Source organism: Xanthomonas sp. WHRI 6108 (genome assembly GCF_040202385.2).
GTDB classification, from domain to species: domain Bacteria; phylum Pseudomonadota; class Gammaproteobacteria; order Xanthomonadales; family Xanthomonadaceae; genus Xanthomonas; species Xanthomonas arboricola.
Map to the genome: position 1 here is coordinate 4,346,912 of NZ_CP168198.1, position 115,092 is coordinate 4,462,003.

At 66.7% G+C, this 115,092-nt stretch carries 100 protein-coding genes, 1 tRNA gene and 1 other RNA gene (2 of these 102 only partly in view); 39 read left to right on the forward strand and 63 right to left on the reverse strand.

Annotated features, from left to right (window positions below):
• From ABQ039_RS18285 to ABQ039_RS18305, 5 genes are all read left to right on the forward strand, one after another.
• Positions 1–475: the 3' portion of a phage holin family protein gene (locus ABQ039_RS18285; protein WP_184611838.1), read on the forward strand. The gene continues 14 nt to the left of window position 1, outside the view; 475 of the gene's 489 nt are visible here — the last part of the coding sequence; its start codon lies beyond the left edge, outside the window; it ends in the stop codon at positions 473–475.
• Entirely contained in the window at positions 472–855 is a 384-nt protein-coding gene (locus ABQ039_RS18290) for a hypothetical protein (protein WP_054591247.1), read from the forward strand. Before ABQ039_RS18285 ends, ABQ039_RS18290 begins: the two co-directional genes overlap by 4 nt.
• 184 nt (positions 856–1,039) lie before the next feature.
• Positions 1,040–2,146, forward strand: a complete 1,107-nt coding sequence (locus ABQ039_RS18295; RefSeq protein WP_024939693.1) for an AI-2E family transporter — start codon at positions 1,040–1,042, stop codon at positions 2,144–2,146.
• A 110-nt stretch (positions 2,147–2,256) separates the two neighbouring features.
• Positions 2,257–2,994, forward strand: a complete 738-nt coding sequence (locus ABQ039_RS18300) for an HAD family hydrolase (RefSeq protein ID WP_102257166.1) — start codon at positions 2,257–2,259, stop codon at positions 2,992–2,994.
• Positions 2,995–3,037: 43 nt separating this feature from the next.
• Positions 3,038–4,408 carry a leucyl aminopeptidase family protein gene (locus ABQ039_RS18305; protein WP_349778498.1) on the forward strand — a complete coding sequence of 457 codons (1,371 nt, stop codon included), beginning with the start codon at positions 3,038–3,040 and terminating at the stop codon, positions 4,406–4,408.
• A 65-nt stretch (positions 4,409–4,473) separates the two neighbouring features.
• Here the strand turns inward: ABQ039_RS18305 and ABQ039_RS18310 are convergent, their stop codons facing one another.
• Both ABQ039_RS18310 and ABQ039_RS18315 read right to left on the reverse strand, forming a co-directional pair.
• On the reverse strand, positions 4,474–5,229 hold the full coding sequence (locus ABQ039_RS18310) for an anti-sigma factor (protein WP_349778499.1): 756 nt from the start codon (positions 5,227–5,229) through the stop codon (positions 4,474–4,476).
• A complete protein-coding gene (locus tag ABQ039_RS18315) occupies positions 5,226–5,741 on the reverse strand; it encodes an RNA polymerase sigma factor (protein WP_046344888.1) in 516 nt (171 codons plus the stop codon). Before ABQ039_RS18315 ends, ABQ039_RS18310 begins: the two co-directional genes overlap by 4 nt.
• A 162-nt stretch (positions 5,742–5,903) precedes the next feature.
• Between ABQ039_RS18315 and ABQ039_RS18320 the strand changes: the two genes are divergently transcribed.
• Together ABQ039_RS18320 and ABQ039_RS18325 are read left to right on the forward strand one after the other, a co-directional pair.
• Positions 5,904–7,001: a catalase family peroxidase gene (locus tag ABQ039_RS18320; RefSeq protein WP_349778500.1), complete on the forward strand. Its 1,098-nt coding sequence runs from the start codon at positions 5,904–5,906 to the stop codon at positions 6,999–7,001.
• Entirely contained in the window at positions 6,998–7,540 is a 543-nt protein-coding gene (locus ABQ039_RS18325; protein ID WP_349778501.1) for a cytochrome b, read from the forward strand. The genes ABQ039_RS18320 and ABQ039_RS18325 overlap by 4 nt, the downstream gene beginning before the upstream one ends.
• A 171-nt stretch (positions 7,541–7,711) precedes the next feature.
• On the opposite strand, the gene ABQ039_RS18330 is transcribed toward ABQ039_RS18325, so the two are convergent.
• From ABQ039_RS18330 to ABQ039_RS18340, 3 genes are all read right to left on the reverse strand, one after another.
• Positions 7,712–8,500, reverse strand: coding sequence for a ThuA domain-containing protein (locus tag ABQ039_RS18330; RefSeq protein ID WP_184381515.1), 789 nt, complete (start codon positions 8,498–8,500; stop codon positions 7,712–7,714).
• Between the two features lie 169 nt (positions 8,501–8,669).
• A complete protein-coding gene (locus ABQ039_RS18335; protein ID WP_039524779.1) occupies positions 8,670–9,272 on the reverse strand; it encodes a response regulator transcription factor in 603 nt (200 codons plus the stop codon).
• A gap of 91 nt (positions 9,273–9,363) precedes the next feature.
• Positions 9,364–10,551 carry a sensor histidine kinase gene (locus tag ABQ039_RS18340; protein ID WP_065033469.1) on the reverse strand — a complete coding sequence of 396 codons (1,188 nt, stop codon included), beginning with the start codon at positions 10,549–10,551 and terminating at the stop codon, positions 9,364–9,366.
• A gap of 290 nt (positions 10,552–10,841) precedes the next feature.
• Here ABQ039_RS18340 and ABQ039_RS18345 point away from each other — a divergent pair, with 290 nt between their 5' ends.
• The 5 genes from ABQ039_RS18345 (at position 10,842) to ABQ039_RS18365 (ending at position 16,957) form a co-directional block, all read left to right on the forward strand.
• Positions 10,842–12,086 (forward strand): efflux RND transporter periplasmic adaptor subunit, encoded by a 1,245-nt coding sequence (locus tag ABQ039_RS18345; RefSeq protein WP_349778502.1) that lies wholly within the window; start codon positions 10,842–10,844, stop codon positions 12,084–12,086.
• 381 nt (positions 12,087–12,467) lie between these two features.
• Positions 12,468–13,157 (forward strand): ABC transporter ATP-binding protein, encoded by a 690-nt coding sequence (locus ABQ039_RS18350; protein WP_039512601.1) that lies wholly within the window; start codon positions 12,468–12,470, stop codon positions 13,155–13,157.
• Between the two features lie 12 nt (positions 13,158–13,169).
• Positions 13,170–14,330 carry an ABC transporter permease gene (locus ABQ039_RS18355; RefSeq protein WP_349778503.1) on the forward strand — a complete coding sequence of 387 codons (1,161 nt, stop codon included), beginning with the start codon at positions 13,170–13,172 and terminating at the stop codon, positions 14,328–14,330.
• 7 nt (positions 14,331–14,337) lie between these two features.
• The gene (locus ABQ039_RS18360) at positions 14,338–15,663 is read left to right on the forward strand and encodes an ABC transporter permease (RefSeq protein WP_374057821.1); all 1,326 of its coding nucleotides are present in this window, start codon (positions 14,338–14,340) and stop codon (positions 15,661–15,663) included.
• Between the two features lie 178 nt (positions 15,664–15,841).
• Positions 15,842–16,957, forward strand: a complete 1,116-nt coding sequence (locus ABQ039_RS18365) for an alpha/beta hydrolase (protein WP_349778504.1) — start codon at positions 15,842–15,844, stop codon at positions 16,955–16,957.
• A gap of 241 nt (positions 16,958–17,198) precedes the next feature.
• On the opposite strand, the gene rarD is transcribed toward ABQ039_RS18365, so the two are convergent.
• Together rarD and yedA are read right to left on the reverse strand one after the other, a co-directional pair.
• Positions 17,199–18,110 (reverse strand): EamA family transporter RarD, encoded by a 912-nt coding sequence (gene rarD / locus ABQ039_RS18370; RefSeq protein ID WP_349778505.1) that lies wholly within the window; start codon positions 18,108–18,110, stop codon positions 17,199–17,201.
• Positions 18,107–19,003 carry a drug/metabolite exporter YedA gene (gene yedA / locus ABQ039_RS18375; RefSeq protein ID WP_024939056.1) on the reverse strand — a complete coding sequence of 299 codons (897 nt, stop codon included), beginning with the start codon at positions 19,001–19,003 and terminating at the stop codon, positions 18,107–18,109. The genes rarD and yedA overlap by 4 nt, the downstream gene beginning before the upstream one ends.
• Before the next feature lie 86 nt (positions 19,004–19,089).
• Between yedA and ABQ039_RS18380 the strand changes: the two genes are divergently transcribed.
• Complete coding sequence (locus tag ABQ039_RS18380) at positions 19,090–19,506, forward strand: Rap1a/Tai family immunity protein (protein WP_046344903.1); 417 nt, start codon at positions 19,090–19,092, stop codon at positions 19,504–19,506.
• A 124-nt stretch (positions 19,507–19,630) separates the two neighbouring features.
• On the opposite strand, the gene ABQ039_RS18385 is transcribed toward ABQ039_RS18380, so the two are convergent.
• The 7 genes from ABQ039_RS18385 to rocF all read right to left on the reverse strand — a co-directional run bounded on the left by ABQ039_RS18385 (position 19,631) and on the right by rocF (position 26,463).
• Positions 19,631–21,283, reverse strand: a complete 1,653-nt coding sequence (locus ABQ039_RS18385) for a M28 family metallopeptidase (protein WP_065048491.1) — start codon at positions 21,281–21,283, stop codon at positions 19,631–19,633.
• 846 nt (positions 21,284–22,129) lie between these two features.
• The gene (locus ABQ039_RS18390) at positions 22,130–23,074 is read right to left on the reverse strand and encodes an MBL fold metallo-hydrolase (RefSeq protein WP_349778506.1); all 945 of its coding nucleotides are present in this window, start codon (positions 23,072–23,074) and stop codon (positions 22,130–22,132) included.
• Positions 23,075–23,131: 57 nt separating this feature from the next.
• Positions 23,132–24,421, reverse strand: a complete 1,290-nt coding sequence (locus ABQ039_RS18395; protein WP_349778507.1) for a tryptophan--tRNA ligase — start codon at positions 24,419–24,421, stop codon at positions 23,132–23,134.
• 181 nt (positions 24,422–24,602) lie between these two features.
• On the reverse strand, positions 24,603–24,812 hold the full coding sequence (locus ABQ039_RS18400; RefSeq protein ID WP_016904514.1) for a CsbD family protein: 210 nt from the start codon (positions 24,810–24,812) through the stop codon (positions 24,603–24,605).
• 251 nt (positions 24,813–25,063) lie between these two features.
• Positions 25,064–25,198 carry an entericidin A/B family lipoprotein gene (locus ABQ039_RS18405; protein ID WP_016904515.1) on the reverse strand — a complete coding sequence of 45 codons (135 nt, stop codon included), beginning with the start codon at positions 25,196–25,198 and terminating at the stop codon, positions 25,064–25,066.
• 78 nt (positions 25,199–25,276) lie between these two features.
• Positions 25,277–25,429, reverse strand: coding sequence for an entericidin A/B family lipoprotein (locus tag ABQ039_RS18410; protein WP_006451340.1), 153 nt, complete (start codon positions 25,427–25,429; stop codon positions 25,277–25,279).
• A 110-nt stretch (positions 25,430–25,539) separates the two neighbouring features.
• Positions 25,540–26,463: an arginase gene (gene rocF, locus ABQ039_RS18415; RefSeq protein WP_046346094.1), complete on the reverse strand. Its 924-nt coding sequence runs from the start codon at positions 26,461–26,463 to the stop codon at positions 25,540–25,542.
• Between the two features lie 478 nt (positions 26,464–26,941).
• Between rocF and ABQ039_RS18420 the strand changes: the two genes are divergently transcribed.
• From ABQ039_RS18420 to tmk, 5 genes are all read left to right on the forward strand, one after another.
• Positions 26,942–27,394, forward strand: a complete 453-nt coding sequence (locus ABQ039_RS18420; RefSeq protein ID WP_054591235.1) for a roadblock/LC7 domain-containing protein — start codon at positions 26,942–26,944, stop codon at positions 27,392–27,394.
• A gap of 64 nt (positions 27,395–27,458) precedes the next feature.
• Positions 27,459–27,818 carry a hypothetical protein gene (locus ABQ039_RS18425; RefSeq protein ID WP_016904518.1) on the forward strand — a complete coding sequence of 120 codons (360 nt, stop codon included), beginning with the start codon at positions 27,459–27,461 and terminating at the stop codon, positions 27,816–27,818.
• A 94-nt stretch (positions 27,819–27,912) separates the two neighbouring features.
• On the forward strand, positions 27,913–28,830 hold the full coding sequence (locus tag ABQ039_RS18430; protein ID WP_104575692.1) for a hypothetical protein: 918 nt from the start codon (positions 27,913–27,915) through the stop codon (positions 28,828–28,830).
• A complete protein-coding gene (locus tag ABQ039_RS18435; RefSeq protein WP_016904520.1) occupies positions 28,827–29,369 on the forward strand; it encodes an ATP/GTP-binding protein in 543 nt (180 codons plus the stop codon). Before ABQ039_RS18430 ends, ABQ039_RS18435 begins: the two co-directional genes overlap by 4 nt.
• Positions 29,370–29,879: 510 nt before the next feature.
• On the forward strand, positions 29,880–30,557 hold the full coding sequence (gene tmk, locus ABQ039_RS18440) for a dTMP kinase (RefSeq protein WP_039814984.1): 678 nt from the start codon (positions 29,880–29,882) through the stop codon (positions 30,555–30,557).
• Positions 30,558–30,735: 178 nt separating this feature from the next.
• Here the strand turns inward: tmk and ABQ039_RS18445 are convergent.
• The 4 genes from ABQ039_RS18445 to birA form a co-directional block, all read right to left on the reverse strand.
• Positions 30,736–30,811 (reverse strand) — tRNA-Thr (locus ABQ039_RS18445).
• A 32-nt stretch (positions 30,812–30,843) separates the two neighbouring features.
• Positions 30,844–31,737, reverse strand: coding sequence for an SPOR domain-containing protein (locus ABQ039_RS18450; RefSeq protein ID WP_349778508.1), 894 nt, complete (start codon positions 31,735–31,737; stop codon positions 30,844–30,846).
• A gap of 153 nt (positions 31,738–31,890) precedes the next feature.
• Positions 31,891–32,619 (reverse strand): type III pantothenate kinase, encoded by a 729-nt coding sequence (locus ABQ039_RS18455; RefSeq protein WP_054591231.1) that lies wholly within the window; start codon positions 32,617–32,619, stop codon positions 31,891–31,893.
• On the reverse strand, positions 32,616–33,629 hold the full coding sequence (gene birA / locus ABQ039_RS18460) for a bifunctional biotin--[acetyl-CoA-carboxylase] ligase/biotin operon repressor BirA (RefSeq protein WP_311542345.1): 1,014 nt from the start codon (positions 33,627–33,629) through the stop codon (positions 32,616–32,618). Before birA ends, ABQ039_RS18455 begins: the two co-directional genes overlap by 4 nt.
• A 40-nt stretch (positions 33,630–33,669) precedes the next feature.
• Here birA and ABQ039_RS18465 point away from each other — a divergent pair, with 40 nt between their 5' ends.
• Positions 33,670–33,984, forward strand: coding sequence for a hypothetical protein (locus tag ABQ039_RS18465; protein WP_024939067.1), 315 nt, complete (start codon positions 33,670–33,672; stop codon positions 33,982–33,984).
• An 8-nt stretch (positions 33,985–33,992) separates the two neighbouring features.
• Positions 33,993–34,748, forward strand: a complete 756-nt coding sequence (locus tag ABQ039_RS18470) for a M90 family metallopeptidase (RefSeq protein ID WP_349778509.1) — start codon at positions 33,993–33,995, stop codon at positions 34,746–34,748.
• 159 nt (positions 34,749–34,907) lie between these two features.
• Here ABQ039_RS18470 and ABQ039_RS18475 read toward each other — a convergent pair whose 3' ends face one another.
• The 14 genes from ABQ039_RS18475 to aroE form a co-directional block, all read right to left on the reverse strand.
• The gene (locus ABQ039_RS18475) at positions 34,908–36,095 is read right to left on the reverse strand and encodes a DUF1501 domain-containing protein (protein WP_228911250.1); all 1,188 of its coding nucleotides are present in this window, start codon (positions 36,093–36,095) and stop codon (positions 34,908–34,910) included.
• Positions 36,096–36,178: 83 nt separating this feature from the next.
• Entirely contained in the window at positions 36,179–37,660 is a 1,482-nt protein-coding gene (locus ABQ039_RS18480; RefSeq protein ID WP_374057822.1) for a DUF1800 domain-containing protein, read from the reverse strand.
• A 236-nt stretch (positions 37,661–37,896) separates the two neighbouring features.
• Positions 37,897–39,267 carry an ATP-binding protein gene (locus ABQ039_RS18485; protein WP_024939071.1) on the reverse strand — a complete coding sequence of 457 codons (1,371 nt, stop codon included), beginning with the start codon at positions 39,265–39,267 and terminating at the stop codon, positions 37,897–37,899.
• Positions 39,268–39,341: 74 nt separating this feature from the next.
• Positions 39,342–40,025: a response regulator transcription factor gene (locus tag ABQ039_RS18490; protein WP_002808458.1), complete on the reverse strand. Its 684-nt coding sequence runs from the start codon at positions 40,023–40,025 to the stop codon at positions 39,342–39,344.
• 71 nt (positions 40,026–40,096) lie between these two features.
• Positions 40,097–40,399 carry a hypothetical protein gene (locus tag ABQ039_RS18495; protein WP_054591227.1) on the reverse strand — a complete coding sequence of 101 codons (303 nt, stop codon included), beginning with the start codon at positions 40,397–40,399 and terminating at the stop codon, positions 40,097–40,099.
• Between the two features lie 334 nt (positions 40,400–40,733).
• Positions 40,734–41,738 (reverse strand): tRNA dihydrouridine(20/20a) synthase DusA, encoded by a 1,005-nt coding sequence (dusA, locus tag ABQ039_RS18500; RefSeq protein WP_065033495.1) that lies wholly within the window; start codon positions 41,736–41,738, stop codon positions 40,734–40,736.
• Positions 41,739–42,192: 454 nt separating this feature from the next.
• Positions 42,193–42,417, reverse strand: a complete 225-nt coding sequence (locus tag ABQ039_RS18505) for a hypothetical protein (RefSeq protein ID WP_016902784.1) — start codon at positions 42,415–42,417, stop codon at positions 42,193–42,195.
• 860 nt (positions 42,418–43,277) lie between these two features.
• Positions 43,278–43,853, reverse strand: a complete 576-nt coding sequence (locus ABQ039_RS18510) for an ankyrin repeat domain-containing protein (RefSeq protein WP_054591226.1) — start codon at positions 43,851–43,853, stop codon at positions 43,278–43,280.
• A 58-nt stretch (positions 43,854–43,911) separates the two neighbouring features.
• On the reverse strand, positions 43,912–45,417 hold the full coding sequence (gene katB, locus ABQ039_RS18515) for a catalase KatB (protein ID WP_180968604.1): 1,506 nt from the start codon (positions 45,415–45,417) through the stop codon (positions 43,912–43,914).
• A gap of 436 nt (positions 45,418–45,853) precedes the next feature.
• The gene (locus tag ABQ039_RS18520) at positions 45,854–46,462 is read right to left on the reverse strand and encodes a DUF6624 domain-containing protein (protein WP_349778511.1); all 609 of its coding nucleotides are present in this window, start codon (positions 46,460–46,462) and stop codon (positions 45,854–45,856) included.
• A gap of 188 nt (positions 46,463–46,650) precedes the next feature.
• Positions 46,651–48,783: an ATP-dependent DNA helicase DinG gene (dinG, locus tag ABQ039_RS18525; protein ID WP_349778512.1), complete on the reverse strand. Its 2,133-nt coding sequence runs from the start codon at positions 48,781–48,783 to the stop codon at positions 46,651–46,653.
• Positions 48,784–49,036: 253 nt separating this feature from the next.
• Positions 49,037–49,273 carry a hypothetical protein gene (locus ABQ039_RS18530; RefSeq protein ID WP_126966442.1) on the reverse strand — a complete coding sequence of 79 codons (237 nt, stop codon included), beginning with the start codon at positions 49,271–49,273 and terminating at the stop codon, positions 49,037–49,039.
• On the reverse strand, positions 49,270–49,644 hold the full coding sequence (locus tag ABQ039_RS18535; protein WP_016902791.1) for a hypothetical protein: 375 nt from the start codon (positions 49,642–49,644) through the stop codon (positions 49,270–49,272). Before ABQ039_RS18535 ends, ABQ039_RS18530 begins: the two co-directional genes overlap by 4 nt.
• On the reverse strand, positions 49,634–50,485 hold the full coding sequence (gene aroE, locus ABQ039_RS18540) for a shikimate dehydrogenase (RefSeq protein WP_024939079.1): 852 nt from the start codon (positions 50,483–50,485) through the stop codon (positions 49,634–49,636). The genes ABQ039_RS18535 and aroE overlap by 11 nt, the downstream gene beginning before the upstream one ends.
• 52 nt (positions 50,486–50,537) lie before the next feature.
• On the opposite strand from aroE, the gene ABQ039_RS18545 reads away from it, so the two are divergent.
• Positions 50,538–51,419 (forward strand): PD40 domain-containing protein, encoded by an 882-nt coding sequence (locus ABQ039_RS18545; RefSeq protein ID WP_184611797.1) that lies wholly within the window; start codon positions 50,538–50,540, stop codon positions 51,417–51,419.
• Positions 51,420–52,264: 845 nt separating this feature from the next.
• On the opposite strand, the gene ABQ039_RS18550 is transcribed toward ABQ039_RS18545, so the two are convergent.
• The 3 genes from ABQ039_RS18550 to ABQ039_RS18560 form a co-directional block, all read right to left on the reverse strand.
• Positions 52,265–54,784 (reverse strand): sulfite reductase flavoprotein subunit alpha, encoded by a 2,520-nt coding sequence (locus ABQ039_RS18550; protein WP_349778513.1) that lies wholly within the window; start codon positions 54,782–54,784, stop codon positions 52,265–52,267.
• A gap of 343 nt (positions 54,785–55,127) precedes the next feature.
• Positions 55,128–56,117 carry a porphobilinogen synthase gene (hemB, locus tag ABQ039_RS18555; RefSeq protein ID WP_024939082.1) on the reverse strand — a complete coding sequence of 330 codons (990 nt, stop codon included), beginning with the start codon at positions 56,115–56,117 and terminating at the stop codon, positions 55,128–55,130.
• 264 nt (positions 56,118–56,381) lie between these two features.
• The gene (locus tag ABQ039_RS18560) at positions 56,382–56,624 is read right to left on the reverse strand and encodes a hypothetical protein (RefSeq protein WP_024939083.1); all 243 of its coding nucleotides are present in this window, start codon (positions 56,622–56,624) and stop codon (positions 56,382–56,384) included.
• Between the two features lie 198 nt (positions 56,625–56,822).
• Here ABQ039_RS18560 and ABQ039_RS18565 point away from each other — a divergent pair, with 198 nt between their 5' ends.
• Complete coding sequence (locus ABQ039_RS18565; RefSeq protein WP_065033446.1) at positions 56,823–57,293, forward strand: hypothetical protein; 471 nt, start codon at positions 56,823–56,825, stop codon at positions 57,291–57,293.
• A gap of 112 nt (positions 57,294–57,405) precedes the next feature.
• Here the strand turns inward: ABQ039_RS18565 and ABQ039_RS18570 are convergent, their stop codons facing one another.
• The 3 genes from ABQ039_RS18570 to ABQ039_RS18580 form a co-directional block, all read right to left on the reverse strand.
• Positions 57,406–59,196 carry a DUF885 domain-containing protein gene (locus tag ABQ039_RS18570; protein WP_065033445.1) on the reverse strand — a complete coding sequence of 597 codons (1,791 nt, stop codon included), beginning with the start codon at positions 59,194–59,196 and terminating at the stop codon, positions 57,406–57,408.
• A 342-nt stretch (positions 59,197–59,538) separates the two neighbouring features.
• Positions 59,539–61,767, reverse strand: a complete 2,229-nt coding sequence (locus tag ABQ039_RS18575; RefSeq protein ID WP_349778514.1) for a S9 family peptidase — start codon at positions 61,765–61,767, stop codon at positions 59,539–59,541.
• 349 nt (positions 61,768–62,116) lie between these two features.
• Positions 62,117–62,806, reverse strand: a complete 690-nt coding sequence (locus tag ABQ039_RS18580; RefSeq protein ID WP_349778524.1) for a glutathione binding-like protein — start codon at positions 62,804–62,806, stop codon at positions 62,117–62,119.
• 252 nt (positions 62,807–63,058) lie between these two features.
• Here ABQ039_RS18580 and ABQ039_RS18585 point away from each other — a divergent pair, with 252 nt between their 5' ends.
• From ABQ039_RS18585 to ABQ039_RS18605, 5 genes are all read left to right on the forward strand, one after another.
• On the forward strand, positions 63,059–66,073 hold the full coding sequence (locus ABQ039_RS18585) for a TonB-dependent receptor (protein ID WP_349778515.1): 3,015 nt from the start codon (positions 63,059–63,061) through the stop codon (positions 66,071–66,073).
• Positions 66,074–66,251: 178 nt separating this feature from the next.
• Positions 66,252–66,953, forward strand: coding sequence for a SapC family protein (locus ABQ039_RS18590; RefSeq protein ID WP_184611910.1), 702 nt, complete (start codon positions 66,252–66,254; stop codon positions 66,951–66,953).
• A complete protein-coding gene (locus ABQ039_RS18595; protein ID WP_104590275.1) occupies positions 66,943–67,956 on the forward strand; it encodes a cupin-like domain-containing protein in 1,014 nt (337 codons plus the stop codon). Before ABQ039_RS18590 ends, ABQ039_RS18595 begins: the two co-directional genes overlap by 11 nt.
• A gap of 12 nt (positions 67,957–67,968) precedes the next feature.
• On the forward strand, positions 67,969–69,534 hold the full coding sequence (locus tag ABQ039_RS18600; protein WP_349778516.1) for a tryptophan halogenase family protein: 1,566 nt from the start codon (positions 67,969–67,971) through the stop codon (positions 69,532–69,534).
• Between the two features lie 133 nt (positions 69,535–69,667).
• A complete protein-coding gene (locus ABQ039_RS18605; RefSeq protein ID WP_047127581.1) occupies positions 69,668–70,687 on the forward strand; it encodes an energy transducer TonB in 1,020 nt (339 codons plus the stop codon).
• A 281-nt stretch (positions 70,688–70,968) separates the two neighbouring features.
• Here the strand turns inward: ABQ039_RS18605 and ABQ039_RS18610 are convergent, their stop codons facing one another.
• The 5 genes from ABQ039_RS18610 to ABQ039_RS18630 are packed head-to-tail and all read right to left on the reverse strand — an operon-like array spanning position 70,969 to position 75,377.
• Complete coding sequence (locus tag ABQ039_RS18610) at positions 70,969–72,162, reverse strand: ABC transporter permease (protein WP_102251113.1); 1,194 nt, start codon at positions 72,160–72,162, stop codon at positions 70,969–70,971.
• Positions 72,159–72,905 carry an ATP-binding cassette domain-containing protein gene (locus ABQ039_RS18615; RefSeq protein WP_024940732.1) on the reverse strand — a complete coding sequence of 249 codons (747 nt, stop codon included), beginning with the start codon at positions 72,903–72,905 and terminating at the stop codon, positions 72,159–72,161. Before ABQ039_RS18615 ends, ABQ039_RS18610 begins: the two co-directional genes overlap by 4 nt.
• Positions 72,906–72,936: 31 nt before the next feature.
• Positions 72,937–74,532 (reverse strand): alpha/beta hydrolase, encoded by a 1,596-nt coding sequence (locus ABQ039_RS18620; RefSeq protein WP_349778517.1) that lies wholly within the window; start codon positions 74,530–74,532, stop codon positions 72,937–72,939.
• A 60-nt stretch (positions 74,533–74,592) separates the two neighbouring features.
• Positions 74,593–74,793 (reverse strand): helix-turn-helix transcriptional regulator, encoded by a 201-nt coding sequence (locus ABQ039_RS18625; RefSeq protein ID WP_016903655.1) that lies wholly within the window; start codon positions 74,791–74,793, stop codon positions 74,593–74,595.
• On the reverse strand, positions 74,790–75,377 hold the full coding sequence (locus tag ABQ039_RS18630; RefSeq protein WP_349778518.1) for a hypothetical protein: 588 nt from the start codon (positions 75,375–75,377) through the stop codon (positions 74,790–74,792). Before ABQ039_RS18630 ends, ABQ039_RS18625 begins: the two co-directional genes overlap by 4 nt.
• Positions 75,378–75,705: 328 nt before the next feature.
• Between ABQ039_RS18630 and ABQ039_RS18635 the strand changes: the two genes are divergently transcribed.
• Positions 75,706–77,271: a beta-xylosidase gene (locus tag ABQ039_RS18635; RefSeq protein WP_349778519.1), complete on the forward strand. Its 1,566-nt coding sequence runs from the start codon at positions 75,706–75,708 to the stop codon at positions 77,269–77,271.
• Positions 77,272–77,552: 281 nt separating this feature from the next.
• Here ABQ039_RS18635 and ABQ039_RS18640 read toward each other — a convergent pair.
• A non-coding RNA gene (locus tag ABQ039_RS18640) (sX9 sRNA) lies at positions 77,553–77,627 on the reverse strand.
• Between the two features lie 62 nt (positions 77,628–77,689).
• Complete coding sequence (locus ABQ039_RS18645) at positions 77,690–77,962, reverse strand: metal/formaldehyde-sensitive transcriptional repressor (protein WP_039514053.1); 273 nt, start codon at positions 77,960–77,962, stop codon at positions 77,690–77,692.
• A gap of 65 nt (positions 77,963–78,027) precedes the next feature.
• Between ABQ039_RS18645 and dmeF the strand changes: the two genes are divergently transcribed.
• Positions 78,028–79,032: a CDF family Co(II)/Ni(II) efflux transporter DmeF gene (gene dmeF / locus ABQ039_RS18650; protein WP_349778520.1), complete on the forward strand. Its 1,005-nt coding sequence runs from the start codon at positions 78,028–78,030 to the stop codon at positions 79,030–79,032.
• A gap of 260 nt (positions 79,033–79,292) precedes the next feature.
• On the opposite strand, the gene ABQ039_RS18655 is transcribed toward dmeF, so the two are convergent.
• A complete protein-coding gene (locus tag ABQ039_RS18655; protein WP_024940738.1) occupies positions 79,293–80,120 on the reverse strand; it encodes a ferredoxin--NADP reductase in 828 nt (275 codons plus the stop codon).
• Between the two features lie 35 nt (positions 80,121–80,155).
• Here ABQ039_RS18655 and ABQ039_RS18660 point away from each other — a divergent pair, with 35 nt between their 5' ends.
• The 4 genes from ABQ039_RS18660 (at position 80,156) to ABQ039_RS18675 (ending at position 83,817) form a co-directional block, all read left to right on the forward strand.
• On the forward strand, positions 80,156–81,172 hold the full coding sequence (locus ABQ039_RS18660) for an ABC transporter ATP-binding protein (protein ID WP_024940739.1): 1,017 nt from the start codon (positions 80,156–80,158) through the stop codon (positions 81,170–81,172).
• Positions 81,169–81,972: an ABC transporter permease gene (locus tag ABQ039_RS18665; protein WP_046345017.1), complete on the forward strand. Its 804-nt coding sequence runs from the start codon at positions 81,169–81,171 to the stop codon at positions 81,970–81,972. Before ABQ039_RS18660 ends, ABQ039_RS18665 begins: the two co-directional genes overlap by 4 nt.
• A gap of 5 nt (positions 81,973–81,977) precedes the next feature.
• Positions 81,978–82,922 carry a 2-dehydropantoate 2-reductase gene (panE, locus tag ABQ039_RS18670; protein ID WP_184434874.1) on the forward strand — a complete coding sequence of 315 codons (945 nt, stop codon included), beginning with the start codon at positions 81,978–81,980 and terminating at the stop codon, positions 82,920–82,922.
• 379 nt (positions 82,923–83,301) lie between these two features.
• A complete protein-coding gene (locus ABQ039_RS18675) occupies positions 83,302–83,817 on the forward strand; it encodes a hypothetical protein (RefSeq protein ID WP_024940686.1) in 516 nt (171 codons plus the stop codon).
• A 6-nt stretch (positions 83,818–83,823) separates the two neighbouring features.
• Here the strand turns inward: ABQ039_RS18675 and ABQ039_RS18680 are convergent, their stop codons facing one another.
• The 9 genes from ABQ039_RS18680 to mgtE all read right to left on the reverse strand — a co-directional run bounded on the left by ABQ039_RS18680 (position 83,824) and on the right by mgtE (position 95,964).
• Complete coding sequence (locus ABQ039_RS18680; RefSeq protein ID WP_102582118.1) at positions 83,824–84,228, reverse strand: acyl-CoA thioesterase; 405 nt, start codon at positions 84,226–84,228, stop codon at positions 83,824–83,826.
• Positions 84,229–84,266: 38 nt separating this feature from the next.
• Positions 84,267–84,719: a hypothetical protein gene (locus tag ABQ039_RS18685; RefSeq protein WP_349778521.1), complete on the reverse strand. Its 453-nt coding sequence runs from the start codon at positions 84,717–84,719 to the stop codon at positions 84,267–84,269.
• Between the two features lie 40 nt (positions 84,720–84,759).
• On the reverse strand, positions 84,760–85,086 hold the full coding sequence (locus ABQ039_RS18690) for a thioredoxin family protein (RefSeq protein WP_024940689.1): 327 nt from the start codon (positions 85,084–85,086) through the stop codon (positions 84,760–84,762).
• Positions 85,058–85,543 (reverse strand): flavodoxin, encoded by a 486-nt coding sequence (locus ABQ039_RS18695; protein ID WP_039521114.1) that lies wholly within the window; start codon positions 85,541–85,543, stop codon positions 85,058–85,060. The genes ABQ039_RS18690 and ABQ039_RS18695 overlap by 29 nt, the downstream gene beginning before the upstream one ends.
• A gap of 200 nt (positions 85,544–85,743) precedes the next feature.
• Complete coding sequence (locus tag ABQ039_RS18700) at positions 85,744–86,787, reverse strand: ribonucleotide-diphosphate reductase subunit beta (protein ID WP_046345022.1); 1,044 nt, start codon at positions 86,785–86,787, stop codon at positions 85,744–85,746.
• Between the two features lie 185 nt (positions 86,788–86,972).
• Positions 86,973–89,471, reverse strand: a complete 2,499-nt coding sequence (locus ABQ039_RS18705) for a ribonucleoside-diphosphate reductase subunit alpha (protein ID WP_046345023.1) — start codon at positions 89,469–89,471, stop codon at positions 86,973–86,975.
• Positions 89,472–90,480: 1,009 nt separating this feature from the next.
• Positions 90,481–91,521 (reverse strand): DUF475 domain-containing protein, encoded by a 1,041-nt coding sequence (locus ABQ039_RS18710; RefSeq protein ID WP_024940693.1) that lies wholly within the window; start codon positions 91,519–91,521, stop codon positions 90,481–90,483.
• A 106-nt stretch (positions 91,522–91,627) separates the two neighbouring features.
• Positions 91,628–94,336: a bifunctional acetate--CoA ligase family protein/GNAT family N-acetyltransferase gene (locus ABQ039_RS18715; RefSeq protein WP_046345026.1), complete on the reverse strand. Its 2,709-nt coding sequence runs from the start codon at positions 94,334–94,336 to the stop codon at positions 91,628–91,630.
• Between the two features lie 260 nt (positions 94,337–94,596).
• Positions 94,597–95,964, reverse strand: coding sequence for a magnesium transporter (mgtE, locus tag ABQ039_RS18720; RefSeq protein ID WP_046345028.1), 1,368 nt, complete (start codon positions 95,962–95,964; stop codon positions 94,597–94,599).
• Positions 95,965–96,511: 547 nt separating this feature from the next.
• Here mgtE and ABQ039_RS18725 point away from each other — a divergent pair.
• On the forward strand, positions 96,512–98,323 hold the full coding sequence (locus ABQ039_RS18725) for a monovalent cation:proton antiporter-2 (CPA2) family protein (protein ID WP_184611773.1): 1,812 nt from the start codon (positions 96,512–96,514) through the stop codon (positions 98,321–98,323).
• A gap of 521 nt (positions 98,324–98,844) precedes the next feature.
• On the opposite strand, the gene zwf is transcribed toward ABQ039_RS18725, so the two are convergent.
• The 5 genes from zwf to ABQ039_RS18750 form a co-directional block, all read right to left on the reverse strand.
• Positions 98,845–100,707, reverse strand: coding sequence for a glucose-6-phosphate dehydrogenase (zwf, locus tag ABQ039_RS18730; protein WP_184611771.1), 1,863 nt, complete (start codon positions 100,705–100,707; stop codon positions 98,845–98,847).
• Complete coding sequence (locus ABQ039_RS18735) at positions 100,704–102,503, reverse strand: glycoside hydrolase family 15 protein (protein ID WP_102257127.1); 1,800 nt, start codon at positions 102,501–102,503, stop codon at positions 100,704–100,706. Before ABQ039_RS18735 ends, zwf begins: the two co-directional genes overlap by 4 nt.
• 63 nt (positions 102,504–102,566) lie before the next feature.
• Positions 102,567–102,896 (reverse strand): low molecular weight protein tyrosine phosphatase family protein, encoded by a 330-nt coding sequence (locus ABQ039_RS18740; RefSeq protein ID WP_016902847.1) that lies wholly within the window; start codon positions 102,894–102,896, stop codon positions 102,567–102,569.
• Between the two features lie 26 nt (positions 102,897–102,922).
• Positions 102,923–106,243, reverse strand: a complete 3,321-nt coding sequence (locus ABQ039_RS18745) for an ankyrin repeat domain-containing protein (RefSeq protein ID WP_349778659.1) — start codon at positions 106,241–106,243, stop codon at positions 102,923–102,925.
• Positions 106,236–106,496, reverse strand: coding sequence for a YcgL domain-containing protein (locus ABQ039_RS18750; RefSeq protein WP_039529613.1), 261 nt, complete (start codon positions 106,494–106,496; stop codon positions 106,236–106,238). The genes ABQ039_RS18745 and ABQ039_RS18750 overlap by 8 nt, the downstream gene beginning before the upstream one ends.
• Before the next feature lie 218 nt (positions 106,497–106,714).
• On the opposite strand from ABQ039_RS18750, the gene ABQ039_RS18755 reads away from it, so the two are divergent.
• The 5 genes from ABQ039_RS18755 (at position 106,715) to ABQ039_RS18775 (ending at position 111,548) form a co-directional block, all read left to right on the forward strand.
• Positions 106,715–107,911: a beta-ketoacyl-[acyl-carrier-protein] synthase family protein gene (locus tag ABQ039_RS18755; RefSeq protein WP_104543730.1), complete on the forward strand. Its 1,197-nt coding sequence runs from the start codon at positions 106,715–106,717 to the stop codon at positions 107,909–107,911.
• Complete coding sequence (locus ABQ039_RS18760) at positions 107,911–108,684, forward strand: beta-ketoacyl synthase chain length factor (RefSeq protein WP_184434895.1); 774 nt, start codon at positions 107,911–107,913, stop codon at positions 108,682–108,684. Before ABQ039_RS18755 ends, ABQ039_RS18760 begins: the two co-directional genes overlap by 1 nt.
• On the forward strand, positions 108,681–109,502 hold the full coding sequence (locus tag ABQ039_RS18765; RefSeq protein WP_065033431.1) for a glycosyltransferase family 2 protein: 822 nt from the start codon (positions 108,681–108,683) through the stop codon (positions 109,500–109,502). Before ABQ039_RS18760 ends, ABQ039_RS18765 begins: the two co-directional genes overlap by 4 nt.
• Positions 109,499–111,121: an NAD(P)/FAD-dependent oxidoreductase gene (locus tag ABQ039_RS18770; RefSeq protein WP_184611767.1), complete on the forward strand. Its 1,623-nt coding sequence runs from the start codon at positions 109,499–109,501 to the stop codon at positions 111,119–111,121. The genes ABQ039_RS18765 and ABQ039_RS18770 overlap by 4 nt, the downstream gene beginning before the upstream one ends.
• A 91-nt stretch (positions 111,122–111,212) precedes the next feature.
• Positions 111,213–111,548 (forward strand): hypothetical protein, encoded by a 336-nt coding sequence (locus tag ABQ039_RS18775; RefSeq protein WP_208410804.1) that lies wholly within the window; start codon positions 111,213–111,215, stop codon positions 111,546–111,548.
• A gap of 263 nt (positions 111,549–111,811) precedes the next feature.
• Here ABQ039_RS18775 and fabG read toward each other — a convergent pair whose 3' ends face one another.
• The 3 genes from fabG to ABQ039_RS18790 form a co-directional block, all read right to left on the reverse strand.
• Positions 111,812–112,549, reverse strand: coding sequence for a 3-oxoacyl-ACP reductase FabG (gene fabG, locus ABQ039_RS18780; protein WP_184611766.1), 738 nt, complete (start codon positions 112,547–112,549; stop codon positions 111,812–111,814).
• A 164-nt stretch (positions 112,550–112,713) separates the two neighbouring features.
• Positions 112,714–113,163, reverse strand: coding sequence for a phosphotransferase (locus ABQ039_RS18785; RefSeq protein WP_184611763.1), 450 nt, complete (start codon positions 113,161–113,163; stop codon positions 112,714–112,716).
• Positions 113,150–115,092 carry the 3' portion of an MMPL family transporter gene (locus tag ABQ039_RS18790; protein WP_184611761.1) on the reverse strand. The gene runs 424 nt beyond the window's last position, so 1,943 of the gene's 2,367 nt are visible here — the last part of the coding sequence; its start codon lies beyond the right edge, outside the window; its stop codon occupies positions 113,150–113,152. Before ABQ039_RS18790 ends, ABQ039_RS18785 begins: the two co-directional genes overlap by 14 nt.

Genomic DNA, 115,092 nt, shown 5'->3' on the forward strand with positions numbered 1-115,092 from the left:
CTCTACAGCTGCCGGCTCCGACGCGCCCAACGCGCGTCCGGAAACGCCAGGACTGGACGAAAGCGTACGTGCGGTCGGCGCAGCCGGCCGCGCCACGCTGGGCTCGGCCAAGGACACCAGCCGCGCGTTGCGCCGGCTGGTGTCGGCCGACTTGCAACTTGCACGCAGTGCCTTCGGGCGTGGACTGGCCTGGGCATGCGTTGCCGTGGTCTTCGGCGCGTCGTCGTGGCTGTTGCTGGCAGGTGCGATCATCGCGCTGCTGCAACGCGCCGGCCTGTCGTGGTTCCAGGCGATGTTTTTCACCGCATTGGCCAGCTTGCTGGTCACCGGTATTGCGGCGTGGCGGGTGTTCTTCTACTTCGACCACACCGGCCTGAATGCAACACGTCGTCAGCTGGTCAAGCTGGGCATCTTCGATGACAGCAGCGACGACGACGATGCCCACGCATCGGCTGCCAATGGAGCACGCACATGAAGTTTGGCACCTTGCGTCAGCGCGTGGAACGCGCCGAATTCCTGGTGGAGGGGCGCGCTCAGGAAACGCGCCTGCATTGGGGACAATTGCGTGACACCTGGCGTGCCGGGTGGTCGCCGTTGCGGATCATGGTTGTCGGTTTCGGCCTGGGCTTTGTCACCGGCCGCAACGAACCGCAGGCGGCACTGGGCAGCATCGCCAGCAAGCTCGGCGGTATCCCGAAGATTCTGCAGATGATCAGTACGATCTCTGCGCTGTTCACCGCACACCGTGCGCAGGAAGCCTCCGAGCAGGCCGAACGCGCCGCAGACAGTGCCGAAGAAGTCGCCGCCGATCCGCCGGTGACCGTGGTGCAGGCACCGATCGACCGCGCCGCGTAATGAAGCGTTCTCGAGCGTCGCTCGGGATCACGCTGCGGATGTCTGCCGCCCGATGCGCGGCAGAGCCCGCTACTGGTGCTGTTAAGGACTGACGTTACGCGCACACCCTCTGTGCGCTGCGTTGACGCGTTCGGCTGATAATGGCCCACCGCTGGCAGCACGCCAGTCTGCTGCCAGGGCGCGCATGACTCTTCCCGTCGATTCTATGGATGCTGCCGCTGCGGCAGATTCACTCCCGCCGCCACCGGCACCACGCCCACGCGCACCGGTCTCGTTGGTGGTGCTGGCCACGCTTGCGGTGGGTTATACGCTGTGGGCTGCACAGACGATCATCCTGCCGGTGATGCTGGCCGCCTTCTTTGCCTTGATCGGCAACCCCATCCTGCGCGGTCTGCGCAAGCTGTACATCCCCCGCTTCCTCGGCGCCTTGATGGTGTTGTGCCTGGGCCTAGCCGGTACCGTGACACTGGCCGCGCAGCTGGCCGGGCCGGCCGCCGAATGGGTGCAGCAGGCGCCCCGGCAGATGCGCCAGATCGCGCGCGACGTGCGCGATTTCACCAAGCCGGTGATGCAGGCCAATCAGGCCGCGGAAAACTTTGCACGCGCGGCCGGCGGCGATGGCCAGCGCAGCGTGCAGATCGTGCGCACGCAGATGGACGACCCCTACAAGGCGCTGGTGCGCACGCCCAAGCTGGCCGCCTCGGTGCTTGCGGTGGTGCTGCTGACGTTCTTCTTCATGGTCTACGGCGAAAGCCTGCAACGGCATGCGATCGCCTTGCTGCCCAACCGACAGCAGCAACGCTTCACCACCGAAATCATGCTGGACATCGAGCGCGAGGTCTCGCGCTACGTGCTCACCATCAGCGTGATCAATACGCTGGTCGGGCTGGTCTTCGCCGGAATTCTGTATGTGCTCAAGATTCCGCTGCCCGAAGCGCTGCTGTGGGGCACGGTGGTGGCGCTGCTCAACTTCGCGCCGTATGTGGGCCCGTTGATCGGCGTGATGCTGATGCTGCTGATGGGCTTTGTGGAATTCCGCACCACCTTGTCGGCGATGCTGCCGGCGATCCTGTACCTGGCACTGCACACCATCGAAGGCCAGGTGGTCACCCCGATCGTGCTTGGCCGCCGCATGGCGATCTCGCCGCTGATGCTGATCCTGGCGCTGATGCTGTTCGGCTGGCTATGGGGCATGGTCGGTTTGCTGCTGGCGGTACCGCTGCTGGTCTGCATCAAGATGGTGCTGAGCCGGGTGGAGGGAATGCAGCGTTGGGCCAGGCTGTTGGAGTAGCCGGGATTGGGGATTCGGCATTGGGGATTGGTAAACGCAACCGCGCAGTTGCCGTTGCCAATCCCCAATCCCGATTCCCCAATCCCAACGCAAGACCGTAAAATCTGGCGATGAGCTTCCACATCAGCGCCATCACCCTCGACCTCGACGATACGTTGTGGCCCTTTGCGCCGATCGGGGCGCGGATCGACCAGGTGTTGTACGACTGGATGCGCGAGCACAGTCCAGTCACCGCCGAGCGGTTTCCGGTAGAGGCAATGCGCGAACTGCGCGAGCGCAGCTTTGCCGACAACCCGCACCTGCATCATGACCTCAGCGCGCTGCGGCGGTTGACGCTGGAAATGGCGCTGCGCGAGAGCGGCGGCGACCTGGCCTTGCTGGAGCCTGCGTACGACGTCTTCTACGCCGCGCGTAACCAGGTGGAGTGCTACCCGGATGCGCTGGACGCGCTGGCGCGTATCGCCGCGCATGTGCCGGTGGCGGCGCTCAGCAATGGCAATGCCGATCTGCAACGCATCGGGCTGATGCATCACTTCGCGTTTCAGCTGGGCTCGCGCGAGCACGGTAGCGCCAAGCCGGATCCGAGCATCTTCCTGGCCGCATGCGCGCGGCTGGATGCACCGCCGGCACAGGTGCTGCATGTGGGCGACCACGTGCGCATGGACGTGTTGGGCGCGCTGGATGCCGGGCTGCGCGCCTGCTGGATCAATCGTGATGGAGCGCAGTGGTCGCACCCGACCCAGCAACCGGATCTGGAGTTCGACTCCATGACCGGGCTGGCCGACTGGCTGGACGCGCAGCAGCCGCACCCCGACCCCGCACACGCCGGCATCCGCCTTCCCGCCTGAGCCACTTCTTGCTCGGCGCATGGCGCCGCCTCCGAGGATTTCCATGTCGCAGCTCACCAGTTTCATCGATCCCAATGCCGCAGCCTTGCCGCTGCATGTGCTCGACCGCGAAGGCTTTGCACGTTGGTGCGCCGAGCAACCCACGCACGTGCTGTCGTGGGCACAGGCGCAACGGTTCGATGCCGCGCCGGGCAGCGTGCTGTTGCTTCCGGGCGAACAGGGGCTGGCCGGCGCGGTGCTGGGCATCGGCGACCGCGCCGATGCCTATGCTTACGCGCATGCACCGATGGCGCTGCCGCCGGCCAGCCGCTGGACCCTGGCCAACCCACTGAGCGAGAGCGAACAGGCGTTGCTGCACCTGGGTTGGGGCCTGGGTGCGTACCGCTTCTCGCGCTACCGCAAGGTGCCGCGTGCACCGGCCGAACTGGCCGCCACGCCGACACCGCAGACGCGCGCCTTGATCGAGGCCTGCATCCGCGTGCGCGACTGGGTCAATACGCCGACCGAGGACATGGGCCCGCAGCATCTGGAAGAGGCCACGCGCGCGCTGGCGCAAACGCATGGCGCCCAGGTCGACGCCATCGTCGGCGAGCAATTGCTGGCGCAGAACTTCCCCACCATCCACGCGGTCGGGCGTGCCTCGCACCGGGCGCCGCGGCTGATCCAGCTGCAATGGGGCGATGCGGCGCATCCGCATCTGGTGCTGGTTGGCAAGGGCGTGTGCTTTGACACCGGCGGGCTGGATCTGAAGCCGGCCGATGGCATGCGCAACATGAAGAAGGATATGGGCGGCGCGGCGCATGCCTTGGCGCTGGCCGGCCTGGTGATGGCGCAGCAGCTGCCGGTACGACTGACCCTGTTGATTGCCGCGGTGGAAAACGCCGTCGGCCCGGATGCGTTCCGCCCGGGCGAAGTCATCACCACCCGCGCCGGCGTCACGGTGGAAGTGGACAACACCGATGCCGAAGGCCGCCTGGTGCTGTGCGATGCGCTGAGCTACGCCACCGAGCAGCGCCCCGATCTGATCCTGGATTTCGCAACGCTCACCGGTGCCGCACGCATCGCCTTGGGGCCGGACCTGCCCGCGCTGTTCGCCAACGACGATGCGCTGGCGCAGGCCTGGCTGCGTGCCGGCGAGCAGACCCGCGACCCGGTCTGGCGCATGCCGCTGTGGCGCCCGTATCTGCGTTACCTCAACAGCCATGTCGCCGACATGGCCAACGCCGGCTCGCGCATGGCCGGCGCAGTCACCGCCGCGCTGTACCTGGAGCGCTTTGTCGCGCCGGGCCAGCTATGGGCCCATCTGGACGTGTATGCCTGGAACGACAGCGACCGCCCCGGCCGCCCGGCGGGCGGCGAGGCGCTGGCGCTGCGCTCGGCCTTTGCGATGCTTCAGCAACGCTACGGCGGCTGAGCTCGCAGAGCTCGCCGCGCACGCAACGCGCGCGGGCCATCAGCACGCAGCTTGAGTCGCGCCGGTCATCCCTGGCTGCGCAGCAACGGCGCGATCGCGCGCATGCGCGTCTGCGTCGCCGGGCCGACCAGCGCAAACGCGGTCTCGCCTTCGGCCCAGTACTGCGCCAGTAGACGGCCATCGCGTCGTTCGCCGGTAGGCATCGGCCCGCTGCGCGGACGCAGATACAGGCCGATACGCGCGCCGTCGGCATCGCTGTAGACCAGCATCGCTGCCGCGCCTTCCGGTGTGGAAAGCAGCTGCCCGCCGCGCAGCACATAGCCCTGCGCGCGCAGATCCGGCACCACACCGGCATTGCCGAAATGCGTGCGCAACCACGGCTCCAATTCCGTACGGCGCTGCACCTCCAGCGCAACGCCCGGATGCGCGTCGACATCGGCAAACAGGCGGTAGGCGGCCACCGCATCGGCCATCGGCACGCGCTGGCTGGCGAACCGGCTCTCGCGCAACTGCCAGCCCAGCCCGGTGCCCAGGCCCAGCGCCAGCACGCAACTGGCGGCCATGGCCGCCAGGGTCCGGCGGCGTTGCTGCAGGCCACGGCGAATCGCCGCAGGCGTCAGCGCCAGCGTGGCCATCTCCGGCTCCAGGCCGGCGTGCGCGGCGCGCAGCGCTTCGGCATCGCGTTTCCAGCCGGCCACGCGCGCGGCCTGCGCCGGGTGCGCCTGCAACCAGGCGGCCACCGCTGCGCGTTGCGCCGGCTCCAGCCGGCCATCGACATAGGCGTGCAGTGCGTGTTCGTCAGGCGGCGGAGTGCTGGTCATTTCAGGATCCTCAATGCAGGTGCGTGGCGCATGTGGCCTTCGTTCAATGCACGCAGGCGTTCGCGCGCACGCGACAGCCGCGACATCACCGTGCCGATCGGGATGCCGAGGGTGTCGGCCACCTCGCGGTAGCTGAAACCCTCCACGCTGACCAGGAGCAGCAAGGCGCGCTGTTCCGGCGGCAGCAACGCCAGGCTGGCCAGCATGGCGCGGCCGTCGTGCACCTGCTCGGCCGATGCGGACTGGCTGGGCTGCTGCGGCGCGAACAGGCCCACCACGCGCTGCCAGCGCGCGGCGCGGCGCTGCCCGTCCAGAAACTGCCGGTACAGGATGGCGAACAGCCACGGCTGCAGGGCCTCGGCGGTATGGCGGGTGCGCCAACGCCGCAGCGCACGTTCCAGCGTGGCCTGCACCAGGTCGTCGGCGCTGGCGGGCTCGCCGCTCAGCGAGCGCGCGAAGCGACGCAGCGCCGGCAGCACGGCACGCAGTTGGTCATCGTCCAGAGCATCCATCGGCAGGTTTGGTGGTGGCATCACACAGTAGACGCGCTGGAGCGTGGACTATTCCCACGTTCGATGCGCGTGCCACAACGCCTGGGCGATCACGGGAATAAGCCGGCCTGCACGTCGTCTCACTGCATCGACCACTCACCGCACCGACCCCTGGAGCCAGCCATGACCTTGCCACCTCCTTCCCCACCGCCACAGCATGGACGCGTTCGCGTGGCGCCCTTGCTGGGGATCGCCGCGATTGCCGGCGGCCTGGCGGTTGCGTTCGCCTGGACCGCCGGCTGGATCGGTGGCGACCGGCTGACCGCCGCGCGCATGACCGACACCATCGAGGCCAGCGGGCCGCCGCATCCGGGCTTTCGCCGCGCACATACCAAGGGCGTGTGTGTGAGCGGGGAATTCAAATCCAGCGGCAAGGCCACCTGGCTGTCGTCGGCACGCATCTTCAGCCAGGCCAGTACGCCGGTGCTCGGGCGCCTGTCGATCGGCGGCGGCGACCCGCATGGCGCCGATGGTGCGGCACGCGTACGCAGCATGGCATTGCTGTTGCGCAGCGACGACGGGCAGGAATGGCGCACCGCGATGAACAGTTTCCCGTTCTTCGTGGTGGCCACGCCGGCCGGTTTTCAGGCATTGAACGTGGCGTCCCGGCCGGACCCGGCCACCGGCAAGCCCGACCCGGCCAAGCTGGCCGCGTTCGGCAAGCAGTATCCGGAAGCGGCCAAGTTCCAGCAGTGGGCCAAGACCGCACCGTGGTCCAACAGCTGGGCCAATACGCAATACAACGGGGTCAATGCGTTCCGCGCGATTGCCGCCGATGGACGCGAGCGCTACATCCGCTGGTCGATGCGTCCGCATACCCCGTTCCAGGAGCTCAGCGCCGAACAGCGCGCGCAGGCCGATGGCGATTTTCTCGCCACCGATCTGGACACGCGCCTGGCGCAGGGGCCGCTGCGTTGGGACCTGGTGCTGACCGTGGCCGAGCCGGGCGATGCGGTGGACGATCCCTCGCAGCCATGGCCGGAAAGCCGCAAGCAGATCGTCGCCGGCACGGTATCGATCAACCATGCCGAGCCGCAGGCCACCGGCCCGTGCCGCGACCTGAATTACGACCCGCTGATCCTGCCCAAGGGCATTGCCGGATCCAACGACCCGATCCTGGCGGCGCGCTCGTCGGTGTATTCGCAATCGTTCAACCGGCGCGAGCATGAGATCGCCAATGGCACAGGCAGCGCCGCCACCGGCCAGGGAGCACGCCAATGAGCAGCCACACCCACTTCAACTTGCCCGCACGCGTGCTGCATTGGTTGATGGCCGCGATGATCCTGACCATGCTGTTCGTCGGTGTGGGCATGGTGGCTTCGGTGACGCAGCGGCCGTGGTTGATCGATCTGCATCGCCCCTTGGGCATCGCGATCCTGATCCTTGCGGTGCTGCGCCTGATCAATCGCCTGCGCAACCGCCCGCCGCCGCTGCCGGCCGACCTGCCGGCCTGGCAGAAGGCCGCGGCGACCGCTTCGCACTGGTTGTTGTATGCGCTGATGCTGGGCATGCCGTTGATCGGCTGGGCGATGCTGTCGGCCGGCGCCTATCCGATCGTGCTGTGGCCGGGCGCGAACCTGCCGGCGATCGCGCCGCACGATCCTGCGCTGTATGCCTGGTTGCGGAGCGCGCATGGCTGGTTGGCGTACCTGTTGTTCGCCACCGTGCTGGGGCATCTGAGCGCGGCGCTGTTCCATGCCTGGATGCGCCGCGATGGCGTGTTTTCCAGCATGGCGCGTGGCGAGCGGTCTGCGCGTTGATGGATGGCTGCTGGCTCCCTTCTCCCGCCGGGAGAAGGTGCCCCGCAGGGGCGGATGCGGATGCGGATGCGGGTGCGGGTGCGGGTGAAGCATCGGGTTGACCGCCATCTGGAGTGGCGTTGCCGCGCACCCTCACCCCAACCCCTAGCCCGATGGGAGAGGGGCTAGGATTTAACGCTGGCGTTTTGTCTTGGCCGCTGGCGCGGATGCTTGGATGCCCTTGCCGGTGGCAGCCCAGTAAATCCCGCCGTACAGATGCTCCAGGTAGCGCGGGTCGTTGTAGGCCTCGGCCAGGTGGCCGAGCGCGGTGGCGAACACGCGGCCGCCTTCGAAATGGTGGTACCAGGCCACCGGGTGCTGCTTGCCCATGCCCTTGGCGACCTGGCCCGGCCAGATCAGCGTGGGGTCGTAGCTGGTTTCGTCCACCGTCATCAGCGTGACCAGGTCGTCGCTGTACGGCGGATCGTATTCGTACCATTCGTCGGTCCACACCCAGCGCGCGGGCAGGCCGGCAGTGGCCGGGAAGTTGGCGTCCACCACGTCGACCATCGCGGTCTGCATGTACGGATGGGTGCGGAACGAGCGGCCGATCAGGTGGTCGTACCACTCCCACTCGCCGCGCTTGATCGCAAACGCCTTGTGCACCGCCACCACGCCGCCGCCGTTGCGCACATAGGCCTGAAAGTTCGCACGCTGCGTGGGATCCAGATCGGTGGCCGGCGTATTGAGCAGCACGATCGCCGCGTATTGCGATAGATCGCCATCGAAGGCCTTGGCATTCCACGCCCACACCAACTCGACATAATGCTTGCGCGCCATCGCTTCGAATTGCGGCTTGGCGACCGGGATATAGTCGTGGTGATACTGGTTGGGAATCGCCGCCACCAGGATCTTGAATTGCTCGGCAGACGCGTTGAATGCGCACACCATCAGCAGGCCCAACAGCCACAGGGATTTCATGCCGTTCGCTCGCAGGGATCGTTCTGGCCCGGCAGTGTACCCGCGCCTGCGCGGCATGCTTTTCGCGTCATTTGGAATAGCGGCAGGCAGCAACGCACAACGGATACGCGGCGCAGCATGCCATCCAGTGCTGCGCTCGCTGACAGCGCAACGCGCCTGCGTCACTGCGTCACAGCCAGCCTTTCTGCCGCGCCAGCCGATACGCTTCGATGCGATTGGCCACGCCCAGCTTGCCAATGCATTCGGACAGGTAATTGCGCACCGTGCCATGCGACAACTGCAACTGCTGCGCGATCTCGCTGGCCGAGCGGCCTTCGCCGGCCAGCCGCAACACCGTGCGCTCGCGTTCGCTCAAGGGATCGGCTTCGACCCAGGCGTCCAGCGCCAGTTGTGGGTCGATCACCCGCCCGCCACGCTGCACCTGACGCAGGGCGCCGACCAGTTGTTCGGCCGGCGCGTCCTTGAGCAGATACGCCGCCACACCGGCATCCAGCGCGCGGCGTAGAAATCCCGGGCGGGCGAAGGTGGTGACGATCATCACCCGTACCGGCAGTGCCTGGCGCTGGATGCGCTGGGCCAGCTCTAAACCGGTCAGGCCAGGCATTTCGATATCGGTGATCAGCACGTCCGGCTGCAGTCGTTGCAGCTCGCGCCAGGCAGTTTCGCCATCGCCTGCGCTGCCGACCACCTCGATATCGTCTTCCAGCCCAAGCAAGGCGACCAACGCGCCACGCAGCAGCGCCTGGTCTTCGGCCAACAACACCCGGATCATCGCGCGCGCTCATATGCAGACAACGGTGGCGCACGATAGCAGCGCTTGGGCCCGCCGTGCATTGCGTGCAATGCGGTGGACGTGTGCGCGATCAGCGCGACGGTGGCAGCAGCGGCACCGGCAAGGGCGGCTGCGCCGTCGCCAGCGTGGGCTGCGGCAACGGCACGCTGGCGCGCAGGCGCATGCCGCGCGGCAGCGCTTCCACTTCCAGCGCGCCGCCCAGGCCGTGCAGGCGTGTGCGCATGCCGTCCAGGCCATTGCCGGGCACGATCACCCCGCCACGCCCATCGTCGCTGATGTCCAGCACCGCCTGCTCGCCCTGCGCGCGCAGGCTCACGCGCATCCGCCTGGCCTGCGCATGCCGTTGCACATTGGTGGCCGCTTCGCGCACCACCAGTGCCAGTGCGGTTTCATGTTCGGGCGGCAAGGCCAGCGTTTCCAGTGCGTGTTCCAGCACGATGCCGTCCATCTCCAGCAGTACCCGCGCCGACGCCAGCTCGGCCACCAGCCCGGCGGCGCGAATGCCGGTGACCGCACGCCGCACCTGCGCCAGGGCATCGCGCGAAATCTGCGCCACCGCATCGATCTCGCCGCGCGCGGCCTGCGGATCGCGCGCGATCAGGCGCGCGGCCAGATCGGACTTGAGTGCCACCAGCGACAAGGTGTGGCCGAGCAGATCGTGCAGGTCGCGGCCGATGCGTTCGCGCTCGGCGGTGGCGGCCAGCCGGCGCACTTCGTCCTGCGACAGGCGCAGCAACGCGTCCTTGCGTTCGTTGATGCTGTACACGGCGCCGACACCGGCCATGCCCAGCACCGACACCGGCAGCCACACCAGCGATTGCAGGCGCATTCCCAGCCAGTGCGCCCAGCCCAGGTAGAGCACGTTCATCACCACCAGCATCGCGAAGTGCCGCCATAAGGCCTGCCGTGTGGACGGGGGCAGGCTCAGGCAGGCGAAGACGAAATAGCTGATTCCCGAGGGATACACCGGCAGCAACGCGGCACTGAGCACACCCATCGCCCAGGCATAGCGATACAGGGTGCCGCGCGGCGCCAGCAACATGCGCGCATACAGCAGCAGGAAGACCGGATACGACAGCAGGGTGCACAGCAGCCAGGTGCTGTCGTACCCCCGCGAGGAAAACACCGGCACCACGAACACCCAGCTCGACCACAGCAGATGCACGCCATCCATCCACGGCGACTGGCCCTGCGCCAGCCGCGCGGCAACCTGCGAATTGGCGGCGGGGCGAAGCCAGGCGGGTAACGACACGCGCATCGGGGTGGGTCCATGTGGGTGATCGGATTCTGCCACTGCCGGGCCCGACCGGGCGCCCGATGCTGCAGCCTCGCCCATCCTGAAGGGCGCGGCCAGTTGCCGCTGTCATGCACGGCAGGTGACAGCTGTCACTGGTGGATGCCGCCATCGCGGTCGCATGCTGCGCAGCACCTGGCAGCAGCGTTGGTCGCGCTACCGTTCGTCGCCGCGATCGCATTGGTGACTTCCGGCAGCTTGCGGCGCCGCCTGCGGCCGGTCACATTTCGCGCAGCATCCCGTCCTGGTCATCGATGAATACTTCCGCCGATCTGCTCAAGCAACTCCGCATCGACCGCCAGCGTCCTGCCGCCCCCGAACCTGCACGGCGCGGCGGCTGGGTCATCGCCGCCGTGATCGTCATCGTGCTGCTGGCGGCCGCGGCGTGGTGGTTCACCCGCCGCCCGGTGGCGAAGGTACAGACCGCAGCGGTGGTGGCGATCAGCGCCGGCAGCAGCAGTGCCTCGGTGCTGGACGCATCGGGCTACGTGGTGGCGCGGCGCATGGCCACGGTGTCGGCGCAGGTCACCGGCAAGGTGCGCGAGGTGATGATCGAAGAAGGCATGCGCGTCGAACAAGGCCAGGTGATGGCCACGCTGGACCCGCTGGATGCCGATGCGCAGCGCACGCTGTCGGCATCGCAGCTGTCGGCCGCGCGCAGCCAGGTCGACAACATGCAGGCGCAACTGGCAGTGGCCAATGCCGATGCGGCGCGGCTGCAATCGTTGGTCGGTGCGCAACTGGTGTCGCGCTCGCAGTACGAGCAGGCCACCGCACAGCGCGATGCCTTGCGCGCACAGCTGCAGAATGCGCAACGCAATGTGCGCGTGGCATCGGACCAGCTGGCGATCTCGGCGATCCGTTCGGACTTCAACGTGGTGCGTGCGCCGTTTGCCGGCGTGGTCACCGCCAAGGCCGCGCAGCCCGGCGAAATCGTCTCGCCGCTGTCGGCCGGCGGCGGCTTCACCCGCACCGGCATCGGCACCATCGTGGACATGGAATCGCTGGAGATCGAAGTGGAAGTGGGCGAGTCCTACATCGGCCGCGTGCAGCCGAAGATGCCGGTGGAAGCGGTGCTCAACGCCTATCCGGAATGGAAGATTCCCGGCGAGGTGATCGCCATCATTCCCACGGCCGACCGCGGCAAGGCCACGGTGAAGGTGCGCGTGGCGCTCAAGCTCAAGGACCCGCGCATCGTGCCGGAGATGGGCGTGCGGGTGAGCTTTCTGGAACGGGCCAATACGCAGGAGGCCAGCAAGCCGCAGGGCGTGCGCGTGCCGGCTGCGGCACTGGTCGAACGCGACACGCGCACGGTCGCGTTCGTGGTCGGCGAGCGCAACACCGCCAGCATGAAGACGGTCACTCCCGGGATGGTGATGGGCGAGGACCGCCAGGTGGTGTCGGGTTTGAGTGCGGGCGACAGCGTGGTGCTGGATCCGCCAAAAGGCCTGAAAGACGGCGACACGGTGGCCGAAGCCGAAACGGACGCTGCCGAGTAACTGCGCCGGTAACTGCAATCACCAGCTGGGCAGCGACGCCGCTCAGGGGAGCGCGGCGCCCAAGGTGGCAGCAGTGGTTGATGCGGGCGTGGCACCTGGATGGCGCCGTGATCGCGCAAGGCGATGCAACCACATAGCAACGATCACAGCGGCGTTGGTGATCCACAGCCAGCGGCGTCATCGGTCGGTGCAGACCTAGCCGCCTGGCTTGTCGCCGCCATGCGTCGTCGCGCATGTCCCAGCAGTTGCGTCTGTCGTCATCCAGCCTCGCACCGTCTTGCCGCCTCACCGTCACCGCATCGCCGTGTTGCCGCCTCATGCAATCGCGGTCGCCATGCCGCATCGCGCTTGCCTCTTTCCATTGCACCGTCAGGAGTCGCCATGACCGCTCTCGTCAGCTTGCGCAACATCACCAAGACCTACCAACGCGGCCCCGAGCAGGTGCAGGTGCTGCACGGCATCGACCTGGAAATCGCCAGTGGCGACTTCGTCGCGTTGATGGGTCCGTCCGGCTCGGGCAAGACCACCTTGCTCAATCTGATCGGCGGGCTGGACAACCCCAGCGGTGGCGAGATCGAGATCCAGGGCGAGCGCATCGACCGCATGAGCGGCGGCCAGCTCGCGACCTGGCGCAGTCACCACGTCGGCTTCGTGTTCCAGTTCTACAACCTGATGCCGATGCTCACCGCGCAAAAGAACGTGGAGCTGCCGTTGCTGCTCACCGCGCTCAACGCCGCGCAACGCAAGCGCAATGCGGAAATCGCCCTGACCCTGGTCGGCCTGCAGGAACGCCGCAACCACAAGCCCAGCGAACTGTCCGGCGGCCAGCAGCAGCGCGTGGCGATTGCACGCGCGATCGTGTCCGACCCCACGTTCCTGATCTGCGACGAACCCACCGGCGATCTGGACCGCCATAACGCCGAGGAGATCCTGCGCCTGCTGCAGGAACTCAATCGCGAACACGGCAAGACCATCGTGATGGTGACCCACGACCCCAAGGCCGCCGAGTACGCCACCCATACCATCCATCTGGACAAGGGCGAGCTGGCCGATGCGCCGCTCGCGCTCTAAGGGAGTGCTGCCATGAAGTATCTCTGGCTGGTGTGGGCGCAGTTGTTCCGCAGCAAGACCCGCACCTTGTTGACCTTGCTGTCGGTGGTGGCGGCGTTCCTGCTGTTCGGCATGCTCGATTCGGTGCGCGTGGCCTTCACTTCCGGCGGCAGCGTCAGCGGCGTGAACCGCCTGGTGGTGGCCTCGCGCCTGTCGATCACCCAATCGCTGCCGATCAGCCTGGAGCCGCAGATCCGCAGCGTGCCGGGCGTGCGCGATGTGACCTCGGCGATGTGGTTCGGCGGCATCTACCGCGACCCGAAGAATTTCTTCCCGAACTTTTCGGTAGCGCCCAATTTTTTCGACGTCTACAGCGAGTACGAGCTGCCCAAGGAACAGCTCAAGGCGTTCCAGACCACGCGCACCGGCGCCATCGTCGGCGAGACCCTGGCCAAGGCCAATGGCTGGAAGATCGGCGACACCATTCCGCTGCAGGCCACCATCTTCCCGCGTGCCGGCAGCAACGACTGGCCGCTGCAACTGGTGGGCATCTTCCGCATGAAGGACCGCGCGGTGGCGGCCAATCAGGAACGCCAGTTGATGATGAACTGGAAATACTTCGACGAGTCCAACGACTACATCAAGAGCAGGGTCAGCTGGTACACGGTGACGTTGCGCAACGCCGACCAGGCCTCGCGTGTGGCGCAGGCGATCGACGCGTTGTCGGCCAACTCCGATCATGAAACCAAGTCGCAGACCGAATCGGCGTTCCAGCAGGCCTTCATCAAACAGTTCGCCGATATCGGCCTGATCGTCACCTCGATCATGGCCGCGGTGTTCTTCACCTTGCTGCTGCTGACCGGCAACACCATGGCGCAGGCGGTGCGCGAGCGCATACCGGAGCTGGCCACACTCAAGACGCTGGGCTTTCAGGACCGCACCGTGTTGAGTCTGGTGATGGTGGAGTCGGTGCTGTTGATCGGCCTGGGCGGGTTGATCGGCATGGGTCTGGCATCACTGGTGATCCCGCTGGTGGCCGCACGCAGCGGCGGGGTGATGCCGGTGCAGGGCGTGCCGCTGCAGACCTGGTTGGTCGGGCTGGGCCTGATGGCCGGCATCGGCATCGTGGTAGGTGTGCTGCCGGCGCGACGCGCGCAGCGCTTGAAGATCGTCGATGCCCTCGCCGGCCGCTGACAGGAGCATGCAGATGCAAACCCAATGGAAGAACCGTCTGGTCAACCTGCTGTCGGTCGTGTCGCTGGCCGTCGGGTTGGCCGTGTGGATCGCGCTGCCGTGGATCGGCGTGCTGGTCGCCGCCGCCTTGCTGGCGGTGTGGCTGGTTGTCACGCGCAGCGGCCGGCTGTCACTGGCCGCTGCACGTATCGGCATTGCCACGCTGCCGCAACGCTGGGGTGCCAGCTCGGTGATCGTGGTCGGCATCGCCGGTGTGGTCGGCGTGCTGGTGGCGATGCTGGCGATGGGCCAGGGGTTTCAGGCCACGCTCAACAGCACCGGCGACGACACCACCGCGATTGTTCTGCGCGGCGGCTCGCAGGCCGAGACCAACTCGGTGATCACCCGCGACCTGGTGCCGCTGATCGGCAGCCTGCCCGGCATCGCCGCCGATGCCAGGGGCCGCCCGCTGCTCTCGCCGGAGCTCTCGCAGGTGGTCAACATCGCCTCCAGATCCGATGGCACCGACGTCAACGCACAACTGCGTGGCGTGGGCGAACAGGCCTGGGCGGTGCACGACAAGGTCAGGCTGGTGCAGGGACGGCGCTTCACCCCCGGCCTGCGCGAGATCGTGGTCGGCAAGGGCGCGTTGACTCAGTTCCGCGGACTGCAGCTGGGCAAGACGCTCACCCTCGGCAGCCAGCAATGGACCGTGGTCGGCGTGTTCGCCTCCGGCGATGCGCACGATTCGGAGCTGTGGACCGATGCGCAGACGCTGGCCACCACCTACAACCGCAGCGCCTACCAGTCGATCAGCGTGCGCACCACCGGCAAGGCCGGTTTCAGCCAGTTCAAGACCGCCATGGCCGCCGATCCGCGGCTCAAACTGGATGTGGAAACCACCCGTGCCTACTACGGCAAACAGGGCGGTGGCTTGAACAGGTTGATCAGCATCCTGGGCACGGTGATCGGCGCGATCATGGCGGTGGGCGCGGTGTTCGGCGCGCTCAATACCATGTATGCGGCGGTGGCCACGCGCGCGCGCGAGATCGCCACGATGCGGGCGATCGGTTTCCGCGGCACGCCGGTGATCATGGCGCTGATGCTGGAGACCATGCTGCTGGCGTTGCTGGGCGGCTTGCTCGGTGGCCTGATCGCCTGGGCCATCTTCAATGGCTACAGCGTGTCCACGCTGGGCAGCAACTTCAGCCAGATCGTGTTCCAGTTCAAGGTCTCGCCGGAGCTGTTGTGGAGCGGGCTCAAATGGGCGCTGGGCATTGGCCTGGTCGGCGGGCTGTTCCCGGCCTTGCGGGCGGCGCGGTTGCCGATCACCACTGCCTTGCGTGAGGTGTAGCGCGGGCCTTGGCCCGCCGGGAATCAGGAGTGGGATTGGTGACAGCCAAAGCGGAGCAAGTGCGCTGCTGCGGCTGAACGCAGTGCGGGCTGTCATCGTTTTGTCACTGCACTGCGGTAGATGCGCGGGTCGGGCAGGCCGTAGGCTGCCCGGCCGTTGCATCCATCGATCTTCGCCCATGACGCGCCTGATTCTGCTGGCCTGCGCCTGCCTGTGGCTGGCCGGCTGTTCCTCGTCCTCCACCTCGCTCAGCGAGCGCCTGGTGGCGCCCGGCGGTACCTCGCCATTGCTGGACGAGGAGCGCATTGCCGCCACCATCGCCACGGTGCCCAACCGCAGCGGGCATGTGGTCACGCGCGATCAGGTGCCGATCTTCTGGCGCGCGATCGACCCCGGCCAGTACGCCATGCACTACCGCTATCTCGGCCAGCGCCACGATCCGGCGCATGCGCTGGATGTCGATTTCAGTTTCAAGGTGCCCACCGCGACCCCGCCGACGCCGCGCGGCACCGTGGTGCTGCTGCATGGCTGGATGATGGATGGCGATTCGCTGCTGCCATGGTCGCTGGAACTGGCGCAGGCCGGCTACCGGGTGATCACCATCGACCTGCGCAACCACGGCCATTCCGGCGGTGGCCCGTCCGGTTACGGGACGCGCGAATCCGACGACGTCATCGACGTGCTCGATGCACTGCAACCGCGTGGCGAGATCCGTGGCCCGCTGTACCTGTTCGGCATTTCCTACGGCGCCGCCACCGCGCTGTTCACCGCCGACAAGCTCGGGCCGCGTGTGACCGGCGTGGTGGCGATGGAATCCTTCGCCAACGCCGGGCGCGGCATTCGCGACATGGTCCCGCACCTGCTCGCCAGCCAACCGGATGGCTGGCGTGGGCAGGCGGTGGCCGCGTATGCGCGCTGGCGTTATGCCGACCAGAATATCGATGCGGTGATCGCCGCCGCCGACCGCCAGCTGCAGCTGGACCTGGACCACGTCGATGTCACGCAGGCCTTGGCCGATACGCGCAGCTGCGTGCTGCTGGTGCACGGCGATGCCGATCAGCACATCCCGGTCGCGCATGGGCGTGCGCTGGCGCTGGCCAGCCCGCGCGCGCACTACGTCGAGCTGCCTGGCGAAACCCATCTGAGCCTGCCGCTGCGGCTGGATCTGCTGGGTGGGCCGATCGACCAGTGGCTGGCGCAGACGCAACAGGATCCAGGCCACTGCCTCGCGCCGCAGGCACTGCCGACCTCCACGCTGGCGGTGGCGACACCGGCGTTGGCGCCGCGCGGCTGAGAGCGGCTGACAGACGACGCCAACGGTCGTCAGGCGGGAGCGGACCGCGCGCTACGAAACGGTGGGTCTGAATGACATGCCGATGACCGCATCTGCACCGCGGTGAGCGCAGTGGTCTGTTGCTCGCCCTGAATCCAGGCAGGAGCTGCGCAACGGCGGGCTGTCGAAGCGCGCACCACGCTGCTGCCCACCGCGCAACGCAGCCACTGCGCGATTGAACGGATCGCGCAGCGGCCGATGCTTAAGGCGTCGCCACCACCGGCCGCCGCTGCCGCCACAGGCTATCGCCGACGAACAGCAGCAGCCCCACCCAGATCGCGGCAAATCCGATCGCGCGCCCCTGATCGAACGGCTCGTGGAAGAACCACACGCCCAGCAGCAACTGCAGGCTCGGCGCGATGTATTGCAGGATGCCCACCAGCGACAGCGGAATCCGCCGCACGCCATACGCAAACCCGATCAGCGGCACCGCGGTCAGCACGCCGCCCAAGATCAGCAGCAGATCGGTACGCAGGTCCCAGCCGCTCAGGAAGGCGCCACCATGGCCCTGCTCGCCCCAGCCCGCCAGCAGCAGCGCCGGCACGAACAGGTACACGCTTTCCACACCCAGCCCGGCCACCGGATCCACCGCCACCAGCTTGCGCAGCAGGCCGTAGGCACCGAACGAGAACGCCAGCCCCAGCGCGATCCACGGCGGCGCACCGGCATCCAGGGTCAGCCACAGCACGCCCACCGCCGCACACACCACCGCCACCCACTGGATGCGCTGCAGGCGTTCCTTCAGCACCAGCACGCCCAGCAACACGCTCAGCAGCGGATTGATGAAATACCCCAGGCTGGCCTCGATCACGTGCCCGGCGTTGATCGCCCAGATATACAGGCCCCAGTTGAACGCAATCGCCACGCTGCTGCCGGCCAGCATCCATAGCGCGCGCGGCTGCGCGGCGATGGCGCGCCACCAGCGCAGGCCCGAGGTGACCAGCAACCACGCCACCACCAACAGCGCGCTCCAGACGATGCGGTGCGCGATGATCTGCAGCGACGGCACCGCCTTGAGCAGATGCCAGTACAGCGGCACCAGGCCCCAGATCACGAAGGTCGATGCGGTGATCAACAGCCCGCGACGCGCCTCGGTCGGCGAGACCGCCGTCATCGCCGCGCCTTGGCCAGGGTCACCACCAGCACGCCGGACAGGATCACCGCCATCGCGCCGATGTCGTGCGCGCTGAAACGCTCATGCCCCAGCCAGGCACCCAACGCCACCGCAATCACCGGGTTGACGTAGGCGTAGCTGCCGGCCAACGCCGGGCGCACGTGATGCAGCAGCCACACGTAAGCGGTAAACGCCACGATCGAGCCGAACACGCACAGGTAGGCCACGGCCAGCAGCCCCTGCGAGGTCGGCAGGCTCTGTGGGCGCTCGCCGATCAGCAGGCCGGTGCTGACCAGCAACACGCCGCCGCACAGCATCTGCCCGGCGGCAGTCATGAACGGCGACGGCAGGTCGCGTCCGCGCGACCACACCGAGCCGAAGGCCCAGCCGATCGGCGCGATCAGCAACAACACCAGCCCACCCGGCGTGGCGGTCAGGCTGCTGCCGGCGTTGAGCCAGACCACGCCCAGAAAGCCGATCACGATACCCAGCCATTCGCCACGGCTGGCGTGCTGCCCGCGCAAGGCGCCGAACAAGGCCATCCACAGCGGCACCGATGCCACCGAGGTGGCGGCCAGGCCCGACGACACGCTGCGCTCGGCCAGCACCACCATGCCGTTGCCCAGCAGCAACAGGGCCGCGCCCATCATTGCCACGTTCTTCCATTGCGCGCGCGTCGGCGCAGCCACCCCGCGCCAGCGCAGTACCGCATACAGCACCGTGCCGGCCACGATGAAGCGCGCCCCGGACACCATGGTCAGCGGCAGCGCGCCGCCTTCCAACGCAAAGCGGATCGCCAGATAGGTCGAGCCCCAGACCACATAGACCAGCAACAACGCGACAACGACCAGGCCGCTGCGCGCAGGCGCCACAGCATCGTGTGAAGAGGACATCGAAGATTGCCAAATACAGCGGAAGCTTCAATTCTAGATCACCTGCCCACGCCAACGTCGTACGCCTCTCGGGCGCCTGCCGCGGTATGGTGCGCATTGATCCCCGGCCCGGAGTGCATATGCAGCGTCGCGTCCCCTGGTTGATGTTGGCCGCCCTGACCGTGCTATCGGCCAGTGCATTGGCACGCGTGCCCGAACCCTGGGAGCCCAGCGGGCGCAAGCTCCTCGAGGCCGGGCTGGACGGTTCGTTGGCGCCGGAGATCGCGCCCGAACAAACCGAGCTCAAGGTCATGCTCTCGGCGAACCGCGCCGGCGCTTACCTGCTCGGCGTCGCCAGCAGCAGTTACCGCACGCAATGGTGCATGCCGGCCGGCAAGAGCGGCCCGCCGGACATGCAGGCGATCATCAGCGATATCGGCGCGCTACCCGATGCACGCCTGGACGAGGCCGCACCCGCATTGATCGTACAGGCGCTGGCCAAGCGCTACCCGTGCCGCAAATAGGCGGCGCGGTCGCCGCAGGCCGGCTCGACCAACCGCCACGCAATAGCCGGATGCACTGACGTTCGCCTCGCCGATCGCCCGACGCCCGGGCTCGAAAGCACCAGGCGTTTGCATACCACCGGCCCTACTTGCGTGCGGCGTCGCTGCTGGCGCGGATCGCCTTGAACTCCGAACCGTCCTGCCAGCTCGGCCACTGCCGGCCGTTGGCCAGCGCCACGCCGACGTCGTAGACCAGGGTGGTGTCGGCCGCGTGGCCGCTGGCATCCCATTGCGGGGTCCAGCGATCGCAGGGCTGGTGATAGCACTCGGCAAAATACTTGTCGCGCAGCGCCTTGCCGGCCGCCACGCCGCCGTCGAGCATGTCCAGCCCGGGACCGGCGGTGATCGCCGGCACGCCCATGCGCGCAAAGGCGAAATGGTCGGCGCGGTAGAAGAAGCCCGCTTCCAGATTCGGGTCCGGCGAATAGCTGCGGCCGCGCGCCTTGGCCGCGGTTTCCAGATCGCCTTCCAGCGACACCCGTCCGCGTCCCCACGAGGCGATATCGCGGGTGGGGCCATCGGGGCTGAACATCTCCATGTTGAGTACCGCCACGGTCTTGTCCAGCGGCGCCAGCGGATGCGCGGCGTAATAGTTGGCGCCGAGCAGGCCCTTCTCTTCCGCCGTCAACGCGATGAAATACAGCGTGCGCTGCGGCTTGGGGCCGGCCGCGAACACGCGCGCCAGTTCCAGCACGCTGGCCACGCCGGTGGCGTTGTCCACCGCGCCACGCCGCACCGTGTCGCCGCCGGCATCGGCCTTGCCCACGCCGAACGCATCCCAGTGCGCGGAGAAGATCACCGTCTCGTCCGGATGCTGGCTGCCGGTGAGCTTGGCCACCACGTTGTGCGTGACCACGCGCTCGCGCTTGAGCTTGAAGTCCACCGACAGCGTCGCATCGCCCAATGCCACCGGGGCGAAGTCGCGCTGCTGCGCGCGCTGCTTGGCCTGCGCAAAATCCAGCCCGGCGCGCTGGAACAGCGACACCGCCAACGCCTGCTGCATCCAGCCACGCACCGGCACATGCTGCGCCTTCGCATCGGCATCGCTGCGTTCGATATCGAACAACGGCGACAGGCCCGAACTCTGCACCGTCGCCCAGCCGTACGCGGCCGGCGCGGTCTCGTGCACGATCAACACGCCGGCGGCACCACGACGCGCGGCCTCTTCGTACTTGTAGGTCCAGCGGCCGTAGTAGGTCACCGCCTTGCCATCGAAGGCGCCAGGCTGGCTGGATTCGAAGTCGGCATCGTTGATCAGCACCACCGCGATCTTGCCGCGCAGGTCCACGCCCTTGTAGTCGTCCCACTGCCGCTCCGGCGCACTGATGCCGTAGCCCACGAACACCAGCGGTGCATGCTTCAAGCGCACCGCGTCCTGCGGACGCAGGCTCTGCAGGGTCACATCGGTGCCATTGACCAGTGTCTGGCTCTTGCCGCCGACACGCAGGCTGGCGCGCACCGGGCCATCGACCTGGGCGCGCACCAACGGCACCGCCTGGGTCCAACCGCCCTGCTCGCCACCCGGCTGCAGGCCGCCAGCCTTGAACTGCTCGACCAGGTAATCGACCGTGCGCTGCTCGCCGGCACTGGCCGGCGCACGGCCCTCGAACTCGTCCGAGGCCAGCAGGCGCACATGCCGCGACAACGCTTCGGCATCAATGCCGCCACCGGGCAGATCATTGGCGGCCTGCGCCACGCCCCCCACGAACAGGCAGGCGGACAACAACAGGATGCGCATCGGGTTCACGGCATGGCCTTGCAACTGATAGATGACACACAGTTTACAAGCGCACGGCCGCCACGGGAGCGCTTTGACCCGCGTTGGCAGGCGCGATGTCTTCCTCTCTAGCAGGCCCCTTGGGCTGCATGGATGCTGTCACGGAGCTCGATGGCGGATTTACCGCGTGTCCTGCAAGCGGCAAAGACACCGCGCGCTCCGCTCACAGAGCTCTTGGTTCACGCCTCTGATCGCGCCTAAACATGACTAAGGTTCGAAGTCTCGATTGCTTTGGCGTTGTGCTTCGAGAGCCTGGACAGTGCGGATAGATCAGCTGCAGAGCTGATGATTTGCAGCTTGGCTGCAAGGCCCTTGCCCGCCCACCATCGCGGGACACGCCGCAAGTACGTCCATGTAGGCTCTTACGCGGCATCCATGCCGCGTAAGGTCCCGCGACGGTGAGCGGACAAGGACCCGTCGGGATGGTCGGTGTGCATGGTTAAAAGCGGTGCATGACCTGCGCCGGTCGGATCACTTGTGCGTTCGATTAGCGCCTCACCATCTTCCGATCACAAGCCGAGCGGCAGACAGGCTTCAACACGCAACTTAAAACGTCTCAGCTACGACCGCTAGCCGAGCAACAAGCTTTCAAAAGCAGCCGACCAACTGTCTGGTGCGATGTCCTCGACAGTTGCGGGACCGTATGAAGGCATGGATGCTGCCACCGCGCCTCCACGGACGGATTTACGGAGTGTCGCGCAAGCGGTGAGGGCACCGCGCGCTCGACCGACGCGGCTTTTGACTGTTTCCGAACGACGCGACGACTCGCTGCAGCGCTCTAGTGGGGTGTTACCCACTCCAGTGGTGCTAATTGGTACGCGTCGCGCGATCCAGCCAGCACGCCAGGCCCTGCGCGTTGAGTTCGATGTCGGTGCCCAGTAGCTGCGCCACGCGTGCATCGTCCAGCCGGCAGCCGTGCAGGCGGGCGCGCTGCAGATACAGGTCGGTCAGCGCCGCCACCATGCAGCGATGGCGGTCCGCACGCTGCGCGCAGTCCAGCGCGATGGCGGTCATCGCATGGATCTGCTCGACCAGTGCCTGCGCCAGCGGTGCCGGCGATTCGACCCGGCCGTAGTGGGTGAGATACATCGTCTGCGGCGCGGCCTCCATCAGCCGCGCGATCGAGTGCAGCATCGCCTCCGGTTCGAATTGCACCGGCGAGGAGGTCGGCAGGATGAAGGCGCCTTGCGCGCTATCGAGCTGGCGATACGACAGGCCGAAGGTGTCGCCAGTGAACCAGCTGCGGCTGCGCGCATCCCACACGCACAGATGATGGCGTGCGTGGCCCGGCGTCTCGATGGTGCGCAGCGCGCGCTCGCCCAGCACCACGGTCTGTCCGTCGGCCGCTTCCACCACGCGCTCGGCCGGCACCGGCACGATCGCGCCGTAACTGCGCGCCATTTCCGCCGCGCCGTACACCGCCGTGGCACCGGCGATCAGTCGGGCGGGGTCGATCATGTGCGGCGCGCCGCGCGGATGCACCAGCACCCGCGCATTGGGCAGATGCTGCAGCAAGGCTCCCGCCCCGCCAGCGTGATCCAGATGCACGTGGGTCAGGATCAGCCAGTCCACCTGCGCCGGCATCAGCCCGGCCGACTGCAATGCGGCCAGCATCTGCGGCACCGACAGCGAAGTGCCGCAATCGACGAAGGCGCCACGTTGCGCCTCGACGATCAGGTACGCCGCATCGAACTGCACACCGCCAAAGCCGGTGTCGATGGTGTGGATGCTGGAATCGGCAGTCGCTGTCATTGCTCCCCCACGGCTATGCGAGAGGCCACAGTCTAGCCACCGGCTCCACGGGTGTCGTTACGCCTCGCGCAACACGCGCAGCGCCGCCAGGATCAACTCCGCCTCCACCTGCGCATGCACGCCCGGCAATTGCAGGTCGCTGCCCTGCCCGGCCTGCTTCAGCCGCGCAATCAGCTGGCCCGCATCGCGTGGCGAGGCGAAGCCATCGCTCTGCAGCAGCAACGCACCGGCGCCGTCGGTCAACTTGAAATAGAACTGCCCGTCGCTCTCGCGGTATTGCTTGAACACCGGCGGCGCGCTCTTCTCGCTCGCTGGCGTCGCAGCCGCATCGCCCTGGCTGGACAGATCGCGCAGCCCCACCGCAGCACGCAGCTCGGTCAGGAACGGAGTGGCGTAGCGTGCGCGCAGACGTGCGCCACCGGCGCGCAGAATCGCCTCGATCTTGGCCGGCTCGGCCATCAGCGCCTCGTAGCGCGTGCGCAGCGGTGCGATCTCCTGGTCGATACGCTCGAACAGCTGTTGCTTGGCATCGCCCCAGCCGATGCCATCGGCAAAGGCCTGCGCAAAGGCCGCCGTTTCCTGCGGCGTGGCAAAGGCCTGGTACAGCTGGAACAATGCCGACCCCTGCGTGTCCTTGGCTTCGCCGGGTGCGCGCGAATCGGTGAGGATGGAGAACACCAGCTTGCGCAATTCCTCGCGCGGGGCGAACAGCGGAATCGTGTTGCCGTAACTCTTGCTCATCTTGCGGCCGTCCAGACCCGGCAAGGTCGAGACCTGCTCGTCGATCACCACCTCGGGCAGGGTGAAGAAGTCGCGGCCATACACGTGGTTGAAGCGCTGGGCGAAATCGCGCGCCATCTCGATATGCTGGATCTGGTCGCGCCCCACCGGCACCTTGTGCGCGTTGAAGATCAGGATGTCTGCAGCCATCAGCACCGGATACATGAACAGGCCGGCGGTCACGCCCGCATCGTCGTCTTCGCCGTCGGCGCGATTCTTGTCCACCGCCGCCTTGTAGGCATGCGCACGGTTGAGGATGCCCTTGCCGGCCACGCAAGTCAGCAGCCACAGCAACTCGGTGGTCTCCGGCACATCGGACTGGCGATAGAACCACACCGTTTCCGGGTCCAGGCCGCAGGCCAGCCAGCTGGCGGCAATCTCCAGCGTGGAGCGCTGCGTCCGCGCCGGGTCCTGCGCCTTGATCAGGCTGTGCAGGTCGGCCAGGAAGTAGAAGCTTTCCGTATCGGCAGCCGTACTGGCCTGGATGGCCGGGCGGATCGCGCCGACGTAATTGCCCAGATGCGGGGTGCCGGAAGTGGTGATGCCGGTAAGGACGCGAGTGGTCATCTGCGTAAGGCCAGGGAGTCAGCACGCAAGTTTAGCGGTTCCGTGCCCCTGGCATGAACGAGACGGTGCCTTGTACCTGCCGCTACCGGCAGCGGCGGCAGACGCAGAACGGGCCGCATCAAGCGGCCCGTCCTGTGCAGTTGCGCTCACCACGGCGGGTGGGCGTGGTTGCGCGGCACCGTCAGGTGTCGTCGCGCAACGACTTTTCGAAGGCGCGCACTTCGGTCTGGGCGCGGTCGCGATCCCAGCCGTAGCGCTCCTGCAGCTTGCCCTGCAGATATTCGGCGTTGCCCTCGGCAACCTTGAAATCGTCGTCGGTGAGGTCGCCCCACTTGGCCTGCGCCTTGCCCTTGAGCTGGGTCCACTTGCCGGAAATGATGTCAGTGTTCATTGCGTCGACTCCGCTGATGCGGCCGCGATTGACCGTCTGCGCAGGTTGCCCACCGCACCGTTCGCCGCAGATCAAAAGCCGTCAAACCCATACTCACCGCACTGAACGGTTGCCGACGCTTGCGGCGCAGCTCTACGCATGACCGCGCCGTCGCATGCCCAGATGCGTCGCCGCACTGCCCTGCCTGCGTAAGGCATCAGGCAAAAAAAAAACGGGCCTTGCGGCCCGTTTTTTCTGCATGCAGCGCTAGATTACTTGCGCGCAGCGTCTTCCACCTTCTCGCCAGCGCCCTGCACGTCCTTGCCGGCACCTGCGACGGTGTTGCAACCCGACAGCATACCGACCGACAACACCGACAGCACCAGCAGCACAATTGCACGCTTCATAACAGACTCCTTCGTGGGTAAAGCGGCGGCTTGCCGCAGATCAATCAAATCAAAAAACTAGGGTTCAAAACGCAAGGATCAGCACTTACCGTCGCTGCAATTGTCGGCCTTCTTTTCGACCTTCTCGCCTGCACCCTGCATGTCCTTGCCGGCGCCGGCCATGGTGTTGCAGCCAGTCATCACGCCGGCCGAAAACAGGCCCAGTACCATCAGTGTCAGCAGTCGCTTCATCGGTCTTCCTCAAGTTCTGCGTTCGGTGCAGACGCACCGTGTCTGGCGACAAATCTGACTGCGCGGCCGTGGATTTGATGTGAACGCGGCGTGCTGCGTTCAGCGATCGATCAATCTCGCATCAGTGTCGACTTGCCGAACAGGCTCTCGACCAGATCCACCGCCAGCTCGGCGGTGGCGTTGCGGTTGTCCAGGACCGGATTGAGCTCGACGATGTCCAGCGACCCCATGCGCCCGGTGTCGGCGATCATCTCCATCACCAGCTGCGCCTCGCGGTAGTTGGGCCCACCCGGCACCGTGGTGCCCACGCCCGGTGCGATGCTCGGGTCCAGGAAATCCACGTCGAAGCTCACATGCAGATGGGTGTCATCACTCATCCCCTGAAGGGCGGTCTCCATGGTGCGCTTCATGCCGGCCTCGTCGATGTAGCGCATGTCGTAGACATCGATGCGGTGCTGTTTGATCAGGCGCTTCTCCTCCGGGTCCACCGAGCGGATGCCGATCTGCCGCACCTGCTCGGGCAGCAACGCCGGTGCGCTGCCGCCCAGATGCGTCAACGCCTGCGGGCCCAGCCCGCACAGGCAGGCTACCGGCATACCGTGCACGTTGCCCGACGGTGTCACCTCACTGGTATTGAAGTCCGAGTGCGCATCCAGCCATAGCACCCGCAGCGGGCGTTGCTGCTCGCGGCAGTACTTGGCCACCGCGGTGATCGAGCCGATGCCCAGGCAGTGGTCGCCACCGAGCATGACCGGCATGCGGCCGGCGCGCAGCTGCGCATAGCTGGCCTCCATCAGCGCCTGGTTCCAGGCCACCACCTCGTCCAGATGCCGGTAGCCGGCCTGCGGGGCCTGCCAGGGATTGCGCGGGCCATCCAGGTTGCCCAGGTCGTGCACCTCCACGCCGCGGCCGATCAAGGCCTCCTGCAGCCCGGCGATGCGCAACGCCTCCGGCCCCATCCGCGCACCACGGTGGCCGGCACCGATGTCGGTGGGAACACCAATCAGGGAAACCGGCAGGTACTGCGTCGCCATGCATTGCTCCAGCATCGAGAAAGCGCTGCAGTCTAGTCGCCGGCTCGTGCGCTGACGCGCGGCAGCGCAGCACGACGTCCGGCCTGCGTCACCGATCACGCAATCGCATTTGCCACTGCAGCAATCGAAAGTGCGGCCGATAGTGCGTAGCGGGCAATGGTCGGACCGGTCCGGGTGGCAGGCGCAACACCGCGGTACAGGCGCGCTGCAGTCAGGCCGGAGCACTGGCAGTGCATCGGCCGCGCCCGCTTGGCGGCGGCGACCAGCGCGTGCTGGCCGCTTGAAGTGACGTGGTTGGGCAGTTTGTGGCGTATCTGCGCTTTGCGGACTGTGCTTGTCTGACCGCACAGTTAAGAGATTGAGGGTGCTATGACGATGACGGAAGGTGCCGATGCTACTGTTCGCCCGCCAGCGCGGGACCCGGTGTCATCGACAAGGTCTTTCATCGCGCAGCGGGTTTTGTACAGGGGAGGATTTCATGCCGCATAACGCCGTCAACCAGGTCGTCAAGGCTGCCGTGGGCGAGGTCGCGCGGGCGTCGCACCAATACGATCTGCAGCGCATCGGGCGCGAGTTCGCGCAGACCATCGAGCGCGAGCCGGGCATCCGTCTGCTGATGCTGTCCACTGCCGACGGGCGCGCCATCGCCGAACAATCCAGCCTGGATGTGGACGGTCGCCGGCTGGCAGCGATGGCCAATTCGTTCCTGACCCTGGGCGAGACCCTGGCACGCGAATCCAGTCTGAGCGAAGCCGACTACGCCACCATCAGTACGCGCGGCGGGCAGCTGGTGCTGATCCGCATTCGCGCCGACAAACCGCTGACGCTCACCGCGGTGGGCAGCAGCGATCTCAATGCCGCAGCGCTGCTGTTCAACGCACGCGACTGCGCCGGCCGCCTGGCGACAGCGCTGGCGCAGCCGGCCGACTGAGCGTTTGGCACTGTTCGTGCTTGTGCCAGTGCACTGAATTTCTCACCGCTCGTAAGGACGACCCGTGTCAAAACTCAATCTGGAACACCTGCATTCGATCGCCGGCTTCGTCGGCGCTGCCCTGGTCGATAGCGACAGCGGCATGGCGCTGGGCATGACCGGCGGCACCGATCTCAACCTGGAACTTGCCGCAGCCGGCAATACCGAGGTGGTGCGTGCCAAGCGCCGTATCGCCGAGCAGCTCGGCCTCAACGACACCATCGAAGACATCCTGATCACCCTGGCGCGTCAATACCACCTGCTGCGCCCGCTGGAGAGCAACGGTACCTTGTTCCTGTACGTCGTGCTGGATCGCGCCAAGGCCAATCTGGCCATGGCCCGTCATGAGCTCAAGGCGTTCGAGAAGACCCTGGACTTCGGTTGATGCCAACCAGGCGGCGCGCACGCGTCGCCTGCCCGGCCTGCCGGTCCGTACCGGCAGCCACCGTACTTGCTACGCGCCGACGCGGCGCCCTGTCATGACCTCACCCATTCACACCATGCGGGTCGCCACGGCCGGCCTGGACCTGCTGCACACCACGCGCCTGAAACTGGCGTGCTCGTTGCTGCTGGCCGAGCGCATCGACGTGCAGTTGGGGCAATGGCCGCAACACGCCGCCGAGGTGGTGGTGCTGGGGCTGGAAAGCCCCGATGGCCTGGCCGCCTGGCAGGCCTTGCAGGGGCAACCGGTGCGCGTGCTGGTGGTGTCGCGGACACCGGTCGGCGGCGCATGGCTCAAGCACGGCGCCACCGTGCGCGAACTCAACGAGCAGATGCGCCTGTTGCTGTCGTCCTCCGATCATGCGCAGGTCGCCGAGCCGGCCTTGCTGGTCCGCCATTGCCGCGGCGAATTCGGCACCGCTGCGGTGCTGCTGCGCAACGGACATTTGCAGGTGCGCGTGGACCCGGCCGACAGCTGCGTGCAGCTTCCCGCCGGCATCGCCTTGACCGAGCTGCTGGCGGCCCTGGATCGCCCCGGCTGGCAGGTTGCGCCGGACACCGCCGACAGCGTACTGAGCCAACGTATTTCCTTCGAAGCGCTGTACTTCGCCCTGCCCGAGCACCTGCGCCCCGCGCTGCCGGCGGTCGAACCCAGCCATGCGCTGCGGTTGCGGCAATGGCCGGAGCTGAGTGCCGAGACCAGTTCGCCGGCGCAGCTGCTTGCCATTGCCCACCTGCATGCGCGCCCGTGGCGCCCGCAGGCGCTGGCCAATGCTTGCAAGCTGCCGCTGCAAACGGTGGAATGCCTGTTCGCCGCTGCACTCGCCAGCGGCCTTGCCCAGACTGCGGAGATTCCCGTGCCTGCAACGCAGCCCCGTCCGGACAGCAGCAACTCCCGGTTTTTCTCCTGGGTCGCACGTCGCTTTGGCCTCTCTCTCTTTCAGGCGCAGTCATGAGTCTTCCGGCCAACAAACTGGTGTTCGTTGGCGGCATGGGCGCCGGCAAGACCACCGCCGTGCGCGCCATCTCCGACGTGGAGCCGGTCAGCACCGAGATGCCGCTCAGCCAGGATGCCTACGGCGACAAGACCTACACCACGGTCGCACTGGACTACAGCTCGATCGAACTGGAAGACGGCGAGTTGCTGCACGTCTACGGCGTGCCCGGGCAGAAGTACCTGGATTTCATGTGGCCGCTGGTGTGCGACGGCGCGTTGGGCGTGATCGTGCTGGTCAGCGCGCGCGATCCGCAGATGCGCGATGCCACCGTGGCCTTGCTGCGCGAGTTTTCGCAGATCGCACCTGCGGCAAGCCTGGCGGTGGGCATCACCATGACCGACGAAATGCAGGACTTTTTGCTGCCGCCGTTCCGTGATGCGCTGGTGGCCGAAGGCTTCCGCATCCCGGTCATGCGCGTGGACGCACGCTCGGCCACCCAGATCACGTTCCTGGTGAAGTCGCTGCTGTCCTATCGCTACACCTCGGCGACCAGCTAAGCGGGCGCGTACGTGGCATTGCCGACGTGGTCGGTGCGCGAGAAAAACAAGGAATCCGGTCACGACGGTGCCTGAGAGGGCGTCACGCGGGGGATGCCGCCTCTAGGGTGACGGCGACGCGTCCATCTTCCTTGTTGCCAGGCACGCAACGCGGACGTCATACATTCGGGTGCTTTGCCTGACTTGTTCAGTATGCCGCGCAGCCAGAAATCAGGGCATCGGGACGTTCCCGACATCGCGCAGGACATACCGGTCATACGGCATATGCAATAGCGCCAGCAGCCGGCAGCGCCTGCAAGCGGCGGTCGTGATGCGGTTGTTGTGCATGCCCGGCACTGCGTTGGACATGACGGTCGTCAAGCCATCTCGCACAGGCATCGACGCGCGGCAGCGGCGGTGCCATCGGTAACGCGCAGCGCAGACCCGATGCGCCGGGATCGGCCGCTGCAGGGCGACGTCCGCGCCAATGCCAGGTGCTGATCCAGCACCACGATCGGATAAAGTAGCGCGATGACAATCGAACTGAAGCCCGGCGGTCTGCTGATCGCGATCGAAGGCATCGACGGCGCCGGCAAGACCACCCTCGCCCGCAGCCTGGCCACCACGCTGGAAGCGGCCGGCGCGCGCGTGGTGCTCAGCAAGGAACCGACCAATGGCCCCTGGGGCACCCAGCTGCGCCAGTCCGCCGCCACCGGCCGCCTCAGCGCCGACGAAGAAGCCGAGCTGCTGATCCGTGACCGCCACGAACACGTGGACACCCTGATCGCGCCGGCGCTGGCACGCGGCGACATCGTGATCCTGGACCGCTATTTCCCCTCGATGGTCGCCTACCAGGGCGCCGCCGGCCTGCCGCTGGACGACCTGCTGGACCGCAACGCCTTCGCGCCGCGCCCGGACGTGTTGCTGCTGCTCGACCTGCCCCCACCCACCGGCCTGGCGCGTATCCGCGCCCGCGGCGATGCACCCAATCACTTCGAAACCCAGGACAACCTGGAGCGCTGCCGCAGCATCTTTGCGCAGCTGCAGTTGCCGGGGAAGCACGTCGTGGACGCCAGCGCCGATGCGGACAGCGTGCTCCGCCAGGCCCACGCCATCGTCGTTGCCGCACTGGCCGAACGCCTGCGCGTCGACGCCACCGATGCCGACCAGGCCACGTTGGAACTGCTGTCGGCCGGTCGCCCGGCCTGAGTCGCTGCGCGTCTTGCGCGCAGGCAACAGCAACTGGCGCGTTGTGATTGGCGGGCCGCGGGCAGATAGCTGTTTCGGCCGATCACACCGGACAAGGCGCGGCCCGGAGACGCTGACCCAACAGCGCAGTCAGCCCCGAGCTACATGGACATTTCGGGATAGGACGAGAGAACCTTCGTGGTGCCGGCACCCGGATTCGAACTGGGGACCTACCGCTTACAAGGCGGTTGCTCTACCAACTGAGCTATGCCGGCAAAGGCAGGCGCGTTGCGCGCCGCTGCGCATTCTAGCGCAGCGCGGCGCAATCTAGCGACCGCTGACGCGTTGCACCTGCGGTGCCTTGCAATGTGCCGATCGCAGCCGTGCTGCGCACATCGATCCACCAGCGCGATTGCCCGGTGCCGCTGGGCAGCAACTGCGCCGGAAACCCTGCACCGACCAGGCTGGCCTGACGGCGCTCGGCACGCTCGCGACTCTGGTACTGCCCCAGCGCGATGGTGTTGTCCTCGCCCTGGGCAATCACGTAATAGTCGCCCATGCCGGCGGCGGCGATGCGCTTGACCAAGGCTTGCGCCGCTGCACGATCGCCGACATTGGGCAGCATCACCCGGAACGTACTGACCCCGGCGTCCTTGTCCTCGCGCACGCGGGTGCGCAGGGCCTGGCCACGCAGGCGTGCCAGCGCGGCATCGGCATCGGCGCGCGCCGCATACGGCCCCAGGCTGGCGCAACGCTCCGGCGCAGCGGCGGGAGTAGGTACCGCTGGCGATGGTTTGATCGCCACTGCCGCAACTTCGTTCGGTGTTGGAGCGACCTTGGCTGGTGGTGGAACCTGTGCCGACGTCTGCGACGTTGCGGCCACCTTCGCGGCGGCCGCATCTATCGAAGAAGACGCTGCCGCTGCTGCCGTCGGTGTCTCAGTCGGTGCAGGTGCAGGTGCAGGTGCATCCGATGGTGCGGTGCCCGCAGCTGCCGGGACCATGCCTGCCTCGCTTGCCTCGCTCGCCTCGCCTGGCGCTGCTGGCGCTGCTGCCGCAGTGCTCGGCAGCACTTCCAGGCGCGCCACACCGGCCGGCTGCGGCGGTGCCGCCACCGCTGCCGGTGCCGGCTGCAACGCCCACCACAAGGCCACACCGGCATTGAGGACGATCAGGACGACGATGAGTGCGCGGACATACATGCGATGGATTCTAAGCGCGGGCAGTCACAACCGGCGAGCGCTGGTCGGCTTGCTGCCCACGCCAGGCGGTAGGCGCAGTGTACGAGCGCGGCCGACCGATCCCGTCTCCCGGCCGCGCCCGCCGCGTGGCCGCACGATCGCATGACTCGCCGCTCAAGGCGCCGACACAGACCTCGCCCAGGTCGCCAGCCCGTCCAGCACCAGCGCGGCGCGGAAGCTGGCATCGGGCAACAACGGCAGCAGCGGCGGCGCGCCGCCCCCGTGCACCAGCAGCCGCACCGGTACGCCCAGACTGCGTTGCGCGTGCTGCAGGCTGCGCTCGATCAGCGCCACCGCCGCGCCATCGCAGCCGGAGGTCAGCGCGTCGTCGGTGTCGTCGGCCAGCTCGACATAGGTCCCGCCACTGGCCGGCAACTGCACCGCGCGCGCATGCAGCGCCTCGCGCATGGTGGTCGGCGAGGCGGCGATACGGCCGCCGTGGTGCTGCCCATCGGCGCCGAGCACATCGATGGTCAGCGCGGTGCCCACGCCGGCCACCAGCACCGGTGCGTCGCCGCGTGCGCCCAGCAGCGCCAGGAAGCGATCGACCCCGAAGCGGCCCGGGTCTGCATAGGCGATGCGGATGCCGGCGCATTCGGCCGCGGTCCGCACGATGCGCACCTGTTCGAAACGCTCGCGCAGGCAGCCGAGCATGCGCTGCGTCAACGCCGGCGCAGCCACGCTGGCCACGTGCGCGATGCGTCCGGTGGGCAAGGCCGACAACGCGGCCGCGTCCATCGCCTCGGCACCATGCGGCCAGGCCTGCACGTCGCCGGCGCGGTCGCCCTGCAGCGGTGCGTACTTGAACCGCGAATTTCCCAGGTCGAACAACCACTCGCTCATGCAGGTCTCACGCTCACTTCTCCGGAGTGGAACAGCCGTACCGTCTCGCCCAGTTGCACCCGCAACGCGCCGTCGGCTGCCAGGCCAAGCGCAATGCCGTGATGCCGGGTGCCGGCTTCCTCGACCTGCACCGCGCGGCCGCTCAGGACGTCCAGGTCCGCATAGCGGCCCAGGAACGGGGCCAGCCCCTGCGCCTCGAACAGCTCCAGCGCCGGCAGCAGCGCCGACAACACTGCAGCCACCACGGTATCGCGCGACACCGCGTGGCCGGCCAGCGTATCCAGATCCACCCACGGTTGGTCGATCGCAGCGGCCGCTGCCGCCGGCATATGCACGTTCAAACCCAACCCGATCACCGCGCGGGCGTTGCCGGCCATTTCGCCGCCGCCTTCGATCAGCAGGCCGCCCAGCTTGCGCTCGCGCGCCAGCAGATCGTTGGGCCACTTCAACCCGACATCGGCAAAGCCACAACCGCGCAGGGCCTCGGCCACCGCCACGCCCACGGCCAGGCTGAGCCCGGCCAGCTGGCCCAATCCGCCGCTGAAACGGCGCGAGGCCGACAGATAGATGTGCGCACCCAGTGGCGAGGTCCATTGACGCCCACGCCGGCCGCGCCCGCCGGTCTGCCGCTCGGCCAGCAGCACCGCCACGCCCTGCTCCGGCGCCGGGCGCGCCAGCAAGCTGGTGTTGGTGGATTCCAGGGTCCAGGCAATCTCCAGCGCAGCCAGGCCTGCCAGCGCTTCGGCCGCCATCGCCGCACGAATGCGCGCGTCGTCCAGCAGGTCCAGCGGCGCCGCCAGGCGGTAGCCGTCCCCGGCCCGCCCTTCGATCTCGACCCCGGCCGCGCGCAGGTTCTGAATCCGCTTCCACACCGCCGCACGGGTCAACCCGGCATCGCGCGCCAACGCATCGCCGGATAGCCGGCCGCTCGCAAGTTTGGCCAGCAAGGCGCGGTCATCCACGGCAAGTCCCCAAATCGATCCGTGAAAGTATGCGCCAAGCGTCCGCACCCGCCCAGCCTGGCTTGCGTGAGGGAGTGAAAAGCACGTTATGATCGGCGACTCACGCCGCTTGCCCTGGATGTGGACGATGCGCCGAATCACGGTTTGCCTGCTCCTGTTGTTGGCTCCGCTTGCCGCACTGGCATCGGACCAGCTGGCCGATGGCGATCATGAGAGCTGCGTCAGCAGCAACTCGGCGGCACGCGGCAGAACCCCCAACGGCGAGCCGGCAACCCCGGCACGTGCTCCCGCGCACAAGCCCGCGCCGGCCACCGGCGGTGGTGGTGGCGACGGCGACGGACTGTTCCCCCGTATGCGCACGATGCCGCGCTGGCATAGCTTCCTGCCGGGCATGTTCCGCTGATCCAGTGGTTGTTGCGCCGGCTGCGCCGGCCGCCGGCCGATATTCCCGATGCCTTATGGCTGCCGGTCAGCCGCCGCTGCGCCTGGGTCGCTGCGCTCGATCCGCCCCGCCAGCACCGTCTGCGTGCACTGACCGCGCAGTTCCTGCAGCAAAAAACCATTTCCCCGCTCGACGGGCTGCAGCTGCAACCGCACGATCACGTTTTGCTGGCTGCCATGTGTTGCCTGCCGCTGCTGAACATCGGCGCGGCCGGCTGGCGTGGCTGGTCGCAGCTGATCGTTTACCCGGACGCATTCCGCGTGCAACGCACGCATGTGGATGCGGCCGGAGTGATGCATGCCTGGGACGACACCCTGATTGGCGAGGCCTGGGAGCAAGGGCCGCTGATCGTCAGCTGGGCCGACGTACAGGCCGACTTGGACGACCCGCAGGCCGGCTTCAACGTGATCGTGCATGAGATGGCGCACAAGCTCGATGCACTCGATGGCGCGCTCGACGGCACCCCGCCGCTGCCGCACGCTGCGCAGCGTGCCTGGGCACGCGATCTCCAGCGCGCCTTCGATACGTTTTGCCAACGCGTCGATGCGGGCGAAGACACCGAGATCGACCCGTATGCCGCCGAGGCACCGGAAGAATTCTTCGCGGTCGTAAGCGAATACCACTTCTCCGCGCCACAGCTGCTGGCGCGCCTCATGCCGGATGTCGCTGCACAGCTGACGCGTTTTTATGGACCATCGCCGTTTGCGGCGTCAGCGCAGCGCTGATGGTGCGCTGACATGCCTGCATGCGTTGGGCTGTCGTCTCATGCAACGCTGTCGCGCGCATCAATCGCAGGCGTTTCAAGCGACTGAGCACACCAATGCGCGATGCCGCACGCGGCCACACGCGGGACGGATCGACATCGCTCGCGCATTGCCAGGCATTCACACCAACCCAAGATCGCGCGGCCTGGCACCGGGAAACACCCGTTCCAGCTGCGCAGCCGACAATCCCCACAACCGGCTCAGTACACCGCCGAACAGGCTGCGGTAATTGGTGAGCACCGGATAATCGCGGTTCTGCAGCAGCTGCGCCTGCGCAACTTCTACCTGCTCGCCGGCGATCCGGCCGCCACGCACGCTGCCACCCAGCACCCAATAGGTGGTGCCGTGCCCGTGATCGGTGCCCCTGCTGCCGTTCTCGCGGAAGGTGCGGCCGAACTCGGACAGCACCACCACCACGGTATCCTTCCATGCCGGCCCGAGGGCGTCGGCGTATGCCGCCAGCCCTTCGCCCAGATTGCGCAGATTGTTCGCCAGCCCACCTTCGACACTGCCCTGATTGGCGTGCGTGTCCCAACCGCCGACATCGACAAAGCCCAGCCGATAACGCTCGCGCATCAGGCTTGCCATGCGCCGGGTTTCGTCGGCGAAGGTGCGCGCACTGGCGGCGCCGCGACCGGCCTGCTCCATCTCTTCGCGCAGCTGCGCGGTGACCTGCTGACGCAGTGCCAGTCCCTCGCGCGCAGCGGCCGCCAGCGGGGTTGCGTCGTACATTTGCGACAGGATCTGTGCCTGACGCGCATCCAGACCGCCCTTGCCGATGCCCCGCAACGACACGTTGGGCAAGTCGCCGCCGCCCTGGAAGGTCAGCGGTAAGGAATCGGTGAAGGCAATCGCCGGCACTCCGCTGAGCACACCCGACAGGCGCGCCATGAAGCCGGAACGATAATCGCGGCGCTGTCGGCCGGATTGCCCGGATTCGATATCGTCCTGGGTTTCGAAGTGACTGCGCGACAGATCGTCGGTACCGGCAAACGGCACGAACGCCAGTTGCCGGCGTTGCCACAGCGGCAGCAGCGCATCGCGCATCACCGGGTTGAGACCCCATTGCGTATCCAGCGCAACGGCACTGTTCGGGTTGGCCGCATCCGGCCGCGCGATCGCCAGGGTCGGACGCACCTGATAATAAAAATCGCTGGCATGCGGTACCAGCAGATTATTGCTGTCGTAGCCGCCGCGCAGGAACACCACCAGCATGCGCGCACTGTCGCGTGGCGCAGCAAACAGGCGACCGCTCCAGGGCAGACTTGCGGCCGCTGCAGAGGCAAGCAGAAATTGACGTCGTTGCATGGCGCGCTCCCGTGGCGGTGATCGCTGGTCGAACGTTGAACAGCGGGTTGGAATCGGCAACCGTCGACTCGGCGACCCTCGAATCAGCGATAGTTGAAGTCCGGCGATGACAGCAGGAATCCGTTCCATTCCGCAGGCGAACGCGCCTGCCCCAAGGCATCGCGCGTGCCGCTGGAAAGCGACGGTGCCACCCAGCGATACGATGGGCGCGTGTCGATCTGCGTCAGCGCCGGCAGTGGCGTGTCGTTATCGCCATCCAAGCGGAACAATTGCTTGGGCCCGCTGCCCAGCGAACGTGCCACCTCGAAGCGTCGCGCCAGTTGCCCGGAGCTGGTCCATGCCTGCGATTGCAGCGACCAGCCATCGGGGGTGATGCGCCCGAACAGCGGCTCGCCGAGTTGCTGCAGCCAGCTCGCCATCGGCGCGGCATTGACCACCGGCTGGCCCTCGTACGCCAGCCGCATGGCCGAAACCACGAACCGATTCGGATCCTTGAACTTGCGCGGTTGCGCCTGCGCAAATTCCGGCGCGTCCAGCATGGCCTGCATCACCTTGGCGATGTCGCCATCGCTGCGTTGAAACGTGTTCGCCATGCGCTCGACCAGCGCGGCCGGCGGCTTGTCGCTGACAAAGTACTCGGCCAAACGCTGCGAAATGAAATGTGCGCATGCCGGCTGCCGCACCAACAGCTGCACCGCGCGCTCGATCTCATCCAGGCCGCCCGCAGCGATGCGCTTGCCCAGCAAGGTCTTGTCGCCGGGTTGATGGCGTGCGGGATTGAATTCGAACAGCCCCTCGCGCACCACCTGCGGTTGCCCCGGCACGGCAGTCGGCAAGGGCGGAGCGCCCTCGGCCTTGACCGGCACCAGGCCGGCGCCGGTCAGTATCAGCGCCAGTTGCTGCACATCCTGCTGGCTGTAACCGCCATGCACGCCCAGCGTGTGCAGTTCCATCAGTTCGCGCGCGTAATTTTCGTTGACTTTGCCTTTGGCGTTCTTGGCGTTGTCCAGATATTCCAGCATCGCCGGACTTTCCAGCGTCGCCATCACCAGGTCGGCGAACTTGCCGGTGGCATGCGGGCGGATCGCGTTTTCCATGTAGTCGGCCGCCATCCATTTCACCCGCCCCTTGTCGGCGTACACGCTGAAATGATTGAGCCAGAACCACACCAGCTGCTCGCGCGTCTGCTCCGGCGCATACACCGCACGCAACAGCTGCGCCTGACGCGCCTGGGTCAGCATCTGCCCACCACGCGCCTGCCATGCCTTGCGCAAGGCGGTCTTTTCCTCACCATCGGGCATGTCTTGCAGGCGGATCTTGTCGGCCTCGTACTGCGTGAGCAATGTCAGCAAAGGCGTGTGCAGCGCATCGAAGTGCTGCAGCTGTGCACGGATCGGCGCTGGCAACGCCGCATCGTCGCTGGCCTGCAACAGCGACCTGCCATAGCGCTTGGGGCCGAGCCGCTGCAGTTGCGCGGCGCTGTCGGCATCCACGCCGTAGGTCGCACGCTGCAGCCAGCGCGTCTGCGCCGACGTCAGTGCTGAATTGGCAGCACTGCACGACATCGCCAAAGCGCAGCCCGCCAACAGCCATGCCAGCTGCCATCGGTGATGGCGGGGCGCGCCTGCTGGACGTGCGCTCAGCCAGCGCGTCTGTGCATTGCGCTCGAACATGCAGCTCTCCATCGCAACGGCCTGCAACCGGCCCAGTATGGTCAAGCCAACGCGCGGGGCGTTAAACGGTTGTCGGAGTGCGCCGCAGCGTTGACCACGGGTTCATTCCGCACCCCCCCCCATGCCGATCACAGTCCCGGTGGCAGGGTCACGTCGAAGCGGGCGCCGCCCAGTTCCTGCGAGCGCACCACCTGCAGCTCGCCGCGGTAAGCCTTGATCAGATCCTGCACGATCGACATGCCGATGCCGTGGCCTTGCACGCGCTCGTCGCCACGTACGCCACGTTGCAGGATCTTGGCTACGTCTTCCGGCGCGATGCCGGGGCCGTCGTCTTCCACCGACAGGATCAATCCGGCACGACGGCTGCCGGTGGTGGGACCGGGCTGTGCGGTCAGCAGCACGCGGCTGCGCGCCCACTTGAAGCCGTTTTCCAGCAGGTTGCCCAGCAATTCCTGCAGATCGCCCGGCTCGCCATGAAAGCGCGCATCGGGCGAAATATCGAATTCGCACAACACGCCCTTGACCGAATAGACCTTCTCCAGCCCGCGCACGATCTCCTCGGCGGTCGACTCGATCGGCAGCGGTGCGGCGAACAGCTTGTGTCCACTGGAGGCCGCGCGTGCGAGCTGGTAGGACACCAGATCGTTCATGCGGCGCAACTGCACATCCATTTCCTCGTGCAGGTCGCGCTCGGACTGGCCGCTATCGAGCTGGGTGCGCAACACCGCGATCGGCGTCTTGAGACTGTGCGCAAGATCGGCCAGCGTATTGCGCTGGCGGTCCAGATTGTCGCGCTCGCTCTCGATGAAAGCGTTGATGCTTTCGGTCAACGGCTCCAGTTCGCGCGGATGCTGCTCGCTCATGCGCTGGATCTCGCCGCGCTGCACCTTGGTCAACTCGTTGATGACCCGCCGCAGCGGACGCAGGCTCCACTGCAGGATGAAGGCCTGCAGCACCAGCAGCACCACACCGGCACTGCCGAGGTAGAACCACACCGCGCCACGGAACACGCGCAGCTGCGCGCCCATCGAGCGCGCATCTTCCATCACGTAGATGGTGTACGGAATCTCGCCGCCGTGTTCGCGCTCGACATAGCTCACGCCCAGGCCGTAGCGGTACAACTGGCCCACGCTGCCGTCGATCTGGGTCATCTCCAGCGGGCCGATGAATTCTTCCTGGCGCGGCTCGAGCATGCGCCCGTGCGGAATGTTCGGGCCTTCGGCCGACATCGAGGTCCAGCTTTCGTCCGGTCGCACGACTTCCACGTAAAGCCCGCCGCCGGGCACATCGAAACGTGGATCCGGCGGCTGGCCGCCGATGTACAGCGAGCCATCGCGGACGAAATCGATATTGGCGGCATACGCAGAGGCGTAGTTCTTCAGCCGCTCGCGCAGGTTCTTTTCGGCGGTGTCGGCGAACGCCACATCCAGCGCGTAACCCGCCAGCGCCAGGAAGGCCACCAGACTGAGGCTGGCGGCCAGCAGCTGGCGGGCCTGCAGCGAGCGCGGCCGCCAGCGTCTATACCACTTGGAGCGGCCCGGCACCTGATCTTCCTGCTTGCCGATGCGCGGACTCAGCCTTCGGTACGCGGAATGGCGAAACGGTAGCCGCGACCGCGTACGGTCTCGATCGGCTTGAGCTCACCATCGGGATCGAGCTTCTTGCGCAGGCGGCCGATGAACACTTCCAGCACGTTCGAATCGCGATCGAAATCCTGCTGGTAGATGTGCTCGGTCAGATCGGCCTTGGAGACCAGTTCGCCGGCATGCATCATCAGGTATTCGAGCACCTTGTACTCGTAACTGGTCAGGTCCACGTTGGCGCCATTGACGCTGACCGTCTGCGCGGCCAGATCCAGCGCGACCGGGCCGCATTCCAGCGTCGGCTTGCTCCAGCCCGCCGCGCGCCGCAGCAGCGCATTGACACGCGCCAGCAGCTCTTCGACATGGAACGGCTTGACCAGGTAATCGTCGGCACCCTGCTTGAGGCCCTCGACCTTGTCCTGCCAGCTCGAACGCGCGGTCAGGATCAGCACCGGGAATTTCTTGCCTTCGTCGCGCAGCGCCTTGATCAGCTCCATGCCCGACATCTTGGGCAGGCCGAGGTCGATGATGCCGACATCGAACGGGACTTCACGGCCCATGTACAGGCCTTCTTCGCCGTCTTGTGCAGCGTCGACAGCAAAGCCCTCACGCTTCAGGCGCGCGGCAAGGGTCTCGCGCAGCGGAGCTTCGTCTTCGACCAAAAGGATACGCATGCACTCTCCCTAGTTACGTTGTCGGCCAATGGCCGGGGAATTTATGAGACTGAACGCAGAACTATCTACGTCTAGTGGTTATCGTCGCGTGGTGGCGCATCCGGCGGCGCCTGGCTGCGCGGCGGCGCGGCCTGCATCTGCTCCGACTCGTACACCGTATGCACGCGGCCGTCCTTCATGTACTTGACGCGGTTGAGATTGCCCCCGTCGAACGGCACGCGTTCGGCGCTCAGGATCTGTCCACCGGTGGACCGCTGCACCTGTCGGATGGTGTCCGAGAGCGTGCGCCCGTTACCGCGCGCGGAAGGCGGCAATGGATCGCGTCCCGCGTGCGACATCGGATATGCCTGCCCCCACGCCAATGGCGCTGCCATGGCTAGCCCGAGGGCAACCAGGACGACATAGCAAGCGCGGCGGGAGGGCTGGGTCACAATGAATCCTAGCGGGTTGTTCAGGAACATTCAAAATTCGTGAAACCGGCCACCGGTGACAGCATGGTCGAGCCCGAGAATGGTCCAAATTCTTGATTTTTCGGGGTGAATCCCATCTGAACTTTTTAGCTTTGTGTTAACGCTGTTCAGTGAAATGAATATCTGGACGCCTGGAACGGCACTTTTCTGGAACTCTTGCCCGTGCCCGGCAGTTGGCATCCCGGTCAGATGCAGACAGCGGAAATGCCTGTTCAGGTAATGCAAGCGGCAGGCCAGTTCAGGCCACCACGCGCCAGCCCTGGGTGTCGGTCCGCTGCAAGGCCTGCTCGACCAGCTCCCAGCCGGCACCTGGCCGGTGTGCGCCCTCGCTCAGGACCTGCCGGAACGCGCGTCCGCCCGGCTGGCCATGGAACAACCCCAACACGTGTCGGGTCATGTGTTTCAAGGCCAGGCCTTGCTCCAGTTGGGACTCGACGTAGGGCCGCAAGGCGCGCAGCAATTGGTCGCGCGGCTGTTCCGCACGATGCGTCAGGGCTGCATCCAGGCGATGCAGTACGTAGGGGTCGTGGTAGGCGGCGCGGCCGAGCATGACGCCGTCGGTCTGGTGCAGATGCTCCATCGCGGTCTCCACCGCCGCGATGCCGCCATTGAGCACCACTGGCAGCGCGGGGCGCTCCTGCTTGAGGCGATACGCCCAGTCGTAACGCAGCGGCGGCACTTCGCGGTTTTCCTTGGGCGACAGGCCCTTGAGCCACGCGTTGCGGGCATGCACCACCACCATGGCGGCACCGGCTGCGACCACCTGATCGACGAAGCTGGCGAACACGGCGTAGTCGTCATCGTCGTCCACGCCGAGGCGGCACTTGACCGTGATCGGCAGCGTGGTCGCCGCACACATGGCGGCAACACAGTCGGCCACCAGGCCCGGCTCGCGCATCAGGCAGGCACCGAAGCGCCCGGCCTGCACGCGATCGGACGGGCAGCCGCAATTGAGGTTGATCTCGTCGTAGCCCCACTCCTGCGCGATCGCCGCCGCCTGCGCAAGCAGCGCCGGCTCGCTGCCGCCCAGTTGCAGCGCCAGCGGGTGTTCGACCGGATCGAACCCGATCAGGCGCGTGCGATCGCCATGGATCACCGCATTGGCGTGCACCATCTCGGTGTACAGACGTGCCGAGGGTGCCAGCAGGCGATGGAAGACCCGGCAATGGCGGTCGGTCCAATCCATCATCGGGGCGACGGACAGGCGCAGGGAGGCGGCGTAGCGATCGGCGGAAGCGGTCATCGACATGTGGCCGCAGCAGGCAGCCATCGGAATGCGGAGCAGGATCAACAGCTTACACGGGTGTCGATGAATCTGCCGCAGCGCGGCATGGCATCCTGCGAGGCCGACCTGCCGGAGCCCGCTGATCGATCGCCGGTTCACTGCGCCATGTGATTGACCCATAGGGGCTGGCGAAGGTCGGCATGCCGCGCGTTGATGGAACCCGCTGGCGGCGCGCCTGGGCGTCCGGTATCGCGGCTATCGCTGCCATCGAAAGAGACGAACGACACCGTGCCGGCGCTGCTGTCGTTGCCCTCGCACGCCAAGTGCGCGCGTTATCGGGCGGCATCGCTGCAGGATGCGCAGTGCCTGGGCGTTCGCCCATGTCGAGCGAACGCGGTGCATCGTCAATGACGAGCGGAGCTTGTGTCGTCCAGTGCTGGCGTCGTGCACTGCGCCTGGACAGGATCTGCAGTTACGGGTTGCGGAAGCCCACACGCTCTTCGGCGCTCAGCGGCTTGCCGAGCGCATGGTACGAGGCGACCAGGGTGATCAGGGCGGTACCCAGCACGGTGTAGAAGCTCCACGACGTGGCCAGCACGTGTACCTGACCGAACACCAGCGCGACCACGGCGGTAGCGGTGCACAGCACCATCGCCAGCAGGGACATCAGGAAAGGGATGGAGGGATCGAGCTTCATGGTCCGGGGGTTCCAGTGTGCGATAGCGGAAGCATCGGCGTTCGCAGTGCTTTCTTGAACTGTTTTTTGCGATTTTTCCGAACAAATTTCAGGCAAGTCAGCGCGCACTCAGACTTATGTCAAACCCTTGGCGCACAAAGGTTTCCGTGTCAGGGGACTCCTGACGCAGTGGCACAAAAATCACCACCGCCGCCAAAGATCCAACGCGCCTGCGGCGGAAAACCGGCGGAGGCGGTGGCTGCGTTTTCCAGCGAGTCGTGGAGACAAATCGAGCAGGTCGGCGAGCCACTGGCCGACCCGGGAGCGAGAATTCACTGCGCTCGGTGCACAGTGGTTGACCTCCGAACCGGGCCGAGGCGGTGGTTGCGCCTCTCGGCAGGTGATGAAGGCAGTTTGAGTAAGTCACCGCGCGGCCAGCCGATCTAAGAGCGAGCATGCGGTGCGCTCGGTACGCAACGGCTACCTCCCGAACCACGTCGGTGGTCATAAATGAGCGGGTGTCGCCGGTACGCACCGGTGGCGTCAGCACGCGCGGTGGAGTGCTGCAGGCGAGGCCGTCGAGGCTCCGGGTATCGAGGTGCAGGACTCGGGCGATACCGATCAGCGACTCATCCGACGGCCACCGGGGTGGAGCTGCTGTCGCAACCACCTACAGCGCTTCGAAGACGGCCGAGCTATGCTTGCAATCCGCCAGGATGCGGGCTGCAGGCGATTGGCCTGTGCATCAGGTGCATCGTGGTACGGCACGCTGCAGCACGCATCGCCGTCGGCTCACGCCGGTATCGGCCGCATGGCGCCGGTGCGAGCCTGCTGACGCCTGGCGTCACGCATACCTGCCCCGCCACGCATGACAGGCGCGCTCAGCGCGCCGGGGTCGTCGCAAACTCGCCGCGCTGCAGCTTGGTCACATCGTTGCCCTGCCCATCCTTGAGGCTGAGGTCTGCGCCCTTGGCGGCCAGATCCTTGAGCACGTCGGTGCGCTGGAACAGCGCTGCGTACATCGCGGCGGTCTGACCGGCATTGTTGCGCTGGTCCGGCGCGCAGTCGGCCTGCATCAGCCGCTTGGCGATGCCCAGCTCGCCCTTGAAGATCGCGCCCATCAGCGCGGTGTTGCCGCGCTTGTCTTGCGCGCAGGGGTCGGCACCGGCGCTGAGCAGTTGCTCCACTGCCGGGCGCTGGCCGTGATAGGCCGCCAGGATCAGGGCGGTGTAGCCCTTCTCGTCACGGGTATTGAGGTCGTAGTGCGAGCGGATGAACTCGGCCAGCATGTCCTGCCGCCCTTCGCGTGCCGCGTCGAAGAAGTACTCGCGCAACTGCAGCTTGATCTGCGCCGGGTCGGCGGCGGCAGCGGTGGCGCTGGCGGACATCGGCGCGGGCGAGGCAGCATTGGCAGCTGCAGACAGGGTGCCAAGCATCAGAAACAGCAGGGTGCGCATATGGCTCTCCCGATAGCGAAAACGGCACCGCGGCACAGGCCGCGATGCCGTGGGTGGGTCAGTCCTGCAGGCTGGAGGCCAGCTGCTTGACCCGGGCCAGGTCGCCCTTGGCGACACGCGTCACGCCAGTGCCGTACTCGGGGTCGGCCTTGTACAGGAACGACAGCAGGAGATGCTTGCTCTCGGTGTCGGTGGTGGCCAGCGACTCGCCAAAACTCTGCACCAGATCGGCGCGATCCTTCTTGCTGTAGGACCGATACAACTCACCGGCCTGCTTGAAGTTCTGCTCGCGGGTGATCTTGGCCTGCTGGGTGGTGCCCGACAGCGGCAACGCGCTGTAACGCGCAGCGGTGTCCTGCGGCCGCGGCTCCAGCCGGCTCGGCTCGTAGTTCACGCCGCTGGTGGTGTGGCCGTTATTGCCTTCGCCATCCTGGTTGCCGTTGTTGACGGCCACACGCGGACGGTTGACCGGCAGGTTCAGGCCATTGGCACCGATGCGATACAGCTGGGTGTCGGCGTAGGAGAAGATGCGCCCCTGCAGCAGACGGTCTTCCGACGGCTCGATGCCCGGCACCAGGTTGGCCGGCGCCATCGCGACCTGCTCGGTTTCCTGGAAGAAGTTGTCGACGTTCTTGTTCAACACCATCTGGCCGACCTTCTGCTCCGGCACGTCGGGCCAGATCTTGGTGGCGTCCAGCGGATCGAAATCGAACTTGGCCAGGTCCTCCGGCTTGAGCACCTGTACGTACAGGTCCCACTTCGGGAAGTCGCCCTTCTTGATCGCACCGACCAGATCGTTCGTCAGGTGGCTGTAGTCCTTGGCCTGGACGGCAGCGACCTGCTTGGGGTCGAGGTTCTTGATGCCCTGCAGCGTCTTCCAGTGGAACTTGACGTAATGCACTTCGCCCTGCGCATTGACCAGCTTGTAGGCATGCACGCCGTTGCCATCCATGAAGCGATAGCCCGCAGGGGTACCTTCGTTAGAGTACAGCAGGGTCAGCGTGCGGGTGGCCTCGGGCACGTGCGAGAAGAAATCGAAACGGCGCGAATCGTCGTCCAGATTGGTGCGCGGGTCCGGCTTGAACGCGTGGACCATGTCGGGGAACTTGATCGCATCGCGGATGAAGAAGGTCGGGAAGTTGTTGCCGACCAGATCCCAGTTGCCTTCGCTGGTGTAGAACTTGGTGGCGAAGCCATGCGGGTCGCGCAAGGTTTCCGGCGAGTGGTTGCCGTGCACCACCGAGGAAAAACGCACGAAGACCGGGGTCTTTTCGCCGGCGCTGAATACCTTGGCCTTGGTCAGGCTGGACAGATCGGCGGTGGCGGTGAACTCGCCTTTGACGCCGGTGCCGCGTGCATGCACCACGCGCTCGGGGATGCGCTCGCGATCGAAGCGCTGCAGCTTCTGGATCAGCTGCACATCCTGCAGCAGGGTCGGGCCATTGGCTCCGGCGGTCTGCGAATTCTGGTTGTCACCGACCTTGGCGCCGTTGTCGCGGGTCAGGACGGATTGGGCGAAGACCGGCGGGGCGATCAGCGTCGGGGCTAGCAGGGCTAGCACCATGAGGGATCCAGGGCGCATGGCGTCAGCTCGTTTGAGGGAGCTGAATCATGGCCAGCGGACCGAAGCGTGAGAAGTCGTTAGTTATGATCGCTGCGATAGGCGAACATGATGATGACTACAGAGCGTGATATGCATCGCGTTACAAGGCGGTAGCACGTTGAAGATCATGTCGCTTGCGCTACGCATGCGGTGACTAGGCTGATTCACAGCGACGCACGTAGTGCGTTGGTGACTGTAAGAATACTGCAGTGCAGAAGATCGGCAGGCTCACGAACCAGCAACGCCATGCGGTGAAAAATAAGCGCAGGGCCGGGCGTCATCGCCTGGTGGAAACCGAAGCACCAACAACTCGCAACGTCTTCTTGATCCAGGTATGCACGCGCGCCCCATGCGTTGACCAGCATCTATCGCGTCGCAGCTGGATATCGCTTATGGTTCAAAGGCCCCCAGAACCGCCCTGTTCGTCAGGCAAACCTACGTCTGCCCGTCTGCGTGCCAACTGGGCAGGATCCTCCAGCTCGAACAGGCTGCCGTCCGCCTTGCGCTGGGTGCCGTAGCGCTGCGGCTTGCCCGACATGATCAGATTACGATCCACGAACAATGCCATGTCTGCGGTGCTGTAAGACCCGCGCGCCACCGCAACCTCGATGTTCTTCAGGAAGCCATCGCGAAACGTGCGGTCAGTGGAGTGCTGCGCGACCAGGAAACCGGCATGCGCCCCGTCCTCGCCGACCGACGCGACATCGGGGAAGCCGAATTTGTCGATCAGTGCAGACAGCGCAGCCTGGTTTTCCCGTTGCGACGCAACCAGACGCATGGCCATGTCTTTTGCTGCACCTTGATTGGCCTGCAGCTGTTGCGCCGTGAAAGCACCACGAATCTGCTCACGGATCTTCTGATCGGCATCGGCCAGTGCCAGCAGCTGTTCGCGATAAGAGGCGTTCATGCCTGGACGACCTTGCTGCAGAGTGCGATCGGCTTCGGCAATCGCCCATCCCGCAGTTGTCGGCTGCCATAGCAGTACACCGAGCATCACTGTCTTCATCCGCAATCCTCCCGGATCTCAAAAGGTCACGACATCGCGTCGATAAGCACGGCAGGGAAAGATACCGCTGCCATCGACACCACACGCGCAGCGACGGGCACGGTCATGCACCGCAAACGTGTGACAGCGGCACTCTGCGAGACGGACGTCTCATCCTCCGCACGGGACTGGCGCAGGGCTGCCCTGGACTAGCCGATCACCCGCTTGAACGGCGGCAACGCGTCGATGATGCGTTTGCCGTAGCGACGTGTCAGCAGGCGCGAGTCGAGGATGATCACGCGGCCGTGGTCGCTGGAACTGCGGATCAAGCGGCCCGCGAACTGCGTGAGCGTGCGCAGCGCGTGCGGGATGGCGATCAGGTTGAAGGCGTTATGGCCGCGACTTTCCAGCCATTCGCTCAGGGTCGAGGTCTGCGGGTCGGTCGGCACCGCGAACGGCACCTGGGTGATGACCACCGTGGTGCAGGCATCGCCGGGCAGATCCAGGCCTTCGCCGAAGGAGTTCAAACCGAACAGCACCGAGCCCTCGCCGGCGGCGATACGGCGCAGGTGTTCGGTGATCAGCTGCGACTTGTTGCCCTCGCCCTGCACCAGCACGCGGTTGCGCTGCGCCAGCGGCATCAGGTCGGCGACCTTTTCCATCTTCCAGCGCGAGGTGAACAGCACGATGCTGCCCTTGGCGGTCCAGTCGAGTTCGCGCACCAGGTAACGCGCAACTTCCTTCGGGTGGCCTTCGCGATCGTCTGGGGTGACCGGGAAATTGGGCACGATCAATTCGGCCTGATTGGGCAGGTCGAACGGTGAGGCCAGCGAGGCCATTTCGGCGTGATCGGGCAGGCCGTTGTCGATGGCGAACGCTTGGAAATCGCCGCCGCCGGTGAGTGTGGCCGAGGTCATCACCACCGAATCCACTTCGTTCCAGATCATCGTGCGCAGCACCTGCGCAGCCGACACCGGCGAGCAATGGCAGATCAGATCGCCGTCGCGCGAGAGGGTGATCCAGCGCGCCATCGGCGGCTGGCCTTCCTTGTCTTCGCGCCGCCAGCCGCTCCACAGATTGTGTTGCTGCTCGGCCATCTCCAGGGCCAGGCCGAGGCTGCGCTGCAGGCGTTCGCGCGCCGAGTCGTCCTGCTTGCCCTTGGCGATCGCGCTGTGCGCGGCATGCACCCAGTTGAACAACGCGCGGGTTTCTTCGCCAAGCTCTTCGATGGCCGGGCCCCATTGCGGCGGCAGCTTGCCGTTGGCCGCACGCCACAAGGGATCGCGCTCGCCGGGCTCGGGCTTCCACACGCGTTCGACCTCGGCGTGGAAAGCCTTGAGCAGCTTGGACACGCGCGTGGCCAACTCGATGGCCTCGTTGGGCAACAGGTTGCCGATCTTGTCCTTGTCCACCGCGCGGTAGGCAGCGGCGATGAGGATCTGCAACCGTCCGGTGCGTTTGGCCATCTCGTCCAACGGCAGGCTGGCGGCGCCCTGGTCGATCGCCACGCCGGCGATGTGATGGCCTTCGTCGAGCACCAGCAGCATGTCGGCGGGCGGGGCGATCAAGGGCTGGCCATTCTCGGCATCGCCCAGCGACAGCGACGACAGCAGCAATGCATGGTTGGTGACCACGATCTGCGCTTCGCGCACGTCGGTGCGCGCCTTCAGCACCGGGCATTGCGCGGCGTAGCTGCAGCGGCGGCCGGCACAGCCGGAGGCCGGCGTGGTGATGCGCAGCCGCAGCGGCACCGAGACCTGCTCGGGCGCATCGTCCAGATCGCCGTTCCAGCTGCGCTCGGCGTAGGCCGTGGCCAGGCGCTTGGCCAGATCCGCGTCGGCCGGGCTGAGCGGGCGATCGTAGAGCACCTGTTCGTCATCGAACATGCCTTCCTGGCTGGTCTCGCCCTGCAGCTCGGCGGCGTTGCGCGTGCACAGGTAGCGGGTGCGGCCCTTGGCCAGTGCGACCGTGGCTTCCAGCCCGGTGGCCTTGAGGAAAGCCGGAATATCGCGCTCCACCAACTGCGACTGCAGCGCCACGGTGCCGGTGCTGATCACCAGCTTCTTCTTGGTGGCCAGGGCGATCGGCACGCCGGCGGTGAGATAGCCCAGGCTCTTGCCGACCCCGGTGGGGGCCTCGGCAATGCCGATGCCGCCGGAGGTGGCCAGCGCGCGTGAGACCAGGCCGATCATCTGGCTCTGCGCCCGCCGTGTGGCAAAGCCGGGCGTGTTGGCCTGCAGCTTGGCGTAGGCCTCGCGGATGCCGGCCTTGATCGGATCGGTCAGAACGCGCTGGGTGGGAACCGGCGCCGACGGCGCGGCCGGTGGGGCGACTTCATTCATCGCGCTATTTTCGCACGGACCGGCGCAGCGCCTGCGACCGGCGTGGCACTCGGCTGAACGTGTTTGCTGGCGCGGGGCGGCGCCACCGCCATCTTGGTCCCGGGTACGCACGCTGCACGGCCACTGCATGCGTCGGATCCGATCATCGCTGGCGGGCACTGCCCGCAAGTTCTGACCCGAAGGGGCGCGCAACGGATGCCGCCCCAATCACCCTGCGCTGCCTACAACGAGCAGGCAGCGTCGCTCCACGTTGTCAGCGGCCTTGCGTCCGCGGCGGCCATGCATAGCGTGCCCAGACCAGCCCGATGACCACCATTGCGACGCCCATCAGCAACATGCCGGCACCCACGCCAGTGGGCCCGAAGCGCTCATACAGCAGGCCGCCGCGATTGACCGCAGCCAGCGCCTGCGGATGCAGCAGCGTCCACCCGCCCTGCCCGGCACTGACCAGCCCGACCACCACCAGCGCGATGGCTTTGAGCGGAATCATGGGCGCGGGCCGGCGGCGGGCGGCACGCGTTGCAGGCTGCCTGCCAGCGTCCACACCAGCACGCCGATGCCCACGCCTTGCATCGCCATCAGCACGAAGTGGGCGATGCTGGTCACCATGCTGATCTGACGCACATTGCCTTGCTGCAGCAACAGCATCGGAATCGCCTGGAAGGCAACCTCGGCAAACAAGCAGCCCAGCAGCAGCCAGAGCGCGGCCAGCCCGGCACGCCGCAACGGGCTTTGCGAGGCACGCCACAGCAGAACCAGCCCGAGCAGCAACGCGATCAGCATCGGCACGCGCGACAGCAGGCTGGTGACCAGGGTCAGCAGGATATCGGTGGCGGTGACGCTGCCCACCTCAGTCGGCACTGACCAGAACGGCCTCGCGCGCGCGCAGCGCGGCGTAGACCGGGTCGGTGTCCGGGCGCACTCCGTGCCACAGCGCGAAGCTCTCGGCGGCCTGCTCCACCAGCATGCCCAGGCCATCGACGGCGTAGCGGCATTGCGCCGCGCGTGCCCAGGCCAGGAAGGCGATGGCGGTGGGGCCATAATTGAGATCGACCGCCGCAGTGAGGCTGTTGACCAGGCCCAGCGGCATGGCGAACGCACCGGCGTCGCGATCGCGCCCAGCCGCGGTGGCATTGACGATCAGTTCGAAGTCGCCCAGATCGCGCAGGTCTTCGATGTAGCGCGAGACCACCCGCCCCGGCTCGCCGAGCGCATCGCACAAGGCATCGGCACGCTCGGGCGAGCGGTTCACCACCACCATTTCGGTGATGCCCGCTTCCAGTAGCGCCGGCGCCACGCCGCGCGCGGCACCACCGGCGCCGAGCAGCAGCACACGGCGACCGCGCAGATCCAGCCCGTGGCGGTCGGTGAGGTCGCGCACCAGACCGGCGCCATCGGTGTTATCGCCCTGCCACTGGCCGTCGTTGCGCACCAGCGTGTTGACCGCACCGGCCAGACGCGCGCGATCGCTCAGGCTGGCCGACAACGCACAGGCGGCTTCCTTCAGCGGCAGGGTGACGTTTGCGCCCTTGCCGCCTTCGTCGGCGAAGCGCTCCAGCGCGGCAGCGAACTCTTCTGGAGGTGCGTCGATGGCGGTGTAGTCCAGCGCGATGCCGGTCTGCTTCCCGAAGTCGGCATGGATGGCCGGCGACAGCGAATGGGCGACGGGGTGACCGAACACGGCATAACGGGATACGGGCATGAAACGCTCTCTGGTTGACTAGACTGTGCGCGACTTGAGGCAGGAACCCCGCATGCAACTTCGATGGACACTGCTCGCGCTGGCGGCAAGTTTACTCTGCGTCCCGGTCGCGTCGGGGCTTGCCGAATTCGGCATCGAAGGCATGGGCGTGGTCTCCACGCCGGCCAACGAAGCGCGCGCCACGCTGAGTCCGGACGGGCAACGCATCGTCTGGGCCAGCGACCGCGCCGGCGGCACCGGGGGCTGGGATCTGTGGCAGGCCCGGTTGAACGGCGGGCGCTGGCAGGACGCAGAAGTGCTGCCGATCAACACGGCGCAGGACGAGAGCTCCCCGCTGTTCAGTGCCGATGGCCGCTGGCTGCTGTTCGCCTCCAGCCGCCCTGGCGGTGCCGGCGGCGCCGACCTGTATCGCGCGCCGGTGGATGCGCAGGGCCGGATCGGTGCGGTGCAATCCCTGGGCGCGGCGATCAACAGCCGCGGCGACGAGCGCTCCCCGACACTGTCGCTGGACGGCACCCGCCTGCTGTTCGCCAGCAATGGCCACGGTGGCGCAGGCGGCATGGACATGTTCGTGGCGCGCTGGGATGGGCAGGCCTTCATCGCGCCGGTGGCGCTGAGCGATATCAACAGCGCTGCCGACGAGCTGGATGCGGCCTGGCTTGGCGATGGACGGGGGCTGGTATGGGCACGCGGCCAGCAAAATGGTCCCAGCCAGTTATTGCTTGCGACCTGCAGCAACGGCCATTACACCGTGGGCCAGGCAGTGCCGCTGTCGTTCAACGGGCCGCAGGAACGCACCTTCGGTGCGGTGGTGGATGCGGCCAAGCCAGGCGAGTTGCTGGTGACCGGCAGTGCGCGCGCACCGCGTGCGGGGCAGCTGGACATCTACCGGATGAAGGCGCCGGCGGTGAAGGGGGATACGAGCTGCCGTTGAGGATGGGTGGATGCGCAGACCCTTGCCAAGGGGCTGCTGGGGATACGACTTCACGCCAAGCTGTTGCAGAGCGGATGATCTGGGTCCTCGCTGCAGGACTGCTGATCTGCGGTTTGATTGCAGAGCTGCTGATCTGAGGCTTGGTCGCAGGGCCCTTGCCCGCCCACCATCGCAGGACACGCCGCAAGTACGTCCCTGTAGGCTCTTACGCGGCATCCATGCCGCGTAAGGTCCCGCGACGGTGGGCGGACAAGGACCAGTCGGGATGGTCGGTGTGCATGGTCAGCAGCAGGAGCGGCGACCGGTGGGTCAGACGCAGCGGTGGTTCCGTGCTCCTTTTGATCTGGCCGACGTGGTCTGATTTCCTGATCTTTCCGCCGAAGGCGGGCAGCAAGTAGATTGGGTTTGCCCCCTATCGCTAATAGTCATCCACACATGCATACAAGCAGCCAGGCCGCTGCGTTAAGTCGTCTCGCTTAAGTCATCTCGCTTTTTGCAGTTCCATCAGCGCACGACCAACTTGGCAGGCGTGATGTCCTTACCGGTTCCGGGACCCTTGGCGGCATGGATGCCGCCACGGAGCCTCCATGGACGGATTCACGGCGTGTCCCGGAAGTGGTGAGGGCATCGCGCCCCTCGATCAACTAGGCTCTCGACTGCATCCAGCAAAATGCAGCCAACAAATACCAGTGTGCTCACCGCAAGGCAGGCGCGGTCGATGCTCGGAAACAGCATGTCCAAGGCGTTTACTAGGTTCTTCCAAAACTTCCAAATCCCGCCTGACGACTGTGCGCCAGATTTTTTGTTAGCGCTCTAACGCAGCGATGCAGCGGCCATGACCGCGCTCAATACACGTCGCGCCGATAACGTCCCGCTGCGGTCAGCGACTCCAGCCGCGTCTCGCCCAGCAATTCGCGCAGCGTGGCATCGACCTCACGCGCCATGCTGTCCAGGCTGCCACAGACATGGATCACCGCACCGCGATCGATCCAGTGGCGCAAGGTGTCGCCGGTCTCGCGCAAGTGATGCTGCACGTAGCGCTTGTGCGCCTGGTCGCGCGAGAACACCCGGTCCAGCTGCTGCAGGTGGCCACGTGCGTGCCAGGCCTGGAGTTCGTCGGCAAACAGACCATCGTGCGCGGCCTGCCGTTCGCCGAACAGCAGCCAATGCCCGTGCACGCCGGCCAGCTCGGCCTCGCGCAGCAGACTGCGCAAACCGGCGATACCGGTGCCGTTGCCGATCAACACCATCGGCGCCTGTTCGATGCGATGGAATCCGGGATTGGTGCGCAACCGTGCGCGTATCTGCCCACCGACGGGTGCGTGGCAGATCAGCCAGCCCGAGCCCAGGCCGGGGCTGCCGTCGGCGCCTGTGGTCAGGCGCACCACCGCGGTCGCAACGCCATCGGCCGGCACGCTGGCCAGCGAGTAATCGCGGGTCGGCAGCCAGGCGCAGGCGTCCAGCCAGGTCTGCGGATCCGGATGCGGCGTGGGCGGGCGCGTGGGCGGCTCCGGCAGCACGCGCTCGGCGACGGCCTGCTGCAGCGGCAGCAACTGCGCATCGACATGCACCAGCGCGTCGGGCGGCAGGCCCCAGGCGGCCAGACACGCGCGCACGTGCGTGTAGGCGTGCGCCGGCTGCACTTCGAGGATGTCGCCGGCCTGCCAGTGCGTGCCGGGCGATGGCAGCAGATCGATCTGCCAGATCGGTGCTCCCTCGCTGCCCGGGTTGAGATGCGTACGCGCCGCCAACGTCCAGTGCAGCAGCGTCGGGCGGGCCAGCGGCACGGCGGCCACCGGCGCACCGGCAATGTGCGCCAATTGCGCATGCCATTGCGCCAGGGCCTGCGGATCGGTGTTGTCCATCTCCACTGCCGGAAACAACGGCTGCGCGCCCTGCGCCTGCAGCCACTGTTCGATGCGTCGGGAAAACCCGCAGAATTGCGCGTACTGGCGGTCGCCCAGGGCCAGCACGGCATAGGTCAGCTGTGGCAGCGTCATGCGCTGACGCAACAGTTCGCGCTCGAAGCTGCGGGCAGTATCGGGCGGCTCGCCATCGCCAAAGGTGCTGACCACGAACAAGGCATGCCGGGTGCCCTGCAGATGCTGCGCGGTGAGCTGTGCCAGCGAGCGCACCTGCACCGGCAGACCGGCCGCCTGCAGATGCCCGGCCGCCTGCCAGGCCAGCCGTTCGGCAAACCCGCTCTGGCTGGCGAACCCGATCAACCACGGCTCGGCCTGCGAGGCCGCCGGGGCACCGTGCAGGACATCGCGCGCGGCACGCAGCGCGCGCTTCTTGCGGCGGCGATCCAGGTACAACATCCAGCCGGTCACGAAGAACACCGACATGCCGACACTGGCCAGCATCACCACGATGCGGCCCGGCAGCCCGAAGAAGCTGCCCGAATGCAGCGGAAACATGCTCACCAGCAACTGCTGCCCGCGCGGCAGCAGTGCATAGTCCTGGCGACGCAGCAACGCACCGCTGCCCGGCTCGATCTCCAGATTGTCGTAGGCGCGATCGTGATCGGGATGGTCGGGCAGGAACCGCACGCTCAGCAGTTGCCCCGCACGCGGCGGGATACGCAGGTCCAGTGCCGCGCTGTGCGTGGCCGGGATGGCATCCAGGGTGCGTTGCACGGCTGCAAAATCCACCGTGGCCGGGCGGTGATCGCGCCCGTCGCCACGCATCGCCGGCTCGGTGCCGAGCAAGGCCACCATGCCGTCGCGGTACCAGTTGTAGGACCAGGTCAGCCCGGTCAGCGCCACCAGCAGGTACACCAGCAGACACCAGGTGCCGAACACCGCGTGCAGGCTCCACAGAAAACTGCGCCCCTGCCGCCGCCATTCCACTGCCCACCAGGTGCGCAGACTCCACCAGCGTCGCGGCCAACGCAAATACAGGCCGGAAGCGCAGAAAAACAGCAGGATCAGGGTGCTCGCACCGGTCACCGCCTGGCCACGCTTGCCGGCGGTCAGATGGCGATGCAGGTCCTCGATGAAGGCAAACGCGCCGCTCAGCCGCGGGGCGGCGACCTTGTCGCCGGTGTACGGATCGAAGTACACCCGGCCTCCGCCCTTGCCGGCCAGGCGTGCATTGGACGGACGCTTGCCGGTCGGATCGATCAGCATACGGGTGACCGCCTGTTGCTGATCCAGGTCCAGCCGGCGCAGCAGCACATTCACCGGCAATGGCCGCTCGCCTGCGGCATGCCGCTGTGCCAGCTGCGCGATGGCCGGATTGGCCAACCGCACGATCTCGTTTTCGAAGGACATCAACGCGCCGGTCAGCCCCATCACCGACAGCACCAGCCCGGCCGTGATGCCGAGCAGCCAGTGCAATTGGAACAGGACGGTCTTGAGCACGCGCGAGCAGCCGCAAACAGTGGGCTCGCCATTGTAGATGAGAATCGTTATCGCAGTTTGCGTGGGATTGCGAGGCTCATGCCACTGCCGCAGAGTCGTCAGTCAGCGACTGCTATGTCACTCGATCATTGCAGCAACGCCGGTACCCATTGATCTGCGGGAAGCAGATTGATCAAGCTGCCTGCGCCACACCTTCCCTCCCCATCCGGAAGGATGGCGCGCGCCGCACGCAGCGCAGGCCGCGAGAGAACGCGGCCTGCGAGATCGTTGGGTTTTCGAATCGGGCCAAGCCTGCAGGCGCCAATTGCGGCCTGGAGGGCGTCACAGCACCGCCTCGGCGCACTCAGCCTTCCCGCAACCAACGCGCCACCTGCGGTGCGAAATAGGTCAGCACGCCATCGGCGCCGGCGCGCTTGAACGCCATCAGCGCTTCCAGCACGCACTTGCGTTCGTCCAGCCAGCCATTGGCGGCGGCGGCCTTGAGCATCGCGTACTCGCCGCTGACCTGATAGGCGAAGGTGGGCACGCGGAATTCCTGCTTCACCCGCCGCACCACATCCAGATACGGCATGCCCGGCTTGACCATCACCATGTCCGCGCCCTCTTCCAGGTCCAGCGCGATCTCGCGCATGGCCTCGTCGCTGTTGGCCGGGTCCATCTGATAGGTGGTCTTGTCGGCCTTGCCCAGATTGCCGGCGCTGCCGACCGCATCGCGGAACGGGCCGTAGAACGCCGAGGCGTACTTGGCCGAATAAGCCATGATGCGCACATTGAGATGGTCCTGCGCATCCAGCGCGCGGCGGATCGCACCGATGCGGCCATCCATCATGTCCGACGGCGAAATAATGTCCACGCCGGCTTCGGCATGCGACAGCGACTGCCTGACCAGCGCCTCGACGGTGATCTCGTTGAGCACATAGCCCTTGGCATCGATGATGCCGTCCTGGCCGTGCGTGGTGTACGGGTCCAGCGCCACGTCGGTCATGATGCCGAGTTCGGGAAACCGCGCTTTCAGTGCGCGCACTGCGCGCTGCGCCAGGCCGTCCGGATTCCAGGCCTCGGCCGCGTCCAGGCTCTTGCCGGCCGGGTCGATCACCGGGAACAGGTCGATCACCGGAATGCCCAGCTCCAGGGCCGCTTCGGCTTCGCGCAGCAATTCGTCCAGCGACAGGCGCTCGACGCCGGGCATGGACGCGATCGGCGCGCGGCCGGACAACTCATGCACGAACACCGGCCAGATCAGGTCATCGGTGGTCAGCGTGTTTTCGCGCATCAAACGGCGCGAAAACGCATCGTGGCGCATGCGGCGGGGACGGTAATGGGGATGGGCCATCATGGGCTCCTGTCAGCAGCCCGCAAGTTTACGCCCGCGACCCGCCGCCGGACGCGCTGCGACGCTGTGTCGCAGCGGTGCAACGGGCCGGATCACGCCGTGATCAATGCAATGCAAGCGTGATCCGCTTGGACCACGCGGTCAGCTCACCCCACAGGGAACGCGCCCGGCTGGCGGCGGTGCCACGCGTCGATCTTCTCCGTCCCCAGCCGGTGCACGGCCCTTCAGAGCTCGCGCGACCTGCCTGGAAGGCGACGCCGCGAGCTAGATCACGCCGCCGCCCAGGCTCAGGCGGATCACCCCGACCACGATCACCAGGCCGTTGAGCAGCAGACCGGTCTTGGCACGTCCGCGATTGCCGGCCGAGGTGAACAGCAGCGCGATCGCCGCGATCAGCGCGCCCAACGCCGCAAACGGGATCAGGAACCAGTTGCCCCAGCCCAGCAACGGGATGAAGGCCAGCACCATCCACAGCAGCGCCACAATGCCCCACAGCAGGCTGATCAATCCCACGTGCCACCTCGCCATTCAAAGAAGCCCCGAGCTTAGCGCCGCGCCCGCCAAGGCGCTGTGGGCAGATGGTCACCCTGACCAATGGCGGCTTGGCGGTAGCCTCACGTGGGCATGGCTAGGGTGCGGCAAAGTCCAGAGCGATTCAGTCCGGGCGCCGGATCATCGTTGCCATTACCCACAGGGGGTTCCACCATGTACATGCAATCGCTGATCAGGAATGCCGCCATCGCGGCAGCCACCGTTGCCTTGCTAGCCGGTTGCGCCAGCAGTTCCAAGGTGATGCTGGGCCAGGCGCGCACGCCGATCGACCCGTCACTGGTGCAGGTGTACTCCAATGCACCGGTCGGCTCGGTGGAAATCGCCCAGCTCGAATCCACCAGCGCTGCCGGTTTCGGCACCCAGGGCCAGACCGATGCAGCCGTGCAACGGCTCAAGCGCGAAGCCGCCAAGCTTGGCGCCAACGGCGTGGTCATCGTCGGCGTGGGCTCGGAACGCTCCGGCGGCGGCCTGTCGGTCGGCGGCGGCAGCTACGGCGGCCGGGTCGGCGGTGGCCTGGGCATCGGCATCCCGACCACACAGAAGCGTGCGGCCGGCATGGCGATCTGGGTGCCGGCGGGGGCGCAGCAGCGCGCGGCGCCGGATATGCCGCCTCCAACGCGCTGAGGCGAATCACAAGGATTTGAAAGCATTTGCGTAGGCAACACTGCAGCAGGGCGCGATGGTGGGCTCCTTCAAGCTCCATCGCGCCCTGATTCAATACACAGCCTCGAATCGCTTAGCGCTTGCCCTGCTGCGCTGGAATGAACTGTGTTTCCACCGCCTTGGCCAGCTGGTCCGGCGGCAGCAGGCCCTGGTCGAGCAGGAAGTTGTTGAAGGCAAGACGGTCGAACTTCTTGCCCAGGACCAGCTCGGTGCGCATGCGCAGTTCGAGGATGCGGGTGTAGCCGTAAAAGTAGCTGCCGGCCTGGCCGGGGGCGCGGACGGTGTAGCGGTCCAGTTCCTGGCGGGTCATCGCTGGCGAGAGGCCGACGTCGTCTTCGAGCACCTGGCGTGCGCGTTCGCGGTCGATCAGGCCGAGGTTGAGCATCGGGTCGAGCATGGCGCGGGCGGCGCGCAGCAGGCGGAACTGCAGGGCGATCAGCTGACCGTCGAGCGGTTCGTACGGGACCATTTCGGCTTCGGCATACAGCGCCCAGCCTTCGACGTTGACCGAGTTGAACGCGAACAGGCTGCGCGCCAGCGACACGCCGCGTTCGACCATGGCGGTGAACTGCAGCTCGTGGCCGGGGCGGCCTTCGTGCGCGCTGAGCGTCCAGGCGGCCGATCCGAAGTTGAAGTCGTCGTACTGCTCTTTCTTGGCGCCGTCGGCGGTCGGGTTGCCCAGCGGCAGCACGAACTGGCCCTGCTGGCCGGTATTGCCGATCAGCGGTGCCGGCAGGAAGTGCGGTGCCGGTTGCGCGGCGCTTTCGGCGGCACTGCCCAGGCGCATCTGCATCGGGCGATTGGGCACATCGACGATGCGCTGCTGGCGGATGATCGGGTCGATCTGGTCGATCACGCCGCGGTAGTGGGTTTCCAGCTGGTCGTCGGCGATCTTGTTGCCCTTGAGCGCACGTATCACCTGTACATAATCGCTGCCCTGCACGCCCTTGGCCTTGGCCACCAGCGGCGCGAGCTGACGCATCGCCGAGCGGGTTTCCATGAATTCCAGCTGCGCGCGCTGGATCAACTGCTGCGGGGCGATATCGATGCCGACCTGCTTGAGCTGGAAGGCATACAGCGGTTCGGGCAGGCGGGTGTCCTTGCGTGCCTTCGGCAGTACCGTGGTGCGGGTCCAGCTGGCGTAATCCTTCAACTGGGTGGACATCGCCTTGAGCGCTTCGTCACCGCCGGCGATCTTGTACTTGGCGAACAACTCGCCGATGCCGGCGACGTAGGTGTCCACGTTCGCCAGCGCCTGCTCCACTTCGCGCTGGGTGGGCTGCAGCAAGGTGGTGTTGCCAAGCTGCTCTTCGTAGCGCTGGCGAGCCAGCGTGGTGGTCGGCGTGCTGCCCGGCACCAGGCCGACGTAACGCTTGAGGCGGTCCAGCGCCTTGGCGCGGCGCTCGGGCACGGTCTGGTCGGACAACAATCCATTGAGGCCGCTGAAGACCAGCTGCGGCGCATCGTTCCACGGCAACAGATAGCGCTCGTTGAGTTCGCTGCCTTCGATGTTCTGCTCGGCCGCAGCGATCATGATCTGCAGGTCCTGGCGCACATTGACGTCGCGCTCGGTGGCCAGCTTGGCCTGCAACGCGGCGCGCGCCTTGTTCATCGCATCGCGGTAGCGCGCGGCATTGTTTGGCCCCAGGTCGATGACCTGGTCATCGTAGCCGGGCACGCCGAAGAAGCTGGCGTATTCGGGCTGGAATGGCGCCTGCGCGTTCAGCAGGATCTGTGCATAGCCATTGCTGGTCTGCACCCAGGCCGGCGTGGCAGGTTGGGCCTGCGCGGCTTTGCCGGTCTGTGCCTGCAATGGCAGCGAAGCACCGAGCGCCAGCGCAATGGCGAGAACGAGTGGTTTCATCGGGCGGATCCGCAAGTTGAGTAGCGCGACCCTACCCATCCGCGGCGGCTGCGGCAATGCGTCTTAGGTCATGGTCGGCAGGAGTGCGGCGGCGCTTGCGGGTCGGCTACCAGGTTGATTGGATTGGCGGTGTGCTGGCGAATGTCAGCATTTGCTAGCGCCATCGCCCGTGCTTGCGGCTGGCGTCCACCTGGCGCCGGCTTCCCTCGCCGCTCGGCCCGTGCAGGTCCACACTGCAACGGGCATCTCCTGCCCGGCCGGTCTTGTGAATGTCGCCGATGCCAGGCATCGGCGGTCGTTTACCACTGCAGTTCCGTCTCCCCGGCACCGATTGCCGGCCGCTCAGGGCATCAGGCAGCGCTGGATAAATGCCTCCGCGGTCTTGTAGCGATGCAGGGCGGTGCTGCCGGACAAGCCGTGCTTGGCGCCGGGATAGGTCATCAATTCGAAGGCAGTGCCGCGCGCCTGCAACGCGCTCATCAGTGCGGTGGAGTTGGTGAACAGCACATTGTCGTCGGCCATGCCGTGGATCAGCAGCAACTTGGCACGCAGGCCGTCCAGATGGGTGGCGATGCGTGCGTCGCGGTAGCCGGCGGCGTTGCCGGCCGGCAGGTCCATGTACCGCTCGGTGTAGTGGGTGTCGTACAGGCCCCAGTCGGTGACCGGTGCGCCGGCTACGCCGCAGGCGTAGGCGTCGCTGTGTTTGGCCAGCAGCATCAGCGTCATGTAGCCGCCGTTGGACCAGCCCTGCACGCCGATGCGGGTGGGATCGACCCAGCGCTGCGCCTTGAGCCAGGCCACGCCTTGCAGCTGGTCGTCCACTTCCACCGTGCCCTGCTTGCCGTACAGCGCGCCACCGAAGGCACGGCCACGCCGCGGGGTGCCGCGGTTATCCAGCGAGAACACCACGTAACCACGTTGCGCAAGATATTGATCGAACAGCGCATCGCCACGGCTTGGCCAGGCGTCGAGCACGGTCTGCGCGGCGGGGCCGCCATACACGTACACCATCACCGGATAGCGCTTGGCCGGGTCGAAGTCGTCCGGTTTGATCAGGCGATACTGCAGCGGCGTGGTGCCGTCGGCAGCGGTGAGCGTGCCGAATTCCACCGGGCGCTGCGCGTCACGGTATCTGGCATACGGGTGCTGCGGATTGGCCAGATCGTTCTTCAACAGTGTGGCGATTTTTTCGCCATTGGCGCGAAACAGCTCGATCTGCGGCGGCGTGGTGGTGTTGGACCAGGTATCGACATACACGCTGGCATTGCCGGCGAAACTGGCGGCGTGCGTGCCGTGGGTTGTCGAACGTTGTTCGATCGCACCGCCGGCCAGCGGCACGGCGTAGATATGGGCCTGGGTCGGCGATTCCTTGCTGGCGGAAAAATACACCGTGCCGGCTTGCTCATCGACGGCGAGCAGTGCATCGACCACCCAGGCGCCGGAGGTCAGCGGCGTGAGCGTGCGGCCGTCTTCCGATGCCACATACAGATGTTCGTAGCCGCTGCGCTCGGAATTCCAGATGAAACGGCCGTCCTTGAGAAAACGCAGATCGTTGTGGAGCGGCACCCAGGTCGGCGAGGTCTCGGTGATCAGCACACGTTGCTTGCCACTCGCCAGCGTGGTTTCGATCAACTCGAGGGTTTTCTGGTCGCGCGACTGGCGCTGGAAGGTCAGCCGCTGCGCATCGCGCCAATCCACCCGTGCGAGATAGATATCGGGGTTGTTGCCAAGCTCGATCCAGCGCGGCGCGGCGTTGGCGCGCGGTGCGATCACACCCAGCCGCACGGCCACGTTGGGCTGGCCGGCCTGCGGATAGCGCTGGCTGATGACCTCGGTATGGTCGGCATAGACCTCCGGGCGCTTTTGCACCGGCACGCCGGATTCGTCGATACGCGCGAAGGCGATCGCCGAGTCGTCCGGCGCCCACCAATAGCCGGTGTGGCGATCCATTTCCTCGTCGGCGACGAACTCGGCCACACCGTTGCCGATGGTGTCGCTGCCGTCACTGGTGAGCTGCAGCTGCTTGCCGCTGGCCAGGTCGATCACCCACAGGTTGCGCTCGCGCACGAAGCTGACGAAGCCGCCCCTGGGCGAGAGCTTGGCGTCGGTGGCGAAGCCTTCGCCGTGGGTGAGCTTGCGCACTGCCGCCGCGCCGGTCTTGCGCAGGTCGTACAGATACAGTTCGCCACCGAGCGGGAACAGCAGTGCATGTGCGTCCGGCGCCCATTGGTAATCGACGATGCCGGCGAAGGCGGCGATGCGTTGGCGCTCGCGGCGGGCCTTTTCAACATCGCTGAGCGTTTCGGTGCCGGGCAGTACGCTTTTGGAATCCACCAGCAGCCGGGTCTGGCCGCTGGCGATGTCGTACTCCCACAGATCCAGCTGATTGCGGTCGCTGTCCTTGCCGCGCAGGAAGCTCACGCGCGAGCCGTCGGGGGCGACCTTGGGTTTCATCAGCGTCGGGCCGGACAACGGCAATGGGCCGGTGATGGCGTCGAGGGTGAGTTTTTCGGCGTGGGCGGTGGTGATCGTGCTGAGCATGAGGGCAAGGGCGGCGAACAGGGCGCGCATCGAAGATCCTGTCTTGAGATAACGCACAGGATGCGGGCGCGTGCGGTGTTTGAGAAGCGCGGCGATGCTGCGCGTGCGCGATGAAGGGCTGCGCGCGGTTCTGCGCGTGTGCTGCAGCATGGTGCTGGGGTTGTTGTCGCTCAGTTTCTAGCGAGCAGAGGTGCGTTTGGGCTGATGGTCGCAGTTGGCGGGCTGCGGATGGTGCATGCGCGTTTCGTGGTGCGCAGGTTACGGGGGGCGGTGGGTCTGGCTCCACTTGCGTACCTTCACCCCAACCCCTCTCCCGGGGGAGAGGAACTCAGCCGCCGTGTGGAACTGCGGTGCGTGCCGCGCTGTTGTTACTGCGCCTTCAGCGTTTACCGAACAGATGATTGCGCTCTTCCTCGCTCAGCGGCTTGCCGGCGTTGGGGTTGACCTGCTCCTTGAGCGCATACGCACGCTGCGTGGCCGGGCGCGCGGCGATGGCGTCGTGCCAGCGCTTCAGATGCGGGAACTCGGCGTAATCGGGGCGGATGTCGGCGTAGACCTCGATCCACGGATAGCTGGCCATGTCGGCAATGCCGTACTCGGGGCCGGCCAGGAATGCCTGCTCGGCCAGGCGCTTGTCGAGCACGCCATGCAGGCGACGCACCTCGGCGTTGTAGCGTTCGATCGCGTAAGGAATCTTTTCCGGCGCGTAGACGTTGAAGTGACCCATCTGGCCGCTCATCGGCCCCAGCCCACCCATCTGCCAGAACAGCCACTCCAGCGCGGCAATGCGGCCACGCGCATCGCGCGGCAGGAAACGGCTGGTCTTCTCGGCCAGATACAGCAGGATGGCGCCGGATTCGAACACGCTCTGCGCCGGGCCGCCGTCGGCCGGTGCGTGGTCGACGATCGCCGGCATCTTGTTATTGGGCGAAATCTGCAGGAAGGCCGGCTCGAACTGCTCGCCCTTGCCGATGTTGACCGGCTTGAGCGTGTAGTCCAGCCCGGCTTCTTCCAGGAACAAGGTGACCTTGTGGCCATTGGGGGTGGGCCAGTAGTACAGGTCGATCATCGTGCGCTCCAGTTCGGCAGGGGATGGCACGCAGCGCGCGCCTTGGCGATCGATGGTACGACCAAGCCCGCTACCGGCGCGTGCGCGTGCGGTGGTGCTGGCTGGAACGATGTGTGACGCGATTGGCTCGCGGCCGATGCTGCAGTGCAAGTTGACTTGGTTAAGCCTGCGCTCACAAATGCACGATTGTTTCATCGACCTTCGCCTGTCCCGCCTGGGGCCGGCTTATCTTCACTTGGGGAAGAAATCATCGTGAGAGAGCCACGCACCCTGCCGCGCACGCGGCGTCTGACGTCTGCCCTGCTGTTTGCCCTGTCGACGCCGCTGGCCGCGCAAACCGCGCCGGCACCGCAGTCCGCATCCACTGTCCCCGGCGCGAGCCAGGCCGACCCCGCCACGCTCGATGCAGTGCAGGTCACCGGCATCCGCGGCAGCCTCACCTCGTCGATGAACGTCAAGCGCGATGCGCAAGGCATCGTCGACGGCATCGTGGCCGAAGACATCGGCAAGTTCCCCGATACCAATCTGGCCGAATCGCTGCAACGTATCAGTGGCGTGTCGATCGACCGTTCGCTGGGCGAAGGCTCGCGCGTCACCGTGCGCGGCGTCGGCCCGGACTTCAACCTGGTGCTGTTGAACGGCCGGCAGATGCCGGGCGCCAGCATCGAGGAATCCAACGCCTCCAACTCACGCGCATTCGACTTCGCCAACCTGGCGTCCGAGTCGATCTCCGGCATCGAGGTGTTCAAGACCAGCCGCGCCAGCACGCCCACTGGCGGCATCGGTGCGACCATCAACATCAAGACCAGCCGGCCGCTGGACAACCCGGGCCTGCATGCCAACGTCGGCCTCAAGGGCGTGCACGACAGCTCCAACGAGAATCTGCCCGGACGCCTGCAGGGCGATTCGCTGACCCCGGAAATCTCCGGCATCTTCAGCAATACCTCGGCCGATGGACGTTTCGGCGTATCGCTGAGCGGCAGCTACCAGGAACGCGACTTCGGCTATAGCCAGGTCGGCGTGCCGAACGGCTGGCGTTCGTTCCGCGGCGATTCCACCGCCTACGGCACCATCCCGCAGCCGGGTACACCGGGCTCGGAAAACATCGTCAACCGCCCCGGCCCGAATGACATCTATTCGGTGCCGCAGAACCTCAACTACCGCGTGGTCGGCGTCGAGCGCCAGCGCACCAACGGCCAGTTGACGCTGCAGTACAAGCCGCTGGACAACGTCACCACCACGCTGGATTACACCTATTCGGAAAACAAGATCCAGCAGCAGCGCAACGAGATGTCGGTGTGGTTCAACTATGGGCCGTCGGCCAGCGCCTGGACCAATGGCCCGGTCGCCGGGCCGGTGACCTATTCGGAAATCGTCAATCCGGCCACCAGCGATCTGGCCACCGCCGGCTCCAACGCGGCCACCCGCAACCAGAACAAGTCGCTGGGCTTTAACGTGGATTGGGCGGTGAACGACCAGTTCAAGCTCAACTTCGACATCCACCGCTCCACCGCCGAAGCCGGTGCGGACAGCCCGTTCGGTTCCAGCAACTCGCTGGGCGTGTCCGGCTTTTACCGCGGCACCTCGGTGGTGGATTTCAGCAAGGATTTCCCGGTGTTGCAGCAGCAGCTGGGCTTCGGCCTGACCGGGCTGGATCCGTCGCGCACCTTGGTCACCGGCTCGGCGTTCCGCAACAGCTACATGAAGTCGGAGATCGACCAGGCCCAGGTCAACGGCGACTTCACTTTCGAAAATTATTCGCAGTTGAAGTTCGGCATCGGCAGCACCGAGGTCAAGAACCGCTCGGCATTCTCCAACGTGCAGCGCGACACCTGGGGCGGTGCCGGCACCGCGGCCGATTATCCGGACGATCTGTGGATCCCCAGCTCGTTTGCGCAGTACTTCGATGCGATCGACGGCAGCGGCAATCCGGCACAGTTCAACCAGCTGTTCCTGTTCGACTTCGAACGTGCCCGCCAGGCGGCCGCGCAGGTGGCCGGCGACGATGCGCTGTACCGCACCTCGCCGGTGTTCACCACCGACCGCCGCGTGACCGAAAAATCCAAGAACGCCTACCTGCAATGGAACAACAGCTGGGACGATCTGCGCGTGCCGATCAGCCTGGCCGCCGGTGTGCGTTACGAAGAAACCAAGGTGGAGGCGCAGGCACTGGTGCCGGTGGCGGTGGGCATCGACTGGGTCGCCAACAACGAGTTGCCGATCCGCCTGGCCGACTCGGCGTTCGCCAGCGGCAGCGGCAAGTACGAATACTGGCTGCCCAGCCTGGACCTGAGCTTCAAGCTCACCGAGGATCTGGTGCTGCGCGGCAGCTACGGCGAAACCATCGGCCGGCCCGGCTGGGGCGATATCCAGGGCGGGCAGACGCTCAACCAGATCGCGCGCCTGGAAGGCGGCACCGGCCAGGAAGGCAATCCCGGCCTCAAGCCGCTGCTCTCGCACAACATCGATTTCTCGCTGGAGTGGTACTACAGCGATGCCAGCTACGCCTCGGTGGGCTTCTTCCGCAAGAACATCGACAACTACATCGGCGTGACCACGCGCAACGACTCCTCGCTGGGCCTGAACACGCCGGTGGGTGGTGCGTACTGGAACGAAGCGCTGGGCAACGGCTGCGCCTCGGCCGACCTGACCTGCATCCGCAACTACATCTTCCGCAACCGCGGCGGTGCGCCGGGTGTGGTGCGCGGGCAGGACGATTCCAACGGCAATGCCACCGGCGTGATCAGCGGGCAGCCGGGCGATCCGGTGGCCAACTTCGCCATCACCGCGCCGGCCAACCAGCGCTCGGCCTCGCTGGACGGTTGGGAATTCAACCTGCAGCACATGTTCGGCGACAGCGGCTTCGGCGTGTCGGCCAACTACACCAAGGTCGACTCCGGCTTGACTTACGACAACTACGTGATCGGCGAGCAGTTCGCGCTGGAAGGGCTGAGCGATTCGGCCAACGTGGTGGGCTTCTACGACAGGGACAAGTGGCAGGTGCGTGCGGCCTACAACTGGCGCGACGAGTTCCTGGCTGCACGTTTCGACGGCAGCGGCCAGCCCAACCCGGTCTACACCGAAGCCTATGGCCAGCTGGACCTGAGCATCGGCTACCAGTGGACCGAGAACCTGTCGCTGAGCCTGGAGGCGATCAACCTCACCGACGAGGTGCAGCGCCAGCACGGCCGTCACCCGAACCAGATCATCTACGCCACCCAGACCGGCCCGCGCTACATGCTGGGCGTGCGTTACAAGTTCTGGTGATGCAGCGCGTTAGTCATGCAGTTATGTTCTTTTAAGCGCTCCCGGCAGCGAGTCTGCCGGGGCGTTTCGCACGGCGCTCTCGTGGCGTTTCCCGGATGTGTCGCATCCGGGACTTGCCATGCCGAAGCAACTGTCCAAGCATGGGCCACGCGCCCCGCGTGATGTGTCTTTCCCCCCCATGACCAATGCCGTGTTGTTGAACAACCTCGATCACCGCGACCTGCGCGTGATCACCACGCACGGCGCCGCCTACGGCGACGACGTGATGTCGGCCGCGACCTTTCCGCAGGAGTTCCGCCAACTGCAGGCGCAGTACCCGATCGTGTTCCATCGCAGCGGCGAGCGCAGTTTTCAGCCGCTGGCATTGCTGGGATTACGCCTGGGCGAGAACCTGTTCCTGGACGGCGCGCGCTGGGATGCGCCGTACGTGCCGCTGGCGATCCAGCGGCAACCGTTTTTGATCGGCGAACAGGAGGACGGGCCGATGGTGCACGTGGACCTGGACAGCCCGCGTATCAGCCGCAGCGAAGGCGAGGTGCTGTTTCGCGAACACGGCGGTACCACCGAATTTCTCGACCACATCGGCCAGGTGTTGCGCACCTTGCACGATGGCCTGGCCGCGAGCGAGGCGTTCGTCGACCGCTTGCTCGGCTACGACTTGCTCGAACCATTCGTGTTCGAGGCCACGCTGCAGAACGGCCTGGAATGCCGTCTGACCGGGCTCTACGCGGTGCACGAGGAACGCCTGCGCGCACTCGACGATGCGGCCCTGCTCGACCTGCACCGGCACGGCGATCTGGAACCGCTGTACATGGCGGTGGCCTCGGTCGCCCAGTTCCGCCATCTGCTCGACCGCATGCAGCGCCGTCATGCTGGCTGAGCCGCGCGCCATCGAAGAACGGCACGGGCTGGACCCGCAGCAGCTGGACCCGGCCGTGCTGCGCTCCACCACGCCGCTGGTGTTGCGCGGGCTGGTGCGCGACTGGCCACTGGCGCAGGCCGGCGCCACCTCGGCGCAGGCCGCCGCCGCCTACCTGCGCGGTTTCGATCGCGGCGAAGCGGTGGTGGCACAGGTCGGCCCGCCGGACATCGGCGGGCGCTTCTTCTACAACGCGGACATGAGCGGCTTTAATTTCCGCCCCGAGCGCGTGCCGCTGGGCGTGGTGCTGGAGACCTTGTTGCGCGATCTGCACAACCCGCAGCCACCGGCGATCTACGTCGGCTCCACCACGCTGGACACCTACCTGCCCGGCCTGCGCGCGCATAACCCGATCGCGCTGCCGCAGCGCGAGCCGCTGGCCAGTATCTGGATCGGCAACCGCACCCGCATCGCCGCCCACCAGGACCTGCCCGACAACCTGGCCTGCGTGGTCGCCGGGCGCCGCCGCTTTACCCTGTTTCCGCCGCAGCAATTGGCCAATCTGTATATCGGCCCGCTCGATCTCACCCCGGCCGGGCAGCCGGTCAGCCTGGTGGATATCGCCGCGCCGGACCTGCAGCGCTTTCCACGCTATGCGCAGGCGCTGGAACACGCGCTGGTGGCCGAGCTGGAACCGGGCGATGCATTGTTCATTCCCAGCATGTGGTGGCATCACGTCGAAGCGCTGACGCCGTTCAACGTGCTGGTGAATTTCTGGTGGCGGCAGAGCCCGGCCTACATGGATTCGCCGATGAACGCGCTGATGCTGGCGCTGCTCACCCTCCGCGACCTGCCAGCCGAGCAACGCGCGATCTGGCGGGACGTGTTCGACCACTACGTGTTCGATGCCGATGCGGACACCGCCGCACACATGCCGGAGTCTGCGCGCGGCGTCCTGGCGCCGATGGACGAGGCCCGTGCCCGCAGCCTGCGCGCGCGGTTGCTGCAACGCCTGAATCGCTGAGGATCTGACGCCATGACCGACACCGCCCCTTCCGACCCACAACAGCGCCCGGTGCGCCGCGTCGTCATCGCCGGTGGCGGAACCGCCGGCTGGATGGCCGCCGCCGCGTTATCCAAAGTGCTGGGCCGGCACCTGCAGATCGTGCTGGTGGAATCGGACGAGATCGGCACGGTGGGCGTGGGCGAAGCCACCATCCCCAGCCTGGTCACCTTCCACCGCCTGCTGGAGATCGACGAGGCCGCGTTCATGGCCGCCACGCAGGCCACCATCAAGCTGGGCATCGGCTTCGAGCACTGGCGCGATGTGGACCGGCACTACATCCACTCGTTCGGCCACACCGGCACCGATCACTGGAGCGCGGGTTTCCAGCATTTCTGGTTAAAGGGCCGGCAGCGTGGCCTGGCGCGCGACTTCGGCGACTACTGCCTGGAACTGCGTGCCGCGCAGGAAGGCCGCTTTGCGCATCTGCCCAATGGCGGCATGAATTACGCCTATCACCTGGATGCCGGCCTGTACGCGCGCTTCCTGCGCCGCTTCAGCGAAGGCTTCGGCGTGCAGCGCATCGAAGGCCGCATCGGCAGCGTGGAGACCCACGCGCACAGCGGCTATCTCACCGCGCTGACGCTGGACGACGGCACGCGGGTGGAAGGCGATCTGTTCCTGGATTGCACCGGCTTTTCCGGCCTGCTGATCGGCAAGACGCTGGGCGTGGGCACCGACGACTGGTCGCAGTGGCTGTTCGCCGACAGCGCGCTGGCGGTGCAGACCGAATCGGTCGGCGCGCCGGTGCCCTACACCCGCTCGCGCGCCGATCAGGCGGGCTGGATGTGGCGCATTCCGCTGCAGCACCGCGTCGGCAACGGCATCGTGTACTCCAGCCGCTACATGGATCAGGACAGCGCCGCGCAGGTACTGCAGCGCAATCTCAGCGGCCGCGCACTGACCCAGCCGCGCGCACTGCGCTTCACGCCCAATCAGCGGCATCGGGTCTGGGAAAAGAACTGCGTGGCGCTGGGGCTGGCCAGCGGCTTTCTGGAGCCGTTGGAATCGACCAACATCCATCTGATCCAGCGCGGCATCATCCGGCTGATGCAGACCTTTCCGCAGGTCATCAACGATGTCGACATTGCCGAATACAACCGCCAGGCCGCCGCCGAAATCACCCATATCCGCGATTTCGTGATCCTGCACTACCACGCCACCGACCGCCGCGACACGCCGTTCTGGCGCGATTGCGCGGCGATGGACATCCCCGACACGCTGCGGCACCGGGTGGAGCTGTTCCGCCAGAGCGGGCGGGTATTCCACCAGGCCAACGAGCTGTTTGCCGAAAATTCCTGGGTGCAGGTGATGCTGGGCCAGGGCATCACGCCGAACCAGCACCACCCGGTGGCCGACCTGATGGGCGATGCCGAGCTTCGTCATTTCCTGGAAACCATCCGCACACGGGTCGATGCCGCATTGGCGCGGCTGCCTGCGCATGCGGACTTCCTGCACCGCTACTGCCCTGCGCCGCCGCTGCCCGAGCCGGCCACGCGGCTGCCGGCCAACGCCGCGCTGGCTACCGGAGCGCGATGAATTTCGCGCCCGGCAGGCGCCCCCCCTTGGCTTAGACCGCCCCAGCAATGCTAGATTGCCGCTTTGCCGTCCATTGCGGGAACAATGGCCGGCCTCGCCGCAGCATCTTTCGCAATCGGGGTAAGGGGGACGCATGTTGGATCTGACACAGGGCCGTATGGCACGCCGGATCGCGCCGGTCATTTTGTTGGTCGGCCTGGCCGCCTGCTCCAAGCAGGACGACAAGGCCGCCGCCACCGCGCCTGCCACCGGTGCCACGCCTGCGGCACCGGCCGCCGCGCCGACGCCGGCCACCGCAGTGTCGCCGCAGGTGCAATCGATGGCCGCCGACCAGTTGCGCGCATCGGCCACCAAGGCCTTGCAGGACAATCGCATGTACGCCCCGGCCGGCGACAACGCGGTGGAGTACTACCTGGCCTTGCGTGAAAAGCAGCCGCAGGACGCCACCGTCAACAGCGCGCTGACCGACCTGCTGCCGTACACGCTGATCGCCGCCGAACAGGGCATCAGCCGCGAAGAATTCCCCGAAGCGCAGCGCCTGATCGCGTTGATCGAAAAGGTCGACCCCAAGGCACCGGCACTGCCGCGCCTGAAGAGCGGCCTGGAGACCGGCATGAAGACCGCCGCCAGCCGCTCCGAGCAGGATGCCGAGCAGGCCAAGAAGCTGGTCGAAGACAAGGCCAAGCAGGCGGCCGAGCAGAAGCGTCTGGCCGAGCAGCAGACCCGCGAGGCGGCCGCTGCGCAGCAGATCGCCGCGCAACAGGAAGCCGCCCGCCAGCAGAGCGCAGAGGCCGAACGCCAGGCTGCGGCGCGCCGTCAGGCCGAGACCCCGACGCCTGCTCCGACCCCGGCCGCCCCGCGCCCGGCCCCGGCGACTGCCGCAGCTGCACCGGCCGCGCAGTCGCTACGCCCGATCAGCACCCCGGCACCGCGTTACCCGCCCGAAGCGCTGCGCGCCGGCACCTCCGGCGAAGTGCTGGTGGAGATCACCGTCGGCACCGACGGCTCGATCACCGCCTCGCGCGTGCTGCGCGCCACCCCGCCGCGCGTGTTCGACCGCGAAGCGCTCAATGCGGTCAAGCGCTGGCGCTTCGAACCGGTGGCTGCCCCGGTGACCACGCGGCGCACGCTGTCGTTCAACCCCGGCGGTTAATTGGTGCGTTGGGCGATCGAGTGCATCTGCATGCGGCTGAGTGAGTGAGTCTGCTGGTTGCTTGATTGATTGCTTGGTTGCTTGGTCGTTGATCGTTTGATTGGTCGATCGTTTGTTGATTGCTGGCTGATGGCCAATGGCTGCCGATGATCGATGCACTGCACTCCCGGCGAATGTCGGGCACCAAACAAAAAGCCCGCATCGCTGCGGGCTTTTTGTTTGCTGGTGATCCGTACCCTCATCCGCACTTCAGACACCTTCTCCCAATGGGAGAAGGAACATCAACCGGAAATCGCCAGCCGCTCCTGGTGATAGCGCCGCACTGCCGCGTACCACAGCACCGCGGCCACACCGAAGCCCGCCAGCAGATACACCGCCCAGGTCTGCGCGTTGATCTGCTCGTGGCGGATCACCTTGAGCAGCATCTGGTTCTGCGCCAGAAACGGCACCGCGAAATGCCATAGCTGCGTCTTCAACGGATACGCCATCAGCGCATAGCCCGGCAGCATCGGCAGCAGCAACAGCCAGGTCATATGCCCCTGCGCTTCCTTCATGCTCTTGGCAGCGGCGGCCAGATAGGTCAGCAGCGAGGTGCCGATGAACAGCATCGGCACCAGGATGAACAGCATCTGCAGCATCGGCACGAAACCGACGTTGAGCTGGCGGCCCAGGTTCGAGGTGGACAGCTGCGCACTCAACTTGAAGGCCAGCAAGGTCAGCAACAGCGACACCATGCCGATCACGCAGGCGGCAGCGATCTTGCCGCTGACGATCGCGCTGCGCGGCGCCGGGGTGGCCAGCAAGGGTTCCAGCGACTGGCGTTCGCGCTCGCCGGCGGTGGCATCCAGGATCAGCGAGGCGCCACCCAGGAACGAGGTGATCACCAGCAGCACCGGCAGCAGCATCGCCATCATCTGCCCGCGCTTGGCGTCGGCAGTGGCCAGATCCTGCGCGGCGATTTCCAGCGGCCTGCCCACCTGCGCATCGATGCCGCGCGCCAGCAGCCGCAGTGCACCCACCTGCTGGCTATAGCTGCCGAGTGCGGCCTGCAGGCGCAGGCTCGGCACGTCGGCCTCGCGCCGCGTGCTGTCCTTGATGACCTCCACCAGGGCCGGGCGCCCGGCGCGCCAATCGTCGGCGTAGCTGTCGCTGATGCGCAGTGCCACATCCACATCCTGATTGCGGATCGCGGCGGTCAGATCGGCCGGCGCATCGACCGCATTGAGGCCCTGCGCGGCCAGGAACCGCACCAGATTGGGCGCGTTCTCGCGGCCGAGCATGGGGATCTCCAACGGCTTGTCGATCTGCGTACGCACGCGGCTTTCGCTCAATGCGCCCATGCCCAGGATCAGCACCGGATACAGCAATGGCGACAGCAGCAAGGCCAGTGCGAGCGTGCGGCGATCGCGGCCGATGTCGCGCAACTCCTTGCGCAGCACCGTCCATAGCGTGGACAACAACGATGTGGTGCTCATGCGTGCAGTCCCTCGTCCGAGCCGATCGCCTTGACGAAGGCGTCTTCCAGATTGTCTTCGCCGGTGCTGGCGCGCAGTTCGTCGGCGCTGCCGCAGGCCACCACCGTGCCCTTGGCGACGATGACGATGCGATCGCACAGCGCCGCCACCTCCTGCATGATGTGGCTGGAAAAGATCACGCAACGCCCCTCGGCACGCAGTTGCTGCAGGAAGCCACGCATGGCGCGCGTGGTCATCACATCCAGCCCGTTGGTGGGCTCGTCGAGGATGACGTTGCGCGGGTCGTGCACCAGCGCGCGCGCAATCGCGGTCTTGGTGCGCTGGCCCTGGCTGAAGCCTTCGGTCTGACGGTCGAGAATGTCGTCCATGTCCAGCGCGGCCGACAGCAGGCGCGTGCGCTCGGCGATCCGCGCACGCGACAGGCCATGCAGCTCACCGAAATAGGCAATGTTCTCGCGCGCGGTCAGCCGCTTGTAGACGCCGCGCGCATCCGGCAACACGCCCAGCGCGCGGCGCACCGTCACCGGGTCGCGGGCGGCATCCACGCCATCCACGGTGACGCTGCCCTGGTCGGGCGACATCAGCGTGTAGAGCATGCGCAAGGTGGTGGTCTTGCCGGCGCCATTGGGACCGAGCAGGCCGGTGATCTGGCCATCGGCAGCACTGAAACTGACCCCATCGACCGCCTTCACCAGCCCGGTCTTGGTCTTGAACGACTTGTGCAGCTTGTCGACGACGATCATGCGTGCGCCTCCGTGGCGTGGTCGGTGCGGCTCATGGTTCCCATCCGTTGAACGAGGTAAACGCGGGCACATTGTTGAGGCTGGCCACGCACTGCGCATCCAGTGCCTTGGCATTGGCGGTCTGCAGGAACTGGCCCAGCACCTTGGGCATGCAGCCCAGTCGAAACACCCCGTGGCCCTGCCCCGGCGCCACCAGGTGACGGCCATTGGGCAGGCCCTGCAGCACACGCTCGGCATAGCGCGGCGGCGTCACCGGGTCCAGCTCGCCCGACAGCAACAACACCGGCAGTTTGGATTTGAACGGTGCGGCGTCGGCAGCCGGGGTCGGCTTGGTCGGCCAGGCCTTGCAGGGCGCAAAGAACATCTGCGCCACTTCCGCTCCCAGCAAGGTGTCGTCCTTGCCGGATGGCGGCGTGTAGCGGCCGGCGTCTTCGCTGCACAGCACCGACCATTGCATCGGGCGATTCATCTGGTCGGACATGTCCGAAGCGCTCATCTGCGCCAACGCCATCAGCGAGGCGTAACGCCCTGCCGCCGCCTCGTCCAGCACCAGCGGCAACAACGAGGCGGTTTGCGGCACATACGAAAACCCGAACGCCAGGCCGACCACGGTATCGGCCGTCACCTGCTCGTGGTGCAGTTCACCGGTGCGCGGGTCGCGGTAATCCACCGCCACCGGCGCCTGACGCAAGCGCTCCACCACCTGCCGTAGCTGCGTGCGCGTGTCCACCGGAAAGCGTTTGGCGCATGCCACGTCCTTGCGGCATTGGGTGGCTTGCAACGCGATCGCATCTTCGAACGTGCGCGCGAACTCGCCGCCGATCACCAGATCGTTTGGCGCCACGCCATCGATCACCAGCGTGCGTGTGTGTTGCGGATAGCGCGCCGCATAGTGCTGTGCGACCCGGGTACCGTAGGAGCCGCCAATCAGGTTGAGCGTCTGCACGCCCAGTGCGGCGCGTACCGCATCTAGATCGCCAATCGCCTCGCTGGTGGTGAAATAGCGCGGATCGGCATCGTTGCGCAGCCCTTGTGCACATTGGCGTGCGTAATCGGTCAATTGCTCGGCGGTGGCGGCGCTGCTGTTTTCCAGTACGAGCGGCTTGCCGGCGGCATCGCGGCACGCAAGCGGATGCGAACCGCCGGTGCCGCGCTGGTCGACCAGGAAGATGTCACGCCGTTTGCGGACTTCATGCAGCCCCATGTCCACGATCGCGGCGACCTGGGTGGCCGATTGTCCCGGCCCGCCGGCAATGAAGAACACCGGATCCGGCGTGCTGCCGGCGCCGGCCTCGCTTTCCAGCCAGGCGATCTTCAGATCGATGCTGCGCCCGGTCGGCGCGGCCGGGTTTTCCGGCACGCGCAGGCTGGCGCATTGCGCCTCGATATTGCCGGCCGCGCTGCCGGAACTCAGCGTGCACGGTGCAAATTGCAGCGTGCCGTAACGATTGCCTGCGGCGGTGCCGGGCTGCGGCTTGGCCTGCGGCTGCGCGAGGCCGGGCGTGGCTGTGCCCGTCTTGGTCGTGGCAGCCGTGTTTTCAGCCGGCTGGTCCGCAGGCTGGCATCCGGTTGCCAGCAATGCGATCAGCAGCGCCGCCACCAGTGTGGGTTGCTTCACCATGTTCACCATCTCTCCTGATAGTTCCTGTCCCCTGACGCCGCATCCGGTCGGGTGTGACCGGCGCGGCTACTGCCCGTCTTCGTAAAGAAAGACGTGCTCGATCGACTCCCCGAACAGACGCGCGATGCGAAATGCCAACGGCAGACTGGGATCGTACTTGCCGGTTTCCAGCGCATTGATGGTCTGCCGCGATACGCCCAGGCGTTCGCCCAACTCGCCCTGTGACCAGCCGCTGGCCTCGCGCAATTCGCGCACCCGGCTATTCATTCGAACTGTCGGGCATTGATGCTTTTGGTGATGCCGTAGATGGCGCACAACATCGGAAACACCCACAACATCGCCACCGTTGCGGGGATGTCGATCAACTCGGCGGCCTGCAGGAACCCGCCGGTCATGTATGCGCCGCTGACTAGGCCGGCGGCAATGGCGATCGACTCCAGTTCGATGCGCCGCTGCATCTCGTCCGAGTCGCGCACGTAGCGCGCCACCGCGCGGATCACCAGGGCGACCAGCACGGCCGGCAACAAGGCGATCAGCACGCGTGCCCAGCTCGGATCCACATGCGCAAGCAAATATCTCCAGAACAGCATCACCACCACATACAAGCCCATCGGCACGCCGAATTCGCGGTAATAGCGCCGCGCCAATGCCGGCCGTGTGCTGTCGCGCAGGCTGCCGCGCGACAGCAAGAGCAGCAGCGACAGCACCAGGCAGGACACGCCCGCGCCGGCACAGAGCCCGGCAAGGTGGGCACTCAGCGGCAGCAGTTGCCAACGACCGAGCGCGCTGACGGCGAGCAGGCCGGCTCCCAGGCAGAGCGCCAGTAGCGCATTACGTCTGCAGCGGGTCATGCGCGTTGCCTCGCGCGGTCCGATGGACGCACTGGCAGGTCAGTGCCCTCCATCCCGGTATCGCTGCGCAGCGGTCGCTGCGCCGACCACGCCGGTATGCAGTCCCATTGCCGATGCTGCTGACGCATTCCCTTCGCCTGTCAAGTCAACTTGACAGGCACGATGCGCCGGGCGCGGCCAGCTGTCAAGCACCCTTTACACACTCGACAGCGTGCAATCCCTGCTCATCGCCACGCAACGCTGGCAGCAGGAAGACCAAGCACGCCCGTCCGCAGCACCGGGCCGGAGCTGGGTTACGCTCCGCGATCGAACATTGGCGGGAGCGGTGATGCGTCTGAAGATCTGGTTGGCAATTGCACTGAGCGGCTGCATGGCGAGCTCTGCCACGGCGCAGGAGGCGGCGCCTCGCACGATCGAGCTGGATCTGGCCAGCGCCGCCGGGCCGGTCGACCGGTTCTACGACCTGTCGATCGGCTCGGACTTTCCCGGCACCTTGATCCGCAGCGACAGCCAGGCGCAACTGGTTCCGGCGGTGCAGGAGCTGGGGTTTCGCTATATCCGCTTCCACGACGTGTTCCATGACGTGCTCGGCACGGTGAAAGACGTCGACGGCACGCTCGTCTACGACTGGACCAAACTGGATCAGCTCTACGATGCGCTGCTGGCCAAGCGCATCCGTCCATTCGTCGAGTTGGGCTTTACACCCGCCGCGATGAAGACCTCCGAGCAGACGCTCTTCTACTGGAAGGGCAACACCTCGCATCCGGACCCGGCCAAGTGGACGCAGCTGATCGATGCGTACGTGCGCCACATCCGTGCGCGCTACGGTGCCGACGAAGTGCGGCAGTGGTACTTCGAGGTGTGGAACGAGCCCAACCTCAAGGATTTCTGGGAGAACGCCGACCAGCAGGCCTACTTCGACCTGTATGCGAACACCGCGCGCACGATCAAGGCGATCGATCCGCAGCTGCGCGTCGGTGGCCCCTCCACCGCCGGTGCGGACTGGGTGCCGGAACTGCTGGCCTTCGTTGCCAAGCACAAACTGCCGATCGACTTCGTCACCACGCATACCTATGGCGTGGAGGGCGGCTTTCTCGATGAACATGGCAAGCAGGACGTCAAGCTGTCGGCATCGCCGGATGCCATCGTCGGCGACGTGCGCCGCGTGCGTGCGCAGATCCAGGCCTCGTCATTTCCGGATCTGCCGCTGTACTTCACCGAGTGGAGCAGCAGCTATACGCCGCGCGATTTCGTCCACGACAGCTACATCAACGCGCCCTACATCCTGACCAAGCTCAAGCAGGTGCAAGGCCTGGTGCAAGGCATGAGCTACTGGACCTACACCGATCTGTTCGAAGAACCCGGTCCGCCGCCCACGCCCTTCCACGGCGGCTTCGGGCTGATGAATCGCGAGGGCATCCGCAAGCCGGCGTGGTTTGCCTACAAGTACTTGAACGCGCTCAAGGGCCGCGATATTCCGCTGCGCGATGCGCACGCATTTGCGGCGGTGGATGGCCAGCGCATCGCCGCGCTGGCCTGGGATTGGCAGCAGCCGGTGCAGGCGGTGAGCAATACCCCGTTCTATACCAAACAGGTGCCCAGCACCGACAGCGCAGCGCTGGTCTTCCGCCTGGCACACGTGCCGGCCGGCAACTACCGGCTGCAGGTGCGCAAGACCGGCTACCGGCGCAACGATCCGCTGTCGCTGTACATCGACATGGGCATGCCCAAGGACCTGGCGCCGCGGCAGCTGGCGCAGTTGCAGCAAGCCACGCGCGACACGCCCGAGCAGGACCGGCGCGTACGCGTCGGCGCCGATGGCGTGGTGGAGATCCGCGTGCCGATGCGCAGCAACGATGTGGTGCTGATGACGCTGGAGCCGTCGGCGCGCTGAGCGCCCGGCACGCCGTTGCGCCTGCAATCAGGCGAGGCGTTGCGGGTGGATTGCGTGCGCGCAACGATGCGCGCAGTTCGGCGCAACGTCCCGACCGTGCATCGTTCGCGACATCGGATGCGTCACGCGTGCGTTGCGGCACGTCGTGCGCATCGCCGCAGGACACTGCAGGCACGACATCATCAAGGTCCAGCGCGCTGGGCCGTCGCTCAGCCCGCGCAGCGCACAAGTTTGAATCGAATCGGCGTGATCGCTTGGACCCGATGTGTAGGACTTGAAGCGGCAAACAAAACGTAGCGTGCAGTGACCAGCGGGTGCAGACAGCGCGGAGGAACCGCAGTGCACGAGTGGTACATGCCCATTCCAAGCACCGGCCGCGCCCACCTGACGGTGAGCGCAGTCGTTGTGATGACCGCTCTTACTTGAGATAGGTCTTGAGAATGGCGGTGATGTCGTCGACCGCCAGCTCGCGCTCGCCCAGCGCCTCCGGTGCCGCGACATGGTGCTTCAAGTGCTCGCTGAGCAGCTCGACCATCAGGCCCTGCGCCGCGCCACGAAACGCCGCCACCTGCGTCAGCAACGCGGTGCAGTCCACGTCCTGCGCCAGGGCTTTCTCCAGCCCCTCCACTTGCCCACGGATCCTGCGCACGCGGGCAAGCAGTTTGGATTTGTCCTGATTCAGATGTGCCATTGCCATATACCCCCTGGGGGTATCTGAGATACCCTTGGGGGGTATCGTAGCCAGAGCCTCTTCCGATGTCGATCACGCACGCCGCGCCGCATTGCGCGCAGTTGCACACATTCGCCAGCGCCAACCCGCTCGCCGAGCGCAGCACCCGCAAGGCCGTCATCCTGACCGTGGTCATGATGCTGGTGGAAATCGTCGGCGGCTGGTCGCTCAATTCCATGGCCCTGCTCGCCGATGGCTGGCATATGAGCTCGCACGCACTGGCGCTGGGGCTGGCACTGTTCGCCTACCGCTTCGCGCGGCGCAATGCCAACGACCTGCGTTTCAGCTTCGGCACCTGGAAGGTCGAAGTGCTGGGCGGCTATACCAGCGCCATCCTGCTGTTGGGCGTGGCCGGCCTGATGGCGTTCCAGTCGCTGGAACGGCTGTTCTCGCCCAAGCCCATCCAGTACCAGGAAGCCACCGTCATTGCCGTCATCGGCCTGCTGGTCAACCTGATCTGCGCCTGGTGGTTACGCGACTCGCATGGCCATGCGCATGGTCATCACCACGACCACGCGCATGACGGTCATGGTCATGGTCATGGTCATGGTCATGGTCATGGTCATGGTCATCACCACGATGGGCATGCCGATCTCAATCTGCGTGCCGCGTATCTGCACGTGGTGGCCGACGCGGCGACCTCGGTCCTGGCGATCGTCGCGCTGCTCGCCGGCATGTACTGGGGCGTGACCTGGCTGGATCCGATCATGGGCATGCTCGGCGCGGTGCTGGTCACCGTGTGGGCGTGGGGGCTGCTGCGCAGTACCGGCCGCGTGCTGCTGGATGCGGAAATGGATGCGCCGGTGGTGGAAGAAGTGAAGCAGGTCATCGCCGAGCTGCCGCACGCCATCGACATCGGCGACCTGCATGTCTGGCGCGTGGGCAGCGATCGTTATGCCTGCGTCGTCAGTCTGGTCACGGCGGCCGACATCGATGCGGACCTGGTCCGCGCTGCCCTGCAGATCCACGAAGAACTGGTGCACATCACCGTCGAGCTGCAGCGCCCGCCAGCGACGCGGGCTGCGGCCTGACGATTCGGCGGCGCGCTGCATTCGGCGCCCTGCAGTAGTGAGCGCGGAAGCGGTCAGCGAGAATGCCAGCCCGAGCAGCAGTGGCTCCAGTTGCACCACGCGCCGGAGCACAGGATGCGACTGCAGCAGCGCACAGTGGGCGGGGAGGATGCCCGGGACAGCATCGCAATGCTGTCGAGCGGCCTTGAACGCGTCGGGAACCGCGTACCGGGCGCGATCGGCGGGTACCGAGCAAGCCAGCCCGGCACCGCGCGACTGGCTCAGGTTTTCGCCGGAGCCGGGCTGACGTATTTCTCGCGGCGGATCTGCGCGTTCGGCAGGCCGGCTGCCTTCAACGCCTCGATGCAGCTGTCCACCATGTCCGGGTTGCCGCACAGGTAGGCGATATCGCCCTGCGCGTCGGGCGCGCATTCGGCCAGCTGCTGCTGCACGTAACCCTGGCGCACATCGGCATGCGGCTGCTCGGGCAGCTCGCGCGAAAAACACGGCACGTAGCGGAACTGCGGATGCGCATCGGCAAACGCGCGGAAGTCGTCGCCATACAACAGCTCGGCCGGCGTGCGCGCGCCCTGCAGCAGCAGCACCTGCACGCCACGGGTGGCGATCGCCTCGGCCAGCAGCGGCAGCATCGAGCGGTACGGGGTGACGCCGGTGCCGGTGGCGATCAGCACATAACGCCGGTTGTGGTCGCCCGGCGGCAGGCAGAAGCGCCCGTAGGGCCCGCTGGCCTGCAACTGGTCGCCGATCTGCAGGCCTTCGAACAGCGCGGTGGCCGAGCCGCCGGGCACGAAGCTCACCGCGATATCCACCGCCTCGCCCGGTCCGAGCGCATGGTCGTGGATGGTCGCCAGCGAATAGCTGCGCTTGGTCGGCGTGCCGTCGGCGGCATCGAAATGGATCTGGATGAACTGCCCGGGCTGGAAATCCAGCGGCTGCCCGTCGTCACGCAGGAACTGGCAGTGGGCCACGGTGGGCGCAATCATGCGCCGGTCGACAAGCTTGAGGGGGAATTGAACGGGCACGAACGTATTTGGGACAGTCTGTGATCGGGGCTTGCCCCCGCGGGCTTCTATAATAACGGCCTGCAACTCGCTGCGCCGTCACGCTGACGCGAAGGAATATCTTGAATTCTCCATCTCCGATCACCGCACCCGCGTTGCGTGTGTGCGATCTGCGCAAGACCTACGACAACGGCACCCAGGCGCTCAAGGGCGTCTCGCTGGACGTGGCGCCAGGCGATTTCTTCGCCCTGCTCGGCCCCAATGGCGCCGGCAAATCCACCCTGATCGGCATCATCAGCTCGCTGGTGAACCTGTCCGCCGGCCAGGTGGAAGTGTTCGGCACCGACCTGGTCGGCCAACGCAGCGATGCGATGCGCCTGATCGGCCTGGTCCCGCAGGAGGTCAACTTCAACCTGTTCGAAAAACCCTTCGATATCCTGGTCAATTACGCCGGCTTCTACGGCATGCCGCGCGAGCAGGCCGCCGCGCTGGCCGAAGCCGAGCTGCGCCGCTCGCACCTGTGGGAAAAGGCCCAGGTGATGAGCCGCACGCTGTCCGGCGGCATGAAGCGCCGGCTGATGATCGCCCGCGCCATGATGACCCAGCCGCGGCTGCTGATCCTGGACGAGCCCACCGCCGGCGTGGACATCGAGATCCGCCGCGACATGTGGCGCGTGCTCAAGGAGATCAACGCCGCCGGCACCACCATCATCCTGACCACGCATTACCTGGAAGAAGCCGAGCACCTGTGCCGCAACCTGGCCATCATCAACCACGGCCAGATCGTCACCCAGGGGCCGATGCGCGAACTGCTGGCCAAGCTGGACGTGGAAGGCTTCCTGTTCGATATCGACGGTGTCCTGCCGGCCGAACTGCCGGTGATCGAAGGCACCACGCTCACCGCCATCGATGGCCACACGCTGGACCTGGACATGCCGCGCGCGATGGACCTCAACCGCGTGTTCGCCACGCTCGGCAGCGCCGGCATCCGGGTGCGCTCGATGCGCACCAAGAGCAATCGCCTGGAAGAGCTGTTCGTGCGCCTGACCGGTGACGCCCCGGTACCGGCCACCGCCCCAACGCCTGTCGCCCCCAACGGCACACCGCCCGCGCAGCCGCGCAGCGGAGGCCAGCCATGAACGAGATCCGCACCGTGACCGAACCCACCAACGCGCGCCGCAACTGGACTGCGCTGGGCACCATCGTGCGCCGCGAAGTGCAGCGCATCCTGCGCATCTGGGGCCAGACCCTGGTGCCGCCGGCCATCACCATGACGCTGTACTTCTTGATCTTCGGCGGGCTGATCGGCTCGCGCGTGGGCGACATGGGCGGCTACTCGTACATGCAGTTCATCGTGCCGGGCCTGGTGATGATGAGCGTGATCCAGAACAGCTACGGCAACATCTCCTCCAGCTTCTTCGGCGCCAAATTCGGCCGGCATGTGGAGGAGCTGCTGGTCAGCCCGATGCCCAACTGGGTGATCCTGTGGGGCTACGTCTCCGGCGCGGTGCTGCGCGGGGTGATGGTCGGCGCGTTGGTGCTGATCATCGCGATGTTCTTCACCCCGGTGCGCATCCCGCATCCGCTGGTCACGCTGACCACGGTGCTGCTGGGCGCGACCATCTTCTCGCTGGCCGGCTTCGTCAATGCGGTGTACGCCAAGAAGTTCGACGACGTGGCGATCGTGCCGACCTTCATCCTGACCCCGCTGACCTATCTGGGCGGCGTGTTCTATTCGGTGAAGCTGCTGCCGCCGTGGGCCGAAGCGGCCACCCACGCCAACCCGATCTTCTACATGGTCAACGCGTTCCGCTACGGCCTGCTCGGCAGCTCGGACGTGCCGATCTGGGTCGCCTACGCGCTGATGCTGGGCTTTGTCGCGGTGCTCAGCGCGCTGGCGCTGTGGCTGCTGCGCCGTGGCGTGGGTCTGCGGAGCTGATGACGATGGCGATGCGTATCCTCATCCTCGGTGCCGGCGGCACCGGCGGTTATTTCGGCGGACGCCTGGCACAGGCCGGGGTCGATGTGACCTTTCTGGTACGCGCTGCGCGGGCCGCGCAACTGCAGGCCGATGGCCTGCGCATCCGCAGTCCGTTGGGCGATGCGGATCTGCCGGTGGCGCATGTCACCGCGCAGGACCTGCCGGCCCTGGTGGCGCAGCGGCCGTTCGATCTGGTGATCCTCAGCTGCAAGGCCTACGACCTGGATAGCGCGATCGAGGCGATTGCGCCGGCGGTGGGCGAGCACACGACGGTGCTGCCGATCCTCAACGGCCTGCGCCATTACGCGACGCTGGACGAGCGTTTCGGTGCGGCGCGGGTGCTGGGTGGGTTGTGCTTCATCAGCGCGACCAAGGGCGAGCACGGCGAAATCCTGCACCTGGGCAAGCCGGCGGCGATGACCTTCGGCGAGCGCGATGGCCGCGCCGCGTCGGCACGGGTGCAGGCGCTTGCGGCGGCCTGCGCGCAGGCGGGCATCGATCATGTCGCCAGCGAGCAGATCGCGCAGGAGCAGTGGATCAAGTACAGCTTCCTCACCGCGCTGGCGGCCGCCACCTGCCTGATGCGTGCGCCGGTCGGGGCGATCGTGGCCACCGACGACGGCCGCGCGTTGATCAACGGCCTGTACAACGAATGCCTGTGGGCCGCCGATGCGGCCGGGCAGCCGATCCCGGAAGCTGCCCGCGCCAAGGCGCTGCAGACCTTGTTGCAGGTGGATTCGCCGCTGAAGGCCTCGATGCTGCGCGATCTGGAAGCCGGCCAGGACGTGGAAGCGGCGCAGATCGTCGGCGACATGTTGAAGCGGGTGCGCGAGACAGGGCGCAACGCGCCGCTGCTGATGGCGGCGAATGTGCATCTGCAGGCGTATCAGGTGTTGCGGCATAGCTGAGGGTGTTGGGGTGTGCGGGCGGTTGTTGGGCTGCGTGTGAACCGTACCCCCACCCGCCCTGCGGGCACCTTCCCTCGGTGGGGGAAGGGCTGCGGCTTCGGCTGCCGGCTTTTTTCTTTGGGGCGCGGCTTGCCCCTCGGGTAACGGAGGTCGCAGCTAGTTGGCGCCTTTGTTACGCCGATCGTGGGCGATCTGCGCAAACAGCGGGCCGCTGAGGCCTGCTTCGATCAGGTGCCGACGTCGCACTGGTAACGCATCGCACACCTCACGCGATGCCTCCACAGCGCGATGCCATCGACGTCGATGTTGCCATTGCCTTCGCGCTGCAACGACGCGGTGCACACGATGCTCTGCGTCCCCCTTGCCCGTGTCGCCGCCGATGAAAGCGCTCAGCCACCTGTTCCGTGCCGGTCATTTCGTGATCCTGGCGTTTTTCGTGCTGTGCGCGGCGGGTCTGGTGGCGATGGCCGGGCTGGAGCTGTGGCATGGCTTCACCCCGGGCGGCGACATGGTGGTGCGCGACCGCTTCAACGTGGTGCTGGAGGCGATCGGCCTGCTCACCGTGGCGCTGGTGACGCTGGAGCTGGGCCAGACCATCTTCGAGGAAGAGATCCTGCGCGACGTCAAGGTCAGCGGCCCCACGCGCGTACGCCGCTACCTGTCGCGGTTCTTCGTGGTGATCGTGATTGCGCTGGCGATCGAAACGCTGGTGTCGATCTTCGAGCTGATGCACGACGACCCGGCCAAGCTGCCGTATGCGGCGGCGGTGGGCCTGTGCGCGGCGCTGTTGCTGATCGCCTGGGGCGTATTCGTCAAACTCAATCGCAGCGCCGAAGAGCTGGAGCCCGAGGCGATGGCGGAAACCAAGCGCGAGGACCGCGAGGTCGAGGAATAAGCGCGGTCAGCTGCTGACCGCGGGCAGCGGCGGCACCGTGGTCGGCTTGCCGTCGTCGCCGAGCGCGATCATCACGAAGTGGCCGCGGGTGCACAGCTCGCGTGTGCCGCTGAGCAGGTCTTCGGCGATCAGTTCCACTTCCACCTTGATCGAGCTGCGCCCCACCGACACCACCCGCGCGATGGTTTCCACCATCTGGCCCTGGCGGATCGGCAGCTTGAAATCCACCTGGTCCGAGCGCGCGGTCACCACCGCACGACGCGCATAGCGCGAGGCGGCCAGGAAGGCGGCCTTGTCCATCCACGCCAGCGCCTGCCCACCGAACAAGGTACCCATATGATTGGTGTGGTTGGGGAACACGATCTCGGCCATGCGGGCCTCGGTCGGTGCAACGGTGGTGGAGCTGCTCATGAAGGCGGTACCGGAAGAAGGAAGGAAAGCCAGCCAGATCAGCTGCGCAGCGTCGGCAGGAAGCTCAGGTCCATGTGGTAGCACGCCGGGCGTCGTGGATCGACCAAGACCCGCAGCGGTTGCCCGTCGACCAGAAACGGCTGCGGATCGATCCACAGGTTGTCGCTGCGATACTCAGTCAGGGTGTTGTGCGTGCGGTCTTGGCGATGGGCAAGGATACGGAACGGGTGCACGCCGTTGACCTGCAAGGACGCATTGCGTTCGACGCACACCAAGCGCGCTTCCACCACCGTGCCATGCCGGCGCAACCACGCAGCACGCCGCGCATGCCAGACGCGATAACCGAGGATGCCGCCCCCCACGCCGCCGAACGCCACGCCCAGCAGCAACAGGATCCAGCGCGCCTGATCGGGCAACAGCGCCGCGCCGGTCAACAACCCCAGCCCCGCCAGCAGGAAGCTCCAGGCGACGATGGTGACGGTGGCGTTCATCGCCGGAAGCCTGCGCGGTTGCGATGGACTTCCGGCGCGCTCACAGCCCGCTACGGACCGCCGCTTCGACCTGCGCCGGCGACTGGAAACCGGGGAGACGTGTCACTTCCGCGCCGTCCTTGAACAAGGCCAACGTCGGCGTCTGCCGCAGGCCCAGACTGCGAAAGAACTCCTCGCCAACCACTTCCAGCTTCACCTTGAGCAGTGCGACGCCCGCGGCGTCCTCGCTCGCGGCGAACTTGGTCAGCGACATGTCGAGCATCTTGCAGCCCGGGCAATTGTCCTTGTAGTAGTCGACCAGCAAGCGCGGATGCGCAGCCAGGGCGGCGGTGTAGTGCTCAGGCGACGTGACGGTAATGGTCTGCATCATGGGGATCGTTCTTGCATTGGGCCAGGACCTCGTCGGTCCAGGCGGCGATGGCCTGCGCGTCGCGCTGGCCGTGGGGCATCTGTTCGATGGTCAAACGTGGAAACGGGCTGGCGAAGAACTGGGCGATGCGATGCACCGCGCCGCAAAAATAGTCCTCGCCCCATTGCGTTTCGCCGGTGCCGAACACCGCCACCCGCGGCGGCTTGCCCAGCGTCTCGACCAACTCGACGATGAAGCGTTTCATCTCTGCCGGCGTACGGCCGCCGTTGTCGGTCCAGCTACCGAGCAGAAACAGTTCGTACTGCCCCGGCGCATGCGGCACCTGCGCCAGCGTCTGCACATCGGTTTCCACCCAGGTCACCGCATGCCCGGCCGCTTCGCAGCGCAGTGCAACACTGCGCGCGACATCGCGCGTGTTGCCGCTCAACGAGGCCAGTGCGAGCAGGATGTTCATGGGGCGGGGATTCGGGAGTCGTGATTAGGGATTCGTCTAAAGCAGGGATTGGAGAGTCGAAGTGGAGATTCGTCAAAGCACATCAAGTTGCTGTTGCAAATCCCACCTACCCACTCTCCAATCCCGGATCTTGATGATTCGTAAAGCGCATCGATGCAGCTGCGACGAATCTCAAATCCCGAATACCTAATCCCGGCTCCTCACAGATCGTCGAAGCCGTTATCCGAATTGGTCTTCTTGTATGAGGCATTGCGCATTTCGAAGAAGTCGGTCTTGGTTTCGGTGAAGTTGTCGGCGTAGGCCTTGATCCACGGCATCACGTTGTCGTTGGCGCCTTCGTACAGCTTCTCGATGCCGAGCATGCCGGCCATCTTGTTGGCGCGGTACTTCACGTAGCGGATCATCTCGTCGACGTCGATACCGTCGATGCCGTCCAGCACTTCGGCGGTCCACTGGGTTTCCAGGTCGATCGCGTGCTCGAAGGCCTTGTGCACGTAGTCGGTGAGCTGGTCGCCCTGCAGCGCCTGGTTCTCGCCGATGATGGCGCGAATCAGCTCGCTGATGAACTTGGAGTGGGCCAGCTCGTCGCGGTTGATGAAGCTGATGATCTTGCCGGTGCCGGTCATGCGGTTCTGGCGGACCAGATTGTAGAAATACGCAAAGCCGGAATAGAAGTTGATGCCTTCCAGGATCGAGGACTGGATCAGCGCGCGGATCAGCGTTTCGGCCGTCTTGTCGCGCATGAAGTCTTCGTAGGCGCCCATGATCGGCGCATTGCGCTTGATGATGGTCGGATGCGTGCGCGCGATCTCGAACACGCGGTTCTGATCGGCCAGGCCGGTGATCGAGGCCAGCACGTAGCTGTAGCTCTCGTTATGGATCACTTCCTGCTGGCCGATGATCGCGGCATTGGCATGCGCGGCCGGGTCGGTGATGTATTCGGCAACGTTGTAGATGAAGCGCGTCTGCGGCGAATCCAGCGTGGCCAACAGGCCGATGATCGAGTCGTAGGCGTTCTTTTCGCGCGCCGACAGCTCGTTGTACTGGCGCGCGTCGCCCTTCATGTCCACTTCGTCGGGGATCCAGAAGTTGGTCGACAGCTCCTTGTAAGCCCGATAGAAGGACGGGTACGGGATGTCGTTCCAGTTGAGGATGCCGGATGTCTGGCCATTGATGATGGCGGTGGAGCGGTTCGGGTGACGCGGCTCCAGGATCTTGATGCGCTCAAGCGATGTTGCGGACATGGGTTTCTACTCGTGTTTCAGGCGTCGCGCGTACGGCGGCGCAACAAATCAATCTGGAGGAAAGCCCCCTGAGTCAGGGGGCGCGCCGAGGGCGCGGGGGTGTGGGAGCTGATGAAGCAGGGTCCACGGTTCGCAACGCGAACCGTGGAAGCGAAGCGCGAATGCGCTTAGCTACTGCATGCGCTTTAGCTCGAACACCACTCGCATTCGCTGATGTCGATGTCGTTGGAGCGCACGTAGTACGTGGTCTTCAGGCCTTCGCGCCAGGCGGTCATGTGCAGGTCCAGCAAGGTGCTCGCACGGATGGTGCTGGGCACGTAGAAGTTGAAGCTGATCGACTGGTCGACGTGCCGCTGGCGACGCGCGTTCTGGCGCACGCTGGCGAACTGGTCGACCTTGTAGGCGCCCTTTTCGTAGTACGGCCAGGTTTCCAGCGACAGGCCAGGTGCGGCGACCGGACGACGGAAGTCCTTCTTTTCTTCGTAGTAGAACGCGCTGTAGATCGGGTCGATCGAGGCGGTGGAACCGGCGATCTGCGCGGTACTCATGTTTGGCGCAACCGCCAGCATCCAGGCATTGCGCACGCCGTTGACGGCTACCTGCGCGGACAGCTCCAGCCACTGCGGGCTGTTGTAGTCGCGCGCACGGAAGTACTCGCCGGTGTGCCAGTCGCTGCCGCGGAACACGCTGTAGGTGCCCTTTTCCTTGGCCAGCTCCATGCTCGCCTGGACGGTCAGATAGTTGATGCGCTCGTACAGCTCGTCGCTGTAGTCCTCGGCTTCCTTGGCATTCCAGTGGATGGACTTCTGCGCCAGCAGATGGTGCCAGCCGAAGGTGCCCAGGCCGATGGCACGGTACTTCTGGTTGGTGATGGTGGCCTGCGGCACCGGCAACTGGTTCAGATCGATCACGTTGTCGAGCATGCGCACCTGGATCGGAATCAAGCGCTCCAGCACGTCGGCGCCCAGCAGATCGGCCTGGTCTGCCTGCACGGTGATCGCGCGGCCCAGGTTGATCGAGGACAGGTTGCACACGACGAAGTCGCCGGCCTTCTTGGTGGTGACGATCTGATTGCCGCTGATGATCTCCTGCATCATCCGCGTCGGGCTCATGTTCTGCAGGATCTCGGTGCACAGGTTGGACGAATAGACCATGCCCTCGTGCTTGTTCGGGTTCTTGCGATTGACTTCATCGCGATAGAACATGAACGGGTTGCCGGTTTCCAGCTGGCTGACCATGATCCGCTTGAAGATCTCGATCGCCTTGACCGTCTTGCGGGTGATGCGCTCGTCGGCAACCACTTCCTCGTACTTGCGACGGAAGCTGCTGTTGGCGTCGCCCTTCTTCTCGTCGTAGAAGTCCTGCAGGTACCAGCCCTTGATCCGCTTCACTTCGTGCGGATCGAACAGGTACCAGTCGCCGCGACGCTCGACCGCTTCCATGAACAGGTCGGGGATGCACACCGAGGTGAACACGTCGTGCGCGCGCAGACGCTGGTCGCCGTTGTTCAGGCGCAGATCCAGGAACGCCTCGATGTCGCGGTGGAAGATGTCCAGATAGACCGCGATGGCGCCCTTGCGCTGGCCCAGCTGATCCACCGACACCGCAGTGTTGTTGAGCTGCTTGATCCACGGCACCACGCCGCCGGAGGAATTGGACACGCCGCGGATCGCCGAACCGGACGAACGCACATAGCCCAGGTACGCGCCCACGCCGCCGCCGTGCTTGGACACGCGCGCCACGTCGGTATTGGAGTCGTAGATGCCCTGCAGGCTGTCGTCGACGGTGTCGATGAAGCAGCTCGACAGCTGGCCGCCGACCTTGCCGGCATTGGCCAGGGTCGGGGTGGCCACGGTCATGTACAGGTTGGACAGCGCCCAGTAGGCCTCGCCGACCAACTGCATGCGGCGCTCGCGGCTGCCCTTACCGTTGCCGATCTCGTCCTGCATCAGGTACAGCGCGATGGTCAGCCAACGCTCCTGCGGCAGCTCGAACACGCCGCGCGAGTTGTCCGTGGCCAGGTAACGCGTGGCCAGCAGGTACAGGCCGTTGTAGGCGAACAGCTTGTCGCGCTCGGGCTCGATCATCTTGCCGGCTTCGATCAGCTCGTCCTTGGAATAGCGGCGCAGAATGTCGTTGGAATAGACATTGCGGTCGGCCAGGCTCTCCTGCAGGCCGACAAACGAGCCGTACTTCTGGCTGGCGTCGTAGAAACGGTTGCGGCTGGCACGCTTGTACAGGCGGCGCAGGTACAGGCGGGCGGCAAAGTGCTCCCACTCCGGGGTGGTCAGATCGACGCGGGCCTCGGCCTCGCGGATCAGGTGGTCGACCAGGTCGTCAGCGTTGACGCTGTCCTTGCGGTCGACGAAGCCGAACACCGAGCGCTTGTAGTCGGCCACGTCCAGCTGCGGGAATTCGGCATGGATCTGGTCGATGGCGCGCTCCAGGCGCTCCGGCTCGAACGGAATCCGACGGTTGCCGGCTTCCTTGGTGATCCAGGTGGCGACGGCTTGTTCTTCGATGGTCTGTGCGTGCATTGCAATGGCTTGGCGGGGAGGCGGCACGATGTCCGACGGGTCGGTCAACTCCGGCGCGCCGCAACCGGGCGCGCTGACACTGGCAGGAACGCTGGTGGGTGTTGCGGTACCGGTGGCGATCGCGGCAAGGGTGTCGTTGGTGGTCATGCGTCCTCCATGCGTAGGCACACGAACCCGGCTGGGGACGGGTTGCGGCCGGATCCGGACTCCCTGGATAGCGATGGCGGTGCGCGACGACCAGCACGCAAGACCCACGGTCTGCGGCGGCATCGCCTTCACCAGCCATCTCCTTCCCGGAGATTCCACGGCCGCCACCGCGCGGTGTGCTGTCGCGCAGTGGTCGGTGGCGAAACAACCGCGGCGCAACGAGACCACGCCGCCTGCTCCAGGCGACGCCCGGATGGCTGTGATCGTTCGTTGCTGCCGCCGCGGAGAGGCGTTTGATTGGCAACCTGCTGCAAATCATGCTCTCACTGGTCCGGACGCCTTGGGGCGACCAACCACCGACTCCCCCAAGATAGTGGGGTCCCCCGGAGGGGTCAACACCAAATGTAGGAAAATCCCGAAAACCCTTACAGCACAAAGCACTGTCTGACGAACGGTCGGCGCAAGGCTGCGAACCCGTCCAATTGGACTGCGCAGTCAAGGCCCAAACCGGCAATTTTGTCGATCAGTTGGGTCCGGTTGGGTTGGCTGCGACACCCATCGACACTGAAGCCGGTCACAGTTGTGCGATCCCTGCCTCAGGCGGCACCGCACGCCTGGGGGACCTGCCCTGACACCGGCAATGGGAGGAACTCGCTGCTGCCGACGTCGGGTCGAGGGTGCGGCGCCCTCACCGCTCGCGGGGCACGCCGTGAACTCGTCCCTGGGGGCTAGGTGGCGGCATCCATGCCGCCACACGGTCCCGCAATCGGCGAGGACACCGCACCAGAAAGATAGCTGGCCGCTTTGTTGAAAACCGTGCACACCGACCATCTCGACTGGTCCTTGTCCGCCCACCGTCGCGGGACCTTACGCGGCAGGGATGCCGCGTAAGAGCCTACATGGACGTACTTGCGGCGTGTCCCGCGGTGGTGGGCGGGCAAGGGCCCTGCAGCCAAGCCACAGATGGCCACAAAGGCGCTGAGTGGATGGCGTGACGCCTTGCGCGGCCTCAGATCTCGGTCGGGCCGATGTGGTGGCGCTTGCGGTAGCGGATCGACGACCACACCGAGGCGGCGATGAAGGCCACGCCGATCAGGCCGGTCAGCACTTCCGGCACGTGGTACACGGTGCCGACCAGCATGATGATCGCCAGCACGCCGATGGCGTAATGGGCGCCGTGCTCCAGGAACACGAACTCGTCCAGCGTGCCCTTGTGCACCAGATAGACCGTCATCGAACGCACGAACATCGCACCGATCGCCAGGCCCAGCATGATGATGACCACATCGCGGGTGATCGCGAACGCGCCGATCACCCCGTCGAACGAGAACGAGGCGTCCAGCACTTCCAGGTACAGGAAGGCGGCAATGCCCGAACGCTTGGCCGGGCCCATGCCGTCTTCGCTCTCTTCGGACTCGAACAAGGCATCCACGCTGCCGACCAGCAGGTACAGCAGGATGCCGCCCAGGCCCGCGAACAGCACGCTCTGGAAGATGGCCTCGGGCAGGAACAGCTTGGTGCACAGCAGCACCGTCACCGCCACGATCACCGACATCGCATCGGCCTTGCCCAGCTTGCCGACCAGCCGTTCCACCGGGCCGAGCCAGTGCAGCTTGCGCTCCTGGTCGAACAGGAAGTTCAGGAATACCAGCAACAGGAACATGCCACCGAAGGCGGCAATGGACGGGTAGTTGTCGGTCAGCACCTGGCTGTAGCGGTCCGGCTCCTTCAGCGCCATCTGCATCACCGGCACCAGGCCCATGCCGGTGGCCACTGACACGATCACGATCGGAAACACCAGGCGCATGCCGAACACCGCGATCAGGATGCCGACGGTGAGGAACAGTTTCTGCCAGAACGCGTTCATGTGCTTGAGCACACCGGCGTTGACCACCGCGTTGTCGAACGACAACGACACCTCCAGCACGCTCAGCACCAGGCACAGCCACAGCGCCTGCCAGATACCCATCGCGGAGGTATGACCCCACCAGGCAGCCAGGCCCAGGCAGATCGCTGTGACCAAAAACGACATTCTGAAATCGCGGAACATTGACACTCCCAGGCGGGCCGAGACGACAGCCGAAGCAACCGGCCAGGGTGAGGCCCGGCAGATCCGGCATGCGGTGGAGGATGGGGGACCGCGGCGTGACGCTAGGTCAGGCCGGGCGTGGCTCGCCCATTATAGGGAGTGTCACCGCCATCAGGGTCGCATCGTCCGGATCCGGGCGGACCCCGAAGCCCAGGCTCTGGCACATTGCCAGCATGGTGCGGTTCTCGCGCAGCACCTGGCCTTCGATCTGCTTCAGGCCCAGCCAGCGCGCGTACTCGATCATGATGCGCATCAGCTGCCAGCCGATGCCGTGGCCCTTGAGGTCGGAGCGGATCAGGATGCCGTATTCGCCGCGCTCGTAGTCGGCGTCGGCATGCAGCCGTACCGCGCCGAGCATGTCGCCGGTCTTGGGGTCGATGGCCACCAGCGCGATCGAGCGCGCGTAATCGAGCTGGGTCAGCCGCGCGATGAATTCGTGGCTGAAATGCTTGACCGACTGGAAGAAGCGCAGCCGCAGGTCTTCGTCGGTGACCCGTGCGAAGAACGCGCGGAACAGCGCGTCGTCCTCCGGGCGCACCGGGCGCACCAGCGCATGCGTGCCATCGCCCAGCCCGATCTGGCGCTCCCATTCCTTCGGATACGGGAAGATCGCAAAACGCGGATGGCCGCGGCCCTTGTGCAGCTTGCGCGCCGGCGCCACCGCCACGCGCGCGTCCAGCGCGATCACGCCATCGCGGTCGGCCAGCAGCGGGTTGATGTCCAGCTCGGTGATCTCGGGGATGTCGGCGGCCAGCTGCGCCAGCTTGACCAGCACCAGCGCCACCGCGCGCTCGTCGGCGGCCGGCACGTCGCGGTAGGCCTTGAGGATACGCGACACCCGGGTGCGCCCGATCAGCTCGTGGGCCAGGCGCAGATCCAGCGGCGGCAACGCCAGCTCGCGGTCGTTGATCACTTCCACAGCAGTGCCCCCGCGCCCGAACACGATCGCCGGGCCGAACACCGGGTCGTCGGCGATCCCGGCGATCAGTTCGCGCGCCTTGGGCCGCAGCACGGTGGGCTGCACGATCACTCCTTCGATCAGCGCATTGGGATGCGCGGCGCGCGCACGCGCCAGGATGCCGGTCGCCGCTTCGCGCACCGCCGCCACGCTGGACAGGTTCAGGCGCACGCCATCCACATCGGACTTGTGCGCGATGTCGCTGGACAGCACCTTCAAGGTCACCGTGCGGCCGACGGCCAGTAACGGGTCGGCCAGCAACGCGGCCTCGTTGGCGGTGGCGGCCACCTGAAGCGGCACGATCGGGATGCCGTAGGCGGCCAGCAGGCGGTTGGTGGCGACCGGGTCCAGCCAGCGCCGACCGGCGGCCAGGGCGTCGTCGACCACCGCCCGGGCGATGCCGGCATCCACCACGAAATCTTCCGGCAGGCTGGGCGGGGTCTCCATCAACGCCGCCTGCGCCTCGCGGTAGCGCACCAGGTGGGTGAAGCCGCGCACCGCGTCCGACTCGGTCGCATAGGTGGGCACGCGCGCGGCATTGAGCGCGGCGATTGCCGCATCGTCCTGGCCCAGCCATACGGCAAACACCGGCTTTTCGCGCTGGTAGCGGTTGCGTTGGTCCAGCGCGCGGGTCAGCGCCTTGGCCGCATCGGCCGAGGAGGTGAACGCGGTGGGCACGTTGACCACCAGCAGCGCGTCGTTCTCCGGATCGTCCAGCAGGGCTTCGATCGCCGCCGCATAACGCGGCCCGTCGGCATCGACGATGATGTCGACCGGATTGCTGCGCGACCAGCCCTGCGGCAGCGACTGATCCAGCCGCTCCAGGGTCTTGGCCGACAGCTCGGCCAGGGTGCCGCCGCGCAGCACCAGCTGGTCCACCGCCAGCTGCCCCACCCCGCCGCCGTTGCTGAGAATGGCCAGCCGCCGGCCGGGAAAACTGCCGAGCCGGCCCAGGGTTTCGGCGGCGGCGAACAATTCGTCCAGCGCGCCCACCCGCAGCAGGCCGGCACGTGCGAATGCCGCGCCGTACACCGCGTCCGAGCCGGCCAGCGCCTGCGCGTGGGTATCGGCATTGGGATTGATGCGGAACTGGCGCCCGGACTTGACCACCACCACCGGCTTGGCGCGCGCGGCGGCGCGTGCGGCCGACATGAACTTGCGCGCATCGCCGATGCGTTCGACATACAGCAGGATCGCGCGGGTACGGTAGTCGGTGGCGAAGTAGTCGAGCAGATCGCCGAAATCCACATCCAGCGTATCGCCCAGCGACACCACTGCCGAGAACCCGACCGAGCGCGCCACGCCCCATTCCACCAGCGCGGCGGCAATCGCGCTGGATTCGGAGATCAGCGCCAGGTCGCCGGCCTGCGGGCAATGCGCGGCGATGCTGGCATTGAGCCGCGCATGCGGAGCGATCACACCCAGGCAGTGCGGGCCGAGGATGCGCATGCCCTTGGCGCGCGCGGCTGCCTCCATGCGCGCGGCCGGCGAGCCGGGGCCGTTGCCCAGCCCGGCGGTGAGGATGATCGCCGCGGCCACCCCGCGCCGCGCCGCGATCGACACGATGCGCGGCACGATGCGCGCTGGCGCGGTGATCACCACCAGGTCCGGCACCCAGGGCAGATCGGTCAGCCGCGCCACCGTGCGCACGCCATCGATCTCGCTGTAGCGCGGGCTCACCCAGCCGATCTGCCCGGGAAACCCGGCCGCGCGCAGGTTGCGCACCACCGCCCGCCCGGCCGAGCGATCGCGCGGACTGCCGCCGACCACCGCCACGGTGGTGGGACGAAAGACCTGCTGCAGGTGGTAGGTACTCATCGTGCGGAAGAGAACAATGCCATCGCGCTACGGTACACGCACTGATGGATCCAGGCATCGGCGCGCTGTGCACCATGAGTGTGTCACGCTGGGGTCACCACCCCAACCGGGGGTGCAGAGGCATCGCTAGAGTCGGCGATGCGCCAGGCCGATGCACCTGATGCGCCAAGGACGCAGGCATTCACCCTTCCGGTCAGTCGAGACACGTCCGGCATGGATAGAGGCCTGGCGACTGCTCGCCAGGCCTCCAAGGCAACCGATTACAACAGCGTGCCACTCAAGATCGCCGCGGCAATGCTGAAATAGATCACCAGCCCGGTGACATCCACCAGCGTGGCCACGAACGGCGCCGAGGCGCTGGCCGGGTCGAAGCCGAGCCGTTGCAGCACGAACGGCAGCATCGAGCCGGACAGCGAGCCGAAGGTGACGATGCCGATCAGCGCCGCGCCGATGGTCAGCGCCACCATCTGCCAGTGCGGGCCGTAGTCGTACAAGCCGGCGGTCTGCCAGATGGTGATGCGCACGATCGCCAGGAGGCCCAGGATGGTGCCCAGGGTGAGCCCGGTCGGCAGCTCGCGCAGCGCCACCTTCCACCAGTCGCCCAGGCGCAGCTCGCGCAGTGCCAGCGAGCGGATCAGCAGCGAGGTGGCCTGCGAGCCGGAGTTGCCGCCCGAGCTCATGATCAGCGGAATGAACAGGGTCAGCACCACCGCCTTGGACAGCTCGTCCTCGAAGTGCTGCATCGCGCTGGCGGTGAGCATTTCGCCCAGGAACAGTACGCTCAGCCAACCGGCGCGCTTCTTGATCATCTGACCGAAGCCGATCTGCATGTAGGGCTTGTCCAGCGCTTCCATGCCGCCGAACTTGTGCACGTCCTCGGTGGATTCGGCGATCAATGCGTCCAGCACATCGTCCACGGTGACGATGCCGAGCACATGACCATGCGCATCCACCACCGGGATCGCCAGCAGGTCGTGGCGGCGGATCAGGCGGGCGACTTCTTCCTGGTCCAGTGCCGGATCCACCGTGACCGGCGGGTTGACCTGCGCCACCTCCAGGATCGGCGCCTCCGGCGCGCCGGTGATCAGCCGGCGCATGGTGACCACCTGGGTCAGCACGCGGCTGTGCGGGTCGAGCAGATAGATCGCATAGACCGTCTCGCGGCTGCGCTCCACCTCGCGGATGTGCTGCAGCGTACGGCCCACCGTCCAGTCGGCCGGCACCGCCACGAACTCGGTGGTCATCAACGCGCCGGCGGTATTGGGCGGGTAGCGCATCAACGCCTGGATCGACAGCCGCGCCTCGGCACTGAGCAGCCACAGCAGCGGCTGGCGCTGCTCGGCATCCAGGCCATGGAAGATGTCGGTGGCGCGGTCGTCGGCCATCTGCCCGAGCAGGGAGGCGGCCTGCTCGGCCGGCAGCAGCGCGACCAGCGCGCTGGCGGCGTGCAGCTCGGGTTGTTCGAGCAATTTCACCGCACGCGGCTGCGGCAGCGCGGCCAGCACCTGTGCGGCCTCGTCGCGGTCGAGGGTGTTGAGGTATTCCACCGCATCGGCCGTGTTGAAGTCGGCGATGGGTGCGATCAAGGCATCGACGCCTTGGGCAAGGCGCAGGGTTTCGTTGTACATGGTGGTTCGCCTGGTGACGACCGTCGTCGATGACAGCCGGCGAACCTGAGCCTCAGGCGCGCGCCAGCTGGGTCATCGACCCGGGTCTAGGGTGACTGTCGCTGGACATGAGTAAGGGCTCCGAAAGGTGCGTACCGGCCGGTGATCCGGGCGGCAGCGCGGCGCAGTCTGCGCGCCTGCGCCCGCTTGGTCAATGCCCTGCGCAGGCCATGCTCAGCGGGCGTCCAGGCGGAGCCACAACGCCGGGCCTGTCATGTCGACAAGCGACTGCATTGCACCCGACGACCGGCCGTGCGCGACCGACCAGGACCGTGGGTCATTGCCTGCAACGGCGGCTGCGTGCACGCGTGCAATGCGGAGCGACGTGGCGACATGCGGCTCAGTCATGCGGACGACCTGGCGCATTGCTGCCCGCGATGTGGTGCTGCCGGCTTGCATCACCGGACCAGAGCACACCGCCAATCCACACAGTTGCACGCAGCGCACGCCGATCCAGGCCAGCAGCCGACCGCGGGCGGCATAATGCGAACCTCAACGGAGAACGTGCATGCATAGCGGTGGTCTGGAACTGGCTCTGGTGCTGATGCTGGCCGCCATCGTGGCGGTGCCGGTGTTCAAGCGCTTCGGCCTGGGCGCGGTGCTGGCCTATCTGGTCGCCGGTGTGGTGCTCGGGCCCGATGGCGTGGGCGTGGTGCAGGATGCCGAGCGCATCAGCGGCGCGGCCGAAATCGGCGTGGTGATGCTGCTGTTCGTGATCGGCCTGGAGCTGTCGCCGGCGCGCCTGAAGGTGATGCGTCATTCGGTGTTCGGTGCCGGCGCCACCCAGGTGGTGGTGACCACGCTGATCCTGGGTGGCCTGCTGATGCTCGGCAAGCTGGGCTGGAAGAGCGCGTTGATCGTCGGCGTGGCGCTGGCGTTGTCGTCCACCGCAGTGGGCCTGCAACTGCTGGCCGAGCGCAAGGCGCTCAATAGCGACTACGGGCGCCTGGCGTTCGCCATCCTGCTGTTCCAGGATCTGATCGCCATTCCGTTGCTGGCGGCGATTCCGCTGCTCGGCGGCAGCAAGAACGCCACGCTGGCATGGCCGGACGTGGCCAAGGCGGTCGCGGCACTGGCGCTGGTGATCCTGTGCGGGCGCTTCGTGCTGCGCCATCTGTTCAACGTGGTGGCGCGCACGCGCATGCCGGAAGTGTTCACCGCCAGCGCCCTGCTGGTGGTGCTGGGCACCGCCTGGATCATGCAGGAAGCCGGATTGAGCGCCAGCCTGGGCGCCTTCATCGCCGGCGTGCTGCTGGCCGATTCGGAATTCCGCCATGAGCTCGAATCGCAGATCGAGCCGTTCGAAGGATTGCTGCTGGGGCTGTTCTTCATCTCGGTCGGCATGGGCATCGATCTGAACCGCGTGGTCGCCGAGCCAGGCCTGATCGCCGGCGGCGTGGCGATCCTGCTGGTGGTCAAGTTCTCGCTGCTGGTCGGCATCGGTAGCGTGGCGAAGTTGCCGCTGCGCAGTAGCCTGATGCTGGGCAGCGTGTTGTGGCTGGGTGGCGAATTCGCCTTCGTGGTGTTCAACGAGGCCGATCGGGTCGGCTTGCTCGAGCGCGCCAACCACGACCGGCTGGTGGCCGTCGTCGGCGTGTCGATGGCGCTGACCCCGCTGTTGCTGCTGGGCATGCAGCGCATCCTCAACGGGCCGCTGCGGCTGCATGCGCCCAAGTCCGACCGCCCGTTCGACACCATCGATGCGCAGACGCCCAAGGTGCTGGTCGCCGGCATGGGCCGCTTCGGTCAGGTGGTCGCGCGCCTGCTCACCGCGCGGCATGTGCCGTTCGTGGCCCTGGAACACAATCCGGACACCGTGGAAGATCTGCGCCGCTTCGGCAGCCAGCTGTACTACGGCGACCCCACGCGACCGGAACTGCTGCGCGCCGCCGGCGCCGACCGCATCAAGGTGTTCGTGATCGCGGTGGACGACCCGGACACCAACATCAAGACGGTGCGGCTGATCCGCCGCCTGTACCCGCAGGCCACGGTGCTGGCACGTGCACGCAATCGCCAGCACGCCTGGAAACTGATGGACCTGGGCGCCGAACCGTTCCGCGAGGTGTTCGCCTCCAGCCTGGAACTGAGCGAACGCGTGCTGACCTCGCTCGGCCTGGGCGAGGCGGTCGCCAAGGATCACGTCAAACGCTTCCGCCAGCACGACGAAGAGTTGCTGCATCGCCAGCACCTGGTCTACGACGACGAAGCCAAGGTGATCCAGACCTCGCGCGACGCACGCGCCGACCTGATGAATCTGTTCGAAGCCGACATCAAGGCCGATGTGGACGGCGAGCCCGCGCCTACCACACAGGATCGCTGAGCCCTTCGTAGGAGCGTGCCTGCGCGCGACCGGGCGTTACCGATAAAGCCCGTCGCGCGCAGGCACGCTCCTACGTGGATGTGGTGCATCGTTCGTCAGCGGTAACGGCGCCGTCGCTGCCTCGGCGACGACCTGCACGCGAGCGGCCGATTGCGTCCAAGTCATACGCCGATGTGATGACGAGCCCCCACCAACCACCCACCATGGTTGCGCCGTTCGTAGGAGCGTGCCTGCGCGCGACCCGGGCGTTACCGATAAAGCCCGTCGCGCGCAGGCACGCTCCTACGTGGATGTGGTGCATCGTTTGTCAGCGGTAGTGACGCAGTCGATGCCTTGGAAACGACCTGCACGCAAGCGGCCGATTGCGTCCAAGTCATACGCCGATGTGATGGCGAGCCCCCACCAACCACCCACAATCACTTCGCCCTTCGTAGGAGCGTGCCTGCGCGCGACCGGGCGTTACCGATAAAGCCCGTCGCGCGCAGGCACGCTCCTACGTGGAGCTGCGGCGGCTGCCTCCGTCAGCGGCGTGGCGCGCGCACCGCGGTCTTGCTGGCCGACTTCTTCGATGCGCTCTTGCCTGCGGCGGTTTTGCCGGCGGTCTTTGCGACCTTGCCGGTTGCGCGTTTGCCCGCGGCTTTCTTTGCCGCACTGCCCGGCGACGTAGCCGCATCCTGCGATGGTCTTGCTGCAGCCGCAGATGCGCGTTTGGCTGGCGCCTTGGTGACCTTTTCGGCTGCCGCCTTGGTGATCTTCCTGGCCGGCGCCTTGGCAGCCTTCTTGACCGTCTTTCCGGTGGCTTTCTTGATCGGCGTTGCAGCGCTGCTGCGCGCTTCCGGTGCGCGGCGCGGCGGTGGCTTGCGGCCGGGGGTGAGCGCGCGCCAGGCGTGTCCACCGTTCATCGCCAGCAAGGCGTCGGCGGCCGAGGGGCCGGCGCTGCCGGCGGCGTAATTGGGGAAATCGCTGGGCGGTTGCTTCCAGGCATCCAGGATCGGTTGCACGATGCGCCAGGCACCTTCCACCATTGCCGCATCCTGGAACAGGCCGGCCTCGCCGTTCATGCAGTCCTGCAGCAGGCGCTCGTAGCCCACCGTGTATTCCTTGGGGAACCAGTCGCGGTAGCGGAAGTCCATGCGCACCGGTGCCAGGCTGACCTGCGCGCCGGGGCGTTTGACGTCGAACTGCAGCGAGATGCCTTCGTCGGGCTGGATGTGCAGCACCAGCCAGTCGGGGCCGTAGCCGCCCACTTCGGTGCTGCGGAACGGCGCCAGCGGCGCAGGCTTGAAGCGGATCGCGATCTCGGTGGTGCGCTCGCGCAGACGCTTGCCGGTGCGCAGGTAGAACGGCACGCCGGCCCAGCGCCAGGTGTCGACCTGCAGCTTCATCGCCACGTAGGTTTCGGTTTCCGAATCGTCCGGCACGGTGTCTTCTTCGCGATAGCCGGGCACGGCGCTGCGGTTGACCGCACCGGAGGCGTACTGGCCACGCACCACGTCTTCGGGCTTGATCGGGCGCACCGCTTCGATCACTTCGGCGCGGCGGCGATGCATCGCTTCGGTGGTGAATGCGGCCGGCGGCTCCATCGCAATCATCGCCAGCAACTGGAACAGGTGATTGGGCACCATGTCGCGCAGGCAGCCGGTGGGGTCGTAGAAGCGCCCACGCCCTTCCACGCCGATGGTTTCGGCGGCGGTGATCTGCACATGATCGATGCGGTCGCGGTTCCACACCGGCTCGAACAGGCCATTGGCGAAACGGAACGCCAGGATGTTCTGCACGGTTTCCTTGCCGAGGAAATGGTCGATGCGGAACACCTGGTCCTCATGCAGCACCTTGGCGACGGTGGCGTTAAGCGCGACGGCGCTGGGCAGGTCGTGGCCGAAGGGTTTTTCCACGATCACCCGACGCCAGCCCTCGCCCTCGCGTTGCTTGACCAGCCCGGCTTCGCCCAGGTTGAGCAATACCGGCTCGAAGAAGCGCGCGGCGGTTGCCAGGTAAAACAGCACGTTGCCCTGGGTGCCGTAGCGCTTGTGCAGCTTCTCCAGCGCGCCACCCAGGGTTTGATAGGCGCCCAGGTCGGTGAAATCGCCGCGCAGATAATGCATGCGCTCGCGCAGCCACTCCCAGGTGTCGGTGTCGAATTCGTCGGTCTGGAATTCGGCATCGCGGCTGCTGAGCAGCTGGGTCATCGACTGGCCCATCATCGTGCGCCACGAACGCTCGCTGATATCGCCGTGATCCATGCCGACGATGGCGAACTGCTCGCCCAGCGCACCGGAGCGGCGCAGGTTGTACAGCGCCGGCATCACCAGGCGCTTGGTCAGATCGCCGCGTGCACCGAACACCACGATGATGCACGGCGGGGTGGTGGCTTGTTCGTTCATGGATGTGTTTCCTCTTTGCCCATGCGTCCGTGCAGGCGCAATGCCGCATTGACCAGAGCCACGTGGGAATACCCTTGCGGGAAGTTGCCAAGCATGCGTTTGCTGCGCGGGTCGTACTCTTCGGCGAGCAGGCCCACGTCGTTGCACAGCCCGAGCAGACGCTCGAGCAGGACGCGTGCCTGCTCGGTGCGCCCGAGCAGGGCGTAGTTTTCCACCAGCCAGAAGCTGCAGGCAAGAAAGGTGCCCTCGCCGGCCGGCAAGCCGTCGGCGCTGTCGTCGGCGCGATAGCGCTCAACCAATCCATCGATGGTCAGATCGCGTGCGATCGCATCGGCGGTTGCGGCGATGCGCGGATCATCGGCCGGCAGGAACCCCACGATCGGGATCAGCAACAACGCCGCATCCAGGCGATCGGAGCCGTAGCTCTGCACGAAGTGTCCGTCCGGGTGCACGCCTTTTTCCAGCACTTCGGCGCGGATGTCGTCGGCGATGCGGCCCCAGTGCGCGCGCTTGGCCGCATCGGCGTTGGTGATGCCATCGCGCGCGCCGCAGTCGAACGCCAGCCAGGCCATCACCTTGGAATGCACGAAATGACGGCGCTCGTCGCGGATTTCCCAGATGCCTTCGTCGGGCAGGCGCCACAGCGTTTCCAGCGTCTCCAGCACCTTTTCCAGCAACGATGCCGACGAGCCATCGTCATCGGACGGCGGCGCCACGCCCTTTTCGCGCGCGTAATGGAACGCGCCGATCAACTCGCCGTAGACGTCGAGCTGGAACTGGTCCACCGCGCCGTTGCCGATCCGCACTGGCCCGGAATTTTCATAGCCGGGCAGCCAGTGCGCCTCCCACTCCTGCAGGCGGCGCTCGCCGGCGATGCCGTAGAGCGCCTGCAACTGATCCGGCGAACCGGCGATGGCGCGTTGCACCCAGTCGCGAAAAGCTTCTGCTTCGTCGCGATAGCCGGCCTGCAGCAAGGCGATCAGGGTGAACACCGAATCGCGCAGCCAGCAGTAGCGGTAATCCCAGTTGCGGCTGCCGCCCAGATGCTCGGGCAGCGAGGCAGTCGGCGCGGCGACGATGCCGCCGGTGGGCAGATAGCTGAGCCCCTTCAGCACCACCAGCGAACGACGCACCTGCGCGGTCCAGGGGCCGACATCGGTGCAGCGCCGCGCCCAGCCATGCCAGAACGCGGTCGTGCGTTGCAGCGCCTGTTCTGGATCGATCGCCGTCGGCGTGGGCTGATGCGACAGGCCGTGGCTGAGCACAAACCAGGTGCTTTCGCCCTGCCGCAGCGTGAAGTCGGTTTCGGTGCCCATGTCCTCGCCGTGCAGCGCCTGCGGCGAGCGCAGCGCCAGCTGGTCGGGGCCGGCAATGGCGCGGATGCCACCGTCGATACGCGTCACCCATGGCACGGTGCGGCCATAGTTGAAGCGGAAGGTCAGGCGCATGTGCATCGGCACCTGGCCCTGCACGCAACGCACGATCCGCACCAGGTGCTGGTGGCCGTCGCCTTCATCGCTGGCGACCATGAAGTCGACCAGTTCCACCGTGCCGGTGTCGGTGTGCATGCGCGTGCACAACACCAGGCTGTCGTCTTCATAGGCACGTTCGCTGCGAAAGTCGCCGGCCGGCGACAACGCCCATTGCCCGTGCTGCTCATCGCCCAGCAGGGATGCGAAAAACGCATCGGAATCGAAACGTGGCAGACACAGCCAGTCGATGGTGCCGCGGTGGTCGACCAGGGCCGCGCTGTGGCAATTGCCCAGCATGGCGTGGTCCTCGATACGCACGCTCATCGTAGAGGCGCTTCCTTCGTGCGAGGGAGCGCCAAGTTTTGCATGCGCGGTGTCGGGATCAGGTTACGACTGCGCCGGCAGACGCAGCAGCGGTGGCACCGTGTGTTCCAGGCGACGGATCAGTGCCGGATCCATGTACGCGTAATCGTCGGGAATCTGCAGGCAGATCACCCGGCAATGGCGCAGATGCGCGGCGAAGCGTTTGCGCAGCAACTGCAGATGACGACGCTCCATCACCAGCACCAGCTGCGCTTCGTGCAACAGCTCCGGGGTGAGCTGTACCTCCGCATCGGCGGCCAGCCCGGCCGATTGCGTCTGCACGCCCGGCCAGTCGGCGAACACGCGCTCGGCGGTGGGGCTGCGCAGCCGGTTGCGGCTGCACACGAACAGCACCCGCAGCGGTGCGCCGGCGCGCTGGCTCAGCGGCCTTCGCGCAGGAAGCGCGCCATCGAGGACACCCCCGGCAAGGCGGGTTCGAACTGGCCGGCCACATCGATGAAGCCGCGCATGATCGCGATCTCGCGCGGGGTGCGGTTGAGCGCGTCGCGGCGGTCGGCATCGGCGCCGGCACGCAGCAGGCGCTGCACCAGCAACGGCAGGCCGTGCAGTGCGGCCAGGTGCAGCGGACCGAAACCGCGTTGATCGGCCACGTCCAGCGAGACGTCTTCGTCGAGCAGGCGTTCCACGCCGGCCAGCACCACCTGCTCGTCGCAGGCGGTGCCCGGTTCGGCGCGCGCGCCCAGCACCAGCAGCAAGGGGCTGACCCGGCCGCCGGCCAGGTAGTCCGGGTCGGCACCGGCCAGCAGCAAGGTATCCAGCAAGGCCAGCAGGCGGCTCTTGTCGCGCGCGGTGAAGCCGTACAGCGCGGCGCAATGCAGCGGCGCCAGGCCTTGATCGTCGTTGGCGTGCACATCGGCCGCCGCGGTGAGCAGGCGCGCCACGATATCCGGCAGGCCCAGCGCGCAGGCCAGCATCAGCACGGTGACGCCGCCGGGCAGGCGGTGCTCGATCTGCGCGCCGGCCTGCAGCAGCGCGGCCACGATCTCGGTCTGGCGCATGCTCACCGCCGCCGACAACGGCGTGGCGCCGCTATTGGCCGCGCGTTGCGGGTCGGCGCCGCGACCGAGCAAATGCGCCACCACGCCCAGATGGCCGCCACCGGCGGCACGCAGCAACGCGGTGCAGCCCTGGGCATCGATCGCATCGACCGGCAGGCCCAGATCGATCAGCCGACGCACCGCATCGGTGTCGCCGACCATTGCGGCGGCCGGCACATCCGCTTCGCGCAGGCTGCGCTGCGGCAGCGACCAGATGCGCCAGTCCAGCCAGTCGGCCAGGTCGCGGCGGCCGATCGACAGCGCCACCCCCAGCGGGGTCTGCCCGTCGGCAGCGCGCGCTTCCGGCGAGGCGCCCTGCTTGACCAGCAATTTCAGCGACGCCTCGCGCCCCAGCGCGGTAGCCAGATGCAGCGCGGTCATGCCGTGGCTGTCGCGTGCCTCGCGGTCCACGCCGTGTTCCAGCAGCCACTGCTGCAGGCGCAGCCAGCCCAGCCGCACCGCCAGCGACAACGGCGGATCGCCGGCGGCCGACGCGGCGAACGGGTCGGCGCCGCGTTCGAGCAGTTCCAGCGCGAACTGTTCCAGCCCACGCGATGCCGCATCGTGCTGCACGCAGGCGCTGAGCAGCCGCGTCAGGCCGCCGGCCCCGGCCGGCGACACGCCATGGCGCAGCAGCGCCTGCAGCGCCGGCATCGCCTCCACGCCCCGCGACAGCAGCGCAAACATCGGCACATCGCCGCAGGCATCGCGCACTTCGGCATCGGCCCCGTGGCGCAGCAGCCAGTCCACCGCATCGGCGTTCAAGGCCAGATGCGCGTCGTGCAGCAGGCCGCCGAGTTCTTCCGGGCCGCACAGGCGGGCCAGTGCGACCAGACCGTCGCGCTGGCCGAACTGCAGGCCTTCGCGCAGCAGCACCAGTGGCGGGCGATCGGGCAGTACCGTCACGCCGGGGCTCTCGCCGTGCGCGTCACTGACCGCCGCCGGCAAGGGATAGCCGGGATCGAGCAACTGCACGATCGCCCAGCGCCCGGCTTCGGCGGCCACATCCACCGCGCGACGGCCGTGCGCGTCGGCGCTGTCGGCCGGCACCTGCAGCTCGAGCAGGCGCCGGATCAGCGCCGGCGACACGCTGTCGGCCGCGCAGGCCAGCATCACCGCATTGCGACCTTCGCCGTCGGTGGCCAGCACATCGGCCTTGCGTGCGACCAGGCGTTCGAGCACGCCGCTGCGCGCCTGCCGCGCCGCATCCAGCCACGGCGTGCGGCCGAGCAGGTCGCGCGCTTCCAGGTTGGCGCCGGCCGCCAGTAGCGCCTCGACGATGTCGCCGTGTCCGGCCAACGCCGCTTCGTGCAGGGCGCTGCGGCGCTGGCGGTCGCGCGCATCCACGCGCGCCTTGTGCTTGAGCAGCAGCTGCACGCCGGCCGGGTCGTCTTCCTCGGTGCCGGCCGCGGCCAGCAGCACCGGTGCGCCACCTTCCGGTTCGGAGTGCGCGCCGCGTTCCAGCAGGAACTTGGCCAGCCGCCAGTTGCCGACCTGGCAGGCCATCGCCAGCGGCGAGTGGCCTTCGTTGTTGAGCGCATCGAGCTCGGCGGCGGCATCGCGCAGCAGCGCGGCCACGCCCGGGTCGGAACTGCGCACCGCGTGGTGTAGCGGCGTGTTGCCGTCGTTGTCGCTGGCGCGCGGGTCGGCCCCGTTGGCCAGCAGCGTCATCACCGCGTCCGGGCGGCCGTGCCAGCTGTCGCGGGTGGCGGCCAGCAACGGGGTCATGCCGCGATGCGGCTGGTTGACGTCGACGCGGCGCACGATCAGCTCGCGCAGCAGGCGCAGATCCGGCAGCACCGCGGCCAGCGCGGGCAGGCTGCGTTGGTCGCGCCACTCCGGCAGCGGCATCGCCTGCGGGTCGGCCCCGGCGTCGAGCAACTGCAGCGCGCGGTCCACGCGTCCGCTGCGCGCGGCCTCGAACAGTTCGGGCACCAGTTGGTGCTGGGCCACCGGCTCCAGCGGACGCGGCTCGGCCGCCGCTTCGGAAAAGAAATCGGCCGCCTGCAGGGCCGCCGGGGCATCGCTGCGCGCCGGGGCGGCCGTGCGTTGCAACAGCAGGTGGGCAGCGGGCAGCAGCACGCTGGCCGCGATCGCCAGACTCCAGCGCAGGCTGCTCGACAACCAGCCCGGCCAGGCCAGCGCCACCACCAGCGTGCACATCGCCAGCACCAGGGCAGCGGCCAGCAGGCCGCGCCAGGCGTGCAACTCCTGCGTTGCCAGCGCATGCCAGCGCGGGGCCAGGGCGCCGCCATCGCGTTCGACCTCGCCCCACAGCGGCCAGGTCCGCCACAACCCGAGCAACGCGGCGCTGACCGCCACACTCAAGGCCAATGCGGCGGCCAGGCTGCCGCTGTCGCGCAGGGCGGTCAGCGGCCAGCTGATCAGCGCGGCCAGTGCCAGCAGGCCCACACCCCAGATCGTCAGCAGCGGCGGCAAGGCCTGCGCGACCGCACGCGGCCGGCTGGGCAATGCGCGGCTACCGCGCGCCCACGACACCGCCAGCGCGAACGCCGGCTGCGCCAGCCACAGCGTCACCGCGGCGACACCGCCACCGATGCCACCCAGCAACGACAACGCCACGCCGGCCAGGCCGGCCAGCGCTGCGGCCCGCAAGCGTGCGGCCCGTGCGGCCTCAGTCATAGTCGCACTCGCCCGCCAGCACCACCGTCTTGGGCAGTTGCAGATAGAAGCCGTGCCTGGCGAGCGCTTCGCGCACCGTGGCCACGTCGGCCTGCGCCAGACGGCGCTCCGGCGTCAACGCCACCTCCAGCACGAACGCGAACGGCGCCAGCTGCGCGTGCACGGCGGCGGGAAGACCGGAGAAGTCGTCGCGCGTGGCGAGATAGACGAAGGTGTCCTGCTTGCGTTGGCTTTTATAGACGTAGGCGTGCATGCGCGCGTGGTCGCGCTCGATCGGCAAGTGTGTCGCAGGATTGTGTCCCAATTGCGCCGATGGCGAAAGCGCGGCAACGCGCGAAAACTCCAGCCCCGTCAGCGACATGACCGGCACGTTCAGTTGCGCCATCGACGGGAGGCGCACCCGCCATCGATATACTGAGCCCACTTCTTGCCAGCCAGACCACCGTGAGCCAAGCGCAGCATTCGTCCCAGATGGCCCCGGTCGCCGTCACCGCTTTTACATCCACCACCGCGCTCGGCGCCGGGCTCGATGCCCAGGCCGCCGCCCTGACTGCTCGCCGCAGCGGCATGCGTCGCAACGATTTCGGCCCGCAGCCGCTGCCGTGCTGGATCGGCCGCGTCGACGGCGTGGAAGACGTCGTGTTGCCGGAGGCCCTGCAAGGCTGGGACTGCCGCAACAATCGCCTGGCCTGGCTGGCCCTGCAGCAGGACGGCATGGCCGAGGCGGTGCAGGCCGCCGCGCAGCGCTACGGCGCCGAGCGCGTGGCGGTGATCATCGGCACCTCCACCTCCAGCATCGGCGCCAGTGAAGAGGCCTACACGCGGCTGGTCGAAGACGCCGACGGCGCGCGCTTCCCCGACGACCTGGATCGCCCGATCGTGCACACCCCGCACTCGCTGGGCGACTTCGTGCAGCACGCCACCGGCCTGCGCGGCCCGAGCGTGACCGTGGCCACCGCCTGTTCGTCCAGCGCCAAGGTGTTTGCCCAGGCCGCGCGCCTGATCGACGCCGGGGTGGTGGATGCCGCCCTGGTCGGCGGCGTGGATACCTTGTGCGGCAGCGTGCTGTTCGGCTTCAACTCGCTGCAGGTGGTGGCGCCGGAGCTGTGCCAGCCGTTCGATGCGCGCCGGGTCGGCCTGAGCCTGGGCGAGGCCGGCGGCTTTGCCATGCTCGAACGCACCGCCGCCGCGCCGGACGCAACGCTGTGGCTGTACGGCTATGGCGAATCCAGCGATGCGCACCATATGTCCGCCCCGCATCCGCAGGGCCTGGGCGCGCAGCTGGCGATGCGCGGCGCGCTCGAACGCGCCGGTCTGGAGCCGGCCGCGGTGGGCTACCTGAACCTGCACGGCACTGCCACCCCGGCCAACGACAGCGTCGAAGCCGCCGCGGTGGCGGCGATCTTCCCGGCCACCCTGCACGCCAGCTCGACCAAGGCCTGGACCGGCCACACCCTGGGCGCAGCCGGCATCGTCGAGTCGGTGATCGCGCTGCTGGCGCTGCGCGACGGCGTGCTGCCGGGCACGCTCAACAGCGAAGTGCCCGACCCCGCCTGCGGCCCGCAGATCCGTTTCGACAATGCCCATTCCAAGATCGATTACGCAATGAACAACTCCTTCGGTTTTGGCGGCAACAACTGCTCGCTGCTGTTCGGGCAGGCCCGCTGATGCTGGCTGCCACCATCGAGGGGATCGGCTTCTGGACCCAGGGCCTGCCGAGCTGGGACGCCGCTGCGGCGTTCGTGCGCGGCGGCGCGCTGCAGGACACCGGCGCGCGCCCGGCGCCGCAGCTGCTGGCCGCCAACGAGCGCCGTCGCGCACCGGACACGGTGGCGGTCTCGCTGGAGGCCGCGCTGGCCGCCTGCACCGCCGCCGGCCGCGAGCCGGCCAGCCTGCCGTCGATCTTCACTTCCACGTACGGCGACCTGGCCATCTCCGACTACATGTGCACCACCCTGGCCAGCGACCCCACGGCGATCTCGCCGACCAAGTTTCACAACTCGGTGCACAACGCCGCGGCCGGCTACTGGACCATCGGCGCCGGGGCGATGACCCCGGCCACCGCGATCAGCGCCAGCCTGGGCAGCTTCGCGCAGGGCTTGCTGGAGGCGCTGGTCCAACGTGCCGCCGGCATGGACGCAGTGCTGCTGGCCGGCTACGACGCCCGCTCGGTCGGGCCGCTGGGTCGGGTCGCCCCCAGCCAGGGGCTGCTCGGTGGCGCGCTGGTGCTAGGTGCGCCCGGCCAGGCCGGCAAGCCGCAGTTGCGGGCGTGGCTGGACGACGGCACGCCGACGACGGGCGCCGGCCCGCTGGCGCGGCATGTCGCCGCCAATGCGATGGCGCCGATGCTGCCGTTGTTCGACCTGATCGCCACTGGCGGCGAACGCGTGGCGCTGTACGCCGGCCCGGGCCGGGTGTTGCGCGTGGAGCTCCAGCAGTGAGCCGGCAGCCACTGACCCGCGAGGACACCGCGATCCTGGTGCCGGCGCTGAACGAATCGCTGCGCATCCGTGAAGTGGTCAACGATGCGCTGACCTATTGTTCCAACGTGATCGTGATCGACGACGGCTCCGATGACGGCACTGCCGACTGCATCGCCGGCCTGCCGATCACCTTGATCCGGCACCCGCAGCGCAAGGGCAAGGGCGCCGCGTTGCGCAGCGGGTTTGCGCAGGCGCAGCGGATGGGCATGCGCGCGGTGATGACCATGGACGGCGACGGCCAGCACAAGGCCGCCGATTTCCCGCGCCTGTTGGCGGCGGCCAACCGTCACCCCGGCTGCGTCATCGTCGGCGCCCGCATGCGCAAGCGCGCCACCCAGCCCACCATCCGCCGCATCGGCAACGATTTCGGCGACTGGGGCATCGCCTGGGCCTGCGGCTTCCAGCTGGTCGACAGCCAGAGCGGCCAGCGCCTGTATCCGGCCTCGGTGTTCACCCTGCCCGACGTGCCCGGCGAAGGCTTCGTGTTCGAAGCGCAACTGCTGATTTCCGCCGCACGCCAGGCCGGCGCGCGCGTGGTCGCGGTGCCGATCGAAACCCGCTACGCCGGCACCTCGCCGGGCGCGTTCCGCAAGAGCCATTTCCGCCTGGTACGCGATCTGTGGGAAATCACCTCGCATGTGGTGGTCCAGGCCTGGAGCTACGGGCATATCTGGCGCGAGTACCGCCGCGTGCGCGCCAACCCGGTGCTGATCGACGACGCTGACGGCGAATTTGCTACTGTGCCGGCGGTTACCAAGAGCAAGCCATCCCCATGAATGCACAGCGTGCCGATGTCGTTATCACCGGTGGTGGCCTGGCCGGCCTGAGTCTGGCCCTGCAGCTGCGCCAACGCGACCCCGAACTGGCGATCACTGTGCTGGAGCGCCGTGCGCACCCGGTGCGCGAGGCGGCGTTCAAGGTGGGCGAGTCCACGGTGGAGATCGGCGCGCACTACTTCGCCGAGGTCTTGGGCCTGCGCGAGCATCTGGAGACCGAGCAGATCCGCAAGTTCGGGTTCCGCTTCTTCTTCTCCGACAAGCGCGAGGACATCGACCGCTGCACCGAGCTGGGCGTGAGCCGGATCCTGCCGACGCCGTCGTGGCAGATCGACCGTGGCCGCTTCGAAAATTTCCTCGGCGAGCGCGCCCGCGCGCAGGGCATCACGTTTGTCGACAACTGCAGCGTCAAGGGCGTGGACCTTTCCGATGACCAGGCCGACCACGCCGTGCGCTACGAGCGCGCCGGCGAGGCCGGCACGCTGAGCGCCCGCTGGGTGGTGGATGCCAGCGGCCGCGCCGGCCTGCTCAAGCGCAAGCTCGGCCTGGCGCAGGACAATGCACACGACGCCAATGCGGTGTGGTGGCGTGTGGAAGGCCTGATCGACCCCAATGGCTGGTCGCAGGACAGCAACTGGCTGCAGCGCTGCACGCCGCCGGACCGCTGGCGCTCGACCAACCACATGTGCGGGCCGGGCTACTGGTTCTGGCTGATTCCGCTATCGTCCGGCGCGCATTCGCTGGGCATCGTCTGCGATGCAACGATGCACCCGCTGGACACGATGAACACCCACGACAAGGCGATGACCTGGCTGCGCACGCATCAGCCGCAGGTCGCCGCCACACTCGACAAGGCCGACTACCGGCTGCAGGACTTCCTGTTCCTGCGTAACTTCTCCTATGGCTGCAAGCAGGTGTTCTCGCCGCAGCGCTGGGCGCTGACCGGCGAGGCGGGCTTGTTCCTGGACCCGTTCTATTCGCCCGGCAGCGACTTCATTGCGATTTCCAATACCTACATCTGCGAACTGATCGGCCGCGACCGCGCCGGCAGATCGCTCAGCCCGTATGTGGAGCTGTATCAGCAGCTGTATTTCTCGTTCTACGAAAACACCCTGACCCTGTACCAGGATCAGTACGCGCTGTTCGGCGACGCGCAGGTGATGCCGGTCAAGGTGATCTGGGACTACACCTACTACTGGTCGCTGCTGGCGCCGCTGTTCTGCAGCGGACGCATCGCCGACCTCAGCCTGCTCTCGCGCATGAAGTCCGATTTCTTCTATGCGCGCGACATGAATCTGGCCATGCAGCGTGTGCTGCACGACTGGGGCCAGCACAACACTGCACAAGGCCTGGCCACCGACGATGGGCGCCTGCTCGATCAATATCTGATCGGCTGGTTCAACGAACTCAATGGCGCCTTGAACGACACCCTCGACGACGATGCCTTTGCCGCACGCATCCACAGCAACGTCGCGCAGATGGCGGTGCTGGCACGCGAGATCCTGCAGCAGGCACGCCAGCGCCATGCCGCACTGCCGGACCACGGGCTGGACGCCTTGACCGCCAACGCCATCGGCGAGCCGATCCTCACCGCCGCCTGGTACGCCGACGCGGCGTGAGTTTGAGGACCGCGCCGGCAACGGCGCGTGCGTTTCTGCAGTCAGACCTAGCTCCTATACTTCGGGCATCCGCACTCACAGGAGGTGAGCCATGTATCGAAGTCTGTTCTATCCGCTTGTCCTGGCAATCGCCGGCGTTATCAGTGCGCAGGCTGTGGCGCAAAACATCGTGCAGTACGTCCCCGAACCGCTGCTGATGAATGGTAGCGACCTGGTTCCTGTGTGTCGGCGTGCCGCTGAAACCCATTACCTTGCACAAGGTGCCAGCATCTACAACTGGACGGCGTCGTATCACGATCGCGGCGATGGCCTGTATGTCGACGGCCGCCTGCGTGCCAATGGCAATACCGTGTCGGTACATTGCAGCGCCGCGCGCGGTGCGCACGAGCGCGATCTGGTCATGAGGATCGACGAGACCGGTGGCTAATTCGGTATGCACTGCTGTCGATGTGCAGCGCAGTGTTCGGATGAAACTGAGCTGATCCCAGACCGCACCTCATCGAAGGGCCGCGCAGCGTGCATTGCTTGCACCATGCACACCGACCATCTCGACTGGTCCTTGCCCGCCCACCGTCGCGGGACCTTACGCGGCATGGATGCCGCGTAAGAGCTTACAAGGACGTACTTGCAGCGTGTCCTGCGATGGTGGGCGGGCAAGGACCCCGCAGCAAACCAGCAGATCAGCCGCCCTCAGCCCATCCCACCATTGATGCCGATGACCTGGCCGTTGATGTAGCCGGCTGACTCCGAACACAGAAACGCCACCAACGCGGCCACTTCGTCGGGCTTGCCGACCCGGCCGGCCGGTACCAGTTGCTTGATCACTTCCGGCGCGAAGCTTGCGCCGACCATCTCGCTTTCGATCACGCCTGGCGCGACCACGTTGACGGCGATGCCGCGGCTGGCCATCTCGCGCGACAGCGATTTGCTGGCGCCGTGCAAGGCGGCCTTGGCCGCGGCATAGTTGGTCTGCCCGCGATTGCCCAGCACCGCCGCCACCGACGACACGCTGACGATGCGGCCCCAGCGCGTACGCGCCATCGGCAGCAGCAGCGGCTGGGTGACATTGAAGAACCCGTGCAGCGATACGTCGATGACCCGATGCCACTGTTCGGCGTTCATGCCCGCCATCGGCGCATCGTCGTGGATGCCGGCGTTGTTGACCACGATCTGGATCGGGCCGCCCTCCAGCAGGCCTGCCAGCGCCACCGCACTGGCCTGCGCATCGGCCACATCGAACGCCACCGCCTCGGCGCTGCCGCCGTCGGCCACGATCGCTGCGACCACGTCATCGGCGCGGGCGATATTGCGATTGGCATGCACGATCACATGGCGCCCCTGCGCGGCCAGCTGACGGCAGATCGCACCACCAAGATCGCCGCTGCCGCCGGTGACGAGTGCGCGGCGCTGTGGAATGGAAGTGCTCATGGAAGCCTCGATGAAAGCCGCAGACACGACGGCGGAAAGAGCCTCATCCTAACGACTCGCAGCAGGCGCAGGAATAGATCCAGCATTGATCGCCTACATCTTGTAGGAGCGCGCTTGCGCGCGATGCGGCGTCAGCGGTAAGGCCATCGCGCGCAAGCGCGCTCCTACGGGGCTTGGGTGGCCTGCGCGGCGCCCAACATCACCGTGGCGCGCCCTTCGGCGAGCAACTGGTCGCCGTGGCTCAGGCGAAAACTGTATTGCTGGCTGTCCTCGCCCTGCAGCAACACCTGCGCTTCGCAGACGATCGCATCGGGCAGGTCGTCCAGATACGCGACGTGCAAGTCCACCGCACGCAGCGCCACCAGCATGCCCGGGCGCACCGGCTTGCCCGATTCCCGGCCGAGCAAGCCGCCATGCACAGCCATGGCTTGTGCGCCGTATTCGCATAGATGCAACGCACGCAGGCGGCCATTGCAACGCAGCGGATGCGTGTCGCTGCGATGGGCATCGCTGCGCAACACAATGCGCTGCGCATCCCATTCCAGCACTGCTTCCCACAGGCACATGCTGCCCTGGTGTGGAATCAGCGCGGCAATTGCCTCACGTCCCTGCATGTGCATCTCCGTGTCTTACGCGCTCCAGCGCCGGCTCGCGCGACACCAGCAAGGCGAGGATGAAATTGAACAATACCCCCAGCGCCACCGTGCTACCGATCGCACGCAACACCGGGATGCTGGAGGCAGCCAGTAGCGCGAACACCAGCAGCGTCATCAGGCTGCACACGATCAGCGCATGCAGCGTGCGCAGCTGGTCGGCGTGATCGTCGCCGGCATGGTCGAAGAACAATGCGTAATCCAGGCCCAGGCCTGCCGCCAGGATCAGCGCGATCAGATGGAACAGGTTGAGCTCCACCCCCATGCCGCGCAGGATCGCCAGGATCAGCACCGTGGTCAGCGCCATCGGCAGCAATACGCGCACGATCCGGCGCGGGCTGCGCAACGCGATCGCCACCGTCACCGCCAGCAACAGCGCGGCCAGTACCAGCGCGCCGAGCACACGTCCGCGATACGCGGCCACCAGGGACTCTGACGCGTCCTTCAGATCCAGCAACTGCGCGCCGCTGCCTTTCACGGCGGCAGCCAGTACCGACGGATCGCGCAGGCCGGTCAACGACACCAACGCAGTGCTGCGATCGCCGCGACCCAGCAGCAGTCCGCCGACCGACGTTGCCAGCGGCGAGCCGGCCAGGTCCTTCGGCAACAGCGGGGCGGCGCGCTTGGCAGCGTCCAGGTCCTGCAGGAACGGCGCGAACGCATCGCTGCGAAACGGTGTGGCGGCCACCGCACTGTCGGTCAATGCGCGCGCTTGCGCAGCATCCGGCAAGGCAGCCTGACGCGCATGCTGGGTCTTGATGCTGGGCAGATAGCGCGCGGCCATGTCGTAACCGGTCAATGCGCCGGCGCGCACCAGGGCATCCAGGCGCGGGCGCAACTGCTCGCTGGCCTGCAGCGCGGCCTCGTCGTTGGCGGCAGGCAGCGCGAGCACGTAACGCACGTCGGGGGCACCCAGTTCCTGGCGCAGATGCGTGTCCTGCGCCAACGCCTTGGGCGGCACCGGGGTCAATTTCGACAGATCGTTCTGCCAGAACTGCCCCGGCGCGAACGCGATCACCGCAATGCCGACCAGCGCAATCAGCGCCAGGCTGATGCGCGGCCGTGGCAGGCGCGCGATGCCGCGCCACAGCGCGGCGAGCATGCGTGAATCGGCGTAGTCGCGCGGTGCCGGGTCGATCAACGACGGCAACAGCCACCGCGTGGTGATCGCGGCGGTCGCCAGCCCGGCGATGGTGAACACCGCCAGCTGCCGCAAGCCGTCCACACCGGAAAACAGGAAGGTCACATAGGCAATGCAGGTGGACACCACGCCGGTGGCCAGCGTCGGCCATAGATGACGCGCGTTGTCGCGTGGATCCAGACCCGGGCGCTGATGACTGAACAGGTGGATCGGGTAATCCTGCACCACGCCGATCAGGGTAAAGCCGAAGGCCACGGTGATGCCATGCACGCCATCGAACAGCAGGGCCACCGCAGCCAGACCGGCCAGGCCGGCGCTGGCCAATGGCAGCACGCCGAGCACCGGAATCTTCCAGCTGCGATAGGCGACCAGCAGCAACAACACCAGTCCCACCGTATCCAGCGTCCCGATCCATTGCGCCTCGCCCTGCGTGCGCGCGGTGATTTCCACGGCGAATGCACCGGGGCCGGTCAAGGTAAGCCGGGTCGTGCTGCCCTTGCTGACCTTGGCGAAGGCCGCCTGCACCGCGTCGTAGGCCAGTTGCTGACCGGTGGGATCGAAGCCGGCTGCGCGCGTCTGCACGACCAGCAAGGCCGAGGTACCGGCACGGTCGAACCACACCGCGTTGCGCGTCTGCGGCGCCGCGGCCGGCTGCAGGGTTTCGGCCAGATGCAGCACTTCCAGCGTGGGGTCGCGCGGCAGCAACGGCTCCACCAGCGCCGCCGCCGGCGACCCCAGATCCTGCACGC

Bases quoted from the DNA above. Each gene is read 5' to 3' on its own strand.
- ABQ039_RS18290 (WP_054591247.1), top strand. From the start codon at position 472: ATGAAGTTTGGCACCTTGCGTCAGCGCGTGGAACGCGCCGAATTCCTG.
- ABQ039_RS18295 (WP_024939693.1), top strand. From the start codon at position 1,040: ATGACTCTTCCCGTCGATTCTATGGATGCTGCCGCTGCGGCAGATTCA.
- ABQ039_RS18300 (WP_102257166.1), top strand. From the start codon at position 2,257: ATGAGCTTCCACATCAGCGCCATCACCCTCGACCTCGACGATACGTTG.
- ABQ039_RS18305 (WP_349778498.1), top strand. From the start codon at position 3,038: ATGTCGCAGCTCACCAGTTTCATCGATCCCAATGCCGCAGCCTTGCCG.
- ABQ039_RS18310 (WP_349778499.1), bottom strand. From the start codon at position 5,229: ATGACCAGCACTCCGCCGCCTGACGAACACGCACTGCACGCCTATGTC.
- ABQ039_RS18315 (WP_046344888.1), bottom strand. From the start codon at position 5,741: ATGGATGCTCTGGACGATGACCAACTGCGTGCCGTGCTGCCGGCGCTG.
- ABQ039_RS18320 (WP_349778500.1), top strand. From the start codon at position 5,904: ATGACCTTGCCACCTCCTTCCCCACCGCCACAGCATGGACGCGTTCGC.
- ABQ039_RS18325 (WP_349778501.1), top strand. From the start codon at position 6,998: ATGAGCAGCCACACCCACTTCAACTTGCCCGCACGCGTGCTGCATTGG.
- ABQ039_RS18330 (WP_184381515.1), bottom strand. From the start codon at position 8,500: ATGAAATCCCTGTGGCTGTTGGGCCTGCTGATGGTGTGCGCATTCAAC.
- ABQ039_RS18335 (WP_039524779.1), bottom strand. From the start codon at position 9,272: ATGATCCGGGTGTTGTTGGCCGAAGACCAGGCGCTGCTGCGTGGCGCG.
- ABQ039_RS18340 (WP_065033469.1), bottom strand. From the start codon at position 10,551: ATGCGCGTGTCGTTACCCGCCTGGCTTCGCCCCGCCGCCAATTCGCAG.
- ABQ039_RS18345 (WP_349778502.1), top strand. From the start codon at position 10,842: ATGAATACTTCCGCCGATCTGCTCAAGCAACTCCGCATCGACCGCCAG.
- ABQ039_RS18350 (WP_039512601.1), top strand. From the start codon at position 12,468: ATGACCGCTCTCGTCAGCTTGCGCAACATCACCAAGACCTACCAACGC.
- ABQ039_RS18355 (WP_349778503.1), top strand. From the start codon at position 13,170: ATGAAGTATCTCTGGCTGGTGTGGGCGCAGTTGTTCCGCAGCAAGACC.
- ABQ039_RS18360 (WP_374057821.1), top strand. From the start codon at position 14,338: ATGCAGATGCAAACCCAATGGAAGAACCGTCTGGTCAACCTGCTGTCG.
- ABQ039_RS18365 (WP_349778504.1), top strand. From the start codon at position 15,842: ATGACGCGCCTGATTCTGCTGGCCTGCGCCTGCCTGTGGCTGGCCGGC.
- rarD (WP_349778505.1), bottom strand. From the start codon at position 18,110: ATGACGGCGGTCTCGCCGACCGAGGCGCGTCGCGGGCTGTTGATCACC.
- yedA (WP_024939056.1), bottom strand. From the start codon at position 19,003: ATGTCCTCTTCACACGATGCTGTGGCGCCTGCGCGCAGCGGCCTGGTC.
- ABQ039_RS18380 (WP_046344903.1), top strand. From the start codon at position 19,090: ATGGTGCGCATTGATCCCCGGCCCGGAGTGCATATGCAGCGTCGCGTC.
- ABQ039_RS18385 (WP_065048491.1), bottom strand. From the start codon at position 21,283: ATGCGCATCCTGTTGTTGTCCGCCTGCCTGTTCGTGGGGGGCGTGGCG.
- ABQ039_RS18390 (WP_349778506.1), bottom strand. From the start codon at position 23,074: ATGACAGCGACTGCCGATTCCAGCATCCACACCATCGACACCGGCTTT.
- ABQ039_RS18395 (WP_349778507.1), bottom strand. From the start codon at position 24,421: ATGACCACTCGCGTCCTTACCGGCATCACCACTTCCGGCACCCCGCAT.
- ABQ039_RS18400 (WP_016904514.1), bottom strand. From the start codon at position 24,812: ATGAACACTGACATCATTTCCGGCAAGTGGACCCAGCTCAAGGGCAAG.
- ABQ039_RS18405 (WP_016904515.1), bottom strand. From the start codon at position 25,198: ATGAAGCGTGCAATTGTGCTGCTGGTGCTGTCGGTGTTGTCGGTCGGT.
- ABQ039_RS18410 (WP_006451340.1), bottom strand. From the start codon at position 25,429: ATGAAGCGACTGCTGACACTGATGGTACTGGGCCTGTTTTCGGCCGGC.
- rocF (WP_046346094.1), bottom strand. From the start codon at position 26,463: ATGGCGACGCAGTACCTGCCGGTTTCCCTGATTGGTGTTCCCACCGAC.
- ABQ039_RS18420 (WP_054591235.1), top strand. From the start codon at position 26,942: ATGCCGCATAACGCCGTCAACCAGGTCGTCAAGGCTGCCGTGGGCGAG.
- ABQ039_RS18430 (WP_104575692.1), top strand. From the start codon at position 27,913: ATGACCTCACCCATTCACACCATGCGGGTCGCCACGGCCGGCCTGGAC.
- ABQ039_RS18435 (WP_016904520.1), top strand. From the start codon at position 28,827: ATGAGTCTTCCGGCCAACAAACTGGTGTTCGTTGGCGGCATGGGCGCC.
- tmk (WP_039814984.1), top strand. From the start codon at position 29,880: ATGACAATCGAACTGAAGCCCGGCGGTCTGCTGATCGCGATCGAAGGC.
- ABQ039_RS18450 (WP_349778508.1), bottom strand. From the start codon at position 31,737: ATGTATGTCCGCGCACTCATCGTCGTCCTGATCGTCCTCAATGCCGGT.
- ABQ039_RS18455 (WP_054591231.1), bottom strand. From the start codon at position 32,619: ATGAGCGAGTGGTTGTTCGACCTGGGAAATTCGCGGTTCAAGTACGCA.
- ABQ039_RS18465 (WP_024939067.1), top strand. From the start codon at position 33,670: ATGATCGGCGACTCACGCCGCTTGCCCTGGATGTGGACGATGCGCCGA.
- ABQ039_RS18475 (WP_228911250.1), bottom strand. From the start codon at position 36,095: ATGCAACGACGTCAATTTCTGCTTGCCTCTGCAGCGGCCGCAAGTCTG.
- ABQ039_RS18480 (WP_374057822.1), bottom strand. From the start codon at position 37,660: ATGTCGTGCAGTGCTGCCAATTCAGCACTGACGTCGGCGCAGACGCGC.
- ABQ039_RS18490 (WP_002808458.1), bottom strand. From the start codon at position 40,025: ATGCGTATCCTTTTGGTCGAAGACGAAGCTCCGCTGCGCGAGACCCTT.
- ABQ039_RS18495 (WP_054591227.1), bottom strand. From the start codon at position 40,399: ATGGCAGCGCCATTGGCGTGGGGGCAGGCATATCCGATGTCGCACGCG.
- dusA (WP_065033495.1), bottom strand. From the start codon at position 41,738: ATGACCGCTTCCGCCGATCGCTACGCCGCCTCCCTGCGCCTGTCCGTC.
- ABQ039_RS18505 (WP_016902784.1), bottom strand. From the start codon at position 42,417: ATGAAGCTCGATCCCTCCATCCCTTTCCTGATGTCCCTGCTGGCGATG.
- ABQ039_RS18510 (WP_054591226.1), bottom strand. From the start codon at position 43,853: ATGCGCACCCTGCTGTTTCTGATGCTTGGCACCCTGTCTGCAGCTGCC.
- katB (WP_180968604.1), bottom strand. From the start codon at position 45,417: ATGGTGCTAGCCCTGCTAGCCCCGACGCTGATCGCCCCGCCGGTCTTC.
- ABQ039_RS18520 (WP_349778511.1), bottom strand. From the start codon at position 46,462: ATGAAGACAGTGATGCTCGGTGTACTGCTATGGCAGCCGACAACTGCG.
- dinG (WP_349778512.1), bottom strand. From the start codon at position 48,783: ATGAATGAAGTCGCCCCACCGGCCGCGCCGTCGGCGCCGGTTCCCACC.
- ABQ039_RS18530 (WP_126966442.1), bottom strand. From the start codon at position 49,273: ATGATTCCGCTCAAAGCCATCGCGCTGGTGGTGGTCGGGCTGGTCAGT.
- aroE (WP_024939079.1), bottom strand. From the start codon at position 50,485: ATGCCCGTATCCCGTTATGCCGTGTTCGGTCACCCCGTCGCCCATTCG.
- ABQ039_RS18545 (WP_184611797.1), top strand. From the start codon at position 50,538: ATGCAACTTCGATGGACACTGCTCGCGCTGGCGGCAAGTTTACTCTGC.
- hemB (WP_024939082.1), bottom strand. From the start codon at position 56,117: ATGGCCCATCCCCATTACCGTCCCCGCCGCATGCGCCACGATGCGTTT.
- ABQ039_RS18565 (WP_065033446.1), top strand. From the start codon at position 56,823: ATGTACATGCAATCGCTGATCAGGAATGCCGCCATCGCGGCAGCCACC.
- ABQ039_RS18570 (WP_065033445.1), bottom strand. From the start codon at position 59,196: ATGAAACCACTCGTTCTCGCCATTGCGCTGGCGCTCGGTGCTTCGCTG.
- ABQ039_RS18575 (WP_349778514.1), bottom strand. From the start codon at position 61,767: ATGCGCGCCCTGTTCGCCGCCCTTGCCCTCATGCTCAGCACGATCACC.
- ABQ039_RS18580 (WP_349778524.1), bottom strand. From the start codon at position 62,806: ATGATCGACCTGTACTACTGGCCCACCCCCAATGGCCACAAGGTCACC.
- ABQ039_RS18590 (WP_184611910.1), top strand. From the start codon at position 66,252: ATGACCAATGCCGTGTTGTTGAACAACCTCGATCACCGCGACCTGCGC.
- ABQ039_RS18595 (WP_104590275.1), top strand. From the start codon at position 66,943: ATGCTGGCTGAGCCGCGCGCCATCGAAGAACGGCACGGGCTGGACCCG.
- ABQ039_RS18600 (WP_349778516.1), top strand. From the start codon at position 67,969: ATGACCGACACCGCCCCTTCCGACCCACAACAGCGCCCGGTGCGCCGC.
- ABQ039_RS18605 (WP_047127581.1), top strand. From the start codon at position 69,668: ATGTTGGATCTGACACAGGGCCGTATGGCACGCCGGATCGCGCCGGTC.
- ABQ039_RS18610 (WP_102251113.1), bottom strand. From the start codon at position 72,162: ATGAGCACCACATCGTTGTTGTCCACGCTATGGACGGTGCTGCGCAAG.
- ABQ039_RS18615 (WP_024940732.1), bottom strand. From the start codon at position 72,905: ATGATCGTCGTCGACAAGCTGCACAAGTCGTTCAAGACCAAGACCGGG.
- ABQ039_RS18625 (WP_016903655.1), bottom strand. From the start codon at position 74,793: ATGAATAGCCGGGTGCGCGAATTGCGCGAGGCCAGCGGCTGGTCACAG.
- ABQ039_RS18630 (WP_349778518.1), bottom strand. From the start codon at position 75,377: ATGACCCGCTGCAGACGTAATGCGCTACTGGCGCTCTGCCTGGGAGCC.
- ABQ039_RS18635 (WP_349778519.1), top strand. From the start codon at position 75,706: ATGCGTCTGAAGATCTGGTTGGCAATTGCACTGAGCGGCTGCATGGCG.
- ABQ039_RS18645 (WP_039514053.1), bottom strand. From the start codon at position 77,962: ATGGCACATCTGAATCAGGACAAATCCAAACTGCTTGCCCGCGTGCGC.
- dmeF (WP_349778520.1), top strand. From the start codon at position 78,028: ATGTCGATCACGCACGCCGCGCCGCATTGCGCGCAGTTGCACACATTC.
- ABQ039_RS18665 (WP_046345017.1), top strand. From the start codon at position 81,169: ATGAACGAGATCCGCACCGTGACCGAACCCACCAACGCGCGCCGCAAC.
- panE (WP_184434874.1), top strand. From the start codon at position 81,978: ATGGCGATGCGTATCCTCATCCTCGGTGCCGGCGGCACCGGCGGTTAT.
- ABQ039_RS18675 (WP_024940686.1), top strand. From the start codon at position 83,302: ATGAAAGCGCTCAGCCACCTGTTCCGTGCCGGTCATTTCGTGATCCTG.
- ABQ039_RS18680 (WP_102582118.1), bottom strand. From the start codon at position 84,228: ATGAGCAGCTCCACCACCGTTGCACCGACCGAGGCCCGCATGGCCGAG.
- ABQ039_RS18685 (WP_349778521.1), bottom strand. From the start codon at position 84,719: ATGAACGCCACCGTCACCATCGTCGCCTGGAGCTTCCTGCTGGCGGGG.
- ABQ039_RS18690 (WP_024940689.1), bottom strand. From the start codon at position 85,086: ATGCAGACCATTACCGTCACGTCGCCTGAGCACTACACCGCCGCCCTG.
- ABQ039_RS18695 (WP_039521114.1), bottom strand. From the start codon at position 85,543: ATGAACATCCTGCTCGCACTGGCCTCGTTGAGCGGCAACACGCGCGAT.
- ABQ039_RS18700 (WP_046345022.1), bottom strand. From the start codon at position 86,787: ATGTCCGCAACATCGCTTGAGCGCATCAAGATCCTGGAGCCGCGTCAC.
- ABQ039_RS18705 (WP_046345023.1), bottom strand. From the start codon at position 89,471: ATGACCACCAACGACACCCTTGCCGCGATCGCCACCGGTACCGCAACA.
- ABQ039_RS18710 (WP_024940693.1), bottom strand. From the start codon at position 91,521: ATGTTCCGCGATTTCAGAATGTCGTTTTTGGTCACAGCGATCTGCCTG.
- ABQ039_RS18715 (WP_046345026.1), bottom strand. From the start codon at position 94,336: ATGAGTACCTACCACCTGCAGCAGGTCTTTCGTCCCACCACCGTGGCG.
- mgtE (WP_046345028.1), bottom strand. From the start codon at position 95,964: ATGTACAACGAAACCCTGCGCCTTGCCCAAGGCGTCGATGCCTTGATC.
- ABQ039_RS18725 (WP_184611773.1), top strand. From the start codon at position 96,512: ATGCATAGCGGTGGTCTGGAACTGGCTCTGGTGCTGATGCTGGCCGCC.
- zwf (WP_184611771.1), bottom strand. From the start codon at position 100,707: ATGAACGAACAAGCCACCACCCCGCCGTGCATCATCGTGGTGTTCGGT.
- ABQ039_RS18735 (WP_102257127.1), bottom strand. From the start codon at position 102,503: ATGAGCGTGCGTATCGAGGACCACGCCATGCTGGGCAATTGCCACAGC.
- ABQ039_RS18745 (WP_349778659.1), bottom strand. From the start codon at position 106,243: ATGACTGAGGCCGCACGGGCCGCACGCTTGCGGGCCGCAGCGCTGGCC.
- ABQ039_RS18750 (WP_039529613.1), bottom strand. From the start codon at position 106,496: ATGCACGCCTACGTCTATAAAAGCCAACGCAAGCAGGACACCTTCGTC.
- ABQ039_RS18755 (WP_104543730.1), top strand. From the start codon at position 106,715: ATGGCCCCGGTCGCCGTCACCGCTTTTACATCCACCACCGCGCTCGGC.
- ABQ039_RS18760 (WP_184434895.1), top strand. From the start codon at position 107,911: ATGCTGGCTGCCACCATCGAGGGGATCGGCTTCTGGACCCAGGGCCTG.
- ABQ039_RS18770 (WP_184611767.1), top strand. From the start codon at position 109,499: ATGAATGCACAGCGTGCCGATGTCGTTATCACCGGTGGTGGCCTGGCC.
- ABQ039_RS18775 (WP_208410804.1), top strand. From the start codon at position 111,213: ATGTATCGAAGTCTGTTCTATCCGCTTGTCCTGGCAATCGCCGGCGTT.
- fabG (WP_184611766.1), bottom strand. From the start codon at position 112,549: ATGAGCACTTCCATTCCACAGCGCCGCGCACTCGTCACCGGCGGCAGC.
- ABQ039_RS18785 (WP_184611763.1), bottom strand. From the start codon at position 113,163: ATGCAGGGACGTGAGGCAATTGCCGCGCTGATTCCACACCAGGGCAGC.